Raw genomic sequence first — 113,117 nt, forward strand, 5'->3', positions numbered from 1 at the left:
GCGGGCCCCAGGATGCCGACCGCACCCGGACACCGCTCAGCGATCGGGCACGGGCGCTCACCTCAGGTCGGACATGTCGAGCACGAAGCGGTAGCGGACATCGCCTCGGCGGAGGCGGTCGAGGGCTTCGTTCACCCTTTCCGACGGGAGCAGTTCGATGTCGGCGGTGATGCCGTTGGCGGCGCAGAAGTCCAGCATGGCCGCGGTCGCGGGGCAGCCTCCGGAGCCTGCTGAGCTGAGTTTCTTGCGCCCGATGAGCAGGTCGAGGGTCTCCACCGTGACGGGTCCGAGATGCCCGAGGTGGCTGAGCGTGCCGTCCAGGGCGACCAGGCGCAGATACGGGCCCAGGTCGTGTGGCGCGGAGATGGTGTCGATGACGACGTCGAAGCCGTCCCTGGCCCCGGCCATGGCCTCCGGGTCGGTGGACACGATCAGTCCGTGGGCGCCGAGGCGACGCGCGTCGTCGGCCTTGTCGGGCGAGCGGCTGATGACCGATGTCGTGGCGCCGAGTGCCACGGCCATCTTGACCGCGAGATGCCCCAGACCGCCCAGTCCCGCTACGCCGACGCGGCTGCCGGGGCCCACGCCCAGGGCGTGCAGAGGTTCCCAGACGGTGACCCCAGCGCACAGCAGGGGAGCGGCCGCGGCAGGGTCCAGGCCCGAGGGGAGCGGGTGCGCGAACCTGTCGCGCACGACGTATTCCCGGGAGTACCCGCCCAGCGTGGTCGAGCCGTCGTGCCGGTCGGTTCCGCCGTAGGTGAGGGTCGGGAAGGCGTGGCAGAAGTTCTCCTGGCCGGCCAGGCACATGGGGCACTCGCCGCACGCGTCGACGATGTTGCCGACCGCGACCCGGTCGCCGCGGGACAAGCCGGTGACCGCGGTACCGGTCTCGGTCACCACGCCGGTGAACTCGTGTCCCGGCACCAGCGGGCGCCCGGCTGCGTCGTCGTGGTCGCGGAGGGCGTGCAGGTCGGTGTGGCAGACGCCGCAGTAGTCGATCCGCACCGCGACGTCGTCGGGGCGCAGTTCGCGACGCTCCAGCGCGGCGCGTCGCAGTGTCGCCGGGCTGCCCGTCGCCTGCCATCCGCTCGTTGTTCGCACAGTGCCTCCCGTATAAACAGACTGTTCGGTCTGTTTGACCATAGGCGCACTCTCCGTGCCAGGCAAACCAACTGTTCTGTCTGATAGCGTCCCCGGCATGGCGGATCAGCCCCTGACCTCGCGCGGAGCCGCGACCTACCAGCGCATCCTCGACGTGGCGACCCAGGAGTTCGCCCAGCACGGGATCGCCGGAGCGCGCATCGAGCGGATCGTGTCCGCCGCGCGCACCAACAAGGCTCAGCTGTACGCCTACTTCGGCAACAAGGAGAAGCTCTTCGACGCGATCTTCTTCGGCTCGCTGGAGCGGATCACGAACGTCGTGCCGATCGACGCCGACGACCTCGCGGACTGGGCCGTCCGCCTCTACGACGAGTATCTCCGCCGCCCCGACCTGATCCGGCTGGCCACGTGGGCGCGCCTGGAGCGCAGGCCGGTCGGCCACCTCGTCGAGGACCACGACCGCCTCGACGACCGCAAACTGGGTGCCATCGCCGAAGCCCAGGCCGCAGGGCGGGTGCGCCAGGGAGACCCGTTCGACGTGATGGCCATGGTCATCGCCATGTCGATGGCCTGGTCGCCGGTCAGCAACGTCTACGCGGCAACGGACGACGAGCCCGCGGACGTCCACGACCAACGCCGCGCCCTGCTCCGCGAAAGCGTCCGCCGCGCTGTCGCCGCCGAGTGACGGAAGCGCCGGGATGCCGCCTGCCGTGGGTGCGGGAGCGCCGGGGTGTCGCCGGCGGATGACGGGAGACGGGGAAATGCCCGACGGCCGTCCGGAGGAGAGGCTGGAGGGGAGAGGGCGGCGGGAGGTGCCTCGCCCGGTGGCGACGTGTGTGAGGATCACCGTCATGGGTTTCTGCGCCGGCAGCCACCGCGTCCTCGGAGGCCGAGAAACAGGCGGCTGCCGTCCGCCGAGTACCTACGGCGGCACGGGTGCGCCACCACCCGCCACCCGCCGCGGGTCGCCCGATGAGAGGAAGGCCCCGTGACGAGACGGGATTCTCCTCTGCGGCCGTTCGTCGCCACGCTTGTTCCCTACGATCTCGGTCCTGGCCCCGTGGGCGTGCATCGCGGGCTTCCCTCCACCACACTGTCGCTCACCCTTCCCGAGGCCGATCCCGTCGAGATCGGGTGGCTCGCACACCCCTCATCGCGCCGCCGCCATCGGGCCGCCGTGGCCGGCCTGCACCTCGATCCGGCGCAGATACGGCAGAGCGGATGCACCCGGGGGGTGTACCTCGCGCTCACCCCGCTGGGCGCCGCCGCCCTGCTGGGCGTTCCGGCGTCCGCTCTGGCCGGGCATGTCGCCGATCTCGCCGACGTCGTGCCCGCGCTGGCGGACCTGCCGGAGCGGCTGGCAGCCTGCCGGACCTGGCCGCAGCGTCGCACGCTGGTCGAACGCTCCCTGCTCGCAGGGCTGGGCAGGCACGGAGAACGTGGGGACGCCCCGGAACTGCGGGCCATGCTCGCGGCTCTGTCCCGCACCCCTCGGGTGCACGAGGCAGCTCAGCTGCTCGGATGTTCCAGGCGGCACCTGAGCGGCAGGGTGCGCACGGAAGTTGGGGTGACAGCGAAGGAGTACCAGCGACTGGTCCGCTTCGCGTCGGCCCGGAGCAGACTCGCGGCCGCCGGCACCCCGCAGGCCGCCTTGGCGGACGTGGCCGCCGCGTCGGGGTTCGCCGACCAGGCCCACCTGTCCCGGGAGTGGCGGGCCATGGCCGGGTGCACGCCCACCGGGTGGCTGCGCGCCGAGGGCCCGGCGACCCGAGGCTCGGCGGCCCGAAGCCCGGTGGTCCGGGGCCCGGTGGCCCGGGGTCCGCGGGTTCGCGAGGTGCCGTCCGGCGAGGAGACCGCGGTCGGCTGATTTCCGGTTCGGACCGGGCCGGACCGGGCCGGACCGGGCCGGGTCGGGCCGGGTCGTTCCCGAATGTTCAAGACTCCGCCGCCACCCGGCCGCAGGATCGGAGCATGACGAAGCCGCAGATCCTCCCTCGCCTGATCGTGTCGGAACCCGACCGCGCCTCGGCGTACTACCGGGATTTCCTCGGCGCCGAGGAAGTGTTCCGTGCCCTGGGTGACGACGGTCGGCCCACCGTCGTCGAGCACCTCCTCGGTGCCACGTCCTTCCGGGTCTCACCCGCCGTCCCGGCGTGGGGATGGCTGTCCCCGGACGACCTGGGAGGCTCCCCGGTCCTGTTGGAGATCGAAGTCGACGACCCGGACGAGACCGGCGCACGGATGACGGACAACGGCGCCGAGACGGTCGTCCCGATCGAGAACCGGCCCTACGGCAAGCGCTCGGGCCGCATCCGTGACCCCTTCGGGCACCTGTGGATCGTCACGGGCGAGCCGCGTTGAGCCAGCGCCACCGCCCTGGCCGCCCGGAGGCTCGTCCGGTGCGGCGAAGCACCTGCCTCCGGCGCGGTCCGGCGCCCGGTCTCCGAACCGGATCAGCTTACGGGTGGGCCCTGGGCGGGGGATCGCCGGTAGACGGAGGCGAGCAACTGCTCCTTGGCCGGGCCGTGGACCGCCCAGCGCAGCCGCCACTCGTCGGGGGAGACCACCGTGTAGTCCCCCTCGTACAGGTCGGCGCCGCACTGGTGCGACACGGTGCAATGCCCGCTGCTCAGATCGAGAGAGTGGAAGTGCCGGCCGTCCGTGAAGGTGACCTCGGCGCTGCCGTCCGCACCGGGCACCAGCCGCAGCGTTCGCCCGGCCTCGCGCCGGGCCCCGCCCCACTCCAGCGTGCCCTCCTCCACGTGCAGCCACCCGGAGTCCGTACCGGGCTCAAACCTCGCCCGACCGGTGAACCAGCCGCTGTGCCCGTTCCGTTCATCGCGCAGCTCGCGGCGCACGGTCCACTCTCCGGCCAGGTAGGAGAGGACTTCGGCGGCGGGGTGCGGTGCGTCGTCCATGCCAGCAGTGTCGCAGGCCGGGTGCGGGACCCCTGAGGCGCGCCGACTGCCGCGGGTGGCGGCCGGACGCCGGCAGGCGGAGTGCCGCGCACCACGTCCCGGCGGACGCCGGCTGACCCGGGCTCGGCCGGGGACCGGGGGCCGCCGGACCGGCGGCCCCCCGGCCCCCGGTTCTACTCCGGCACCAGCACCGACACCGCGTGCGGCACGCAGTCGACCGCCAGCGGCAGGTCCGAGATGAACTCCCCGTCCGCGTAGGCGAACACGTCGGGCGCGGCCAGCTCCACGTGGCGGGCGCGGTAGGTGCGCACCTTCGGGTGGGTGACGTGGGAGCCGCTGTAGAACCGTGGCAGCGTGGTCATCAGCCGTACGGCGGGTGCGCTCTCCACGACGGTGACGGCCAGTTCCCCGTCGTCCGGTACCGCGTCGGGGCACACCTTCATGCCGCTGCCGTAGTAACAGGTGTTGCCGACGGCGACGAGCGTGGCGTCGAGCGCCAGCTCCTTCTCGTCGAGCCGCAGCCGGAAGGGGAGTGGGCGCAGCCTGGCGAGTTCGACGAAGGTGGCGACGGTGTAGCGGGCACCGCCGCGAGGCCGGCGCAGCGCGTTGGCCCGCCGGGTGACCAGGGCGTCGAAGCCCGAGGCCAGGACGGTGCCGAACCAGCGGTCTCCGCATCGCGCGAGGTCCACGGCGCGCCGGGTGCCGTCGGTGATCAGGCGCGCGGCGGCGGCAGGGTCCCGGCGCGGTATGCCCAGGGCGCGGGCGAAGTCGTTGCCCGTGCCCGCCGGGACCACCGCAAGCGGCACCCCGGAGCCGGCGACGGCCTGGAGCCCCAGGTGTACCAGGCCGTCACCGCCGACGACGGTGAGGACGTCGGTGCCGGCGGCGAGGTGGTCGCGGGTGCGCTCCAGGGTGTCGGCGGGATCGCTGCCCGAGACGAGTGTCGCGTCCCATCCGGCCCGCGCCAGGTGGCGCAGGGCCACCTCCGCGTTCTTGGCCGAACTTCCGGTCAGTGAGGCCGGGTTGACGAGTACGGCTGTGCTCGGTCGGGGGGTCATGAGGCCGCGGAGGGCTGGGTGGCGGCCGGCGGGATGAGCTTGCCCGGGTTCATGACGCCCGCGGGGTCCAGCGTCCGCTTGACGGCGGCGAGCACCTCCACACCGAGGGGGCCGACCTCCGCCTCCATCCAGCGACGGTGGTCCTGGCCGACCGCGTGGTGGTGCGTGATCGAGCCCCCGGCTGCGGCGATCGCGTCCCCCGCCGCCGTCTTGGCCGCCCGCCAACGGGACCGCGGTTCCTCGCCCGCGTCCGCGGCGACGGTGAAGTACAGCGAGCCGCCCGACGGGTAGGCGTGGGAGAGGTGGCAGAAGACCACCGGTGTCGACGTGGCTGTCGTCAGGTGTGCGGTCAGCGTGGCGGTCACGGTCTCGCGCAGCGCGGCCAGGCCCGCCCAGGAGGTCGCCGTCTCCAGGGTCTCGGTGAGGACGCCGGTGTCGAGGAGGGCGTCGCGCATGTACGGGCCGGAGAAGCGCGAGCGCCGCCAGGCGGCCGCCACCTCGTCGTCCAGGCGGCTTCCGTCGTGCGCGGTCAGCACCTTGCGCACGGCCTCGCCGCGGCGCGCGACCTCCTCCGGGTCGCCTTCGTGGCTGACGACGGACAGGCAGCCCTCGGGCGCGGCGGAGCCGGCGATGACGGCGTTGACGAACGTCTCCGTCTCGTCCGAGACGCGTATCGCGGTCGGCAGCAGCCCGCGCTGGGCGAGTGCGCGCACCGCGGCGGTGCCCGCCGCGAAGGAGGGGAAGGACCAGGCCTCGTCCCGGCGTTCGGGGGGTGCGCGGCGTACGCGGACCGTCACCTCGGTGAGGACGCCGAGCGTGCCTTCGGAGCCCAGGAAGAGCTGCCGCAGATCAGGACCCGCGGCCGTGGCCGGGGCGCGGCCGAGGTCGAGGGTGCCGCGCGGGGTGGCGACCTTGAGCGCGGTGACCATGGCGTCGAAGCGGCCGTAACCGGCCGAGGACTGGCCCGCGGAGCGGGTGGCGGCGTACCCGCCGATGGTGGCGAACTCGAAGCTCTGCGGGAAGTGGCCCAGGGTGTAGCCCTCGGCTCCGAGGAGTTCCTCGGCCTCGGGGGTGCGCAGGCCCGCCTGGAGGGTAGCGGTGCCGGACTCCTCGTCCAGCTCCACCAGGGCGTCGAGCCGTCGCAGATCGAGGCTGACCAGCGCCGGATGGCCTTCGCGTGCGGGCTCCACACCGCCGACGACGCTGGTGCCACCGCCGAACGGCACGACCGCCACGCCGTGTTCCGCGCAGATCTCCACGAGGGCCTGCACCTGCGCGTGCGTGCCCGGCGTCACCACCGCGTCGGGGGCGTGCCGGGCGTCTCCCTCCCGGCGGCGCAGCAGATCGGGGGTGCTCTTGCCGCCCAGGTGCAGGATCCGGGCCGCGTCGTCGGTGCGCAGGTGCTCCTCGCCGACGACCGCGGTGAGCGCGGCACGCGCCGGCCCGGGCAGCGCGCTGGGCGGCAGCCGCAGCGCCGAGCGCTCCACGCGCGGGGGCGCTGCGGCGCTGACCCCGAGCGTCTCGACGAGGAGCCGCCGCTGGGAGTCCTCCAGTTGACGGGCGTGTGCCGGGTCGCCCCAGGCGTTCCAGGCCATGTCACCGACGCGGCGAGTGGGTCGCTTCATGGCGTACAGTCTTACACGTGACGTCAATTCGTAAAACCTCTGGGCGGAAGAACGAGGACGACATCCTGGACGCCGCACGCGCGTGCGTCGAGGCCTTCGGGGTGCGGCGCACCACGCTCACCGACGTGGCCCGTCGCGCCGGAGTGAGCAGACCGACCGTCTACCGCCACTGGCCCGACATCTCCTCGCTCGTCGGCGACTTGATGACACGGGAACTGAAGGCCCTCTTCGCCGAGGCCGTGGCCGAGGCGACCGAGGCCGACGCACTCGGCCGCATCGTGCACGGCGCCACCGGCACGGTGCGCGCGGTATGGCACCACTCGCTGTTCAGCCGCTTCCTCGACAGCGAGGCGGAACTGCTGGCCACCTACGTCTTCCACCGGCTGGGCTCCAGCCAGCACGCCGCCCTCGACCTGCTGAACGCCCAGATCACCGAGGGGCAGCGCGATGGCTCCGTACGCGCCGGCGAGCCCGCCGAACTGTCCCGCGTCGTCCTGCTGACCGTCCAGTCCATCGGAGCCTCCCGGCGGCTGGTGGAGGACACCCTCACCGAGGACGCCCTCCTCGACTCGCTCGGCCGGCTCCTCACCGGCTACCTGCGTGACTGGAGCGCCGCCGCATGACACGACCGACCGAACACACCACCTCCCTCAACGCCGCGCGGCGCGCCCGCTCCCTGGACTGGCTGGCCACCGGGCCCACCGTCGACCTGCTGGTCGTCGGCGCGGGCGTCACCGGCGCCGGCATCGCGCTCGACGCGGCCTCACGCGGACTCAGCGTCGTCCTCGTCGACCGCCACGACCTGGCCTTCGGCACCAGCCGTTGGAGCTCGAAGCTGGCACACGGCGGACTGCGCTACCTGGCCAGTGGAGACGTGGGCATCGCCTACGAGTCGGCACGCGAACGCGGCATCCTGATGAGCAGGACCGCCCCCCACCTCGTCCGTGCCCTGCCCATGGTGCTCCCGCTGCACCCGCACACCTCCCCCGCCCGTGCCCTGTGGACCCGCGCCGGCTTCCTCGCCGGGGACGCCCTGCGCGTCGGCGCCAGGGTCGGCGCCCGCACCCTGCCGCCTTCGCGGCGCATACCCGCGCCACTCACCCTCGCGCTGGCCCCGGCCGTGCGCGCTGACGGCCTGCGCGGCGGCCAGCTGTCCTTCGACGGGCAGCTCACCGACGACGCGCGACTCGTCGTGGCCCTCGCCCGCACCGCCGCGGGCCACGGGGCGCACGTCCTCACCCGGTGCGGTGCCCAGCACCTCACCGGCGACGGCGCCGAACTGCGCGACGAACTCACCGGCGCCCGCGTGCAGGTACGGGCCCGGAGTGTCGTCAACGCGGCCGGCGTCTGGGCCGGAACGCTGGTGCCCGACGTCACCCTGCGGCCCAGCCGCGGCACGCACGTCGTCCTGCCCGCGGCACGCCTGGGCAACCCCCGCGCCGCGCTGACGGTCCCGGTGCCGGGGGAGTCCAGCAGGTTCGTCTTCGCCCTTCCGCAGGGAGACGGCCGCGTCTACGCCGGCCTCACCGACGAGCCCGTCGCAACCGTTCCCGACATACCGCAGGCACCGGAAGAGGACATCGACTTCCTCCTGCGCACGCTCTCCGGCGCGCTGGCCACCCCGTTGGAGAGGACGGACGTCATCGGCGCCTTCGCCGGGCTCCGGCCCCTGCTGGAGACCACCGGGACGGCACGCACCGCCGACCTCTCGCGCCGCCACGCCGTCCTCACCTCACCGGACGGCGTCATCACCGCGGTCGGGGGAAAACTCACCGCGTACCGGGCGATGGCCGAGGACGCGGTCGACGCCGCCGTCGCGCGCGCCGGGCTCGACGCGGGACCCTGCCGCACCCAGGCCCTCGCCCTCGTCGGCGCGGGCACAGCGCCCACCGCCGCCCGCGAGGTCCCGGCCCGGCTGCGCGCCCGGTACGGCAGCGAGAGCGCGGCCGTCGTCGCGCAGGCGAACGGCGACCCGGACCTGCTGGAACCCGTGGCGGCCGGGGTCACCGCGGCGGAACTCCGCTTCGCCGCCCGGCACGAGGGCGCCCTCGACGAGTCCGACCTCCTCGACCGCCGCACCCGCATCGGCCTCGTCGCGGCCGACCGCGACCGCGCGCTGGCGGCGGCACGCGAGGCACTGGTCTCGGCGGAAGCGGTCACAAGCACCGGCTGACGGGCCGCCCGGCCGGCCGGGGCGGCGGTCTGCGAACCCTCAGCGTTCCCCGGAAGGAACGTATGACGCGCTCGGAAACCGAAGGTGGATTGCCAGGCGATGCTCGCTCCTGAGGCCGTCTCTAAGGCGACTCGGTCCCCGGCCCGGGAGAAGCGCACCCGAGGATGCCCGCCGGCGCGACTCCGCTTCGGGCACCTCGTCTGCGGCGGCGGCACCGGGGCGGCCGGCCGTTTGGCGACGAGCGGTCCCGGGTCCGACACTGATCCCATGGCCAGGGCGACGAGGGAACCACTGCCCGGCGGCGGACTCGTCCTCACCATGCCCGAGGACGGGCCCCGTCGGCCCCCGCTGCGCTTCGAGCGGGCGACGGACCGCCGCTGGGCCCTGCGGCAGGGCGAACGGCCGCTGATCAGGGCCCGCTCCGAGGGCGACGGCTGCTGTCGCGACCTGCGCCTGCGCCGGTTGCCTGGATACCGCTCACCGCTGCCGCACCTGTCTGCCGCGAGGATGCGGACCGCACCCGACTGGCCACACCTGTACGCGCGGTGGCTGGAGGACACGGGGCACGGCCCACTCCACCGCGGGCGCTGGCTGGTCAACCGGCGCACCAGCTTCACCCCGGGTATCTGGGACTGCGACCTCGTCCAGGACTGGCCCGAGGCCGCCCTCGAACTGCTCTGCGGCGGCGGCTGGCACGGCGTCCTGCCGCTGCGGCCGCTCCCGGCGCCTGACGCCGCACGCGTGAAGGCGTACCGCAAGCACGCCCGCGAGGGAACCCTCGCCCCCGTCCTGCTGTGGTGGGTGTCCTTCCTGGACGGCTGGCTGCTCCTCGACGGCCACGACCGGGCCGCGGCCGCCCTGGCGGAGGGCGCGCCGCCGGAGTGCGTCGAGCTGGTCCGCGTAGCCGACGACGCCCACTGGCGGGCGACCGCAGCCAAGATCACCGAGGCGCACGAGGAGCGGGCGGCGCGACTGGCCGCGAGCCCGGCGGGTCCGCGCACCGCACACCACCGGCAGGCGCTGGACAGGGGCTACGCCGAGGTGATCTCCGGTCTGCCGTACGACGCGGACGCCACCCCGGTCTTCGAGCCCGCCCGCGAGTGACGCGCTCGGACGGTCTGCGCGCAGGCCGCCGCCTGGTCGCAGAGCGGTCCGTCCGTGCGGGAGCACGTCGTCTCGCAGCCGCCGCAGGGCGACGCCGGAGGCGACGGGGTGGGCGGCAAGGAGGGAACATGCCCGCACAGGCGTCGCGCCGCAACGTCGTGGCCGCGGCCGGGGGGACTCGCCGCCGCGGGTGTGAGCGGGACCTCTCTGGCCTGCCCTGCCGCAACCGTGCCCGGTCAGTCCCGCGCCAGGGACGTCAGCACGAGCGCCGTCAGAGCGGCGCGTTCGACCATGCCCCGCACCGAGGTGTTCTCCGAGCGGGCGTGTGCCCCTGATCCGGTCGCGCCGATACCGTCGAGCACCGGGACGCCCGCGGCGACGACGAAGTTCCCGTCGCTGGCGCCGCCGACCGAGGTCTCCCGCAGGTCGAGACCGAGGAGTGCCGCACAGCCCTTGGCGAGGTCCGCCAGCTCAGCGACCTGTGCGGTCCGCTCGAATACCGGGCGGTTCCAGCCTCCCGTGACCTCGATCCGGGTACGCGCGTCGAGGGGGCGCAACGTCGCCAGCGCGGCGTCGATCCGCTCCTGCTCGGCGGCGGAGGCCACCCGGATGTCGAGTCGCGCCACCGCGCGCCCGGCGGTCACGTTGCTGCGGGTGCCGCCCTCGACCACCCCCACGTTCAGGGAGGTACCGGCGGCGGTGTCCCGCAGCGCGGCCAGCGCGAGTATCTGGTGTGCCAGCTCCTCCACGGCGCTCGCTCCCGCCGCCGGGTCGAGTCCGGCGTGCGCCTCCACCCCCGACACCGTGACGGTGAACAGCCCGACGCCCTTGCGCGCGGTCTTGATCGCGCCGTCGGCCGCCGCTTCGAAGACGAGCGCCAGGCGGCTGCGCCGCGCCTCCTCGACGATGGCCTCGTGCGAGGCGAGGCTGCCGGTCTCCTCGTCACCGTTCAGCATGAGGGTGCAGGCGGGGCGGGGGAGGCCGAGCGAGTCGAGGGCGCGCAGCGCCCACACCGCCTGGACGAGTCCGGCCTTCATGTCGAAGACACCGGGGCCGGTCAGGCGGTCACCGTCGCGCCGGAACGGCCAGGTGTCCAGGGTGCCGGTGGGCCACACCGTGTCGTAGTGGCCCAGAAGCAGGACAGGCGGTGCGCTGTCCGGCGCGCCCTCGGTCGCCGGACAACGCCGGACGAGCACGTCCCCGGCCTCCTCGCGCGGCAGCACCTCCTCGGTCGCGGGCCCGCCCAGGGACCGGTCGAGCCACTCCCGCAGCCAGAGCAGGCAGGAGTCGAGGGCGGCCGGGTCGTCGCTGGCACTGCCCTGGGAGGTGTAGGCGTCGAGGTCGTCCACCATGTCCTCACGGTGGTGCTCCAGCCAGTCCCGTACCGCCGCCGCCCGGTCGGGCTCCGGGCCGGTGGCCGCCGCGGGGGTGGTGGCGGGCGCCGCTCGGCGCGGGGCGGCCAAGTCCGCCGGCGCAGCGGCCAGACGGTCCAACCGCTCCAGATGGTCCTCCGCCATCCGCTCCGGGGCGCCCTCCAGCGTGCGCAGGCCGTCCAGCACGGCGCGCAGCACCGGGGTGGGCACACCCTCGCGGTCGGCGTGGGCGAAGACGTCCGCGTAGTGGGAGGTCACCTCGACAGGGCGGTGGCGTACCGCCAGGTCACGCCAGATACCGCTGCGGTCCTTGGTCTGGGTCCGGAGCCAGGCGATGAGGCGGTCGGTGGCGGCGGTGCGGGCGGTGGGGTCCGCTGTGCGCCGGAAGGCCGCGGGAGCGAACGCGTCGAAGGGCTCCAGCGCGACGCCGAGCCGGTCGGCGACGTCGTAGACCTCGGCAGCGAGGGCGTACATCGCGGGCCTGTGCCGGTCGATGAGGTCGGCCATCGGGGCGTCGGCGAGCGCGGTGGCGGCGAGCATCGCGCCGAAACCGGCCTTCGCCCACAGGTACCCCTCGACGTTGTCGCTGGCCCTGGCTGGCCCCCAGCTGTGCAGATCGGTGACGATCTCCCGCACGCGCCGGCTGACGGGCGCGCCGTTCGGTTCGCCCACCACCAGCGCGCCGGCGCCGCCGTCCAGCACCACGCCGGGTTCGACCACGTCGGCGAAGATGTTCACGAAAGCCGCGACGGTGCGCCGGGCGCCGACGTACCCGGCGATCACGGCCTCGTTGAAACCGTTCTGGAGCGAGACGACGCAGCCGTCCACCGCCAGCCGGGGCGCGATCCACTCCATGGCGTCCCGCGTGGCCTGGGCCTTGACCGCCAGCAGCACGCGGCCCAGCGGCCCGTCGTGCTCCTCGGGTGTCAGGGCCGTCACCCGCGCGCTCGTGCGTTCCTGACCGCGTGCGACGGTCAGTCCACGGGAGCGGATCGCCGCCACCTGGGCGCGGTCGGTGTCGACGACCGTGACCGCGTGTCCTGCGCGCGCCAGGGCGAAGGCGAGGGTGCCGCCGATCGCTCCCGCGCCGACGACCGTGTACCCGGCCGGGGTCTGCTCTTCGCTGCTCATCGGCTCTGTCCTTCGGTGCTTTCGGGTGCGGGGCGGCTCGGGGGTGCGGGCGGTTGCGCGGGCGCTTCGGGAGGCCAGATCCGGGGCAGATGGAGGGCCCCGGTGCTGGAGCCGCCGTCGACGCGCAGGATTTCGCCGGTGACCCAGGAGGCGTCGGGCCCGGCGATCCAGCGGACGGCTCGGGCGATGTCCCCTGGTGTGCCGGGGCGTCCCAGCGGGTTGCCGCCGATGGCGGCCGCGTACTCCTCGGAGACGGGGTTGCAGTCGCTGTCGACCGGGACGAAGCCGGGGCTGACGGCGTTGACGCGGATGCCGTGCGCCCCCAGTTCGAGGGCCGCGGCGCGGGTGGCCATCTCCAGCGCGGCCTTCGACGCGGCGTACGGCCCGCCCCCCGGCCGGCTGCGCAGCGCGGACCCCGAGGAGATGTTGACGACGGATCCGTGCCTGGCGGCCTCCATGGCCAGCCGCGCGTAGGCGGCGGTCGCCAGCACGGGGGCCCGCAGATTGACGGCGAGGAGCCCGTCCCAGGCTTCGGCACGGAGGTCGGCCATGTCGAGCGAGGGATAGCGTCCCGCGGCGTTGACGAGGACGTCGACGGGGCCGCGTTCCGCCCAGGCGCGCTCCACCGCGGCGGCGGGCTGGTCGGGTTCCGTGAGATCGGCGGCGTGGGCGACGGCACCGTCACCGAGGCGCGCGGACGTCCTCTCCAGCGCTGCCCGGTCCCGGTCGGTCAGGGTGAGGAGCGCGCCGTGCGCGGCGAACTCCTCGGCGATCGCCGCGCCGATACCCCCCGCCGCACCGGTGATCAGTACGTGGCTCATCAGCGGAACCCCTTGTCCTTGGTCTCGGGCATCGTGAGGTAGACGACCAGGGAGATCAGCGAGGCGGCCGAGACGTAGACCCACAGCAGATCGCTGAGGCCGCTCTCGTGCAGCCAGGTCGTCACGTACGGCGCCGTCCCGCCGAAGAGTGCGACGGCCAGCGCGTACGGCAGCGCGATGCCGGTGGCTCGCACCTCCGCGGGGAACTGTTCGGCCATGATCACGGCGCAGTTGGCCGAGTACCCGAGGATCAGCAGCATTCCGACGAGCTGGACGAGGAAGAGGCTCAGGAAGTTGTCGCGGAGCAGATGCAGCAGCGGCCAGGCCAGGACGACGAAACCGCCGGCGAACGCGACGAGTGTCGGCTTGCGGCCCACGCGGTCGGACAGCAGACCCGCGAACGGCAGGGCGACCACGAAGACGATCAGGCACAGGGTCTGGGACAGCAGCGCGGTGCTCAGCGGGATGCCGGTGGTCAGGTTGGCGTAGGTGGGCAGGTAGTTGACCCAGATGTAGTAGGTCAGAGTGCCGGCGACGGTGATACCGGCGACGCGCAGCGCCGCGGCGGGATGGTCGACGAACATCGCCTTGATGGGGTTGCGGCGCGTGCGGCCCGCCCCCCGTGCTTCGGTGAAGGACTCGGTGTCCTCGACCGAGACCCGCAGCCACAGGCCGATCAGCCCCAGCAGCCCGCCTGCGACGAACGCGAGGCGCCAACCCCAGGAGTGCAGCGCGCCGTCGCTGAGGAGCGAGGTGGCCACCGTGCCGAGCAGCGAGGCGATCAGGACGCCGCCCGCGACCGACACCTGCTGCCACGATCCGGCGAAGGCGCGGCGCCCCCGGGCGGCCGACTCGACGAGGAACGCCGAGGAGGAGCCGAACTCCCCTCCGGCCGAGAAGCCCTGGACGAGCCGGGCCAGCAGCAGGATCACCGGGGAGAGGAACCCGATGGTCCCGTAGGAGGGGGTGAGCGCGATGACGAAGGCGGCCGAGGCCATCAGGCCGACCGTGAGTGTCAGGCCCTTCTTGCGGCCGTGCCGGTCGGCGTAGGAACCGAGTACGGCCGCGCCGATGGGCCGCATGACGAAGCCGACGGCGAAGACGGCGAGGGTGGACAGCAGGGCGACGGCCTCGTTCCCCCGGGGAAAGAACTCGTCCGCGATGATCTTGACGAAGATGGAGTACAGGGCCCAGTCGACCCACTCGACGGTGTTGCCGATGGTCCCGGCGACGATGGCCTTGCGCTGAGCGGGGCTCAGCCGGTGGTGCGCGGTGGCGGCGGCGCCCGTCGCGGGCGCCGCGGCGGGCGGCGGGCCGGTGTGGCTCACGGGGTGGCCTCCGGGTGGTCGGGGCGGGTGTCGTGCGCACCGGCGGAGTCCGGTGGCGTGCGCAGCACGGCGCGGGAGGCTTCGGCGACCTGGGCGTGCGTCGCGTACCAGACCCCGGTATGGGCCGCGATGTGGTCCAGCAGCTCCCGCAGCGCGACGAGACGCGAGCGGTGTCCGATCACGTGCGGGTGCAGAGTGAGCTGGAAGACGCCGCCCGCACGGTAGGCGGCGTCGAACTCGTCGACCCAGATCTCGCGCACGTCGCGTGGGCGGCTGTGCGGGCGCACGGACCCGTAGCGGTCCATCGTGAAGTACGGGGCGTCGTCGCGGATCCAGTCGACCGGGATCTCGACGAGGCCCGTGGGCCGCCCCTTGGCGAGGACCTCGTACGGCTCGTCGTCCGCCATCAGGGAGGAGTCGTAGGAGAAGCCGAGCTCCAGCATGATGCGCAGCGTCGAGTCCGAGAAGTCCCAGGAGGGCGTGCGGATACCGGTGGGCCGCTGCCCGGTGAGCTCCGTGAGCGTCTCCAGGGCGCGGGCGGTCAGTTCCCGCTCGTCGTCGTGGCCCAGTAGCGTGTTGCGCTCGTGTATCCAGCCGTGGACGGCGAGCTCGTGACCGTCGCGCGTGTAGGCCCGCGCCTCGTCGGGGTGTAGACGCGCGGAGACGGCGGGCATGAAGAAGGTGGCGGGCACCTGGTGGCGGGCGAGAAGTTCCAGGATGCGCGGAGCACCGGCCCGCGCCCCGTACTCGCCCTGTGCCAGCCGCCCCGGGCTCGTCTCCCCGTCGCGCAGCGGAATCGTCTCGTGGTCGGAGTCGAAGGAGAGGGCGACGGCCACGCGGGCGCCGCCGGGCCAGCGCGCGGGAACCAGGCGGCGCCCGGCACGGACGGCTTCGACATGGCCGCGCCAGGTCTCCTCCGGCCAGCGCCAGCTCGGCGTCGGCTCACCGGTGTCGGATGTGGGCATGACGGATCTCCACAGCGGTTCGGGGACGGGTTGCGGAAACGGAGGTGGGGTTCGGGGACGGGGCCCCGGGTCTCGGCTCGGTGAAAGCCGCCCGCGCGACCGTGCGCAGGGGAGGACGAAGGGACGGACGGGGCAGGGCCGGTGCCGACGCGCGATACGGCGGAAGGCGGCGGATTCGGGGACAGGCGCCGGGGTTGTGCGGTGACGGCTCAGGCCGCCTGGGCCATCCGGTGCCAGGAGTACTTCATGGTGGCGAGGTGGAGGGTGATGTCGGAGGCGTGGAGCCCGGGAAGGGCCCCGATGACCTCGCTGGTGTAACGGAACAGGTCGGCTCGGCGGGGCAGCACCATGTGACCCACGAGGTTGAACCGGCCCGTGGCCGCGCTCAGGAACTTGGTGCCGGGGTGCGCCGCGAGCCTGCGTCCGGCCGCGTCCAGCCGGTCGGGCTCGATGGACAGCCACACCATGAACTCCGCCTCGTAACCCAGCAGAGAGGGCTCCACCAGCGCGCGGAACTGGAGCACGCCCCGGCCGATGAGCCGGTCCAGGGCCCGCGCGACGCTGGACTGACTGCGTCCGAGCCGCCGCGCCAGGGTGCTGACCTGCGTGCGACCGTCCTCCGTCAGCGCCGCGGCGATCTCCTTCTCGAGGCCGGAAAGCGCTTGTGGCGCCCGGTCCCTCTCGTCCCGGTCACACGGCGGGGCGGCGGTGCCCGGGCGCAGAGCCGCGGCGGCGTCCGCCGGCAGCAGCCCGGTGTCCCACCGCGACGCGGAGGTGAACGTCCGGATGACGGCGACGCACTCCGTGCCGGTGATCAGGTCGGCGCCTGGCAGGTCGGTGAAGAGCATCCGGATCATCTCGTCGTTGTCGCGCGCGACGAAGTCGACGATCAGATCCGCCGTGCCCGTGACCACCGCCAGGAAGCGGACATCGGGACTGGCGGCGAGTTGTTCCGCCAGGTCGAGTCCGCGCCCCGGTTTGGCCTGCACCCGCACCAGCATTGAGGAGCCCTGGCGGGTGCGGTCCAGCTCCACCGTGCCGACGACCTGGAGGAGCCCCCGTGCGCACAACGACTGGTAACGGCGCTGCGCGGTGGATTCGCTCGCCCCGACCCACTGGGCGACCGCGCTCCACGGGGCACGCCCGTTGAGCTGGAGCGCCGCGATGAGGCGACGGTCCAGCTCATCGATCGCTTCCGCGTGGGCTCGGTAGGTCATGCGACGGACGCTAGAGGCCGCCGTCTCCCGCCGTCAACGATGAAATCCTGCATACTCGCTGGTCATAGCCGTGATAGGCAGCAACTAACTCGTTACGCGCGGCGAAAACCGGCAGTTCCCGGGCCTCGTCGGCCCGGCCGGGGCGGCGACGGATCACGTCAGGTGACGCCGGAAATTCCCACCGCCGTATCCGCCACCGGCCCTGCACGGCCGTCCGCGGCCGTACGGTGTCGCCGAAGTGCGCGCCTGTGCCCGTCGGTCAGGACCCGTCACGAGGGCCTGGCACGCGGACCCCTCACGAGGAGTCCGCGGGAGGCCAGGCACACTTTGTGGGGTAGTTCCGCTGACACGAGGATGAATCACGCATGATTACGCTTACCAAGGAAGACGGCCCGGCCGATCTGGACGGGGTGTCCCACCTGAGCATCGGTGTCTCCTGGGACCCGACGGCCGGCAGCAGCGGCGGGGTGATGGGCCGGTTCCGCCGGAAGGCGGGAACCGACCTCGACCTGATCGCCGTCGCGATGCAGGACGGGGATCCGGTCCGGCTGGCGGGTCTCGACTCGCTGGACCCCATGGGCAACGGATCCTTGGTGCACAGCGGCGACAACCAGACCGGGCACGGCGACGGTGACGACGAGACCGTCACCGTCGAGTTCGCCGGCGTCCCGGGCAACATCACCTCGATCGTGTTCGTCGCCGCCGCCTACAAGAAGGGCAGTTCCTTCCAGAAGGCACGCAACATCAGCTTCAAGGTCTACGACGCGACCGGTGGTTCCGTACAGCAGGTCGCCGACATCTGGCCCAGCCTGCTCACCCAGGACAACGGCTGTGCCGTGGCCAAGGCCGTGCGGGTCGGCGGCGCGTGGAAACTCGAAGTGATCAACGTGACGGGGAAGATCAAGCAGGGCGACGAGCACGCCCTGATGCGCTTCGCGGTCAGCAAGTAGTCACCGTGCGGGCGCCCGGCGTGCGGGCGCCCGCTCCGAGCCAGGCCCGTGTTCCCGTATCAGGCGCCTGACGGGTGTGGCCTGGCCGGCGCGTACAGGAAGTGTTCCCCGATGGCACGCAGCTCCCGGGCGAGCGCACGGTGTGCTGTCAGCGACCTGGCGTTGCGCCAGAAGCGGTCCAGATGCGCGGCGTCTGCGAGCTCCAGCACGCGTGCGGTGATGCGCAGCGCCGCCTCGCTCGCGCTGGCCTCGGCCGTGGCGACGGAGGCGGCGATCCGTGAACCGTGCACGGAGTCGAGCCGCTCTCCTCGGCCGATGCCTCCCGCCAGGGCGTGCGTGGCGTGCTCGACGACCGCGGTGGACACGTGGGCCGCGGCCGCGAGTTCTCCGTAGGTCTGCAACAGGTCGGGATCCGCGGCCTCCGCCGTGCGGGTGGGATGGTGCCGCCGGGGCGCGGGGGAGCGCGTGTGGAACGTGGCCAGGATGGCATCGCGCGCCTCATCCAGCGCGCCCTCGGCGATGCCGAGTACGACGTGAGCGGTCATCATCCTCAGCGCGAGCGGGGCGAGGGCCGCGAGTGGAGAAGTCAGGTCCTCGTCCCCCGCGACGGTGCCGAGCGTGTGCTCCTCGCCGACGTGCGCGTGAGCGAAGTGGAGGGTGCCGACTCCGGTGAGGCGCTGGCCGAACAGGTCGTCCACGGGTTCGGTCGTGACGGTGGCGCCCCTCGGGTCGATGAGTACCACCACGTGCGACTCCCGCGTGCCGGCGCGCCGCGCGGAGAGCAGGACGCGGTCCGCCACCCGGGCACCCGGCACCGGCACACTGCGGCCACTGAGGTTGTGGCCGTGGTCGTCGGCCGTGAGCGTCAGTGCGTCGTCGAAGGACCGGTCGCCGTGCGCCTCCGGTCCGATCCGCCCGGCCAGCAGATGCCCCCGGCCGCTCGCGTGAGTCTCCCACCAGGCGCCGGGATCGGTGGGCGCCAGGAGGCGCCCGCTCCAGGCCAGCACGTAGTGGCGTCCCAGCAGTTCGGCGAGGGAGCTGTCCGCTGCGGCCATCCGGCGGACGATGCGGCAGGCGTCCGGCCAGGCCAGACCGCCGCCGCCCGGGGCGGGCGGGACGAGCGCGTCGAGCAGACCCGACTCGCGGATGTGTGCCACCTCGTCGAGGGGCGGTTCGCCGGCACGGTCGCGTTCGGCGGCGTCGACGGCGAAGTGGTCCGCGAGTTCACCGGCGACCTGCTCCCACAGGTGTGGGCGTGCCTCGCGGCGCTCCGCCCGGCCCTTTTCCCGCTCGTCCTCCCGTTCCTCTTCGTGCAGGATCACGGCCGGCACCGGCACCGGCACGGGCGCGAACGGAGGGCCGTCGCACGGCGCGACGGTCCGGCCCCGCCCGGCTCAGGACCGTCCACGAAGCAGGGGGGTGCCTCGGCAACCGATGTCACGCGCGCCTCCAGAGAAGGGAGAGGGAGGGGAGGTTCTGTCCTGGCCTGGAGTGGTGCGGGCCGGGCCGGACCCACCGGCAGGCCGCGCCGCCGAACGGACCGCCGTCAGGCGGGAAACGCCGCTGTACCGGCAGCGAGGCGCAGGCCGCGCCGCTGTACGGGGCCGGGCCTCGGCCAGGTGGCGTTCAGACAGACGCAGACGGCGCTGCCTCGTCCTTTGCGGTCGCCGCTCGCGGAGCGGGCGCGCGACGGTGCTCCCGCACGGAGTGGACCAACGCTGCCGCCCAGATCGCGTAGATGATGCCGTACGCCGTCCACTGGACCGCGTCGCCCGCCGAGATCCAGTCGCCGCGCAGCAGAGTGCGGACGTTGGTGAGGACGATGAGACCACCCACCGCCGAGCCGAGGATCCGCGGCGGCACGTGGCGCACCAGCCAGGCGGCGAGGGGCGCGGCGACGAGTCCGCCCACGAGCAGCGCGATCGCCCATCCGGCGTTGACCCCCTCGGAGCCGAGCCCGTAGAGGAACCCGAGGCTGGCGGCGACGGCGACCAGGAACTCGCTGGTGTCGATCGAGCCGATGACCTTACGCGGCTCCATGCGGCCGCTGGCGAGGATCGCCGGGGTGCCGACCGGCCCCCAGCCGCCTCCGCCGGTGGCGTCCATGAATCCGGCCACCACTCCCAGCGGGCCCAGGAACCGCTTGCGGAGCGGCTTCCCCAGATTCCCCGTCGGCAGCCCCTGGACGGTGAAGCGGACCAGCACGTACAGCCCGAGGGCCAGCAGCAGGAGCGACATCAGCGGTTCCGCCGCCTCGGTGGACAGCTGGGACAAGAAGGTGGCCCCCGCGAAGGCGCCGACGGCCCCGGGCACCCCGATTCTGGCGACCACGCGCCAGTCGACGTTGCCGAACCGCCAGTGGGCGGCGCCCGAGGCCAAGGTGGTGCCGATCTCGGCCAGGTGGACCGTGGCCGAGGCCGCGGCGGGGTTCGTGCCGGCGGCCAGCAGCAGGGTGGTGGAGGTGACGCCGTAGGCCATGCCCAGGCTGCCGTCCACCAGTTGGGCACCGAGCCCGGCCAAGGCCAGCAGTATCAGCGTGCGCACAGCAGCCACCTCGCGGTTGAGAGATCCCTAGTTTTCCTACTGGATTAATAGGGATAGTGGCCGCAGGGGAGAACCCCTGCAAGAGGTCGTCCATCATGTGGGCGGCTGATGTCTCGGTGACCGGACAACGCCTTGCGGCGGAGCCCGGCAGGACCCGAGCGAAAGACCTACGGGTTGGCCCAGGCGGAGGGGGAGTCGGTCAGCAGCGAGACCTCGCCGGGAAGCCGGCCGGAGACCAGATCGGCCAGCGAGACGCCTTCGAGGATCCTGCGCACGTTGACGCGCAGCGCGATCCACAACGGCAGCAGCGACTCGGCCGGCCCGCTGTAGGACAACTCCGGCGGACGCACACCCCGCACCGAGACCAGGGGGCCGTCCACGACCCGGATGATGTCGGCGATGCTGATGTCCTTGGTCGGCTTCGCCAGACGGTAGCCGCCGTTGACGCCCCGCTGGCTGGCGACGAGCCCGCCGCGGCGCATGTCGTTGAGGATGCCCTCGAGGAACTTGTGCGGGATCTCCTGCGAGTCCGCGATGAACTCGGCCTTCAGCGTGCCGCCCGGCTCGGCCGTCGCGAGTTGTAGTGCGGCGCGCACCGCATAGTCCGCCTTGGCCGAGATCCGCATGGTGACATTATGCCCCGACGCATACAGGCGGCCCCTCAGGGCAGCAGGCGGTGCCGTGCCGCGGCTGCCACCGCCCCCGCCCGCGTGCGCACGCCCAGCTTCGCGTAGACGCGTCCGAGATGCGTCTTGACCGTGGCCTCGCTCAGGAACAGAGCCCGGGCTATCTCCCGGTTGCCGAGGCCCTGTACGAGCCGGCCGAGGATGTCGCTCTCCCGCGGCGTGAGAGCGGGCCCAGGGCTGCGCAGGCGGGAGACCACGCGGTCGGCCACCGACCCCGACAGCACCGTACGCCCGGCCGCCGCGTCCCTGATCGCCGCGAACAGCCGCTCGGGGCGCTCGGCCTTGAGCAGGTACCCGGTGGCGCCCGCCGCGACGGCGCGGGCGATGTCGGCGTCCGTGTCGAACATCGTGAGGACCAGCACCCGCGGGGCGGGGCCGCCCTCCGGCGCCTCCGCGGCGGACGTCAGCCGGCGGGTGGCCGTCACGCCGTCCATGCCGGAGCCCAGTTGCAGGTCCATGAGCACCACGTGGGGCGACAGCCCCGCGGCCACGGCGAGCGCCTCCTCGCCGCTGCCCGCCTCCCCGACGACCTCGATGCCGTCCGTGCTGGACAGCAGGGCGCGCAGTCCGGCACGGACGACGGCGTGGTCGTCGCACAGCAGCACCCGGACCGTGGCGGGCGCGCTGGTCACGGCGTCCCCCATCCGGTGTCGCCGGTGGCGAACGGCACGGCCATCGTCACCACGGTCCCCTCGTCGGGAGCCGACTCGACGGTGAGCGATCCGCCGGCCTCCCTGGCCCGCATCCGCATGACCGGAAGGCCGTGGCCGCGCTCGGCGGCACGGGCGCGGCGCGGCACCCCTCGCACGTCGAAGCCGCACCCGTCGTCGGCGATGTCCACGGTGATCCGGTCCTCCAGACAGGTCAGGGTGACGACGGCCCGGGACGCCCCCGCGTGCTCCCGCGCGTTGGCCAGCGCCTGCTGGGTCACGCGCAGCAGCGCCGCCTCGACCGTCCCGGGCAGCGGACCTGGACGGCCGGGCGCGGCGTCCAGGCGGAACTCGACGGCCGGACCGGGGGCGCCGTCCCGTTCGGCGAGACCGCGCAACGCGGTGACGAGGGAGTTCTCGGCCAGGTCGAGCGGGGCCAGGTCGCGGACGAACCTGCGGACCTCGGCCAGCGCGCGGTCCGCCGTCGCGGCGGCGGACCGCACATGTGTGTGCGCGGTGTCCGGCTCCGTGCGCCAATGGCGCTGCGCGGCCTGGAGCAGCATCTGCTGACTCGACAGGCTCTGCGCGAGGATGTCGTGGATCTCCGCCGACAGCCGCTGTCGCTCCGCCAGGATGCCCGCGTGCCGTTCGGAGGCGGCCAGCTCCCCGCGAGCGCGCACCAGGTCGCCGATCAGCAGCCGCTGCCGTGTGATCAGACGCCTGCCGTGCACGAGGACGGCCGTGGCGACCGTACCGAGGGCCACCGGGGCGATCACCAGGTTCGGGTTGAAACCGCCCGAGGCGATCCGCACCTCGGAGACGACCACGAGCAGGACCAGCACGGCGGCGAGCGGGACCGCGAGCCGCACCGGCAGCCGGTGCAGCCCGGTGAACAGCAGCGGCATGGTGCACCAGGTGGCGCTCGGTTCGAGGGCGAGCAGCACCAGCCAGAGCGCGAGCACCGCACCGAGCCAGACCAGATGCCGGACGGTGGGACGCTCACCGTGGCGCGGCGCGGGGGCCGTCAGCCGCCCGAGCAGGTAGAGAGCACCGAAGGCGAGGAACAGCGCGAGCACCCACGCCGAGCGCGCGCCCTCGGCGCGGCCGTGGGTGAGCAGGCGGACGAGCGCACCGCCGAGCAACAGGAGAAAGGCCACATCGAGGGCGGCGGTCAGCCAGCGCGCGTCGGGGTCCGGCTCCGTGTCGTCTCGCTCCACCGCGTCCTCATCGCCTCCCGGGGGCCTTGCCCCACCACGTATACAAGCGCTCCTCATGAGGTACATCATCCGATCGGCTGACATCGGCATGGCCCGGCGCGGCCGTCCCGGGCAGCCGCACATCCGATGTCCGGGGTCGCGACGCCGGTGAGACTGCCGGGAAACGGCCCCTACCGAGAACGAGCGCCGCCATGTCCAAGAACCTGACAGCCAACCGCTCCTCCCTCACCCACCGCGTGTCCTACGCACTGCGCCACCCCGCCCGTGTGCCACGGCACCTGCGCCGCACCGCCCGCGACACCTGGCTGCGCTACCGCTCGCCGGACCACGTCGCCTACTACCGGGCGGTCATGCGCTCGGACACGCGCCGCGATCCCGACGCGGCCGTGGGCGGCCGCAGCCGGGAGCGCTGGCTGGCACTGGGAGCCATGCAGTTCGACTACCTGCTGGGACACGGGCTGCGCCCGGAGCACCGGATGCTGGAGATCGGCTGCGGGAACCTGCGAGCCGGCTGGCGCTTCATCGAGTACCTGCGTCCCGGCCACTACTACGGGATCGACATCTCTCCCGACATCCTGTTCGCGGCGCAGAACACCCTCCAGGAACAGGGGCTCCAGGACCGGCTGCCGACGCTGACGCCGGTGCGCGACCTCTCGCTCGGTTTCCTGCCGGACGGCCGGTTCGACGTGGTGCACGCGCACAGCGTCTTCTCCCACTCGCCACTACCGGTGATCGAGGAGTGCTTCGCCCACATCGGCCGCGTCCTCGCCCCGGGCGGCTGGTTCGACTTCACCTTCGACCGCACGGAAGGAGCGGAACACCATGTGCTGCGGGAGGACTTCTACTACCGCACCGAAACGCTGCTCTCCCTCGCCACCGAGCACGGCCTGACCGCCCGCTTCATGGACGACTGGGAGAACCTCCCGCACGGCCAGTCCAAGATCCGCGTCACGCACCGGGCGGATGGTTAGTGCGCGTCGGGACGCCGACCGTGAGTGACAGCCGTCGTTCCCAGTTGTGTCTGTCCGAGGCGGCGGTCGGGAAGACTGCCGGCATGATCGCGTGGCAGCTCTTCCTTCCGGCGGCCTTCTTGCTGGCGATGATCCCGGGGGCCAATCAGCTCCTCGGCCTGCGCAACGCCGCCCTGGCCGGCGCGCGCTACGCGCTGGCGGGGGTCGCCGGACGGTTCGCCGCCTTCGCTCTCCTCGTCACCATGGTGGTCTCAGGTCTCGGCACGGCTCTGGCGCGCTCAGCCCTCGCGTTCGAGATCGTGCGGTGGCTCGGTGTCGCCTATCTGCTGTGGCTGGGCGTCACGGCGCTGTGGAACGCGGGCGCGGGTGGCCGCGGCACGGCCGCGGCAGGACTGTCCGTACGCTGTGCCGTCGCCGTGCGGCAGGAGTTCGTCACCGCACTGTCGAACCCGAAGGCCCTCTTGTTGTTCGCCTCGTTTCTGCCGCAGTTCCTTCCCGCGGGTGCCGCGGCCTTCTCCCTCGTCCCGCTCGCCGCCGCCTACATCGCTGTCGAGGGAGTCGCCGCCGTGCTGTACATCGGGATGGGGCGGGCTCTGCGGCACGAGGGGAGCCGCTTGCGTGTGCCGCGCCGCCGACTGGACCAGGCGACCGGCGTCGGATTCCTCGCCTTCGGCGGCTACCTCCTCTTCGCGCACCGCCCGTGATCCTGTGCAGCCGGCCGGGGCAGCTTTGCCGTGTCGGGGTGGCGCGCGAGCAGTTGGGCCAGGTGTTCGCTCGGCCGGTCGGCCAGGTTGCTCAGCTGGGTGCGGCAGCTGAAGCCGTCCGCCAGGATGCCGGTGTCCGGTGCGGCCTCGCGGACGGCGGGCAGGAGGCGGTGTTCCGCGACGGCGACGGAGACGTCGTGGTGGCCGCGTTCGACGCCGAAGTTGCCGGCCAGTCCACAGCAGCCGCCGACGCGGGTGACCTCGGCTCCGGCCCGGGTCAGGAGGGCGAGGTCGGCGTCCCAGCCCATGACGGCGTGGTGATGGCAGTGCGGCTGGGCGACGTAGGTCTCTCCCGCCAGGTCGGGCGGGCTCCACCCCGGGGTGTCCGCGAGCAGTTCGGCGAGGGTGCGGGTGGCGTCGGCGACCTCGGCCGCGGCCGAGGCGTCGTCGCCGTCCAGCAGTTCGGCGGCGTCGGAGCGCAGCACTCCCGTGCAGGAGGGTTCGAGTCCGACGACCAGGGCGCCGGCGCGGACGTGCGTGAGGAGCGCGCGTACGGTCGCCCGTACCCGCTTGGCCGCGCCGTCGAGTTGGCCGGTGGAGATCCAGGTCAGGCCGCAGCACACCGGCCGGGCCGTGACGGCGACCCGGTAGCCGGCGTCTTCGAGCACCGCGACCGCCGCCTGACCCACCTCGGGCGAGAAGGCGTCGGTGAAGGTGTCGGTGAACAGGACGACGTCGCCGTGGCGTGGTGGCCGCCCGGCGGGCCGCCGGGCGAACCAGCGCCGGAAGGTGACGGGCGCGAACGAGGGCAGGGGCCGCCGTGCGTCGACGCCGGCGCTCCGGCTCAGCAGCGGGCGGAGGGCGGTGGAGCGCAGCACCCGGTTCGCGATCCGGGTGAGTACCGGGATCCGGGTGACCAGGCGGGTCCAGGTGGGCAGCCGGCCCAGCGAGTAGTGGCTGCGGGGGCGCAGCCGCCGGCGGTAGCGCTGGTGCAGGGCCTCTGCCTTGTAGGCGGCCATGTCGGTGCCGGTCGGGCAGTCCGAGGAACAGCCCTTGCAGGACAGGCACAGATCGAGCGCCTCGTGCAGCGCCCGCGACCGCCAGCCGTCGGGTCCGAGCCGCCCCGAGACGACGTCCTGGAGAACGCGGGCGCGCCCCCGGGTGGAGTCCTTCTCCTCGCGGGTGGCGAGGTAGCTGGGGCACATCACGCCGCCCGCCGCCGTGGTGTCGGCGCGGCATTTGCCGACTCCGGTGCAGCGGTGCACGGCCATGGACAGGTCGCCGCGGTCGTGCCGGTGGGCCAGGGCGAGGGTGGGCAGCTCGGTGCGGCGCAGCGGGCGTGCGCCGGCGGCGCGTACGGACGCGTCCACGGGTTCCGGCCGCACGACGACACCGGGGTTGAGCAGGTCGTCGGGGTCGAAGATCCCTTTGACGCGGGCGAAGAGGCCGGTGGCCTGGGACGAGTACATCAGCGGCAGCAGCTCTCCTCGGGCGCGGCCGTCGCCGTGTTCGCCGGAGAGGGAGCCGCCGTGCCGGGCGACCGTCTCACCGGCCGCGAAGAGGAAGTCGCGCAGCGCTTCGGTTCCGCCGGGCGTGCCGAGCGGAAAGTCGATGCGGACGTGGACGCAGCCGTCGCCGAAGTGGCCGTAGGGCAGGCCCGTGAGCCGGTGCTCGGCGAGCAGCGCCTCGAACTCGCGCAGGTAGCTGCCGAGCCGTTCCGGTGGTACGGCGGCGTCCTCCCAGCCGGCGTGAGCGGGGGTACCGTCAGGGGTGCGGGCGGCCAGTCCGGCGCCGTCCTCGCGTATCCGCCACAGGGCCGCGGCGTGCCCGGGGTCGGTGATCACGCGGGAGTCCAGCGCTCCGGCGTCCTTGACCAGCCGCCCTGCCGCCGCGGTGAGTGCCGCGGTGTCCGGACCGGCCAGCTCGACCAGCAGCCAGCCGTCCCCGCGCGGGAGTTCGGGGACCGCGGCTGTGCCCCGCCGGTCTGCGACGGTGCGGACGATGCGCGCGTCGATCCCCTCACAGGCGACCGGCGCGTGCGGGAGGAGCGCCGGTACGGCGTCGGCCGCCTCGGCCATCGTCGGATAGCCGAGGGCGACCAGGAGCCGCGACGGTTCGTCCCGTACGAGCCCGACCCGCGCGGCCAGGGTGAGGCCGAGGGTTCCCTCGCTGCCCACCAGCGCCCGGGGGACGTCGAATCCCCGCTCGGGCAGAAGGTGTTCGAGGGAGTAGCCGGAGACCTGGCGGGGGAAGCGGCCCAGCTCGGTACGGATGACGGCGAGGTCGGCGCGGACGGTCTCCGACAGCCGGTCCAGGAGGGGGGAGCGTGTGGTCCGCCCCGGCACGTCGCCCAGGCGCAGCCGCTCGCCGGTGCCCGCGAGGACGTCGAGCCCGAGGACGTTGTCGCTGGTACGGCCGTAGCCGAGCGCTCTGCTGCCGCAGGCGTTGTTGCCGAGCATGCCGCCGAGCGTGGCCCGGTTGTGGGTGGAGGGGTCGGGGCCGAAGCGCAGGCCGTGCGGGGCGACGGCCTGTTGCAGGCGGGCCTGCACGACACCGGGCTCGACGAGCGCGGTACGGGCCTCCGCGTCGACCTCCAGCACCCGGTCGAGGTGGCGGCTGGTGTCGACGACGACGCCGGTGCCCACAGCGTTCCCGGCGATCGAGGTGCCTGCGCCGCGCATGGTGACGGGGACGCCGTGTTCCCGGCACACGGACAGCACGGCGGCGATCTCGTCGCAGTGGCGGGGGAAGACGACGGCGCTGGGTGGGATGCGGTAGAGCGAGGCGTCGGAGGCGTACAGGGACCGGGCGAGTGGTGACTCGTCGGTCTCTCGCACGCCTGCGCGGTGGAGGGCGGCGGTGAGGCCGGCGGTGGGGCCGGAGGGAGAGGTGGGCACGTTCACTGCCTTACGGGCGGAGGGGAGGCCGGCTGTGCGGCGGCGGGTACGGGTTCCGGGGCGGCGGCACGGGCGCGTCGGCGTGCCAGCACGGCGATGAGGACGACGGACACCAGGCTGACCGCGGACATGCCCACGATGTAGGTGACCATCAGCCACGGGCTGCCGTCGCCCGCGTTCAGCAGGCTGGTGAGGATGAGCGGGGTGCAGCCGCTGGCGAAGATGCCGGAGACCTGGTAGACGAACGACACGCCGCTGTAGCGGACGTTGGGCGGGAAGAGTTCGGCGTACAGCGCTGCCTGGGGCCCGTACATGGCGCCGTAGAACAGGCCCAGTGTCACGACGAGCGTGCCGCCGATGACCAGCGCCGAGCCGGTGTCGAAGAGGACGAACGCCGGCACCGCCGAAGCGCCGAAGAGCGCGGCTCCCAGCCCGAATGTGCGCAGTCTGCCGAACCGGTCGGAGACGGCTCCCCACAAGGGGATCATGGGCACGCACACCGCCGCGGCCACCATGACCCCGATCAGCGCGTGGGTCCTGGGTACGTCCAGTTCGGTCGTGGTGTAGGCGATGGCGAAGACGCCCCAGGTGTTGAAGGCGATCCCCTCGGCCATGCGGGTGCCCATGCCGAGCAGCAGGTTGAGCTTGGAGGTACGCAGGAGTTCGACGATCGGGATGCGGGCCTGTGTGTCCTCCTTTTTGACGGCCTGGAAGTCCGGGGTCTCGAAGACCTGTAGGCGGATCCAGAGTCCGAGGAGGACGAGGAGGGCGCTCAGCAGGAAGGCGATGCGCCACCCCCAGGCGAGGAACTGCTCGCTGGACAGGGCGCTGGAGAGCAGCGCGAACACACCGGTGCCGAGCATGAGTCCGGCCGGTACGCCGATCTGGGGCCAGCTTCCGTAGTAGCCCTTGCGGCCTTCCGGCGCGTGCTCGACCGACATCAGCACGGCGCCGCCCCACTCGCCGCCGATACCGATGCCCTGGATGATGCGGAGGAGGACGAGGAGGGCCGGGGCCCAGACGCCGATGGCGGAGTAGGTCGGCAGGACGCCGACGAGGAAGGTGCCGATGCCCATGAGGAACATGGTGGTGATCAGGGCGGTCTTGCGGCCGACCCGGTCGCCGAAGTGGCCGAAGATCAGGCCGCCCAGGGGCCGGGCGACGAAGCCGACGGCGAAGGTGGCGAAGGCGATGAGTGTGCCGACGACGCTGTCGAAGCGGGGGAAGAACAGCTTGTCGAAGACGATGCCGGCGGCGGTGCCGTAGAGGAAGAAGTCGTACCACTCGATGGTGGTACCGATGGCGCCGGCCAGGGCGGCCTTACTGGTCGGCGACTGCGCGGTTGCGGGCATGCGAATGCCTCCGGAGGGGGCGCAGGGTGCGGGGCTTGCCGGGCGTGCCGGTCACCAGTTGCTCAGTGACTCGCGGAAGATCCGACCGGCGGCTTGCGCCGTGAGGGGGCGCGGAGTGACGGACAGCTGACGGGACTGCTTGAGCGTGCCGGACACGAGGGTGTCGAGGTCGTCCTCGGTGAAGCCGAAGGCGGAGACACCAGCCGGCATGTCGATGTCGCGCTGGAGTTCGCGCAGGACGCGGGGGAGGGCTTCGGCGCCCTCGTCGGGGTCGACGGGGCGGCCGCCGATCAGTTCGGCGGCCCGCAGGTGGCGCTGCGGGTTCGAGGGGAAGGTGAAGCGGAACGCCGCCATCGCCGTGGAGGCGACGGCCTGGCCGTGCGGCACCATGGGCATCGGCGGGTAGCCCTCGGCCTGGTAGTTCTCGACGGCGCCGGCGATCGGGTAGGCGTTGGCGTGCGGGATGTGGGTGCCGGCGTTGCCGAAACCCATGCCGGTGACGGCCGAGGCGTAGGCCATGCCGTAGCGGGCGCTGAGGTCGTTGCCGTTCATCACCGCCCTGCGCAGGTGGGTGCCGACGAGTTCCATGGCCTTCTCGCACCACACGTCGCTGACGGGGTTGGCGCCGCAGAAGGCCGCGCGTGCCTTGGCGTCGGGGAACGCGGGGCGGGCGTCGAAGGAGAGCGCCGTGTAGCTCTCGGCGGCGTGGGTGAGGACATCCATGCCGCTGGCCGCGGTGACGGCGGAGGGTACGGACAGCGTGGTGAGCGGGTCGACGACCGCGAGCGCGGGCCGCAGCCGCGGGTGGCTGACGCCGGCCTTGAGGCGCAGGCTCAGCAGGTCGACGACGCAGATGGTGGTCGCCTCGGAGCCGGTGCCCGATGTCGTCGGTACCGCTATGAGGGGCCGCACCGGCTGCTCGGGGACCTTGCCGCCCCCGATGGGCGGGGCGATGTAGTCCATGAGCGTGCCCGGCTGGGTGGTGAGCAGGTTGACGGCCTTGGCCGTGTCCATGGCCGAGCCGCCACCGACGGCGATGTAGCCGTCCCAGGGGCCCGAGCGGGCGAAGGCGACGGCCTCCTCGATGCTGGCGTCGGTCGGCTCGACGGCGACGCCGTCGAAGATGTCGACGTCCAGCCCGGCTGTCTTGACGGCGTGGGCGACCCGGTCGGGCACCCCGCTCGCCGCGACACCGGGGTCGGTGATGACCAGGGGGTGGCGGACGCCGTGGGCCTGTAGGTCCTCGCCGATCTCGGCGAGGGCGCCGAGGCCGAACTTCAGGGGCGGTGCGGCCCAGGTGAAGACGGTTTCGGTCGGGTGGTCGAAGGACGGCACGGGGCCTCCTCGGAGTCGGGGAAGGGGAGTGATGGGCGGCCGATGGCCGTGCTCCCTGGCGGCGGTTCGGCCGGGTTCGCCCGTTCGGCCGGCTTCGGCCGGTGGGCCGGAAGACGGACAGGGACCGCGGGAGCAAGATTTTTGGAAGAGCATCCACAATGTGGAGTGAGTGGCACGCTAGAGGTGCCCCGAGAGAGGGTCAAGGGTCTTGCGGCAGACGGTTCGCACCGCCGGTAGGCTGCACGGGCACGGGCCCGAAGTGCCGTAGGGGTGAGAGGACGGAGGCCGCCTGCTGTGGGAGACACCTCGGAGCGGCACGGACCCAGGGCGTCCGAGAGCCCGGCCGGAACGCAGGCCGTCGGCCGGGCCCTTGCCGTGCTGCGGCTGTTCATCGAGGCCGAGGGCGACGTCCAGATCACCGAGATCACCCAGCGTCTCGGCCTCACACCCGGAACCGCACACCGTGTCGTCGGGGCGCTGGCGGCCGAGGGCTTCCTCGTCCGCAACCCCGCGACGGACGGCTACTACCTCGGCAGCACCGCCATCCTGCTCGGCCAAGCCGCCCAGCGGACCCTGGGCGCCGACCGGGCCATGCCCCTGCTCGAACAGCTCAACGCCGAGACCAACGAGTCGGTCAACCTCGTGGTCAGGGACGGCGACGAGTCGGTGGTGGTGATGCGGGTGCAGTCGACACTGCCGCTCCGCTTCGAACAGCACCCGGGTGCGCGGTTCCCGCTGTACTCCACGGCGTCCGGCAAGGCGATGATGAGCCGTGCGGGGGACACCGAGGCGTACGTCCGCTCCCTCCCCGCACGCCTGCCCGCGGTCACCCCGCACACCGTCTCCACCCCCCGGCAGCTGGCCGGCGAGTTGGAGCGCACACGCGCACGCGGCTACAGCGTCGACAACGAGGAGAACGTCGAGGGCGTCCGCTGCGTCGGCGCCCCGGTGCTGGACGCGCACGGGCACGCTCACGCGGCCGTGGTCGTCCAGGTGCCGTCCGTGCGGCTGCCCGACGAGCGCGTCGAGGAACTCGCGCCGCGGCTGATCGAGGTGGCCGAGCAGGTGGCCCAGGTCGTCCCCTCCGACCGCACGATGCGCTCGGCGCACAGGCGCGCCGAGCCGGGCCGGTGAGCCGGGGCGGGGCCGCAACGCCCCGCCCCGGCTCACCGGCCCGGCACTCGGTCCTCGTGGGTCAGCTCCGCCCCCGGCGCCGGCGCACCGCGTAGGCGCCGAGCACCACCACCAGGGTCAGGGTGCTGGCGACGAAGTCCATACGGGTGTCGGGCAGGAAGGCCATCGCGAGGATCACGACGGCCATCGCGGCGACCGTGAACCAGCTCAGATACGGGTAGCCCCACATCTTCAGCGTCAGCGCACCCGGATCCTCGCGCTCCAGCCGTCGCCGCAGCCGGACCTGTGACAGGGCGACGAGCAGGTAGACGAAGAGCGCGACGGCACCGTAGGAGTGGACGATGAACGAGAAGACGGTGTCGGGGGAGACGTAGGCGAAGACCACCGAGACGTAGCCGAGGACGGTGGCCAGCAGGATCGCGCGGCGCGGTACCCCGTTGCCGCTGAGCCGGGTGAGGCCGCGCGGCGCGTCGCCGTTGCGGGTCAGCGCGAAGACGATGCGGGACGCGCTGTAGAGGCCCGCGTTCAGCGCCGACAGGACGGCGACGAGGATGATCAGGCGCATCACGTCGGCGGCGGCGGGTATCCCGATCTGCTGGAGCGCGGCCACGTAGGGCCCGTCGCCGATGCTCTTGGAGTTCCACGGCACGATCGCCACGATGAGGAAGATCGAGCCGACGTAGAAGAGCAGCACGCGCAGTACCACCGAGTGCGTGGCCCGGGCGACAGCGCGGCGCGGTTCCGTGGACTCGGCGGCGGCCAGCGCCGCGATCTCCGCACCGGTGAAGAAGCCGACGGCCGGGATCACCGAGGTGAGCGCGGGACCGAGGCCATGGGGAGCGAAGCCGCCGTGCTCGGTCAGGTTTCCCGCGTCGGCGTGGGCGCCGGGCCACAGGCCGACGACGAACGCCAGCCCTACGACGAGGAAAACGACGATCGCCGCGATCTTCAGCGAGGCGAACCAGTACTCGAACTCGCCGAAGGACTTGACCGAGAAGAGGTTGACCACCGTCAGCAGCACCATCAGACACAGGCTGATGATCCACAGGTCGATACCGGGCAGCCAGGCGTGGATGATCGTGGCTCCGGTGACGGCCTCCAGGGCGACGACGTTGACCCAGAAGTACCAGTAGAGCCAGCCGATGGTGAAGCCGCCCCAGGGGCCGAGGGCCAGCCGCGCGTACGCGTAGAAGGACCCCACCGCCGGGCGGGCCACCGCCATCTCGCCGAGCATGCGCATCACGAGAACGGCGAGCCCGCCCGCCAGCAGGAACGAGATGATGGAGACGGGTCCCGTCTCGCCGATGACGACACCGCTGCCGACGAACAGCCCGGCTCCGATCACGCCGCCCAGTGCGATCAGTGTCATGTGGCGCTGCTTGAGCCCGTTGTGCAGCCCCGCGCTCGTCTCCGTGGCCTCCGGCTGCCCGGGTTCCTCGGATCCGCCGGAGGCCGCGGGCCCGCCGTGAGCCCGGGCCCCACCGGGGTCCCCGGCCTGGCCGGGGGCCCCGGGACCGCCCGCGGGCGCCGGTTCAGGCACCCGCGGAGGCTCCGGTGTGGTTTCGGCCGTTCCGTCCTGTCGCACAGGGTGCCCCTCTCAGCCGTGGACGCTGCGCGCCACGTCGTCCACCATCACCGCGATGCCGGCCAGCAGTTCGCCGAGCACCTCGCGGTCGGCCACCAGGGGCGGCGAGACCATCAGCATCGTGGCGCCCCGGTCGTCGGGCCGCAGCACCACACCGGTCTTGCGGAACGCGGCGGGCAGCACCTCGCGCAGCACCCGCGCCGACTGCTCCTCGCTCAGCTCGGCGCCCGCGTCACGGTCGGCGGTGAACTCGATCGCGTAGAAGAATCCCATGCCGCGCACGTCCTTGACGACGCGGTGCCGCTGCTTGATCTCCTCGAGCCCCGCGCGGAGCTCGGGGCCGAGCGTGCGCACGTTGTCGAGCACGTGCTCGTCGCGCATGGCGGTGATGTTGGCGACCGCGACGGCGGTGGAGACCGGGTGCCCGCCCCACGTCGCGCCGTGGGTGAACGTGCCGCCGAGCGGCGAGTCGTACAGCGCCCGCACCAGTGGCTCGCGGGCGATCATCCCGCCGAGCGGCGCATACCCCGAGGTCGCGCCCTTGGCGAAGGTGATCATGTCGGGGACCGTTCCGAACGCTCCGCTGCCGAACCAGTGGCCCAGCCTGCCGAACGAGCAGATCACCTCGTCCGCGACGAGCAGCACCCCGTGCCGGTCGCATATCCTGCGCAGCTCCTGCCAGTAGCCGTCGGGCGGCACGAGTGCGCCGCGTCCGTTCTGCACCGGCTCGGCGAAGACCGCGGCCACCGTCTCAGGGCCCTCCTCGAGGATGGCCCGCTCGACGGCGCGGACGCACTCCAACGCGTCGGCGGGCCCTTGGTCCCCGGTGACGCCGAGGGTGTTGGGGACGTGCCGGACCCCCTCCAGCAGGGGCATGAACGGCTCACGGATCTTCGGCAGCCCGGTGACGGACAGGGCCCCCAGCGTCACACCGTGGTAGGCCATGCTGCGGCTGATGATCTTCGTACGTCCGGCCTGGCCCTGGCTCCTGTGGTACTGCCGCGCGAACTTGATCGCCGTCTCGACGGCCTCGGAACCCGAGTTGACGAACCAGGTCACGTCCAGGTCGCCCGGCGCCAGCTCGGCTATGAGGCTCGCGGCCTCCACGGACGGCGGGTGTGCGGCGCCCCAGTTGGTGGAGTACGCCATCGTCTCCATCTGTTCGGCGGCCGCCGCGACGATGTCGGAGCGGCTGTGGCCCATGTTCACGCAGAACAGGCCGGCCAGCCCGTCGAGGAACCGGCGTCCTTGCTCGTCGTAGAGGTGACAGCCCTCGCTGCGGACGAAGACGGGCAGTTCCTCGCCCTGCCACACGTCCCGCCGGGTGAAGTGCTGGCCCAGGTGCGCCTGTGCTTTGGCGCGGAGGCCGGTGCCGGTGCCGGTGGTGGTCACGGTCACGGTGAGCTCCTTACGATCTACGAAGGTGTGGGGTGCCCGGTCAGTGCAGGAGGGCAGCGGCGTCGGTGTACTCCAGGCCGTGCGCCTCGGCGACGGGCCGGTAGGTCACGCGGCCGTCCAGGACGTTGACGCCCCGCAGCACAGCGGAATCGGCCTGTGCGGCGCCGGCCAGACCGTTGCCCGCGATGGACAGGACGTAGGGCAGCGTGACGTTGGTCAGCGCGTAGGTGGAGGTGTTCGGCACGGCACCCGGCATGTTGGCCACGCAGTAGAAGAGCGAGTCGTGCACCGGGTAGACGGGATCGGTGTGCGTGGTGGGGTGGGAGTCCTGGAAACACCCGCCCTGGTCGACTGCGATGTCCACCAGCACGGAACCCGGGCGCATGCCCGAAACCATCTGGTTGGTGACCAGCTTGGGCGCCCGCGCGCCCGGTACCAGCACCGCCCCGATCACCAGGTCGGCGTCGGCGACGGCGGTCTGGAGCTCGTACGCGTTGGACGCGACGGTGGTGATCCGGCCCTGGTACATCCGGTCGGCGGCGCGCAGCTTGTCGACGTTCAGGTCGAGCAGGGTGACGTCGGCCCACATGCCGGTGGCCACGGCGACCGCGTTCATGCCCGAGACGCCCGCGCCGATGACGGTGACCTTCGCGGGCCGGGTACCGGAGACACCGCCCATCAGCACACCGCGTCCGCCGGCGGCCCGCATCAGGTGGTACGCGCCGACCTGGGGCGCGAGCCGCCCGGCCACCTCCGACATCGGGAAGAGCAGCGGCAGCGAGCCGTCACCGGGCTGCACCGTCTCGTAGGCGACACCCGTGATGCCCGAGGCGAGCATCGCCTCGGTGCACTCCAGGGAGGCGGCGAGGTGGAGGTAGGTGAAGAGGGTCTGGCCCGCCCGCATCCGCGGGTACTCCTCGGCCACCGGCTCCTTGACCTTGAGTACCAGCTCGGCCTCGCCCCACACCTCGTCGGCGGAGCGCAGCACGGTGGCACCCGCGGCCTTGTAGTCGGTGTCGGCGATGGACGATCCGGCGCCCGCCTCCTCCTCGACGTACACCGTGTGGCCCGCACGGGTCAGTTCGTGCACGCCCGAGGGGGTGATGGCAACGCGGTACTCGTGGTTCTTGACCTCTTTGGGGATGCCGATCCGCATAACGAACTCCCATCTGCGCAGCTCTGTCCAGCGGCTGCGATGGGGTTTAGATTGCGAGCCCGACTGGTCCGGCGAAAAGTGCCAGGACCGGCGACTCTGATGGGACCAGACAGCGGGAGACGGCATGCCACGCACGGTGATCGAGGTCGACCGGGAGTCGGACGAACCCCTGTACCGGCAGCTCCGCAAGGCGATCGAGCACGGCATAGGATCCGGCCTGGTGGACGCGGAAGGCCAGCTGCCCTCGTCCCGCGAACTCGCCCGTGAGCTGGGACTTTCCCGCAACACGGTGAACGCCGCCTACCAGGAACTGGTCGCCGAGGGGTTCGTCGAGAGCCGCGCCCGCCAGGGCCTGTTCGTCAACCGCGAGATGCGCCCGTACTGTGCCGTGGAACCCGCCACCGCCGTCCGGCACTACGACTGGTCGGCGCGGCTCGCCAACCTTCCCAGCCGCGCCGACCCACTGCCGCACATCGAGAAGCAGACCGACTGGGTCGGCTATCCGTACCCCTTCCTGGCCGGGCAGGTCGACTTCCGGGCCTTCCCCGCGCGCGCCTGGGCACGGGCGCTCAACGAAGCCCTGTACCACCCGCACGCCCAGTTCAGCCTCCAGGACAGCATCGCGGCCGACGATCCGCTGCTGGTGGAGACGTTGTGCACCCGGCTGCTGCCCGCCAGGGGAGTGCGCGCGGAGCCGGACGAGGTACTGGTCACCGTCGGCTCCCAACAGGGCCTCGACCTGCTGAGCCGGGCGTTGCTGGGCCGCGGCTGTGTGGTCGCGGTCGAGGACCCCGGCTACCTGGACGCCCGGCACATCTTCGCCCGCGCCGGCGCCGAGCTGCGCCCGCTGCCCGTCAACGCCTCAGGTCTCAGGCCCCCCGCCACTCTCGCCGGTGTCGACCTGCTGCACGTCACCCCGAGCCACCACCATCCGACCAACGTGACACTCAGCATCGGCCGCCGCCGCGAACTGCTCTCGGTCGCTCGAAAGTCGGGTACCGCGATCGTGGAGGACGACTACGACAGCGAGTTCCGCTACCAGGGCAGGCCCACGCCGGCCCTCAAGGGCCTGGACGAGACAGGGCAGGTCGTCTACCTGGGCACCTTCTCGAAGTTCCTCGCGCCAGGGCTGCGGCTCGGCTACCTGGTGGCCTCGCGTGAACTCGTAAGGGAACTGCGCGACATCCGGCGCTACTCGGTGCGGCACCCCTCCGGGCACACCCAGCGTGCGCTGGCCCTGTTCATCCGCTCAGGCGAGTACCACCGGGCCGTGCGGCGCTACCGCACGCGGCTGATGCGCAAGTGGGAGGCGGCCTGCGCAGCCGTCAACACGCACCTGCCCTGGCGCTCCGCGCCGCCGCCGGGCGGCGTCAGCCTCTGGATGACAGGGCCCGACGGCCTCGACGGGCGCCGTCTGGCACAGCTGGCCCAGCAGCGGGGGGTGCTGATCGAGCCCGGCGACCTCTACTTCCTGGGGGCGGATGCGCCACGCAACCACTTCCGCATCGGGCTGGCCGCGCCCCAGCTCGCCGCGATCGACCCGGGGGTCGCGATCCTGGGCGAGTTGGTGGAGGCCGCGACAGCGTACGAGTGAGGCCCCGGCTCGCCCGGTCGGCGCGGGCAGGCGCTCTGCGGTGTGCGCGCACGAACGGGCCGCATCGGCCGGGCCGGTGGCCTCACACCCGGCATGCGTCGGGCAGCAGCCGTGCGGAAACCGCCATCGGGGCGGCGGGATCCAGCACCGAGGTGCGGGACAGATACGGGCTCAGGTCGCCGCCCACCGTCAGCCCGCGCAGCTCCACCGCGCTCTCGGCCTCGATCCGTGCGGCCACCGACGCCAGATGGGAGTCGAGCAGGTGCGGCGGGTTCACCTGGGCCGTCGCCCCGTCCATCGGCCCGCCGTCCGAGACGAGGAACAGCAGCCGGCGCCCCTCGGGACGCCGCGCGGCACGGCCCGCGGCCCACTCCAGCGCCTCACCGTCCACACCCTCGCGGTACAGGTCCTGCTTGAGCAGCGCCGCGAGCGCGGGCCTGGCGCGGCGGTAGGGCACGTCGGCGTCCTTGACCACGAGGTGCAGCCGCTCGTTGAGCCTGCCCGGGCACGCGGGACGGCCCGCACGCAGCCAGTCCCGGTGGGCACGGCCGCCGTGCCACGCGGCCGTGGTGAATCCCAGTACCTCACACCTCACGCCGGCGAGGTCGAGAGCCCGCGCCCACACGTCGAGGAGCGCTGCGAGCTGCTCCCTGTGCTGCTTCATCGAACCCGAGCAGTCCAGCAGGAACGTCACCAGCGCCTCCGGCCGGTGCTCGGGCCGCCGGGTGCGGAAGACGCGCCGCTCACCGGGGGAGACCACCAGCCGGGCCAGCGCCCGCCCGTCGACCAGACCTTCCTCCTGGCCGCCCGCCCAGTCACCGGGTCCTGGCCGGGCCAGCCGCTCGCGCAGTTGCCTGGCCAGCCGCGCCGTGTGCGGGCGCGCCTCCTCGATCCGCTGGTCCAGGCGGGCGCGGAAGTCGCCGACAAGAGCGGGCCTCAGGAGGGTGTGGGCCGCGCGTTCCTGGTCGTAGGCGGTGGTGAAGACCCGGTAGCCCGGGCCGCTGTCCGTACCGCCCGGCGCGGCGCCCAAGCCCCCCGCCCTTCCCTCGCCGTCCTGCGCACCCTCCTCCTCCAGCAGCAGTGAGAAGCGCGGCTCCTTGCTGCTGCGCGGCCCCTTGCGTCCTGTGCCGCCTGGCTCGTCCTCGTTCAGCATCGCGGCGACGGTGCGGGCCACGGCCAGCGCGTGCGGCGCGTACGCGGCCTGGTCGGCGCGGTGCCGTCGCAGCGCGGCGAGGTGGGGGCCGAGCCGGGCGCCGAGAGCCGCGCGTGTCGCCTCGATCAGGTCCTCGGTCTCCGCCAGCACCGGCACCGCCAGCACCCGGGAGCGGCAGACCTCCAGCGTCGTGTGGAGCAGCAGGCCGCGTGCGGTCGCGGTCAGTCCCGAGCGGTGGAAGGCGCGCGCCCACCCGGTGTGGCGACGGCGCAGATTGCGCACCATGCCGGGGAACCGGGCGGGAACGAGGGACTCGGCGCGGTACTGCTCCAGCGTCTCGAACAGCAGCCGCTCCACCGGGTCCACCGGCCGCAGACCGGTGTGCAGCGCGGCATCGGAGCCGGCCAGCCGCAGGGCGAGTCCGTCCGCCACGCCCCGCAGCGCCGCACGGCCGTCCTCGGGGGAGGGGCGCAGATGCGGGGCGTGCGCGGGGACCGGCGTGCGGCCGTCGTGCAGCCGGTGGCCTCGGAACGTCAACCGCGGTGTGCCGCTCAGTGCCCGTACGGCCGCGGCGCACAGCTCCTCGGCGCTGGGCCCGGCCGTGCCGGCGCTGACGTGCCGGGAGGCGTCCTCGGCGGTGGGCGGCGAGGTGTCCCCGGCGGCGGGCTCAGACCCTTCCTTCGCGGCCGGTTCGGTCACGCCGCCTCCAGCTCGCGGTCGAAGCAGCGCTGGAAGAGCTCGGCGACGAGGGGGCGTTCCTCCTCGTCGCACTTGTTCAGGAACGAGAGCCGGAACGCGAGCGCCACGTCGTCGAACAGCTCGGTGTTCTCGGCCCAGCTGATGACCGTGCGGGGCGACATCAGGGTCGACAGGTCCCCCGCGCGGAAACCGGAACGGGTCAGGCCCGCGACCGCGACCATCGCCTCCACGAGCGCCGGGGCTCCGAGCCCGGGCACGCGGGCCCGCACGATGGCGGCCTCCTCGTGCGGGGACAGGTGGTCGAGGGTGGCGACGATGTTCCAGCGGTCCATCTGGGCGTGGTTGAGCCGCTGCGCACCGCGGTAGAGGCCGTACGGGTCGCCGAGGCCGACCGTGTTGGCGGTGGCGAAGAGGCGGAAGGACGGGTGCGGCTCCAGCACCCGGTTCTGGTCGAGGAGGGTGAACTTGCCGTCGCGCTCCAGCAGCCGCTGGATCACGAACATCACCTCGGGACGCCCCGCGTCGTACTCGTCCAGGACCAGGGCGACCGGCCGTTGCAGAGCCCAGGGGACGACCCCTTCCTGGAACGCGGTGACCTGCTTGCCGTCCCGCAGCGTGACCGTGTCCTTGCCCACGAGGTCGAGGCGGCTGAGGTGCCCGTCCAGGTTCACACGGACGCACGGCCAGTTGAGACGCGCCGCGACCTGCTCGATGTGGGTCGACTTCCCCGTGCCGTGCGGGCCCTGGAGCAGCACGCGACGGTTGTGTGTGAAGCCCGCGAGGAGCGCGCGGGTGACGTCCGGGTCGAAGCGGTAGGCGTCGTCGCGCTCCGGCACGTGAGCGGACGGCTCGCTGAACGCGGGGACCTCGAGGCCGGTGGGGAGACCGAAGACCTCCCGCGCGCTCAGCCGGGTATCGGGGCCCGTCACCTCGCGTCCCTCGGTCGCCTCCGGTGCCGTCTCGTTCATTCCTGTCCTCCTTCGTGCTCGACGCGGGCGACGGCCTCGGCCGCGCGCTGCAGCGCGGGCAGCAGGTGCAGCGCCTTGTCGGCGGTGAGCCGCATGACGGGTGCCTGGACGGCCACGCACTGGTTGGAGCGGCCGGCCGGGGAGGGGACCAGCACGGCCACGCAGACGAGACCGGGCAGGAACTCCTCGTCGTCCACCGCGAAACCGTCCCTGCGCACGCGGGCGAACTCCTCCTCCAGCGGCCCCGGCTCGGTCACGGTGTGCGGCGTGTACTGCTTCAGCGGCGCGTGTGAGAGGAGCTTCGCGCGCTGGCCCGGGCTCATCTGGGAGAGGATCATCTTGCCGCTCGCCGAGCAGTGCGCCGGGACGCGGGAGCCGGGGCGCAGATAGAAGCGCAGCGGCTCGGGGGTCTCGACGCGGTCGAGGTAGACGACCTCGTTGCCGGAGAGCGCGGTGACGTTGCAGCTCTCCCCGATCTCCTCCACCAGGTGGCGCAGCACCGCGTGCCGTGCGCCGTGGTGCGTGGCGTTGAGCAGCAGGTTCTCCGCGAGTCTGCGCAGCCGCGCGCCTGTGCCGTAGTGCCGCCCGTCGCTCTGCCGCACGAGGAGACCCGCCCCCTCCAACTGCTGGAGCATGCGGTGGAGCGTCGGCTTCGGCATGCCCGTCTCGTCCACCAGGTCCTGGAGGGTGACGAGCCGGTCCTTGGCGGCTATCAGCTCCAGCAGGGCGAACAGCCGGATGGTGGGCGTCTCGCCGTTGAGTGTGTCCATGTGCGCCTCCGGGCGGGTTCTGCGACGGCTCCCGCGGTCGACCTTCGGTTCCGGAAAACAAGCTAGCAGGTACCGAATTACGGAACGAATGGTTGACGCATCCGAGGACAGCTCCCTATCGTCCAGTGCGATCCCGGATTCAGGAACGCAACGTACCGATTTCTCGACTGTCGCGGCGAGTTGCCGTGTTCTCCCGGGGCCCGACCCCTCTGCCCCACGAGCGGACCGGACCGCTCACGCGTGCCGCCGGACCGCTCACGCGTGCCGCACTGGAAGTGAAGGAGCTGGACCATGAGCGAGCAACAGAAGATGACCCCCTCCGAAGCCTTCGTCGAGACACTGGCCGCCAACGGCGTGACCGATATCTTCGGCATCATGGGCTCGGCGTTCATGGACGCGATGGACATCTTCGCGCCCGCGGGCATACGTCTGGTCCCCGTCGTCCACGAGCAGGGCGCGGCGCACATGGCCGACGGATACGCCCGCGTCAGCGGCCGGCACGGCGTCGTCATCGGCCAGAACGGCCCGGGGATCAGCAACTGCGTCACCGCTGTGGCCGCCGCCTACTGGGCACACAGCCCCGTCGTGATGATCACGCCGGAAGCGGGCACCATGGGCATGGGCCTGGGCGGCTTCCAGGAAGCCCACCAGCTGCCCATGTTCCAGGAGTTCACCAAGTACCAGGCGCACGTCAACAACCCGCGCCGGATGGCTGAGTTCACCGCACGCGCCTTCGACCGCGCCATGTCCGAGATCGGCCCCACCCAGCTCAACATCCCCCGCGACCACTTCTACGGGGAGATCGAGACCGAGATCCCAGAGCCGATGCGCGTCGACCGGGGTGCCGGCGGCGAACGCAGCCTGAACGAGGCCGCCGAACTCCTGGCCACCGCCGAGTTCCCCGTCATCATCTCCGGCGGCGGTGTCGTCATGGCCGACGGCGTCGAGCAGTGCAAGGCACTCGCCGAACGGCTGGGCGCCCCCGTCGTCAACAGCTACCAGCACAACGACTCCTTCCCGGCGAGCCACCCCCAGTGGTGCGGCCCGCTCGGCTACCAGGGCTCCAAGGCCGCGATGAAGCTCATCTCCCGGGCCGACGTCGTGGTGGCCCTCGGCACCCGGCTCGGCCCCTTCGGCACCCTGCCGCAGCACGGCATGGACTACTGGCCCAAGAACGCGAAGATCATCCAGATCGACGCCGACCACACGATGCTCGGCCTGGTCAAGAAGATCACCGTGGGCATCTGCGGCGACGCCGCCGACGCCGCCGAGGCCCTGACGCGGCGCCTGGCGGGCAAGACCCTCGCCTGCGACGCCACACGCGAGCGCCGCGCCGCCGAGACCGCCGAGGAGAAGGCGGCCTGGGAGACAGAGCTGAGCGAGTGGACCCACGAACGCGACCCCTACAGCCTCGACATGATCGCCGAACAGGACGCGGAGGAGGGCGACTGGCTGCACCCCAGGCAGGTGCTCCGCGAACTGGAGAAGGCCATGCCCGAGCGGGTCATGGTCTCCACGGACATCGGCAACATCAACTCGGTCGCCCACAGCTACCTGCGGTTCGAGGAACCCCGCAGCTTCTTCGCCCCGATGAGCTTCGGCAACTGCGGCTACGCGCTGCCCACCATCATCGGCGCCAAGGCCGCGGCCATGGACCGGCCCGCCATCGCCTACGCGGGTGACGGCGCCTGGGGCATGAGCATGGGCGAGATCATGACGGCTGTCCGCCACGACATCCCCGTCACCGCCGTCGTCTTCCACAACCGCCAGTGGGGCGCGGAGAAGAAGAACCAGGTCGACTTCTACGACAGGCGCTTCGTCGCCGGCGAGCTGGAGAGCGAGAGCTTCGCGGGCATCGGCCAGGCCATGGGCGCCGACGGCATCGTCGTCGACAAGCTGGAGGACGTCGGCCCCGCGCTGCGGCGTGCCGTGGACCGGCAGATGAACGAGGGCAGGACGACGGTCCTCGAGATCATGTGCACCCGGGAGCTGGGCGACCCCTTCCGCCGCGACGCGCTCCAAAAGCCCGTCCGCTTCCTGGAGAAGTACCAGGACTACGTGTAGGAGCCGGCCCGTATCCGGCCGGCCGGGGCCCGAGGCCCCCGGCCGGTGCCCGCCCTGCCCGCCCGGGGCGGGCACCGGCCGGGGCGGGCAGGGCGGGGAAGGGCGGGCACCACCCTCACCGGGCCCTCCCTTCCCCGGCCCACGGCCACCCCTCCCCGGAGCACTGATGCCCGTCACCACCCACCGGGAGCGCTCATGCTCGTCGAACCGCACGATCCCCTCCCGTTTCCCGGCGCCGCCGGGCCCGCCGTCAGGCGGCTGACACAGAGGTGGGCGACGCAGCTCGAAGGCGCCGCGCGCAGACCCCGCGTGGCGCTCGTCGAGGGAACGGACCCGCGAGTCCTGTGGGCAGCGGCCCGCCTCGCCCAGGAGCAGGCCGTCACACCCGTCCTCGTCGCAGAAGATCCGGCCGCCGTCCGGGACCGCGCCGCCGACCTCGGCCTCAAGCTGCCCGAGGACCCCACGCGGCTGGAGATCCTGCGACCCTCCCGCTACACCGACACCCTCGCGGCGCTGCTCGAGGAAAGGCCGCGCCTCGCCGCCCAGGTCCTCGACGACCCCCTCTTCCTCACCGCCGCCGCGCTGCGCCGCAACGACGTGGACGTGTGCGTGGCGGGCAGCAACCGCCCCACAGCCGACGTGCTGCGCGCCGGACTGCGCGTCGTCGGCCTGGCGCCCGGCATCCGCACCCTCTCCAGCAGTTTCCTGATGCTGCGGCCCGACGGCGACGCACTCACCTACGCGGACTGCGCCGTCGTCGTGGACCCGGACGCCGGGCAGCTCGCCGACATCGCCCGCGCCGCGGCCGCCACGCACCGCACCCTCACCGGCGACGAGGCGAGGGCCGCGCTGCTGTCCTTCTCCACACGTGGCAGCGCGGCACACCCGCGCGTCGACGTGGTGCGGGAAGCCCTGTCGGTGCTGCGCGCGGCCGCCCCGGAGCTGCCCGTCGACGGCGACCTCCAGTACGACGCGGCCGCCGACCCCGACGTCGGCGCGGCCAAAGCACCCGGCTCGCCCGTCGCAGGGCGCGCGAACACCTTCGTCTTCCCCTCCCTCGAAGCGGGCAACATCGGCTACAAGGTCGCCCAGCGCGTCGGCGGCTGTGCCGCGATCGGCCCGTTCCTCCAAGGGCTCGCCGCACCCCTGCACGACCTCTCGCGCGGGTGCACCGGATCGGACATCGCCGCCCTCGCCCTCGCCGGCGGCGTGCAGGCCCTCACCACCGCGCAGGAGACACCATGACCACCCTCAGCCTCGCCGTGCTCGACCTCGCCGGTACGACGGTGTCGGACGACGGAATCGTCGAGGACGCCTTCCTCCACGCGCTCTCCCGCGAAGGCGTACACCAAGGCGGCCCCCGCCACGACGCCATGATGCGCTACGTCCGCGACACCATGGGGGAGTCCAAGGTCTCCGTCTTCCGGCACCTCTTCGACGGTGACGAGGACACCGCCCAACGGGCCAACACCGCCTTCGAGGAAGCGTACGCGCAGATGGTCGCGTCGGGCCGCTGCTCCGCGCTGCCGGGCGCGCGGCAGGCCATCGAGTCGCTCAGGGCACACGGTTGCGCCGTCGTCCTCAACACCGGCTTCTCGCCCCGCACCCGCGACGATCTCCTCGCCTCCCTCGGCTGGAGCGATCTCGCCGACGCGGTGCTGTCTCCCGCCGACGCGGGCCGTGGCAGGCCCTACCCCGACATGGTGCTGACGGCGCTGCTGCGCACGGGAGCCCCTTCGGTGGACTCCGTCGGGGTCGTCGGAGACACCCCCTACGACATGCGAGCCGGCCGCGCCGCCGGAGCAGGACTGGTGGCGGGTGTGCTGACGGGCGGGCACAGCGCGCAGTCCCTGCGCGCCGCGGGCGCCGACCAGGTGCTCGACTCGGTGGCCGCACTGCCCGCGCTGATCGACGCGACCGCCCGTGCCGCCTGACGCGCGCCGGCCCTGACGCGCGGTCGCCGCCGAGCGGGCGCGGGCACCGCGCCCACCGTGCGGGTACGGGGCGAGGTGAGTGTCAGGGCCGGTCCTTCGCACTGCCGTCCTGAGCCAGCGGATCAACGGACTGCGGCAGCCACTGGGAGGCGGGGTGGACGGTGCGCCAGTGGCGGGCGATGTCCACACGGCGTGTCACCCACACGTCGGGGTGCTGGGCCACCAGGTCCAGGAACCGCCGCAGGTCGGCGGCGCGGCCTGGCCGTCCGCTGATCCTCAGGTGCAGACCGACACTCATCATGCGGGGACGCTCCGCGCCCTCCTCCAGAAGGAGTTCGAGGGCGCGCGTGAGATACGCGGAGAAGGACTCGGACTGGAAACCGTAGGTATTGACGTACCGCCCGTCGTTGTTGTCGAGGGTGTACGGGACGACGAGCTGCGCGGTGCCGTCGACGTCGACCCAGTACGGCAGGTCGTCGCTGAAGGAGTCCGAGTCATAGAGGAAACCTCCGTGCTCGACGATCAGGCGGCGGGTGTTCTCGCTGTTGCGCCCCGTGTACCAGCCGAGGGGCGGCCGGCCGCACACCTCGGTGTCATACCCCGGCACGAGGACGGCGCCGCCATGCGCGGTGACATCGCCGTCTTCTCACGTCCGCTGACCGACTTCGCGGGCCTGTCCGACATCACGGAGACCATCGGCCTCGTCATGCAGGACCCTGAGGTGCAACTGGTCAACACCGTGGTGCGGGAGGAGTTGGTCTGGGGCATGGAGAACCGGGGCGTCCCGGTACCGCAGATCGAACGGCGCCTGCGCCGGGCCGCCGAACTCTTCGGCATCGGCGACCTCCTCGACAGGTTCACGCACGCGCTCTCCGGCGGGGAGAAGCAACGCGTCGTCGTCGCCTCGGTCTTCTGCCTCAACCCGCGGATCATGCTGCTCGACGAACCCACCTCGGAGCTCGACCCCGCCGGCACCGAAGGCGTCATGAACGCCATCCGCGTGCTCGCCGACGAGGGTGTCACCGTCCTCGTCGTCGAGCACAAGGTCGAGGAGCTCGCCGTGTACGCCGACCGCCTCATCGCCATGCGCCAGGGCCGGATCGAGGCGGCCGGCACCCCGCGCGAGGTCCTCATGGGCACCGCCGCCCCCGACAGGCCCCAGGTACTGGACATCGCCCTGCGGCTGAGGGAACTGGGTCACTGGGACACCGAGCTGCCCCTGTCCGTCCCCGCGGCCGTAACGGCCTGGGAAGCGATGACGAACGCCCCGCACAGCGACAGGAACCGCACATGAGCCACCCGGACGCCGTCATCGAGGTCGCCGACGTAGAGCACACCTACAAAGGGAACACCAAGGCCCTGGCAGGGGTGGACCTGACCATCGGCCGTGGCGAGTTCGTCGCGATCATCGGCAAGAACGGCTCAGGCAAGACCACTTTGGCCAAACACTTCAACGGCTTGCTCCGGCCGACCAACTCCGGCGGTGCCGTCCGCCTGCACACGGGGGACGGCAGGACCATCGACACGCGCGGCTCGCGGCTGCACCACCTCGCCGCGACCGTCGGATACGTCTTCCAGAACCCCGACCGGCAGATCTTCCACGACACCTGCCGAGAGGAACTCCAATTCGGTCCGCGCAACCTCGGCGCCGACCCGGCCGCGCTCGTGCACCAGGTGTCCGAGACCCTGGAACTGGTCGGGTTGGAGGGGCGCGCGGAAGTCAACCCGATCCACCTCTCGCGCGGCGAGCGCCAACGCCTCGCCATCGCTTCGACCCTGGTCATGGGGTGTGACGTCGTCGTCGTCGACGAACCCACCACGGGCCAGGACCGGGCCGAGTCACGCAAGATCCTCGACTCGCTCGCCCACCACCACGCCCAGGGCCGCACGGTCGTCATCATCTCCCACGACATGGCGCTGGTCGCCGAGTACGCCACCCGCGTCATCGCGATGCGCCAGGGACACGTCCTCGCCGACGGGACACCGGCCGAGGTCTTCTCGCAACGCGAAGTGCTCCAGGAGACCAACATCCGGCCACCGCAGGCCGCCGTACTCGCGGCCGAGATCGGTCTGCCCGGTGCCCTGACGGTCGACCAGGCCGTCCGTTCCATGCGCGACGCACTGCTGCCCGCGGGCTCCCGCACCACTGTCTCCCAGATCGGCGAGGTCGAGTGAACATGCACTATCTGGTCACCGGAGCCCGGGGCTTCGTCATGAGCGTCCTGGTCAAGGAACTGCTCACCGCCGACCCCGACGCCTTCGTCACCGCACTGGACCTGCACGAGGCCGACGACGTCCTCACCCGGCACCTCGGCGGGTACGCGGAGCGCGTGAGCTATGTGCGCACAGACGTCACCGACAGTGCGGCGGTGACGGACACGGTCGCGGCCGGCGCACCCGACGTGATCGTCCACGGTGCCACCGTCACGCACGACGCGCAGACCGAGCGCCGCGATCCCGAGCGCTTCGTCCGCGTGAACATCACCGGTACGACGCACATCCTCGACGCCGCGCGGCGCACCGGCACCGTGCGGCGCGTGCTCCTCGTCAGCAGCGGTGCCGTCTATGGGAGCTGCCCGCAGCGGCTGCTCACCGAGGAGACGCCACCGGCACCCGACGAGATGTACGGCGTCACCAAGGTGGCCGGCGAACTCGTCGCGCAACGGTTCAGCGAGTTGTACGGGCTCCAGGTGCCCGTCGCGCGCCTGACCAAGATGTTCGGCCCCATGGAGCGGCCGAGCTCCGGCCGCGCGGTCATGTCCCTGCCGTATCATCTCGCGGCGGCAGCGGTACGCGGCCGTAAGGTCGCGTTGACGGAACGGACCCTCGAGGCGGGTGGCGACTGGCTCAGCGCCACCCACGCCGCCCGGGCTCTGAGCCGGCTCGCCGGGGAAGAGGGCGAAGGCAGCCGGACCTACAACCTCTCCAGCGGCACCCGCACGACCGTCGCCGACCTCCTGGCGCTCTTCGGCGTCGAGGCCCGCACGGTCCCCGCCGAGCACGCCGACGCCGACATGGACCCCACCGCCGAGTTCGGCAAGAACGGTGTCTACGCGGCCGACCGCGCCCGGGACGAGCTGTCGTGGAAACCCGCTGCCCTCGCAGAGCAGGCCGACGAGTACCTGGCGTGGGCGAGGCAGCACCCCGACGTCTTCGCCGACGACCGGTGACGGCGGCCCCTCAACCGTGGCCCAGTGGCCTCTCGTCCTTCGCCTGGTAGGTGCCCGCAGCCCGCCGGGAGTCTTCGACGACCCGCTGGAGCGCCGCGAGGTGGGTCTCCAGCGCGGCCCGCCCCTCTTCGCTCAGATTCAGCCAGGTGCGGGGGCGCTTCCCGACGTAGCCCTTGTCGACGTCGACGTAGCCGTGGTTGCCGAGCGTGGTGATCTGCTTGGAGAGGGCGGAGGCCGACAGGCCCACCGATTCCCGGACCCAGGCGAACTCGGCCCACTGGAGACCGGAGAGCAGCGAGACGATCGACAGCCGCGTCGGGTCGAGGAGCACGGGGTCGAAGTCAGCGGGAGCCATGAACCCAGCCCACACCGTTCCCTTCGGTCCTGCCCCGGCGGGCGAAGGAGAGCAGCGCCTGCTCGGCCCGGTGACCGAAGACGATCAGGAAGCCGCCGAGCAGCGCGCCCGCAACCGTCCGCCAGTAGGGCAGGGGCAGGTCCGGGCGCGGGAGGAAGGCGGCCGCGATGCCGGCCGCCAGGAGCACCAGCAGGACCACTCGCGTAACGGTGGCGAACCGCGGTGAGATCTCCGCCCTGCGCAGCCGCGTGGGCCGGCCCAGCAGCGCCGAGCCGCGCCGCGTGTTGAGCATGACCGCGTAGGTCACGGACAGCACAGCGAGGAGCGGGGAGGTCCACTGCGTCGCCTCGGAGCCGAAGAAGTCCGGCGCCGCGAGGCACACGAACAGCCCGGTCCCGAACACCACCGCGACCCACCGGGATTCCCGCACCGAGGAGAAGACCTGGTCCTTGCGGTGCTCGGCCTCCTCCAGCGCGCGGGCAGCCTCGGCGGGGGTAGGACGGTCTGTCATCGGGAGCCTCCCAAACTTTCCCGGGCGGAATCACTTTCCTGACAGGAAAGTAGTTGCCTCGCGGAGAGAGGTCAAGGGGCGAGGGTGCCCCGCGGCCCGGGCGCGGGGTCCGGTGACCGCACCGGGCGGCTCGCGGAGACCGCGGACGTCCGCGGCCGGCTGGGCGGCGCGGCCTGGCCGGCGTGCGCCTCATCCGCGACGACACCGTCTCGACCTGGTGCGGACCGGCGCCGGCATGGGCGTGAGGGCCGACCTCGAGGTCACCTGAAGGCGACGTGGCCTGCCGGTGCGGAAGCCGCCCAGTTCGGCCAGGGCCCGCGCCTCACGGCGTGTGCCGGGCGGGGCTTCGTCCGGGGGCTCCCGGCCTGGGGCACAATCGGCAGGTGTCCGTGACCGTGTCCGGCCTCCTGGCCGAGTCCGCTCTGGGGCTGCGCGCCCTCACCAGTCACTGCCGGGCCGTCGACCGGCCGATCCGGTGTGCCGGTCGCCGCCATGAGCCCGGACATCGCCTGCACGATCAGGTCGTAGGCGGGGTACTCGCGCATCGGGCCCGTCTGACCGAAACCGGAGATGCTCGCGTAGACCAGACGCGGGGTTGGCGGCGCCGAGCGCGGCGTGGTCGATGCCGAGACGCCGGGTGACACCCGGGCGGAAGTTCTCCACCAGGACGTCGGCCTTCTTCAGGTCGAGGACGATACTGCGCTCCCCGCGGTTGAGCTGGGCGAAGTACACGCTCTCCCCGTCCCTGAAAGGGCCCAGGCGGCGGGCGTCGTCGCCGCCTGGCGGCTCGACCTTCACCACGTCGGCGCCCCGGTCGGCCAGCAGCGCTGTGCAGTACGGGCCGGCCAGGACTCGGCTGAGGTCGAGGACACGCAGTCCGGTGAAGACGTTCATCAGGTGGCCTTTCGGTCCGGGGGAGGAGCCGCGAGGCGGCGGCAGAGGGAACGTACGGACGCGCCCGGGGCGGCGTCGACGTGCGCCCGCACGAAGACGCGGCCGATCCTCGTGCACTCGCACATTGGCCCCGGCCCCCGTCGTGCGCCCCAATGAGCGGGCACACCGTTGTCCGCAACCGGCAGCGAAGGAGCCCGCCATGACGCAAGACGCTCTCAGTACGTCCACGCCCTACCTGCTGCCCGAGGTGTACGAGGAGTTCCGGGCCGCGGCCCGCCCGTACCGTCGCGGAGAAGAAGCTCGGCCCCCGGGCGGCACAGGTCGACGCCGCGGGGGAGTTCCCGCACGACAACCACGAGACGCTCGTCGCCGCCGATCTGCACGCGCCAGGGATCCCTGAGGAGTACGGGGGCGACGGTGCCGACTCGCTCGCCGCCGCCATCGCCGTGGAGGAGGTCGCCCGGGTGTGCGCGTCCACCTCCACCATCCAGACCTCCAACAAGCTGGGGGTGACACCGCTGCTGCTGGAAGGCACGGAGCCGCAGCGGCGCCGTTACCTCCCCGAAGTGGCCGCGGGCGACGCCCTGATGGCCTACGCCCTCAGCGAGCGGGAGGCGGGCAGCGACATCGCGGCGATGCGCTGCCGCGCGACGGCGACCGAGGAGGGCGGCTGGGCTCTGGAGGGGGTCAAGACCTGGATCACCTCAGCCGGCGTCGCCCGCTACCTGATCGTCTTCGCCGTCACCGACCCCGGGGCCGGCTCCCGCTCCATCTCGGCGTTCGTCGTCCACGCCGAGGACCCGGGCCTCAACTACGGCGAGCCGGAACGCAAGATGGGTCTCAAGGGGTCGGTCACACGTGAGGTCTACTTCGACGACTGCCGCATCCCCGCCGACCGGCTGCTCGGGCAGCGGGGCAGGGGGCTGCACCTCGCCCTGGGCACGTTGGACCACACCAGGGTCTCGGTCGGCGCCCAAGCGCTCGGAATCGCCCAGGGCGCGCTCGACACCGCCGTGTCCTACGTGCGGGAGCGACGCCAGTTCGGGCAGGCGCTCGCCGACTTCCAGGGCGTGCAGTTCATGCTCGCCGACATGGCGATGCGGGTGGAGTCGGCCCGCCAGATGGTCTACGCCGCCGCGGCTCGCAGCACCGCGCGTGCGCGTGACCTGACGTACTTCGGGGCGGCGGCCAAGTGCCTCGCCTCGGACGCTGCCATGGCGGTGACGACCGACGCGGTGCAACTCCTCGGCGGCTACGGGTACACCAAGGACTTCCCCGCGGAGCGGATGATGCGGGACGCGAAGATCACGCAGATCCACGAAGGCACCCACCAGATCCAGCGGCTCGTCGTCGCCAGAAACCTCGGGTGAGCCGCTAAGGGCGCCGTTCCCCATGCCGGCCGGGGAAGGCGAGGTAGCGCGCCGGAACGGAGTCGGTGAGCCACACGCCGTTGGCACTGTGCTGGAAGGTGTGGCCCCGCTCGTGCATGAGGCCGGCGGCGACTGTCAGCACGACGGCCCTGCCGCGGCGGGCACCCACGCGGGCCGCGGTCTCCCGGTCGGACGACAGATGCACCGCGTGCCGGGCCATCGGCCGCAGCCCCTCGTCACGGATGGCGGCGAGGAAGCGGGGAGTGGTTCCGTGGAACAGCGCGGGCGGGGGCGGCGACGCGGGCAGGCCCAAGTCGACGGCGACCGTGTGTCCCTGGTTCGCGCGGATACGCGTACCGTCGGCGGAGAACGCGTAGCGCTGCTTGTCGTTGTCGGCGACCGTGGCTTCCAGTTCGGCCCGTGTGAGGGGGAAGCCGTGCGCGGCGGACGCAGCGAGGAGTTCGTCGGTGCGAGCCCATCCGCCCGCGTCCAGCACGAGCCCGATGCGCTCAGGGTCGTGACGCAGATGGCGGGCCAGATACTTGGAGACGCGTACTGGCGCGCGTCGCGCCGTCTGTCCTGGGGGTTGTTCTTCATGGGCTTCCAGGGTGCAGGACGCAACCCGGCAGGCGCACCCGTATTTGCCGCTCTCTGAGGGCCGAGGCCGACCTCGCGTCCTGCCCACAGGCGTCGTGCGCGGGCGTTCGGGGAGCGGCGTGCCGCGTGCGCTCCCAAGGCGTTGGCGTGCCGCGTGCGCTCCCTAAGGCATGGCGTGCCGCGTGCGCTCCTCAGGTGGGGTGTGCCGCGGGGGAGTCGGTCCGGGGGTGTTGAAGTGGCGGGAGAGGACGAGACCTGCCGCGCCCAGCAGCGTGGCCTGGTCCTCCAGCGCGGTGAACGCCACCTGGGGCGGCCCGCCGGGGTGGGGCGGGATGCGGGAGTGCAGAGCGCGCTCGATACGGCTCCGCAGTTCCTCGCCACCGGCGACGGTGTCCCCGTGAAGAATGAACAGCCCCGGCGCGAACACCTGGTGGAGGTTCACCAGGCCGACGGCGAGGTTGTCCGCCCACTCGCCGAGCAGTTCCGCCGCGTCCGGTACGCGTGCGGCGGCGAGGCGGGAGAGCGCACCCGCGCCCAGAGTCGTGGCCCCCGGCAGACCTCGGTTCGCCGCCTGTGCGCGGAGCCAGGAGTGGCTGGCGAGAGTCTCCCAGCAGCCCCGCTGGCCGCAGTGGCAGGGCTCACCGTCGACCTGGACGATGCTGTGCCCGACCTCGCCGCCCGCACCGGCCGGCCCCCGGTGCACGTCACCGCCGAGGACGAGGCCGACGCCGAGTGCCTCTCCGGTGTAGACGGACGCGAAGTGGCTGCGTCCGCGCCCCTGGCCGAACCACCGGTCGCCCAACGCCTGGGCGCGCGGGTGCATGTCGACGCACACGAGGTCCATGCTGAGCCGGTCCTGGAGCGTCCGCCCGACGGGCAGGCCGTCGAGCTCGGGCGCGAGGGCGACCTTGACCACGGTTCCCGTGTCCGAGTCCACCATCCCGCCCACCGCGACGCCGACGCCCAGCGGGGTGGTCGAGGCGGCGCCGGCCACTTCCGCCGTCGCGCTCACGAGCGCCTCGACAGCCGCCTTGGCGTCCGGCTCCGCGCTGAAGAGGCGTTCGGCCTTGGTGAGCACCTTCCCGCCGGCGCTGACCAGCGCCGCCTCCACGCGCCCCGGCAGCAGGTGGACCCCGATCAAGGGGGGTGAGTCGGGCGCGAACCACAGCGGGCGGGCAGGTTTGCCGCCGGCGGGGCTGCTGGGCCGCGCCGCCTCCTGCGTGAGCAGACCCTGACGGACGAGCTCCTCGACGATGACCGTCAGGGCGCTGCGGGACAGGCCGGTGACCCGGGCCAGTTCGGCGCGGGAGAGCGGACCGAAGTCGTAGAGCGACTGGAGTATCCGGACCCGGTTCACGGCCTGCCTTTCCCGAGGACCGCAACGCCTGTCGGAGCGGTGATCCTCACTGTCGGGTTACGACGCCTCGCGTACTAACCTCACCGCTCGACGTCAGCTCACTCACTCTGCCACAGGTACGTCACCTGCCGGGAGGCCCTGCGTTCATTCGCCTTGGCGACGAGATGCACGGGAGGAATTCGATCCTCCGCACCCCTTGACGCTCGGCGAGGTTAGTACGCAGTGTGAACTTACTTGATCGGCCGGGCCGGCAGCCGCCGCCCTCTCGCGAGCGGCAGGCCGCGGCCCCACGTTGACGGCGAGGTCCCCATGCAGAAGATCGGCATCATCGGCGGCGGCATACGCGGCCACATGTACGCGAAGTCGCTCCAGCACTTTCCCGGCGCCGACGTCCGTGCGGTGAGCGACCTGTCGCAGGCCACCGCGCAGCGAACGGCCGACACCTTCGGCCTCGCCGCCTACACCGACCACCGGAAGATGCTCCAGGAGGTCGACCTCGACGCCGTCATCGTGGCGACGCCCGACTTCGCCCACCGGGACCCGGCGGTGGACGCGGCGGAACGCGGCCTCCACCTGCTGATCGAGAAGCCGCTCGCGACGACCACCCAGGACGCCGCCGCCATCGAGGCCGCCGTACGGAAAGCGGGGGTGGAGTGCATGGTGGGCTTCGAGAACCGCTGGAACCCAGCCGTCCGCCGCATCCGGGAGACCGCCGCCGCCGGAGAGCTCGGCCAGGTCCTCACCCAGAACATCCTGCTCAGCAACACCTGGTACGTCCCCACCAGGATGCTCTCCTGGGCCGCACGCTCCTCACCCGCGTGGTTCCTGATGAGTCACACGGTCGATGTGGCGACGTGGGTGAACGGCCGCACGGTCGCCTCGGTGGACGCGCGGGGCTCCCGAGGGCAGCTCGCGGCCCGGGGTGTGGACACCTGGGACGTCGTGCACGCCCTGCTCACCTTCGACGACGGCACCACGGCCAATCTGACGTCCACCTGGGTGCTGCCCGACAGCATGCCCTCCATCGTCGACTTCCGGTTGCAGGCCGTCGGCGACCGCTCCGCGGTCCAGGTGGACCTCCACGAGCAGGGTGTCCGGCACGCGGCTGAGGACGGGCTCCGCTTCCCCGGCCTGCTCGGGGACGAGATCGACGGAAGGCTGCAGGGGCCGCCCACGTGGATGGTGCAGCACTTCGTCTCCTGCCTGAACGAGGGCCGCCCCGTCGGCCCCGGCCTGCGGGACGGGCGTGCGGTCACCGACGTGGTCCTCGCCGTGCACGAGTCGCTGTCGACAGGCGGCACCGTACGGCCGGGCACGCACGCCGCCTGAACAGGGCGGCACCTACTGGGCACAGGGAGGAGCGGAACATGGCGGGCACCGGATCGGCGGGCGGCGCAGCGGAACAGGAACCGGTCACCGGGGCCGGTGGTTCCGGCGCGGGCGCCACCATCGGCGAGGAGCGCGGCGACGCGGGGCGGGAAGGGGAGACGCGACAGGCGTCGCACCGGTCCGCGCACGGGCCGGAGCGGGAGACGTCCACGACGCCGGCGCCCGAGCGGCGAAGCCTCGGCACGAAGGTCGCCGTCGTCGCCTCGGCCATCGGCCTCATCTACGGATACGACACCGGGTCCATCTCGGGCGCGCTGGTCTTCCTGGAGAGCGACTACCAGCTGACGACCCTGTGGACCTCGGTGATCACCTCGATCGTCGTGGTCGGCAGCCTCGTGGGCGCGGCGGTCGGCCCCCGGGTCGCCAACGAACTGGGCAGGCGCCGCGCGATGCTCGCCGTGGCCTTCGGCTTCATGGCCTTCGCTGGACTGAGCGCCGTCCCGCTGGGGCTGTGGTGGCTGACCGTGGTGCGGCTCCTGCTCGGAGTGACGGTCGGACTGGCCACTGTCGTCGCCCCCGTCTTCATCTCCGAGTTCGCCTCCGAGGAGAACCGCGGCCGGCTGGGCACCGCCTTCCAGTTCTTCACCTGCGCAGGCGTGATCATCTCCCTGCTCACGGCCTGGGCGCTCTCCGGCACCGAATCCTGGGAGGCGGTGCTCGGCCTGGCCGCGGCCCCGGCCGGGGTGGTCTTCCTCGCCCTGCTGCGCTTCCCCGACAGCCCCCGGTGGTACGCCATGAGGGGCATGCGGGAGCGCGCCTTGGAGACACTGCGGCGGCTCGACCCCGACGCGGACGCCCCGGCACGGCTGACCGCCATCGAGGCGGACCTGGCGGAGAGCGAACACGGCCGCTTCCGGGAGATATTCGCCAAGCGGTACGCCCGGCCCACCTTCTTCGTCATCGCGTTCGGGTTCGCCGTCCAGATCACCGGCAACAACACCATCCTCTACTTCAGCCCGACCATCTTCGCCAAGGCCGGCTTCGGCGACGGCGCCGACAGCATCCTGGCCTCCACACTCGTGCAGGTCGTCGCCGCTGTGGGGGTGGTGCTCTCGATGGCGGTGGTGGACCGCTGGGGCAGGCGCCCGCCGCTGATCGTGGGGACGGCCGCCATGGTGGTGGGACACACGGTGATGGCCTTCGTCTTCGCACAGGACCGCATCTCCACCGGCACCGGGTACGTGGCCACCGCCGCCATCGGGCTGTTCTACCTGGGCTTCTACTTCGGCATCGGCTCCCTGATCTGGGTCTACACGGGCGAGGCGTTCCCGGCCCGCCTGCGCAGTGTGGGAGCCGGCGCGCTGCTCCTGTCCGACTTCGCGGCCAACCTGATCGCCACCTTCGCCTTCCCCAACGTCCTCGCGGCGTTCGGCGGGTCGACCGCGTTCGGCGCGTTCGCCGTCCTCTCCGCGCTCGCTCTGGTCTTCCTGTACCGCATGGCGCCCGAGACCAAGGGCCGCTCCCTGGAGGAGATCCGCGGCTACTGGGACAACAAGGCGACGTGGAGCCGTGCGGGGTGAGACCGGCCGTGACGGTGCGACGCCCGCGCCGCCGCACAGCGGCGGGGCACCATCCGGCCGCCCGCCAGGCGTGTCCCCGCTTGCGGGAATCCGGTGAAAACTGCGGCGCCACACCGAGGTTCGGGAATACCCGCACCCGGTTGTGGGTTGATCTCACGCCATGACGACCACCGCATTCGACCCACGCACCCTGCTGACCGAGAGCCGGCTCGGCATCCTCGCCACCCTCAAGTCGGACGGCCGGCCTCAGCTCTCACCCGTGCAGCCGTTCTACGACCGCGAGGCCGACCGCCTGTACGTGTCGATGACCGAAGGACGCGCCAAGACGGCGAACCTGCGGCGCGACCCCCGCGCAGCCCTGGAGGTCACCAGCGCCGACGGCTGGGGGTGGGCCACAGCCGAGGGCACGGTGACGCTCACCGGTCCTGGAACGGATCCCCACGGCCCGGAGGCCGAGGCGCTGGTGCGCTACTACCGGCTCGCCGCGGGGGAGCACCCGGACTGGGACGAGTACCGCTCCACGATGGTCTCCGACCGGCGCGTGCTGATGACGATGGCGGTCGACCACGTGTACGGCGCCAGGCTCCGCTGAGGAGCGGCGTTCACGCCGCGGACGTCGGCGTCCACAGCGGCCGGGGCCGGCCGGGCCGGTCCCGAGCGTGCCGCCTCCGCCCGCGGCGCAACGTGGATCACACTGGCGGTGGCCGGGTGAGGCAGCCAGGGAAGGATCCACGTGATGGCGGACGAGCGCTTTGAGGAACCGTTCCACTGGCTGTTCGGAGATCAGCTGGGACCGCACTTCCTGCGTCCAGACAGCACCGTCGTCATGATCGAGTCGCGGTCCGTCCTGCGCCGCCGGCGCTTCCACCGTGCCAAGGCGCACCTGCTGCTGTCGGCCATGCGGCACCGTGCGGCCGAACTCGGGGACCGGGTGCGCTACCTCAGGGCGGAGACCTACCGCGACGGCCTGGCCCGGGCCGTGGGTGACGCGTCCGTGACGGTTCACCACCCCACCTCCCACGCCGCTGCGCGCTTCGTGCGCGAGCACGCACAGGTGCGGGTGCTGCCCCCGCGCGGGTTCCTCGTCGAGCCGGACGCGTTCAGCCGGTGGGCGGAGTCCGCCCGCGGCGGGCACCTGCGGATGGAGGACTTCTACCGGTACGTGCGCCAGGACCACGCGCTGCTGATGGACGGCGACCAGCCCGCAGGCGGGAAGTGGAACCTGGACACCGACAACCGCGAGCCCCCGCCCAAGGACAGGGACACGTTGCCGGTGCCGGCTCCCTACCTGCCGCGCGAGGACGCCATCGACGACGAGGTCAGGGCCGATCTGGACCGCTGGGAGCGGAAAGGCGAGGTCTCCTTCGTCGGCCGGGACGGGCCACGGCGGTTTCCGGCGAGCCGTGCGGAGGCCCGGCGTGCGCTGCGCGCGTTCGTGAAGAAGCGCCTGCCCACCTTCGGCCGCTGGGAAGACGCCATGCTCGCGGGGGACTGGGCCATGAGCCACAGCATGCTGTCCGCCGCGCTCAACCTGGGGCTGCTCGATCCGGCGGAGTGCGTCGAGGCCGCTGAGAAGGCCTACCGCGCGGGCGAGGCGCCGCTCAACTCCGTAGAGGGTTACGTCCGGCAGGTCGCCGGGTGGCGCGAGTACATGTGGAACCTGTACTGGTACTTCGGCCCGCGCTACCGGGAGTCCAACGCGCTGGGCCACCACGCGCCACTGCCGGACTGGTTCTCCCGTCTGGACGCCGAGGCGGTCGAGGCCCGCTGCCTGTCCACGACCCTGGCGCAGGTGCGCGACCGTGGCTGGGTGCACCACATCCCCCGGCTGATGATTCTGGGCAACCACGCGCTACAGCGCGGCTGGGATCCGGCGGCGGTGACCGACTGGTTCCACCGCTGTTTCGTGGACGGGTACGACTGGGTGATGCTCACCAACGTCATCGGCATGTCCCAGTACGCCGACGGCGGGCGCATCACCACCAAGCCGTATGTGGCCGGAGGCTCCTACATCAACACCATGAGCGACCTGTGCGGGCCCTGCGCCTACCGGCCCACCGAACGCACCGGCGAGCGCGCCTGCCCCTACACGGCGGGTTACTGGGAGTTCATCCACCGCCACCGCGACCGGCTCTCGCACAACTACCGCTCCGCCCGCGCCGTCAAGCAACTCGACCGCATCAGCGACCTGGACGACGTACTGCGTGACGCCCGGCGACGGGACCCCGACGCGGCGCCGTGAACGGTCCGCACCCGGACACGGATGTGGCCCCCAGCGGGTGAAGAGGTCTCGCCCTCGCTGCGGCGCCGCTGTGGCGCCGCGCTCGCTCAGGCGGAAGGCGAGAGGTGTTCGCGCACCCATGCGGGATCGGGGTTGACGTGTGCCCGCCCCGCCAGCAGGACGGTCGGCACGGTCTCGTCGCCGTCGTTGGCCGCTCGCACCGCCGCCGCTCCGGCCGGGTCGCGCCAGATGTCGACCCAGTGCAGTCGGCGGGCGCTGCGGCCCAGCTTGAGGCGCATGCGCAGGCAGTACGCGCAGCCCGGCCGCCAGAAGACGACCGGTCGGCCGTCGGCCGCGCTGCGGCGTTGCGCCTCCAGCGCGCCGATCGACCGCGGGAAGATCACGGGCGAGTGCGCGACGGCGAGCAGGACGAACAGCACCAGCAGAACCGCGGCGGTACCGGAACTTCCCTGGGAGACCAGCCATGCCGCGACGACCGCGCCGCAGAGCACGTACAACATCGGCACAGTCCACGGACGTTTCATGGGGCACAGGTTACCGACGGACCGAGACGCTCCGGCACCGGACGGTGCGGGAGGCGCCACTGCCGCAGGGCGTCGGGAGGCCGCTCAGTCCTGACCGCCCGCGTCGTAGCGGGCGAGCATGGGGCGAAGGGGTTGCTCGTTGGTGCCCGGCGGGATGTAGCGCACCGCACCCGCGGCGAGCACGGTACGGGTGCCGGGGACCAGACACAGGACGGAGCACTCCATCGGCTGCCCGAAGTCGTACTTCTCCGGTGGCGCGGAGGCGTATTCCGGCGGATCGGGCAGCCTTCCCGGGCTGTCCAGGCGACGCACCTTCCCGTCTTTCGTGAGCCGGTTCTGCGAGTCCAGCAGCAGGCTTCCGGTCCCGTCGGGAACGGTGGTGGCGGTGGAGACGGCACGGTTCATGCGCGGCAGTCGGCGTTTGGTCCAGCCGCTCCCGTCGCCCGTCAGCAGGATGGTCTCCGAGTCGGGCTCCTCTTCGACCTCGCCGTGGTTGAAGTCGTTGCGCCCGAGGGACCACAGACGGTCGCGCTCCGGGTCGTGGACGACGGTGGCCAGGGACGCGCTCGCCTCGGGCGGCACGGGGTCGGGGAAGCGGTAGGCCGGGGTGTCCAGCTTCTGCCAGCCGTCATGTGCCCAGCGGGCGCTCGCCGGTTGCGGATAGCACTCGCCCGACCCGCAGTCGGTATCGACGCTCCCCACGACCCAGACCCGCAAAGTGGCCTTCGGATCCTCCGCGCGGGCCGCGGTGATCGCCGAGGCGTGGAAGGGCAGTTCGGGCACCTGCCAGGCGTCCCCGTCCCAGTGGAGCGTCTTCCCGTCGACGCAGAGCCACAGGCGCGGGCCGACGGCGGCGAACCAGGACCCGTACAGTTCGTCGCCCCCGGACACCTCGCTCTTCACCGCCGGCGGTGCGGGCAGGGTCCGCCACGTGTGGCCGTCCCAGTGGTGTGCGGAGGGGGCGCTCCGCGACGGGCGGCTCGCGAGCCACACATCGTCCGGGCCGCTCGCGGCGAGCGCCCAGGACGCGGCCTTCGGGGCGAGTCCGTCCGGCAGCGGGTGGCTGCGCCACCGGTCGCCGTCCCAGTGGTCCAGGAACAGGGCGTCGGGCCCCTGGCCGTCCTTCACCCCGCCGCGGACGCCGAACGCCCACACGTCGTCGCGTGAGGTGACGGCGAGTGCCTGGTAGGAGCCGTCGAAGGTGTCCGCGAGATGGGTGTAGCGCCAGGCGCCGGAGCCCGACCGGGCGGAGGCTGCCGGGTCGAGGGGCAGGCCGTCGTCGAGGCGAGCCAGGTCGGTGGTGGAGGGGGTGGGTGAGGGCTTCCCCTTTCCACGGCCGTTCGACCGGTCGGAACCGTGCGTCGAGCACCCGGTCAGCGCGGTGGCTCCGGCGAGGGCTGCCACGCTCAGCAACTCGCGCCTGGAAGGAAGGCGTGCATCCATGCGGACCGACTGTAGTACGAACGTGCGTTGGCCTCTCGCGTCCGCTCCCTTCCGTCGGATGCCGGGGGCGACGGCAGCCACCCCGGTGCGCGCACGCTCGTGCGGGTACGCACCCGTCTCCGCTGTGTCCGCGCCTGCCGGGCAGTGTCTCAGTCCAGTTCCATCCCGCTCGTCTCCGGTGCCCAGGCCACGGACACCACCGCTCCGAGAACGAGGAAACCGGTGAGCGCGACCATGGAGGTGGAGAACCCGAACGTCGAGAGGCTCACCGGCAGCAGGAACGTACCCACGGCGGAGCCGATCCGGCTCAGCCCGTTCAGCAGGCCCACGCCCGAACTGCGTACCCCGGTGGGGAACAGCTCCGGGGGATAGACCTGGTCGAGATTGGAAGAGGCCGACATGGTGAACGTGAAGACCAGGAAGAGGGGAAACAGCAGCAGTGTCGGCGCGCTCGGCCAGACACCGATCACCCCGAGCGCGAGGGACATGACGGCGAACGAGGAGATGAGGAACCCGCGGCGGGTGAACCTGGCCACGAACCACAGCCCGCCGACGCCGCCCAGCAGCAGGAAGACGTTGAGCAGCCCGTTGCCGAGGAACTCCTCGTCCGCGAGCCCCAGGCGTGCCATGACCGTCGGCAGGAACGTGTAGATGGCGAAGTACGGGATGACCTGGCAGTTGTAGTAGAGGACGCCGAAGAGGGTGTTCCTGCGGTGACGTCGGCGGAACAGCTCGCGGTAGTCGTGCGTTTCCTCGGGCTGCGCTCGCGTGAGGAGAGGGGAGAGGTCGATCCCGGAGCCGATGTGCTTGGCGACCACCGCCTTGGCCTCGTCGACGCGTCCCCTGCTGATGAGCCAGCGCGGGGACTCGGGGGTGCCGACGCGCATCAGCAGGACGAAGACCGCGGGGAGGGCGCTGCTGGCCAACAGCCACCGCCAGCTGTCTCCGCCGAAGTCGACCAGGTAGTTGCCGAGGAAGTAGGCGGCGATGTACCCGACGGTCCACATCGCGGTGAGTGAGGCGAGGAGGCCGCCGCGGTAGCGGCGCGGGCAGAACTCGGCCACCAGCGTCGGGCCGAGGGCGTAGTCGGCGCCGATGCCGAAGCCGATCAGGAGGCGCAGCACGAACAGTTCGGTGGGCCCGGTGACGAAGAACTGGGCCACGGAGGCGACCGTGATCAGCAGGAAGTCCAGCATGTAGATCCGCTGTCTTCCGTAGCGGTCGGCGGCCCAGCCGAGCACGATGCTTCCCGCGAAGATGCCGATCAGCGCCGAGGCTCCGAGCAGGCCCTGCCAGGCCGCGCCGAGTTGCATCTGCGGGGTGATCAGTGTCAGGGCGATGCCGATGATGCCCAGGTGGTAGCCGTCGGAGAAGTTCGCGCCGAAGGTGAGCGCGGTGATCTTGATGTGGAAGCGGTTCAGGGGCGCGTCGTCGAGGGTCGGGGGCCCCTGCGGGGAGGCTGCCGCGCCGTCAGGCGGGCTGGGGGTGTTCGGCTGCTTCGGGGTGCGGGTGGCCTCGGGGACGTGTTCCACGGCTTTCTCCTCAGACTTGCCAAGCACCATGAATGGAGGATTTCATGCAGCCTCAGAGGTGAATAGATCTATGTCAAGGGGTGGGTGATGACCGACAGCAGCACTGTCCGCATCGACGGTCGGCACCTGCGCTGTGCCGACGTCGTCCGCGTGGCACGCCGGAGCGCGTGGGCGAAGCTCGACGACGCAGCGCTCGTAAGGGCCCGCGAAGCCTACGTGGTGGCGCGGGACATCGGCGCCAAGAGAGCCGTCTACGGGCGGACGACCGGCGTCGGAGCGAACCGGCACGACGTCGTCGACCCCGACTCCGCCGACCAGCACGGCCTGCGCCTCCTCAGCAGCCACGCGGGCGGCACGGGCGAGCCGGCAGCCGACCCCCTCGTCCGCTCGACCCTGCTGATCCGCCTCAACCAGCTCGCCGCGGCCGGCAGCGGGGTCCACCCCCGCCTCCTGGAGGCCCTGTCCGGCGCGCTGCGCGTCGGCGCCCTCCCGCGCGTGCACTCCCTCGGCGCCATCGGCACCGGTGACCTCAGCGCGCTCGCCGAGATCGCCCTGACGCTCGCCGGGCGGCGCCCCTGGGCCGTGGGCTCCCTCCCTCCGGTGCCGATCAGCCCCGGCGACGCCCTGGCGTTCATCTCGAGCAACGCCGCCACCCTCGCGGAGTCCGTACTGGCGTGGCACGACCTGCGCGAGCTGCTCCACTCCAGCCACCTCGTCGCGGGGCTGTCCTACTGCGCGCTCGGCGGTTCACCCGAAGCGTTCAGCGCTCGCGTCCACGCGCAGCGGCCGCACCCCGGATCCGTGCGCAGCGCCGCCGAGATGCGCCGCATCCTGTGGGGCGACGACGAGCCCCGGGCCGGCCGCAGGCTGCAGGACCCCTTCGGGCTGCGTGCGTTCCCCCAGGTTCAGGGGCCGGCGCTGGACGCTGTCGACTCCCTGGAGAGCGTGCTGACCACCGACCTCAACGCCGCCGCGGAGAACCCGTTCATCGACATCGACACGGAGAACGCCTACCACCACGGACACTTCTCCACGGCCTACCTCGCGCTGTCGCTCGACCACCTGAGGGCCGCGCTCCACCACGTCGCGGAGCTGTCGGCGGCTCGGCTCGGCGACCTGGTCGAACCAGAGCTGACGGGGCTGTCCCCGTTCCTGGCCGCCGGGCCGTCCGGCAGTTCGGGCATCATGATCCTCGAATACGTCGCCCACGACGCCCTCAGCCAGTTGCGGCACGCGGCCGCACCGGTCACTTTGGGAACGGCCGTCATCTCCCGCGGCCTGGAGGACCACGCCAGCTTCTCCACCCAGGCGGCGCGCAGCACCTCCGCCGCGATCGGCGCCTACCGTACCGTGCTCGCGTGCGAACTGCTGGCCGCCGTACGGGCGCTGCGGCTCAGGTCCGGGGAACTGCCGCACGCCCCGGTCGCGGAGGCGTTCCGCATCGCTGCGGCGTCCCTGCCGATGGTCGCCGAGGACCACCCGTTGACGGAAGAGATCGCCCAGGCCGAACAGCTCGTGGCCGGGTTCGCCGCTCTGTGAGCGGCGTCCCGTGCAGCGACGCGCCGCTGGGTGAGGACCGCTCCGCCCAGCACACAAGGGGCCGCGGCGCGACGGAGGGGGTCAGGCCGCCGCGCGCCCTGACCCCCTCCGGGTGGCGCTCACGGCGCCGGCTGGACCGGCACTTCCCGCACTTCCTCGCCCGCCGCGTACACCGCCAGACGTCGGGCGACCGGCTCGGTCAGGTCGCCGTGCGCGACGGCTCGCGCCTGTGGCGGGGCGAGCCGTACGTCATCTCCGACGGTGGTCTCCGCGGCCTGTAGGGGCAACTCGTCGGCTCTCTCGTCGAGAAGCTCGGCGGCTCGGAGGACATCGTCGGGTGCGGGCACCAGCGCGTCGGCGACCAGATGACGGCGACGGCCGCTCGGCTCACCGTCCGGGTCCACGGTGTCGTACCACCAGCCGTCGTCCTGGCCCCAGAACAGTGCCCACCGCCCGTCGCACTCCACCGAGATCTCCAGCAGGGCCGAGGCGTCGGGTGTGGGCGGCTCCAGGCTGGTCGCGCCGGCACGGTCCCCGAAGGCGCGTGTGACGGCGCGCAGGTAGGGGGCATGGGCGCATTCAAAGAGCACGCCCGCGAGAAGGTCAGTCATAGCGGCAGCATCACCCCTGCCCCGGTCCCGAGCCGCGGGGCGCGCGGAAGACGCACGGATTAACACCCTCTCGCGCGCCCGCCCACATGCCGGCGGGACGGTACCGAGGCGACCGGCACAGGGTCGTGCCGCTGCCCGCTGCCCGCTGCCCGCTGCCCGCTGCCCGCTGCCCGCTGCCGGCGTTCGGCCCCCGGACGTGCGCGGCGCACGCCGAGGTCGCCGTCGGGGCGACCTGGTCACGGCGTGCGGAAGCCCCGGAACGTCACATGCCTCCTGAACTGGAAGCCGAGCCTTTCGTAGAGGGCGATCGCGCCGGTGTTCGCCTCGGCCGCGTGCAGGAAGGGGGTTTCGCCACGGGCCATGATCCGCGCCACGAGCGCACGCACCACACGGGCCGCGTGTCCTCGCCCGCGCGCTTCGGGAGCCGTGCACACCGCGCTGATCTCGGCCCAGCCCGGCGGCCGCAGTCGTTCTCCCGCCATCGCCACCAGGGCGCCGTTCTCGCGGACGCCGAGATAGGTGCCGAGTTCGTGGGTGCGCTGCCGAAAGGGTCCTGGCCGCGTGCGGGCGACGAGATCGAGCATCTCGGGCACGCTCTCCGCCCCCAGCTCGACCACGCCGGTGGCGGCGCCCGTAGGTGGCGGGGCGAGGCGGTCGCTGTCGGACCACACCATCTGGCGGCCTTCCAGGACGAAGACCGGTTCCCAGTCCCGAGGCGGGGCCGCCGGGCAGCTGAACATGTCGGCGAGCTGTCCTCGACCCAGCAGCCGGGCCAGGTCCACCCACTGCCCGGGTCCCGGATCGGCGCCGACGGAGGAGAAGGTCGCGACTTCGGGCAGAAAGCCGGCGACCCGGCCGAGGCGGCGGGCGAGGTGCGCGTGGTGCCCGCGGAGCGAGGCACCCACCGGGTCGTCGAGTGCGGCGGCGTCGCGCTTCATCGTGGTGCTTCGCCTTTCGTGTCCTACGGGGTGACGGTGGCGGATCCGACGGGCGACCAACCCGCCGTGCCGATCATCCTACGGATGGGCGGGCCGGCCCCGGGCCGAGGAGCCGCCGTGGACGGACCCCGTCGCCGCGCACCACCGCCGCCCGGCGGTGGCGCGCAGCGGATTTCCGCGGCGCAGCGGATCGATAAGTTCGAGCCACAATGAGTGGTGCTTTCCATGGCCGGAAGGGGACGAGGTGACTGACGGATTCAAGCGCCGCACGCCGAGCCGGTGGGGGGAGGGCGGCGCACTGCGCGAGGAGATCCTCGCGGCCGCCGCACGACTGTTGGCGGAGTCCGGCCGCGAAGGGGACCTCTCCCTGCGTGCGGTCGCCCGTGAGGTCGGTATCTCGGCCCCCAGCATCTACCTGCACTTCGAGGACCGTGCGGAGCTGGTGTCCACGCTCACGCGACGGGCGTACGAACGGCTGGTCGCCGACCTGCGAGCGGCCGGGGAGCGGGGGGCGGTCGACGGGCCGCGGGCGGGGTTGCGTGCCATGACCCTGCGGTATTGCCGGCTGGCTCTGGACAACCCGAGGCTCTACCGGCTGATGTTCGGCATCGAGCGGATCGAGGTTCCCCGCGAGGAGCTGGCCTCCCACCCGCTGTGGCTGGTGGCCGAGGCGTGGCACGACGCCGTCGCGGCCTGTCGGCGCGGGGCGTCGGAGTCCGACGACAGGCGGGTGGCCAGGTTGCTGTGGTTCTCCCTGCACGGGGTGGTGGCGATGGCCATGTCCACGCCGTTCCAGGCGGACCGCCAGGCGTTGGAGGAAATGGCCGACGACCTCCTCGACTTGGCGCTGACCAGATGACATGGGTGCCGCCGATCACTTCGGGCCAAGTGATTGCCCAAGGCACCTAACGGTGTTAGCAAAGGAAGGACGCAATTCCTCTGCCGTGGAGGCATGTATGACGGAGACAGTGGCGGACACCGCAGCCGGACTGCCCGGATTTCCTTCACCCAGGGCAGCGGGGTGCCCCTTCGACCCCCCGCCGGCCCTTCGTCCCCCGCACGCGGACCGACCTGTCTCCCGCGTGCGAATCTGGGACGGCACGCAGCCGTGGCTGATCACTCGTCACGAAGACCTGCGCGCACTGCTGAACGACCCACGGGTCAGTGCCGACTGCACTCGCGACGGCTATCCGCACAGGTCCGCCTCGATGCAGGGCAGCGACCCCGCCACCCAGACCTTCCTGACCATGGACGATCCGGAGCACGCCCGGATGCGCCGGATGGTGACGTCCCCCTTCGCCATCAAGAAGATGGAGGCCCTGCGGCCGGCCATCCAGAAGATCGTCGACGACCTGATCGACGCGCTGCTCGCGGGCCCCCGGCCGGTCGACCTCGTCGAGGCGTTCGCGCTGCCCGTCCCCAGCCTCGTCATCTGCGCGCTGCTCGGTGTGCCGTACGAGAAGCACGACTTCTTCCAGCGCAACACCAGGGTCATCGTCCGCCGCACCTCCACGCCCGAGGAGGTGGCAGCGGCGAACAAGGCGCTCGTCGACTACATGGACGACCTCCTTGGTGACAAGCTCGCGCGGCCCGCCGACGACCTCTTGTCCACCCTGGCCACCGAGCGCGTCGCCACCGGCGAGATGACGCGGCGCGAAGCAGCGCGCATGGGTAACCTCCTGCTCGCCGCGGGCCACGAGACCACCGCCAACATGATCGCTCTGGGCACCGTCGCGCTGCTGCGGAACCCCGACCAACTCGCCCGGCTACGGGACTTTGAGGACGACCCCAAGGCCGTCGCGGGCGCGGTCGAGGAACTCCTCCGCTACCTGAACATCACCCACTCCGGGCGCCGTCGCGTGGCGCTGGAGGACATCGAGATCGGTGGCGAGACCATCCGCGCCGGTGAAGGCATCATCTTCGCCAACGACATCGCCAACCGGGACCCGGACGCCTTTCCCGGGCCCGACCGGCTCGACATCGGACGGGACGCCCGCCGCCACGTCGCCTTCGGCTACGGCGTGCACCAGTGCCTCGGCCAGCCGCTCGCCCGCGTCGAGCTCCAGATCGTCTACAGCACGCTGTACCGCCGCATCCCCACCCTGGCGCTGGCCACCCCGTTCGAGCAGCTCGAGTTCAAGCACGACGGCATCGTCTACGGCGTCTACAAGCTCCCCGTCACCTGGTAACCCTTCGCCGCCCTCGACGAGAGAAGTGAGTAACCCATGCGTGTGGAAGTCGACCAGCCCAAGTGCGTCGCGTCCGGGCAGTGCGTCCTGGCGGCCCCCGACGTCTTCGACCAGGACGACGACGGCATCGTCGTGACGCTGAACGACCGTCCGGACACCGGCATGCACGACGACGTGCGGGAAGCGGCGGCGCTCTGCCCGGCCGCCGTCATCAGCCTGGTGGAGAAGTGACACCCTCGCCGCCGCCGCGACGCGTCGTCATAGCAGGAGCCTCGGCGGCCGGACTGTCCGCCGCCGAGACCCTGCGCCGAGAGGGCTTCGCGGGCACGGTCACCCTCGTCGGCCAGGAGCGGCACCTTCCTTACGACCGCCCGCCGCTGTCCAAACAGGTTCTGACCGGGGCCTGGCCCGCCGCGCGCACGGCACTGCGCACAGCGGAAGACCTGCGGGCGCTCGACATCGACCTGCGGCTCGGTACGGCCGCGGCCGCACTCTCGCCCGCTGCCCGGACGGTCACCCTGGCCGACGGCACGGACATCGGCTACGACGCGCTGATCGTCGCCACGGGGGTCCGCCCCCGGCTGCTGCCGTGGTGCGGCACTCCGGGCGTGCACGTGCTCCGCGACCTGCGGGACGCCCTCGGCCTGCGGCAACGGCTGACCGCTGGACGGCGGTTGGTCGTGGTCGGCGCCGGGTTCCTCGGCGCGGAGGTCGCCTCCGCGGCGCGCACCCTCGATGTGGACGTGACCCTCGTCGAACCCGCCGCCGTCCCCCTCGCACACGCCGTCGGACACCGAGTCGGCGCCCACCTGGCCCAGTTGCACCGAGACCACGGGGTCGACCTGCGTCTGGGTACGCAGGTCGCCGAGATCGCCGCCGGGACCGGCCGGGTCACCGGGGTCCGCCTGTCAGACGGAACCTCGCTCCCGGCCGACGACGTGCTGGTGGCTGTCGGATCCGAACCCAACACCGCATGGCTGCGGGGGAGCGGACTGCGGCTGTCCGACGGTGTGGTGTGCGACGAGTACAACGCCGCCGCCCCCGGGGTGTACGCGGCAGGCGACGTGGCCCGCTGGCACCACACGCTGTTCGACACCTTGATGCGCGTCGAGCACCGCACCAACGCCGCCGAACAGGGCATGTCCGCGGCACGCAACCTGCTGCGGCCCGAGCAGGCAGCGCCGTTCGTCCCCATCCCGTACTTCTGGTCGGACCAGCACGGCAGGAAGATCCAGGCCTACGGCCAGGTGCGCGGCCATGACGAGGCGCGGGTGGTGGAGGGCGATCTGGCCGACGGCCGCTTCCTTGTCCTCTACCGCACCGGCCGCACCCTCACCGGCGCCCTCGCCGTGGGCATGCCGCCGAAGGCACTCCGCCGGTGGCGGGCCGCCATAGCCGCCGGAGCGGACTGGCACACCCTCACCACGGACTCCCTCGTCGCCTGACGGAGCGTTGCCGTGACCGCTCACGGGTCACGCGGTCTCTCGGTTCCGGGCGGGTCACAGGCTCCTGAGCAGGTTGTCGAGGGGAGCCGGTACCTGCTCGGGACCGAGCGCCTCGACCAGGAGGTGGCCGTAGCGGATCTTGCGACCCTTCTTCGTGCCGAGGAACCGCCGCAACTGCTGTGACCGGGGGCGGTCGCGGTGTGCGGGCTGGTGGAGGAAGGTCTGCCAGGCGCGGAGGTCGCCCTCACCGCGGACGATCTCCTCCACCCGCGCCGTCCCCAACGCACGGACCATCTCGTCCTCCAGGTCGGCCGCACACACGAAGACGTCCCCGTGCGGTGCCCGCGCCCGCGCGAACCCGCGGTCGAAGAAACCGCGCTCGCGCTCGTCGCACAGTCCCGCCAAGCGCAGGCCGAGACCGGGCGGCCCGAGGAGAGCGGCGTAGCGGCCGACACTCATCGCCCCGCCCATCGGCACGACGCACACGCCCTCGGCGGGCAGGTCCCGGCCCTGCTGTGCGGCCAGTGTCTCGACGGCCGCGAGATCACTCAGCCCTTCCAGCAGCACCGCCGTACGGACACCGAGCCGCAGAGCCCGGTCACTTGCCGGCCCGCCCGGTCCGCCGCTCGCCCAGTCACCGACCGCGTCCAGGAACGCCCGCGTCTGCGTCATGGCCCGAGTCTGCACCTGCGGTGAGAGGACCGCACGGGGTTATCCGACGGTCTCGGGCCGCTCCACGGCCTCGAAAGGGACGGGACGCATCGGGGTGCGGAGCGGGGCCGCCGCTCGGCACCTCCACAGCGGGGGAGGAGCGCCAGGGGGCCGGCGCAGGACTCAGGCGCGGCGTGCGGCCCAGACGGTGCGTTCGGTGCGCACTGCCAGGTCGTCGCGGTGCAGGATGCTGTGCGGGCTGTCGGTGTCGAGGAGTTGGTCGAGTGCGGCGAGGTCCTCGCTGGAGAGTGACTCGGCGGCGGTGCCGCGAATGCGTTGCAGACTGCCGAGCGCGTACCGGCCGACCGCTTCGCTGCGGGCGCCCTCGATGTGCACCGGCACGGTGCGTTCGCCCTCGACGGTGAATCCGGCGGCGGCCAGCATCGGCCCCCAGTCGGCGCCGCGGTGGGGCACGTGCTCGGCGTGGAAGCTGTCGCTCGCTGCGTGGCAGCGCTCTTCCAGACCTGGCCGGTCCTCGGGGGCGTATCCGGGCAGGAAGCGGGGGAAGCCGGCCAGCTCGACGACGGCGAACAGGCCGCCGGGCGCGAGCATGCCGTGGACGTTGCTCAGGGCACGGTCCGGGTGGGCCATGTGGTGCATCGAGGCCGAGGCCCATGTCAGGTCGGGTGAGCCGAGGTCGGGCCAGTCGGAGTCGTCGAGATCCGCCTGGACGGTGCGCACGTGCTCCTCCACGCCGCGCGCGCACGCTGTGTCGCGCAGCTGTTTGAGATGGGCGGCCGATGTGTCGACGGCGGTGACGTGTGCCTCGGGGAAGCGGTCGAGCAGGGCGAAGGTGCCCGCCCCCGTGCCGCAGCCCAGATCGACGATGTGGCGCGGGTTCGTCTTCAGCGGGAGCCACGCGGTGATGGAGGCGGTGTGTTCGGCGAGAACCTCGGCGTCCAGATCGAGGATCTCGGCCTGGTCGCCGGGCTCGTGCTTTCGATGCGTGCCGGGCTGAGTGCTGTCGTGGGAGGTGTGCGGATGCTTGGTGGTCATGCCGTCACACTAAGCCGGTCATGCGTCAGGGGCACCCTCTCTTGCGCCAAAGGCAAGGCGCGGGCCGTGGGTGCTGCCTGTCGCGCAAGAGCCATGCGCCAGGGGCGAGGGCCGTCATCTGCGGCTCGCGCTCTCACGCGCGGCCGCCGGTCTCACCGCCGTCGTCCGGTTGGTGGCCGCGGCGGGCGTCGCGGTCGAAGATGCCGAGGATCTCGCACGGTCCGCTCCCGGCGGCGCCGATCGCGTGCGGCATCATCGTGGGGAACTCGGCGGCCTGGTGGGTTTCGACGCGGAAGCGGTGGTGGCCGAGCATGAGGACCGCGGTGCCGGACAGCACGACCAGCCACTCGCGGCCGGGGTGGGCACGCATGCGTGAGGGGTCGTCGGGCGGCGGGTCGGTCATCCGCTGGAGCAGGACGCTCACGCCGGGGTCGCCCTTGACGGACCAGCGCAGGCGGTCGTGGGCGCTGTCGATCGTCGGGCTGGTCACGACGTCGTCGGCGGCGGTCTCGACGAGCTGGTCGAGTGTGGTGTCCAGAGCGCGGGCGAGAGTCACGAGCTGATCCAGCGCGAGCCGTCGCCGCCCGTTCTCGATGCGGCTCAGCGAGGACTGGCTGAGGTTGGCGCGGCCGGCCAGCTCTTCCAGGGACAAGCCCTGTGCGACGCGCAGCGCGCGGATCCGCTTGCGTACGAGGCTCTCCAGGCCGGCATCGTCGTCTTGCGTCATGAGCAGCAGCATATGCACGCTACGCAGCCCGGGCCGGCTCGCGTGCGGTCCCCCTGCCCGGCGGCCTCGACGGCGGTAAGCCCGTTCACCGCCGCCGAGGATGATCCGGTCCCCACCCGGTGGTCACCACACCGGCAGGCGCCACACCACCAGTCACCACCGTGCCGGAACCGGAGGTTGGCGTGCCGGCACCGGGGGTCGGCTCAGACGAGTATGACCCGGCGTCCGCGCGTGTGGCCGGCCTGGCTGTCGATGTGCGCCGCCGCCGCTTCGGCGAGCGTGTACGACTGCTCGACGGGGATGTGGAGCTTCCCGCGCGCGATCAGGCCGGCGGCCTCGGTGAGCGCGTCCGGCACGCTCCCGGCGACGCCGGAGAAGCGGACGCCGAGCTCCGGCGCGGCCAGATCGGCGATGGTGAGCACCTTGAGCGGGTCCCCGGTCAGGTCGACGAGTTCGCGGATGACGCCCGAGCCGGCCAGGTCGAGAGCCGCGTCGACGCGGCCGAGTGCCCGTACCCGCTCGACCCAGCCCTCGCCATACGTCGTGGCCAGGGCGCCCAGGCTGCGCAGGTAGTCCTGGTTCGCGACACCGGCCGTGCCGATCACCGTGATGCCGCGGTCGCGGGCGATCTGCAGCACCGCGGATCCGACTCCTCCGGACGCGCCGCTGACCAGCAGTGTCTGCCCGGACCGCACGCCGACCTCGCGGATGACGCGCAGGGCCGTCTCCGTCACCGAGGGGTATCCGGCCGCCTCCTCGAACGTCAGCCCCTCGGGCATCCTGGCCCAGGCCGACAGGACGGCGAACTCGGCGTAGGTGCTCGAACCCTCGCCGAAGACGTGGTCTCCGACCTCGATCCCCTCGACGCCCTCGCCGACCTCGTCCACCACGCCGGACGCGTCCAGCCCGACTCCGGCCGGCAGTTCGATCGGATGGGCCTTGAGGATCTGCCCTTCCCTGACCCTCCAGTCGACGGGGTTCACACCCGCCGCCCGCACGGCGACGCGGATGTGGCCAGGGCCCGCGTGGGGTTCTTCGGCGTCGACGAGTCGCAGAACGTCGGGACCGCCGAACTCGGCGAAGATCACTTTTCTCATGCGGTCGACCGTAACACTAACGGTTAGTGTTTCGGAACAGTTGCAGTTTCCTACCTGCTAGCGTGAGTGCATGACCGTGCCGACCGGACGCCGCGAGCGCAAGAAGGCCGCGACCCGCAAGAAGATCGCCGATGCCGCCCTGCGGCTCTTCCTGGACCGCGGATACGACGCGGTGGGTATCCGTGACGTCGCCGCCGAGGCCGACGTGGCCGTCACCACGCTCTTCTCTCACTTCGCCTCGAAAGAGGCCCTGGTATTCGAGCAGGACGAGGGCTTCGAGCAGCGCCTCACACGGGCGGTCGCCGACCGGGCGCCGCACGAGCCGCTCATCCCCGCGCTGCGCCGCGAGATCCTGGCCCTGGTGCGGCACTGCACGGCGGAAAGCGCCGCCCCCGTCTGGCACATGATCGAGGGGTCGCGATCCCTGCGGGAGTACGAGGAGTCCATGCGGTTGCGCCACGCGGAATCGCTGGCGGCTGCCCTCGCCGCCGCTCCCGATCTGTCACAGAGCACGACGGTCCGCCGGACGATCGCGCGGTTCGTGATCGACGCCTATGCGCTGGCGCGTGAAGCCGCCGATCCGGATGGCGCGGTGGACGAGATCTTCCGGATGATCGAGGCGGCCTGGGAGGTGGCCTGCCACCCCGCCTGAGGGGCTTTGTCTCCGGGGGTTCCGGGGCCGCGACGGCCCGCCGCGGCGATCCCCGCCCCGTTCGCCCCGTCCGACTCCTCGTCAGCTCTTCTCGGTGGGGCGAGCGCGGATCCCAGGGCTTGGGGCCGGGCCGTGCAGCGCGGGTTCCGTCGTGATGCTGTAGGCCGACTCCGGCGTCGCGGTGCGCCCGAACGGGACGAGCCCGGCGTGCCGGAAGCGCACCATCAGACAGGAGTCGGCCCCCGTCGACGTTGCCTGCCGCGAGGCGGCTGCCCGGCTCCTGCCGCGAGGCGGCTGCCCAGCTCCGTGTGCCTCCCGGCCATGGAGACGCCGATGTCCTTGATCAGGAAGGGGTCTGCGGCCGGCGGCGTGCTGCCGGGCTCAGGCGTGTCGTCGGACGGCCATGTCTCCACGACGGCGTTGAGCCGCGGATCGACCCTCCGCGCGGTCTCGCGTGCGGCTGCTTCCAGCGCGGCGGGGGTCACTGCGCCGCGAGCCACCAACTCCGCGAGCCCCACCGCGTCGAAGGCCACGTACTCGGGGGAAACTCTCACGGTGCCGGCGCCCTGCTCGACACCTTCGTCGCCTCTTTCTCCTCACGCCTCGCCCTCGTACGGGACACCGGACTCGCCGCCTGGTGCCGAGCGTCCTGAGCCGGCGACGCACTCCCGACCCCCGCCGAGACACCCCCGACCCGGAACGTGCCGGCTCGTGGCGTGTCGTCGCCCGGCGGGGACGGCGACGTCTCGTTCCCGGGCCGGTCAGTAGACTCGACGGCTGTGGCGGACACCCAGTACGAAGACCTGTTGCGGCTGACACTCACGACCGGAACGGCCAAGGCCGACCGGACGGGCACCGGAACCCGCAGCGTCTTCGGACACCAACTGCGCTACGACCTCACGCAGGGGTTCCCGCTGGTCACCACCAAGAAGGTGCACCTCAAGTCCCTCGTGTACGAACTGCTGTGGTTCCTGCGCGGCGACTCGAACGTCGGCTGGCTGCGCGAGGCAGGCGTCACCATCTGGGACGAATGGGCCGACGTGAACGGCGACCTCGGACCGGTCTACGGTGCACAGTGGCGCTCCTGGCCCACCCCTGATGGCCGGCACATCGACCAGATCAGCGAGGTTCTCGACACGCTGCGCCGCGACCCGGACTCGCGCCGGATGATCGTCTCCGCCTGGAACGTCGCCGACCTGCCCCAGATGGCACTCGCGCCGTGCCACGCCCTCTTCCAGTTCCACGTCGCGGACGGAAAGCTCTCCTGCCAGCTGTACCAGCGCAGCGCCGACCTGTTTCTCGGCGTCCCGTTCAACATCGCCGGCTATGCCCTGCTCACGCACATGGTGGCGCAGCAGACCGGCCTGGAGCCGGGCGACTTCATCTGGACAGGCGGTGACTGCCACATCTACGACAACCACGTCGAGCAGGTCACCGAACAGCTCTCGCGCACCCCCTTCGCCTTTCCCCGCCTGCGCCTGCGCGAAGCCGACTCGCTCTTCACCTACGCCTACGCCGACGTGGCGGTGCTCGACTACCGGCACCACCCTGCCATCAAGGCCCCGGTCGCGGTGTGAGAGTCGCTGCTACCGCCCTCGCCCAGCGGGCTCGCCACCGCGGTTGACCCTGACACCGTGACAAGGTCTTCACTGGTCGCCATGGGAGGTGGTTTTGATGACGACCACGAAGCACGCCACGGAAGCGGCGCAAGCGCTCCGGGGACTGGAGGACAGCCGCTCGGCCGTGCGGCTGCGGGCCGCGCTGGCGGTCGGCACGACGCCCGATCCGCGCTTCGTCGACAAGCTCGTCCAACGATGCGCGACCGAGCCCGACTTCTTCGTCCGCGACATGCTGACCTGGGCGCTCACCCGCCACCCGGCAGCCATGACGCTGCCCGTGCTCCTCCGCGAAGTCCACTCGGAGTGCACGCAGGCACGGAGCCAGGCGCTGCACACGCTGTCCAAGATCGGAGACCGGCGGGCGTGGCCTGCGCTCACGCGCGCGCTGCTGTCCGACCCCGACGACGACGTGGCGCGGAGCGCCTGGCGGGCCGCGGTCGTGCTCGTGCCGGACGGTGAGGAGTCCGATCTGGCCGCGGCGCTGGTGACACAGCTCGGACGCGGGGAGCGGGAGACACAGCTGAGCCTCAGCCGGGCACTGGTCGCGCTGGGTGACACGGTGGTGCCTGCCCTGGAGGCTGCCGCGACGGTCGCCGATCTCCGCGTGCGCGCGCACGCGATCGCCACCCGACGGCTGCTGCGCGACCCGGACGCGGGATTCGGACTCGCGATCGAGGAGGCGAAGCGCGTCGTGGCCCTCGGCGGGCCCGGCCAGGAGGGACGATAGGGCGTGTTGATCGGTGAGGTGGCGCGAAGATCCGGGGTCAGCGCCCGCATGCTGCGCCACTACGAATCGCTCGGCCTGGTGCGGCCTTCCGCCCGGACGGGCTCCGGATACCGGGAGTACTCGGGCGCGGACATCCGGCGGATCTTCCACGTCGAGAGCCTGCGGTCGCTGGGACTGTCGCTGCGCGAGATCGGGCGCGCACTCGACGATCCCGACTTCACGCCCTCCGCGCTCGTCGGCGACCTCGTCCGCCGGACGCGCGAACGCATCGCGGCCGAGAAGGAGTTGCTCACGCGGCTGCGCCGGATCGACGCCGCGGACCCCACAGGGTGGGAGGACGTGCTCCAAGCCGTCTCACTCCTCCAGGCGCTGGGGTCGAAGAGCCCGGACGCGCGGCAGCGTGCGGCCCTCTCCTCGGCCGACGAGGCACCTGTGCCGGTGGAGGCCCTGGCCGAGGCGGCGCTGAGCGAGACGGATCCGAACGTCGCCGGAGCCCTCCGCTGGGCGCTGGCGCGAGCGGGCGGAGGCGCCTCGGCGCTGCTGGCGGAGGGCCTCGGCTCACCGGAGGCCGACGTGCGCGAGCGTGCCGTTCTGTCCCTCGTCGAGCTGCCCGGCGCCGAGGCCGCCGCACCGCTGCGGCGCGCTCTCGCTGACCCCGACGTCGGGGTCAGCGGACGTGCGGCTGTCGCCCTCGGGACGCGAGGAGAGGCGGAGGCGATCCCGACGCTCCTCGACATGATCGTGGCAGGCAGGAACGACACCGACGCGGCTGACGCGCTCCACGTGCTGGCGAGCGGCACCGCGACAGCGGAGCAGATCGCCACCGCCTCGTCGACCGTCTCGCCAACCATGCCACCGAGGCGCCCGCGCGGGGACGGCTGACCCAGGCGCTGGCCGCCATCCCGGGGGCGACGGCGTCGAACGCCCTCGCGGAGCTGTCGCAGGACGAGGACCGCGCCGTCGCGCTGACCGCCGCGTACCTTCTCCGGCTGCGCGACGCCCCGTGACGGAAACCCTCTCCATGGCCGTCGACTGCGTTTTCCCCTCACGGGCGTGGTCGACGTCCTCACCGCACGGGTGTGGCCGACGGGGGTGTCGGGTCGGGCGGACGGGCGCGGACGGGGGGACCGGGAGACCGGCGGGCGCACTCGTTCGGCCCCGGCCGCGTGGCAGCCCGCGTGCGGTGGTGTTCAGATGAGGGCAGACGAGGCACGAGCACGGGTGGTCGCGTCAGCCCGCCGTTCCGCTCTTCCGTCCTTCCGCGATCCGGTCGACGCCGGGTGGGACACCTCGGAGTGGTGGCGTCCCGGCCCCGGTACCCGGACCTCGTCTCCCTCAGCTCGTCCCGGAGTGTGGAGGTGGGCGATGAGCAGCACCTCCAGGCGCGCGGACGGCCCCGGCGCGGTGTCCATGTCGCTGGACGCGCTCTTGCACGCGTCGCGCGCTCTCGCCCCCGAGGCCCGTCTGGTCGGTCCGCCCGGAAGCGGCCGGACAGGGGTGCACGGGGTCACGCTGGACAGCGGCGATGTGGAGCCCGGCGACCTGTTCGCCGGGCTGCCCGGGAAACTCCGGCACGGCGCCGACCACGCCGGGGAAGCCGCCGCCGCCGGCGCCGTCGCCCTGCTCAGCGACCGCTCCGTGAGCTGCCTGCCCACCCTGGTCGTCGACCACCCCCGCCGGGTGCTCGGCTTCCTCGCAGCCCGGCTGTACGGCGATCCCTCCCGGGCCCTGTCCGTGTACGGCGTCACCGGGACCAACGGCAAGACGAGCACCGCGCACCTGCTCGCCGCGGGACTGGAGGCCGCCGGTCACCGCATCGGGCTGGCCGGCAGCCTGGAGACGCGCGTGCCGGACCGATCCTGCCGACCCGCCGTGCGCACCACGGCCGAGGCGCCGGCCGTCCAGCGGCTGCTCGCCCGAACCCGCCAGGCCGGCGGCACCGACGCGGTATTGGAGGTCTCCAGCCACGCCCTGGCGCTCAGCCGCGTGGACGGCACCCGTTTCCGCGTCGCCGTCTTCACCAACCTCAGCCCCGACCACCTCGACCTGCACGGAGATCTCGAGCAGTACTACGCCGCCAAAGCCTCCCTCTTCACGCCGGACCGCTGTGCGCACGCAGTGGTCAACGTCGGCGACCCCCATGGGCGCCGCTTGGCCGCCGAGACGCGCTGCCCCCTCACCACGTTCACGTCGGGCCCGGAACCGGCCGACTGGAGCGCCGCCGACATCCACGCCGACGTCGACGGCACCCGGTTCCGCCTGCGCGGGGCGGGCGTCGACCGGGAGGTGAGGCTCCTGCTGCTCGGCCCCCACCAAGCCGACAACGTGGTGGCCGCCGCCGCGGCGCTGGCGGCCGGCGGTGCCGACGTGGCGGCGGCGCTGCGGGGCATGGAGCAACTCGCGTCGGTCCCCGGCCGGCTGGAGCGTGTCGACGTCGGTCAGCCCTTCCTGGCATTCGTCGACTTCGCCCACAACACCGGTGGGCAACACCGGCTCCTGCCTTTCCTCCGCTCGCTCACCCGCGGCCGAGTGATCGTGGTGCTGGGCGCGACGGGCGAGCGCGACCCGGAGAAGCGAGCCGCGCTCGGCGACACCGCCGCCCGGGACGCCGACCTGCTGATCGTCACCGACGAGAGCGCCCACAGCGAGGACCCCGCCGAGTTGCGTACCGCTGTCGCGGACGGCGCCCGACGCAGCGGCCAGGCCGAGGTCCACGTGGAACCCGACCGGCGAGACGCCTTCTCGCTGGCCGTGTCCGCCGCCCGGCCCGGCGACGTGCTGGTGGTCGCCGGACGCGGTGCCGACCAGCGGCAGACCTCCACCCGCGGCTCGCGCCCCTTCGACGACCGGATCGCCCTGCGCGCCGCCCTCCTCCAGCATGCCGCGCCCCGTCCGTCGGCCGAACGACCCCCACGCCAGGCCGTCCTCGACACCTCAGCCCCACCCACCCGAGACGACGATGACCCCCGCCCCACGGTGGAGGACCCGGCGTGACCCCGCACAGACCGCGTGGGCGCCGACGACGACCTGGCCGTCCTCGCCCGGCTGCTTCCTCCGGCCCCCTGAGGCGGAGCTCCCGCCGGGGCGTCACCGTCACATCAAGGGCATGCTGATGCGCCAGATCGGCCAGGACCTCGCCGAGCCCGCCGCCGCCCAGCGGCAGGCGGAACCCGGGGCCGACGCGTCCGGAACTCGTACCCGCGGCCGTCTGCTGCGGCCCAGGGCCGTGCTGCCCGTCGCCGCCACACTCGCGCTCGCCACCGGCCTCACCGCCACCGTGTGGGACGGCGGGGGCGGCTCCGCCCCGACCGCCGCGCCTTCCGAGACGGCTGCCGTCCTGCTCGATCACATCGCGACGGCAGCGCAGGCGAACTCGACCGGGACGAAGGCGCCGACTGGGGACCAGTACGTCTACACCCGTGTGCTGGAGCGGGAGAACAAGGGCGAACTGGGCGGGCCCGTGAAGCTGGGCGCCGCGCACACCGAGGAGCGGTGGATGTCGCAGGACCCCGACCCCGTGGCGACTTACGGCGCCGCACGGGAGACCGGCAAGGACGCCGTGATGCCGGGCCAGTTGTTGCCCATCGAAACCTCGGTCCCGGACGGCGAGAAGGGCGACGGCGCCCGCGGACCCGGCTTCCACCGGCCCACGTACGCGTGGCTCGCCTCGCTTCCGACCGATCCGGACGCGCTGTTGAAGCGGCTGTACGCCGAGGTGGAGGACGACGGACGGCAGACGCGTGACCAGGCCGTCTTCGAGGCGGTCGGTGACCTGGTGGTGAACAACCTGATGCCGCCGGAGAACGCTGCCGCCTTCTACCGTGCCCTCGCTCGCGTGCCAGGGGTGCGGAAGGTTCCGGACGCCGTGGACGCCGCCGGGCGGCACGGGGTCGGCATCACGCTGAAGCGCAGTGCGTACGCGACCCGCGACGCGTGGATCTTCGACCGCGACACGCTCACCTACCTCGGTTCCCGCTTCTACATGGCCGAGGACGGCAAGCCGGGGCACGACGAGGTGCTGGCCGGAATCGACGCGGTCATGCAGCTCGGTGTCGTGGACCGGGTGGGTGCGAGGCCCTCCGGGGGGATCTCCGGGTACGCGCCCTCGCGGTTGTCGTAGAGGGACAGTCGCCGCGAGCGCCCAACCGCTCCTACGCACGGTGCCGTCCGCGTCCGACGGTACTTGACTGACCGGTTTACCGCAGTCAAGGTAGACAGGTCGGTATACATGTGAGGAGGTTCAGGTCATGGGCGTGACCGAGACCATGCGCGCGGTGCGGATCGCGGAGCACGGGGGACCGGAGGTGCTCGCGCTGACGGAGGTCGCCGTGCCCACCCCGCAGGCAGGAGAGGTGCTGGTACGGGTCAGCGCGGTGGCGCTGAACAACACCGACCTGTGGACCCGCGAGGGCGCCTACGGCCGCCCCGGAGACCCCGAAGCGCTGTCGGGCTGGCGGGGACCGATCGCCTTTCCGCGCATCCAGGGCGCCGACGTGGCCGGCCGGGTCGTGGCGACCGGTGCCGATGTGGACGAGAGCCTCGTCGGACGCCGGGTGGTCGTCGACCCGGCGCTCTACGACACCGCAGGGCCGGACGCGAACCCGGTGGGCCTGATGGGCAGCGAACGCGACGGTGGGTACGCCGAGTACGTGACCGCGCGGGCGGAGCGCGTGCACGACGTGACGGAATCCCCCCTCACCGACGACCAGCTCGCCACGCTGCCGACCGCCTACGGCACGGCGCTGGGAATGATCGAGCGGGGGCGGCTGCGAACGGGGGAGACGGTCCTGGTCTCGGGGGCGTCCGGCGGTGTCGGTCTCGCGCTGGTGCAGATCGCCCGCGCGCGCGGCGCGACAGTGCTCGCCATCAGCAGCGGAACCAAGATCGACGCGGTGCGGGAGGCGGGCGCACACCACGTCCTCGACCGTGCACGCGGTCTCGCCGAGCAGATCCGCACCGCCGCCCCTGAAGGTGTCGACGTCGGGCTCGACGTCGTCGCAGGGGACCTGGTGGGTGAGGGGCTGCCGCTGCTGCGCGAAGGCGGCAGGTGGGTCGTCGCCGGCGCACTCGGCGGATACGGCGTCCAATTCGACGTCCGCCGCCTCTACCTGCACAACGCGCAGGTGATCGGATCCGCGATGCACACGCCCACGCACTTCGCCCTCCTGATGGACCTGGCCCGCCAGGGCGCTGTCCGGCCCGTCGTCGCCGCGGCGTTCCCCCTGGATCAGGCCGCTGAGGCGCAGGAAGAGCTGGCCCGCAGGAGGCACGTGGGCAAGATCGTCATGCGGCCGTAGGCGAGGTGGCGTCCTGTCCTGCCGTGTCGCCGCACTTCCGGGGCGCGGAGCAAAGGGCGGCGGTTCGCCGACGGGCCGGCGGTGGGCGGTGCCGGCGTGCGTGCGCGTCAGTCATGGCGCGCCCCACACGGGGTAGACGTTCCCCATGCGCTTCGCGGATCAGCAGACCTACCCCCTCCCACCGGAGCAGGCACGGAAATTGCGGGTCGGTGGATGGCTCTTCTTCGCTGCGGTCGTCCTCGACGGCACGGTGCTCTTGGCCGGCTTCTTCGAGAGCCATCCCTCTACTGTGCGGCTTTCCGTCACCAGTATGGGCGTCATCTTGTTCTCGCTGCTCCTGCGGGAAGTGTTCGGCTCCCTGAGCCGGCACGAAGCCGCTCTTCGGCGTGAGTAGCGGAGCGCCGGGACACGGACGGGGCGGTAAGCCCCCGGCCAGGTACCCGCGGGCGGTACCGCCTCCCGTCCGAAGACAGCCGCGCTGACGCGTCGCCGTTTGGACGATCGTTCACACGAGTATTGAACGGACGTCCAGGCGGTCCTATGGTCGTGGCCATGACTGCTGTCACCACGGACGACGTCACGGCCATCGCTGCCGGCTACGACGAAGACCCCGCGCGCTCGATGTCCCTGCGGGCCGAGGCCTACACCGAGCCCAAGTGGCACACTGCCGACCAGCAGGCCATCTTCGCCAGGACCTGGCAGTGGGTCTGCCACGTCGAGAAGCTGGAGAGGCCCGGAAGCTACGTCGCCACGACGGTCGCCGAGATGCCGGTGCTCGTCGTCCGCGACCGGGACGGACGGCTGCGCGCCTTCTACAACGTCTGCAAGCACCGGGCGCACGAACTCCTGTCGGGCTCGGGCACCACGCGCACGATCGTGTGCCCGTACCATGCGTGGACGTACGACCTGAGCGGCTCCCTGATCGGAGCCCGGCAGAGCGACCGCATGGAGTCGTTCGACAAGTCCGCGATCTGCCTCGACCGTATCCAGGCCGAGGAATTCTGCGGCTTCGTCTACGTCAACCTCGACCCGGCCGCCCCGCCGTTGGCGGACCAGGCCCCCGACCTCGCTGAACAGATCACCGAACGGGCGCCGGACATCTCCCGGCTCACCCACGCCAAGCGGCTGCACTACGACATCAGGAGCAACTGGAAGAACGTCGTCGACAACTTCCTGGAGTGCTACCACTGCCACGTCGCGCACAAGGAGTTCGTGTCGCTCGTGGACATGAACACCTACGACGTGCGGACCCACGGGATCTGGTCGAGCCACTTCGCGGACGCGGGCAAGTCCGAGAACACCGCCTACGACGTGTCCGGCGCGACCGTCACCGAACACTCGGTGTGGTGGCTGTGGCCCAACACCTGCCTGATGCGCTACCCGGGGCGCGGCAACTTCATGGTCCTGCGTATCCTGCCCGCCGGGCCCGACCGGACGCTCGAGACCCTCGACTTCTTCCTGGAGAGCACCGAGCTCAACGAGTCGGAGAAGCAGTCCGTGACATACATGGACGAGGTGTTGCAGGTCCAGGACATCAACCTGGTCGAGAGCGTCCAGCGGGGTATGGCCACGCCCGCCTTCGAGCAGGGCCGCATCATCTACGACCCCGAGCGGGCGCCGGGGCTCTCCGAGCACGGTGTGCACCACTTCCACGGCCTCGTCCTGGACGCCTACCGGGCGCTGGCGCGGCGAAACGCGTCGTGACCGGGGGAGCCGACGTGAGTCCACCCGCAGTGAGGAGGGCCGACATGGCCAAGCCCGTCATCATCACCTGTGCGCCGACCGGAGGCATCCACACCCCGACGATGTCCCCGCACCTGCCCGTCACACCCGACGAGATCGCCCAGGCGTCCGTCGAGGCCGCTGCGGCGGGCGCCGCGATCGTCCACCTGCACGCCCGCGACCCGGAGACCGGAAGGCCCGACCCGCGGCCCGAACTCTTCCAGCGGTTCCTGCCGCGGATATCCGCCGAGTCGGACGCCGTCGTCAACATCTCCACCGGCGGTGGCCTCGGCATGACCCGTGAGGAGCGGCTCCGCGCCGCCGTCTCCGCCTCACCCGAGATGGCCTCGCTCAACGTCGGTTCACTCAACTTCGGCATCTTCCCCATGCGGCAGAAGTACGACCGGTGGAAGCACGACTGGGAGCCGGAGTTCCTGGAGTCGACCCGCGACCTGGTCTTCAAGAACACCTTCGCCGACCTCGAGTACATCGTGCGGGAGCTGGGCGGGCACCACGGCACCCGCTTCGAGTTCGAGTGCTACGACCTCGGGCACCTCTACAACCTCGCCTGGCTCGTCGACCAGGGGTGGGTTGGGCCGCCCTTCTTCGTGCAGATGGTCTTCGGCGTACTCGGCGGCGTCGGCGCCGACCTCGACAACCTCGTGCACATGCACACCGTCGCCGACAAGCTTTTCGGTGACGACTACGAGTGGTCCGTGCTCGCCGCAGGCCGGCACCAGATGCCCTTCGCCACACAGGCCGCCATGCTCGGCGGCAACCTCAGGGTAGGCATGGAGGACAGCCTCTACATCGGCCCGGGCGAGCTCGCCCCGTCCAACGCGGCCCAGGTCACGAAGGTCCGCTCGATCGTCGAATCCCTCGGACACACGGTCGCGACGCCCGACGAGGCCCGGAGCCGTCTGGGACTGAAAGGAGCCGACCGTGTCGCCTTCTGAGCGCACCGGCCACACACCGGCGGGCGGCATCACCCGCGTCGCCGGCCTCGGCGCCGGCGTGATCGGCCAGAGCTGGACCGCGCTGTTCTTGGCCGCCGGCCTGTCCGTCGCCGTCCACGACCCCGACCCGCGGGCCGAAGCACGTGTGCGCAAGGCCGTCGAGACCGCGTGGCCGGTCCTGACGCGACTGGGGCTCGCCGCCCACGGCACGCCCGACGCCCTGCACTTCTGCCGGGACGCCCGCGCCGCGGTCGAGGGCGCGGGCTTCGTCCAGGAGAGCGTCCCCGAACGGACCGGCATCAAGCACGACCTCTACGCCGCCATCGAGCCGGCACTGGAGGCGGACACGATCGTGGCGTCGTCGGCGTCCGGGCTGACGCTGAGCCAGTTGCAGGCGGGCTGGCGGGATCCGGGGCGTCTCGTGCTCGGGCACCCGTTCAACCCGCCGCACCTCATTCCGCTGGTCGAGGTGATGGGCAACGCCCTGACCGACCAGGACGTGGTGGGACGGGCCCGCTCCTTCTACGAGTCGGTCGGCAAGGAGACCATCGAGGTACGGCGCGAGGTACCCGGCCACGTCGCCAACCGGCTACAGGCGGCGGTGTGGCGCGAGGCCATCCACCTCGTCAACGAGGGCGTCGCGAGCGTCGAGGACGTCGACACCGCCGTCGCCGCAGGCCCCGGACTGCGGTGGGCGACGATGGGCCCCACGGCGCTGTTCCACCTCGGCGCGGGCGAAGACGGGCTGGCGGCCTTCTGCGACCGTTACGCCGACAGCTTCAACCGCTGGTTCGACGACCTGGGCCGACCACATCTGGACGAGGCCACAGCAGGCCGGCTGGTCGAGGGCCTCCGCCCGCTCAGCGAGATGCACACCGTCGAGGAGCTGTCCCGCCGGCGCGACGCGCTGCTGACCGAACTGATCGCCCTCACCCGCAGGGCCCGCCCATAGCCCTGCCGGCAAGGGCCCCTCGCAGGGACGGCGCATCGCCGCGCCGCACCCGCTCGGCGGAACGGGCGCAGGCGCGGCTAGCATCGGCCAGGTGAGCGAGACGGCTGCGGAAGCTGCGGAAACCGAGAAGAAGGCCGGGCGACAGGAGCGGATCCTCGATGCCGTCCTGGCGCTCCTGTCCCGGCACGGGATCTCCGGTGTCAGCATGCGTGCCGTGGCCCGGGAAGCCGGAGTGGCGCTCGGCCTGGTCAACTACTACTACGACGACAAGGTCACCCTGATCGGCGCGGCGCTGCGCCGCATCGAGGAACAGGACGTCGCCCTGGTCGAACCCGATCCGGCCCGCAGTCCCGAGGACAGTCTGCGCGCCGCGCTCCGCCGCGTCGCCGACGACCGTTTCCTCACGACGGAGTACCTCTCCCTGCGGCTCCAGCTGTGGGCCCTCGCGCAGGCGCACCCGGACTTCGCGCACATCAACACGGCCGCCCAGCGTCGCTACCGCAAAGGCCTGGCCGCACTCATCCGCGCCGCCCGGCCCGACCTGCCCAGCGCGGAGGCGGGCCGGCGGGCCGCCGACATCGACATCGTGCAGAACGGGCTGTGGCTCACCGCCCTCCTGGGGATAGACCGCGCGGCGATCCGAAGGAGCGTCAAGCGCTGCGAGGACATCGCCTTCGGGTAGAGCAGGACGCCACGCTGCCTGATCCTTTCCGGCCCCGCCCCTCACCGGCCCGACCGCGCGCTCGACCTTCGTGACAAGGCTGGTCCTGCGATGCGCGGGATGAGGACGTCCAGGGTGCCGGGTGTGGCCGTCAGGCCGTTGCGAGCGCGGCGCGGGCGTCGACGCGCTGGTGACAGCGGCGCATCACCTGCCGGACCACGGGCTGGGCGAGCAGCGCCTCGATGAGGGCGGTCGGCCCGATTGGCCTGGTGTTTCAGACGGCCAGTGCCACCAGGAAGCGGGAGACCATGTTGTAGGCCGCGACCGTGGCAACCGCTTCCACGGTCTGGGTCTCGCCGAACAGGCGCTTGAGCTCTTCGACGACCGCGGCATCTACTTCGACCCGCCTCGTGGACTGGTCGGTGAGCGCGATGAGGGCGCGCTCCTCCTCGTTGAGGAGCCCGCTGTCCACTGTCGGCTGCTTCAGTGCCTCGCACTTCTCGTCCGTGCCACCTGCTTGCAGGTATGCCGGGTGGTGCACGCCCCATTCGAAGTCCGCCCTGTTCAGTGCAGCCACCCGCAGCATGATCAGTTCGCGGTACTCCAGCTTGAGGCCGAAGTCCGCGCGGACCCGGCCAAGTAGCCCGTTCCAGCCTGTCGCGAGCGGGAAGCTCTTCAGCAGCACACGGTCGATGCCGATCAGCTCGCCGTGGGGGCGACGGCCTCGCATACCCGCGAGCAGTTCGGGTGGGGGTGCAGGAAGATCGCCGTCCTGCCACGGGGTGACTCGTACCTCGCTCATGGTGCGCTCCTTCTCCTGAGAACCGGTTCGCCGGTGTCGGGGGCGTTCAGACGGTGTCGTAGACGCGGACGTCAGGGTCCGTCCTCAGCAGTGGCGCGAGGTCGCCCACGACGTCCTTCGTGAAGAGCGCGCTGCTCAGGTACGCGTTGGCGTCCGCCACGGACCGGAAGCCGTGGAGTACCTGGACGTCTTCGTCGCGGGCCAGGAGCTCCTTGCTGGTGGCGCCGGTGACGGTCTCCAGGAACTGCCGCTTGTACTTCGTGTAGACGGAGGTTGCCGCAGGACGGTTGGCAGGGTCTACGTGCAGAGTGATCTCAAGATAGGCCACGGCTATGCCTGCCTTTCTGGCTTGTCGGGATGTGGTGCGGCATTCCCGCACCACATGGTCCAACTTAGGCGCGCCTCGGCAGATTCAGTAGGGGAACCAACTGAATGCCCCTATATGCGCTGTTTATGGTTTTGAGGATGCGCCGAGCGCCTGGGCCAGAAGAGTGAGGTCCTCGCGCAGCGCGGATTCGGGGGTCCACACGGCCTCGAAGGAGATCTGCACTTCGCGGCCCTCATTCAGCAGGGACCGACGGGGGACGGTCGGGGAGGTGAGCCTGGACTGTGGGAGCATCGCCGAACCGAGCCCGAGGCCGGCCCATTCCTCCAGCACGCGGTAGCTGGCCGCTTCTCCCGGGTAGGTGCGCAACGGTACGTCGTTCGCCTGGAAGAGCTGAGTGGTGAACGTCGTCAGCCCGCACGCGTCCGGCACGAGGATGAACTGCTCCTCGCCGGCTTGGGTGAGTTCGAGCGAGGAGCCGTCCTCGGCGGTGGGGCCGACGACCACGACGGGCTCGACGTCGATGATCCGGTGCTCGAAGCGCGGCATCGAGGTGACGGCCGGGATGAGGATGATGTCGAGCTGCCCGGCCCGCAGGCCGTCGCGCAGATCCTGCATGTTCGCCTCGCGCAGCACCAGGTCACGCGGCGTGGGCAGTTCACGGACGGCGCTGAAGGAGCGGGCCACCAACTGCGGGCCGATGAGCGGCGAGACCCCCATGCGGATCTTCTGGTCGCCCGGTTCGGTCAGCCGCCTGGCCTCCGCGGCCACCGTGTCGAGGGACGCTATGGCCCGCTCGATGAGGGGGAGGATCCGGGTGCCGAACGCGGTCGGGGTCACCCCGCGCGGCGACCGGTCGAAGAGCCGCTCCCCGAGCCTTTCCTCAAGTTTGGCGATCCCGTTGGACAGGGCCGGCTGAGTGACGCCGTACGCCCGCGCCGCAGCGCTGAAGGAGCGCGTCTCGGCGACCGCCTGTGCGTAGCGGAGCCCTTCGATGTTCAGCCGTTCAGCCATAGTCATGTCTTATCGCTCCATTCGCTGATGTCACCTGCTACCCCTGTGCACCAGCGTTCACCGTTGATCCCCTGGGTGACCTCCTCATCACTCACACTTATAACACGTGTCGTCGCTCACCCGTGAAGCGCACCGTACCGGACTCCGCTGTCACCATGCTCGTCACGGTGCACACGTCATGGGTGCCGAGTGCCGAGTGCCGAGTGCCGAGTGTCCGGCGCCCGGTGGCCGACGAGTCGCGCGGCGGTGCTCCGAAGCGAGACGGAGTGGCTGCGAGCGCTACTCAGCGTGCGCGGACGAGGACGGCCCAGAAAGCGAGCACGGGCAGGACCAGGACGGCGGCGACGGCGTTCAGCCCGCCGAAGCCGATCCAGCTCATCAGGGGCCCGGCCAGGCCGGCCCCCACGGCGGCGACGAGGTTCATCGCGGTGTCCGTACTGCCCTGCACCCCCGGCCGCAACGGAGCGGGAGTTGCCTCGCTGAGCATGGCCGAACCGGCTACCAGGCTGAACGACCAGCCCAGGCCCAGGAGGAACAGGCCCGTCATCATCAAGACGACCGAGTCGCGGCCCATGCCCGACAGCGCCGCGGACACGAGGAACACGGCCTGTCCGGCGACCACGGTCGAGAGGTGACCGATCCGGTCGGCCAGCCGGCCGACGACCGGGGAGAGCGCGTACATGCCCAGCAGGTGGCCGCTTATGGTGACGCCGACGAGGGTGAGACCGGTGCCGTGCTGCGACATGCTGACGGGAGTCATCGTCATGACCGCACCCATGACCGTGTGGGCTACGACGATGGTCACGAACGCGAACGCCGCGTGCGGGTTCCGGCGAAGGTGCCGCAGGCCCGCGCGCAGTGCCCCGCTGTTTCCGGGGCCCTCGTCCCGGGCGGTGGCCTCCGCCGGCGCCGCCTCGGTGCCGGCGGCGCTCTCCTGCCGTTCCTGGGCGTCGTGATGCCGGAGAGACAGCATCAGCGGGTCGGGGCGCAGGAAACCCCAGAGCAGGGCTGACGCCAGCGCCAAGCCGATGGTCGCCAGGACGAACGCCCCGGCGAGTTCGGGAAGGCGCAGGGCCGACGCGACGGTAGCGCCGGGACCGGCCAGGTTCGGCCCGATCACCGAACCGACGGTGGTGGACCACACCACGATCGACAGCGCCTGGGCCCGGCGAGGGGGCGCGGCCAGGTCGGCTGCCGCGTAGCGGCTCTGCTGGCTCGTCGCGCTGCCGACGCCGAACAGCAGCATGCCCACGACGAGCAGGGGCATCGACCGGCTCACCGCCGCTGCCACGAGCAGTGCCCCGCCGACCGCCGCCACCAGCCACCCGGCGCTCAGTGAGGCCCGGCGGCCGCGGCGCTGTGCGACCAGGGCGAGAGGCACGCCGACCGCGGCGGCGCCCGCCGTCATGGCCGTACGGGCGAGTCCGGCACAGGTCTCACTCCGAGCCACCGACTCCGCCAGCAACGAGCCGATCGACACTGCCACGCCGACGCCGATCCCGCCGACGATCTGAGCCGCGGCCAGGACCCGGACCGTGCGCTTCTGCACGGTACGCACCCGGGCTTGTGTCTGCCATGGCTTCGCGCATATCTCCTGTGGTGCGCTCACGTGCCGGCACTCCTTGGCGTATCGAAGAATGAGGATGGCGACGGGGTGAGCGTGCCCCGCGAGGCCGCCCCGCCGTGTTCGGGAAGCGCGCCGGACGTTCCCCGGGGCCCCGCTCCCGTCTCGGCGCTGAGCGGGGAGTGCGGGCGCGGCGCCGTCGAACAACAGGAACGTCACGCCGAGCGGGGCGAGCGTCGCCGACGAAAGGCATGCGCGTATCCGGACATGGGTCGCCGGACGGAGAGTGCGTCTTCGCGGTCGGCCCTCGTGTCCGAGCGCGAAGTGAGCCCAGTCGGGGTGGAACGGACAGAGGCACATCCTGCCCAGTGCGTGTCCCGCACGCCCAGGCACTCGTTCAGGTTCAGGCACCGGTCCGGGTACGCGTCACGACGGGCAGCCCGGGGCCGGGTTCGGCCTCGGCGTTTTCGCGGACAGCGCGCTCGCGGGTGTCCCAGGTGGCGCGGCTGGAGGTCGCGCACCGCCGCCAAGGTAGAGACCCGGTGCACGAACCGGTAGGGGGCGAAGCCGAATACCGTCATCACCGCCCTGTATGGCCCGCACCGGCGGCCCGGCGCCGCGACCAGGGTGATCCAGCCGGGACGGCGGGACGACCCGCTGCCCACGCCCCGCTTCGGGGAACCGCCGAGACCGGCAAGGCCGGCAGCCGCACGGGGTACGGGCATGGACGTCGGCTTTCCGGGCTCGCCACGTAAAGGAACGCTGCCCAGTCCCCGGCCCACACCCCGTCCCGGGGGCGGACCGTGGGCCGGTACTCGCAACCGCGGCAACGGCGTCCGAGCCAGGCGGCACCGACGCAGCACGAACAGGCGCACGCCGGTCCGGAAGCCGCCCCGGCAGCGGTCTTGGAGCCCGCGGCCCCGGGGCCGGGACCCGTGTGCGCGGGGTCAGGGAGGATCGATATCGGTCGCGTGTGGGTGTCGCAGTCTGGCACGCTGCCTTCATGGATCACGCGGAAGTGCTGCTCATCGGAGGGCGGGCCGGGGTCGGCAAGACAACCGTGGGGTGGGAGGTCTCGGCACTGCTGCGCGTCGAAGCCGTTCCCCACGCGGTCATCGACGGCGACTTCATGGGGCAGGTGCACCCGGCCCCCGAGGGGGACCCTGACCGCTCCAAAGTCACCGAGAGCAACCTTCGGGCCGTGTGGGCGAACTTCGCTCAGCGCGGCTACCGCCGCCTGATCTACACGAACACCCTGAGTGTGCTGCCTGGGACGACAGGCATGTTCGAGCGTTCCATGGGGGCCGAAGTGCGGATCGTACGGGTGCTGCTCACCGCCTCCGACGCCACCGCTGAGGAGCGGCTGAGGGGCCGGGAGCTCGGCTCGGAGCTGGAGAAGGAACTGCGCGGCAGTGCCCGCAAGGCGCGTCTTCTGGACGACCGTGCTCACGCTGAGACGGTGCGGGTGGCGACGGACGGCCGACTCGTGGTGGACATCGCGCGGGAGGCGGTGGCCGCGACGGGCTGGGCTGTGAGGGCATGAGCGGGCCGGTCTGGAAAGACCGGCCCGCTCAGCATGGGGCAGTCCCGCTCGGACGGACGCCGCCGACATCATCCCGTGCGTCGGCGCATCCGCTTTGCCGCCCCGTCGATGGCCCAGGCGTCGGCGACCGGTCCGAGGTGCCCGAGCTTGTCGGGGTTGACCACCGAGCGGATGGTCTGGATCTGGTTGCCGAGCACGTCGAGGACGAGGGCGGTGAGCACCCTGCCGTCCCGGTCGCGGAAAACGGCACCGGGCTGGCCGTTGACCTCGTGCGGCTCGAACGTCACGTCGATCCGGGCCAGCAGTGGGACGAGCGAGGCCAGCAGCCGGGCCACGTTGTCCGTGCCGACGACGGCCCTGGCGAACTGCGGAGCCTTCCCGCCGCTGTCCCCGACCATCCGCACGTCGGCGGCCAGCAGATCCCGCAGGCCTGCCACGTCGCCTTCGCGGAGGGCCTCGAAGAACCGCGTCGCCAGCTCCTGCCGCTTTTTGCTGTCCGCTTCGAACCGTGGCCGCCCGGCCCGCATGTGCCGCCGCGCCCGTACCAGCAGTTGCCGACACGCTGCCTGCGAACGTCCCACCGCGGAGGCGACGTCATCGAAGCCGGAGCCGAACACCTCGCGCAGGACGAAGACCGACCGTTCCAGCGGGCTGAGGCGCTCCAGGAGCAGCAGTGCCGCCATCGACAGCGAGTCGGCCAGTTCCGCCGAGCGCGCCGGGTCCTGGTACGGGTCGTCCAGCAGCGGCTCGGGGAACCACGGCCCGACGTACCGCTCCCGTCGCACCCGTGCCGAGCGCAGCACGTCGATCGAGATCCGCGTCACCGTGACGGAGAGGAACCCCTTGACCGAAGTGGGAGGCGTCGTCGAGCCGTCGAAGCGCAGCCACGTCTCCTGCACCGCGTCCTCGGCCTCACTGACGCTGCCGAGAATCCGGTAGGCGATCGAGAAAAGCAGTGGCCGTAGCTCCTCGAATGCCTCGACCTTGTGCACGCCACATTTCCCTTGAGGTTCCCGCCCGGCCGCTCTCGGCGCGGGCACGCGTCAGTGATTTTGTGGTGCGTTTGCGGGTGCGTTGTCGAGAACCACTCACTGGAACTGTCCGACCCGGTAGTCGCCGGCCGGCTGCTGGGCGATGACGTTCAGCCGGTTTGCCGTGTTCATGAAGGAGATCATGACCACCAGGGCGGTGAGCTGCTCCTCGCCGTAGTGCTTGACGGCGCGCGCCCACACCTCGTCACCGACCCCGCCGGCGGCGTCCGCGACCCGGGTCCCCTCCTCCGCCAGCTCCAGCGCGGCACGCTCGGCCCCGGTGAAGACGGTGGCCTCCCGCCACGCCGTCACCAGGTTCAGCCGCGTCGAGGTCTCACCGGCCGCGGCGGCTTCCTTGGTGTGCATGTCGACACAGACGGCGCAGCCGTTGATCTGGCTCACCCGCAGGGCCACGAGTTCCCGCGTCACGGCCGGCAGCGACGAGTCCTCGAGCACCTTGCCCGCGGACATGAAGTGCTTGAGGGCCCTGGCGGCGGTCGGGTCGGCGAGGTAGTTCAGTCGCGCTTCCATCGTGTTCTCCTCCGTGCTCCTGGGGGCTGCACCTCTGGGACGAGACAGCCCTGCACCCTGTGACACCGGCGGGTGTGAGGCACGTCTCCTCGAGGACCGTGCCTGTCCAGGCATGCCGGCGCGCTCCGCTCTGCAATTCGGTCGGCTGGTTCGGGCAGCAGCGGGTACCTCTCCCAGGCACCACCGGCGACGAGAGCACCGAGGAGAGACATGAACGGGGTCACTGCCGCGGGGCAGCGCACAGAGGCTGCCTCCCAGGGCCGGGTCAGCCGCGCCCGCCAGTGGTTCAGGCGTGCCGCCGGCTCGGGCGGCCACGAGCGGCACACCATGAACCTCATCTTCAAGAGCACGCTGGCTGCCGCCGTGTCGTGGTGGATCGCGCACGACCTGATCGGCGCGACCTCTCCGGCCTTCGCGCCGTTCTCCGCCGTACTGATCATGCAGGTCACCGTCTACCGGTCGCTGTGGCAAGCACTGCGCTATGTGGGTGCCGTGTCGGTGGGGGTCGTGGTGCAGGGCGCGCTGGGTTTCCTGGCAGGCCCGCATCTGCTGACCTTCGTGCTCGTGGCCCTGGTCGCGCTGGCTCTGGGACGGTGGCGGCCCCTGGGCTCGCAGGGCTCCCAGGTGGCGACCGCGGCCTTCTTCGCGTTCTCCACCTATGTCGCCGCCGCCGGTAGCGCGCAGCGGTGGTCACAGCTCGGACAGATCATCGAGCTGGTCTTCATCGGCTGCGGCATCGGAGTGATCGTGAACATGGTGGTGCTGCCACCGATGCGGTACCGCAGCGCCGAGTACGGCATCCACACTCTCGCGCACTCCCTGTGCGACCTGGTCGGCGACATGTATCCGGCGCTGCGTGAGGGAAAGCTGGACGAGGAACGCACCCGGCAGTGGCGGCAGCGCGCCGTGCAGCTGGGCCCGATCGCACAGCAGGCACAGTCCTCGCTCCACACGGCGTGGGAGAGCACCTTCTACAATCCGCGCCGGCTCCGGCGGCGTCACCGCCCCCGTACCTTCTCCGGCTATCAGGCTGTCGTCGACGCACTCGAACGGGTCGCCTACCAGGTGACCTCGATGACGCGCAGCCTCGACCAGTGGGGCGGCACCGACGACGCGTCTCATGCAGCAGCATTCACCCGCGCCTATGGCGACTTCCTCGCCTCTCTCGCGCACATCTCCGAACTGCTCGCCGACATCGAAGAGGACCATCTGCGCGATCAGTCGCAGGAGCTGTGCCGGGCCGCCGCGGAGGCACAGCAATGCCGCGACCAGCTGGAGGACGACGCGCGCGAGAGCTCCCTTCCCCTGAGCGATCCGGGCCGGCCCTACGGGATCCTCATGGCCGAAGCCACCCGGCTGATGGACGAGTTCCAGCACACGTGTGACGTGCTCCAGCACGGCGTCGACCAGGCGGACACCGGTGACGCCGACTCGTCCTCTTCCTGACCCGGGCCGGCGGTGAGGAGGTCAGGCGGAGAAGCGGTCGGGATCGGCCCCGGCCCAGTCCGCGGCCCACTCCTGCGGTGCCTCCTCGAGGAGCTGGCCCGGTGCCAGCCAGTGGTGCAGCTCCTCCGCGGAGCGGATGGTGACGGGATCCATGCGCCTGTACAGCATGTGCGGGCGCAGCTCGCCCGGCTCGCCCGCCCCCATGGAGGCCATGATCCGCTGGGCGCTGTGCACCGTGGCCTCCTGGTAGCGCTGGACGCGGGCGGACTTGTCGTCCACGTCGAGCGCCCTGGCCCGGCGCGCGTCCTGCGTGGCGACGCCCGTGGGGCAGGTGTTGGTGTGGCAGGTCATGGCCTGGATGCAGCCGACGGCGAACATCATCGCGCGGGCCGCGTTGGTGTAGTCGGCGCCCTGTACCAGGCGCTTGACGACATCGGCCCCGGTGGCCACCTTGCCACTGGCTCCGATGCGGACACGGTCCCGCAGCCCCGTACCGACCAGTGCGTTGTGCACCGTCATCAGGCCCTCGGTCAACGGCATCCCGACGTGGTCGCAGAACTCCAGTGGAGCGGCCCCCGTGCCGCCTTCGGCGCCGTCGACGACGATGAAGTCGGGTGTGGTGTCCTCGGCGAGCATGGCCTTGCACACGGCGAGGACGTCGCGCCGGGTGCCCACGCACAGTTTGAACCCCGCAGGCTTGCCGCCGGCCAGCTCCCGCATCCGCGCGATGAACCGGACCAGTTCACGGGGGGTGGAGAAGACCCGGTGGTAGGGCGGGGAAACCACGGTCTCGCCCTGCGGCACGCCGCGCACCGCGGCTATCTCCGCGTTGACCTTGCCGCCCGGCAGCACACCGCCGATGCCGGGCTTGGCTCCCTGGGACAGTTTCAACGAGACACACTTGACCTGGTCAAGCGCGGCCGTCCTGGCGAACTGATCGGGGTCGAAGGCGCCGTCGTCGGTGCGGCAGCCGAAATAGCCCGTGCCGATCTCCCACACCAGGTCGCCGCCGTGCTGCCGGTGGTGGTCGGAGATGCCGCCCTCGCCGGTGTCGTGCGCGAAACCACCGAGCGCCGCGCCGTGGTTGAGCGCCCGGATGGCATTGGCCGACAGCGAACCGAAGCTCATCGCCGAGACGTTGAGCAGCGCCATGTCGTACGGCTGCGTGCAGTCGGGACCGCCGACGCGCACGGTCGGCGGGGTCTGCGGGACGGGGACCGGAGCGATGGAGGGCGCGAGGAACTCGTAACCCGTCTCGTAGACGTCCCGTTCACTGCCGAAAGGCTCTTCGGCGGCGGTCCCCTTCGCCCGCTGGTAGACGAGGTCCCGGGTGTCGCGGTCGTAGGGCCGCCCGTCGTGGTTGCGCTCGATGAAGTACTGCTGCAACTCGGGCCGGATGCTCTCCAGCAGATAGCGCAGGTGGCCCAGGACCGGGTAGTTGCGCAGTACCGAGTGCCTGCGCTGGAGCAGGTCGTACACGCCGGTGACGGCGAGCGCCAGCAGTATCGCGGCCGGTATCCACCACCAGCCCGAGACGAACAGCGACAGGACGGTCGCCGCCAGCGCGGCAGCCGCGACACCCGTCACGCAAGCGAATCTGATCATGAGTGAGACCAACCGGTGGGAAGCAGATGCACGGACGAGGAGGCTACCGCCAGGATCAAAGGCCGGGACGGCGGTCCCCGCGGACCCCCTCCGCCGCTCGCCTTCGCTTCCCACAGGCAGCGGAGTTCGCCGTGGCGCTCGGAACGACGCGCGAGGTGGTCACGCGGACGTGTCGTGCCCGTCGCCGTGGGTGTCGCACAGCGCGTGGTCGACGAGGGCGCTGGCGGCCCTCTCCTGTCGGAGCGCGCTGTCCGGGGAGCCGTTGAGGGCCGTGGACATGGACACGGTGACGGAGCGGCTGCCGTCGCCGGTGACGCCGTTCAGGGTGACGTAGCCCCCGTCGCCTCCCTCGTGACTCCAGTAGCTGCCGCCGCAGGACAGGGGCCGGCTGACCAGGCCGAGGCCGTAGCGTCCGTCCGGCCAGAACGTTTGCATCTCCTCGTTGACCGGGACGGTCTCCCGCATCTCGGCCAACCGTTCCCTGGGCAGCAGTTCGGCGCCGAGCAGGGCCTGGAAGAAGCGGTTGACGTCCGCGGTGGTGGAGACGTGGTCGCCGGGGCTCGGGAGGATCACGTCGGTGACGTCGACGCGTTCGCCGGACGGGAAGACCTGGTATCCGTTGGCGTGCGGGGTGCGGAGTGTGGAAGTGCCGCTGCCCGGCACATAGGTGTGGCGCATGCCGAGCGGTTCCAGAATCCGGTTCTTGACCTCCTCGTGCCAGGGGCGGCCTGTGACCCTCTCGATGACCATGTCGAGCAGGACGTAGCCGGTGTTGGAGTAGCTCCATCCCGTGCCGGGTGGGAAGTCGGAGCGGTGCCTCGTCGCCAGCGCGACGATTCGCCGGGGCGTGTAGGTGTCGTGCCGGCGTTCGTGGTACTCCTGCGGGGTGGTGTAGCCGGGAAGCTCGTCGTCGTGGATGCCGCTGGTGTGGTGGAGAAGGTGGCGGATGGTGATGCGGCGTCCGTCGTTGCCGTTCCCCTCCACCAGGTCTGGCAACCAGCGGTCCACGGTGTCGTCGAGCGCCAGCTTGCCCTCACCGACCAGTTGCAGGACCACGGCGGCCACGAGCGGCTTGCCGGTGCTGGCCATGCGGAAGTAGCCGTTGCGGGGAACCGGGCGGTCCGTGCCCGCTTCGGCGACGCCGCTGGTGGCGACCAGATCCCGGCCGGGTCCCGCGGTGACCCGCGCCTGGACGCCGGTGACCCCCAGCGCTCGTATGGCGTCGGTGTCCCGGCGCAACTCGGCTCGCCCGTATCCGGGCGCGGCCGCTTCGTGCGCGTCGACCGGCCACTGGATGACGACGGCAGCGCTGACGGTCGCCAGGGCGGCCGCTGCGGCGGACAACCACCGGCGACCGGCGCGCCGCTGTCCACCGGAGTTGTCGGGTGGGGGCGTGGTCGGGCGGTGCGGGGCGGTTTGCGCACTCGTCGCTCTCATGCCTTCACGCTAGGCAGGCCTTCACATACGGCGCCCTGCCGCAGACTCCCGAACGGAAGGTACAGCTACCTGTAGTGCGGCCGTGCCGGCCGACACCTAGAGTGGATCACGTGGGGCCTGCTCCTGCTGGACGACGACAAGAGGAAAGCGATCGCGTGGCCGGCGTACTCGGGGTGGTCCGCGCATGGTGGGGCACCGCGGTGCGTGGCGGACGGTATCTGCTCGGCACCTTGATGGCCGCGACAGTGACACTCGCTGCGGCACCCCTCCTGTGCGTTCCCGCACTCGCGCAGCCCTGGGCGGAGTACCACCGCCGGCGCGCCGGAGCACTATTGGGGCAACCGGTCGAGCCGCGCCAACGTGGCGTTCGCCGCAACCTCGCGTGGTTCGTGGCGCAGATTCTCACCGGTCTGCCTTCGGGCGCCTTCGCCCTGCTATGCCTGGGGACCTTCTCGCTCACTCCCGTCGTCACTCTGGCGTGGTGGGCCTTCCCCGCCGCGCCGTGGCTGTTCGTGATCAGTTTTCCCCTCACCGGCTGGGGCACCGCGCTGTCGCTCGGCCTGCTCAATGTGGTGTTCCTGGCGACGCTGGCCGCCCTCACCTTCCCGCTGCTCGCCCGGTCGCACGCCCGGTGCTGCCTCGCTGTGCTGGCGCCCTCGCCCGCGGAGCAACTGGTCGAACGCGTCACCGAACTCACGCGGACACGTGTGGACGTCCTGCAAGCGCACAGCGCGGAGCTCCGCCGGATCGAACGAGACCTGCACGACGGCACCCAGGCCCGGCTCGTGGCCATCGCCATGCGGCTCGCCGTGGCCGGCGAAAATCTCTGCGACGGCCCCGAGACCGCCGCCACTCTGGTGCGGCAGGCCCACGCCGAGACGGAGGACGCGATGACTGAGCTGCGCTCCGTCATCCGCACCATCTACCCCCCTGTGCTGGCCGACCAGGGCCTCGCCGGCGCGCTCGGCACCCTGGCCACCAGGGCGGGGGTGCCGACCCGTATCGACATCGGTCCGCTCGGGGAGGTTCCCGCAGCAGTCGAGGCGGTTGCCTACTTCACCGTCACCGAGGCACTGGCCAACATCGCCCGACACAGCGGCGCCACCAAGGCCGCGGTACGCCTCACCCGCGACGGCCCGCTGCTCCGCGCCGAGATCACCGACGACGGCGCCGGGGGAGCGGACGCCACGCGTGGCTCCGGTCTGGACGGGATGCGCCGTCGTGCCGCTGCGTTGGACGGCACCCTGCAGATCGGCAGCCCACCGGGCGGGCCGACCGTCGTCACCGTGGAGCTGCCGTGCGTGTAGTGATCGCCGAGGACAACGTTCTGCTGTCCTCCGGGCTCGAGCTCCTGCTCGACTCCCAGGGCTTCGAGGTCGCGGCGATCGCGGACGACGCCCCCGGCTTCCTCGCCGCCGTCGAGGCCCATCGACCGGGCGTCACCATCGTGGACGTGCGGTTGCCTCCGACCTTCCGCGACGAGGGTATCCGGGCCGCGGCCCAGGCCCGCCGCGACCATCCCGGACTGCCCGTCCTGGTCCTCTCGCAGTACGTGGAGCCCGATTACGCCGGCCGTCTCCTCGCCGACCCCCGGGGCGGCATCGGGTACCTGCTCAAGGACCGGGTGAGCCGCATCCCCGCGTTCACCGACGCGCTGCGCAGGGTGGCCGGTGGCGGCACGGCGCTGGACCCCGAGGTCATCGCCCAACTCCTCGCACGCGGCGGCGACCCCGTCGGGGACCTGACGGCACGCGAGCGTGAGGTCCTCGCGCTGATGGCCGAGGGCCACGACAACGCGGGCATCGCCCAACGGCTCGTCATCACCGACAACGCCGTTCACAAACACATCGGCAACGTCTTCCTCAAACTGGGTCTGTCGGTCGGCGACAGCGGCCACCGCCGCGTCCGCGCCGTCCTGGCCTACCTCCGCCGCTATGGCGGCAGCGCGCCGACGTGACACCGCATGCCCCCTACGGACGCGGCCTCGGGCATACGAGTTCCCGGAGGCCCATGTAGGTGCCGGCAAGCATGGCGTACCCCTGCCATCGACGGCGCGCGGAGGCGTCCGCCGCGGCGGGCGCAGCCGTCGGTACGGGCCGCCTGTCCGTATTGCGGGACGGTGCCGGTGTCAGGAATGGGGGAGTGACGGCCTCGGGTTACCCGGTGCGCAACGCAAGCGCCACGCCCCTCAGGGGAAGACCGGTACGGCGTCATTGCCGTGCCCGAAGACGGGGAGATGTGTGTTCATGACAGCTTTGAGGAAAGGGCCCGCACCCGCGGGCGAACCGGGCGCCGCCACTGGCGAGGGGGACCATGCGGATGCGGTGACCCCTCCGGGGCGGCCCGTGCGGCAGCTGCTCGCCGCCTCCGTCGGCAACGCGGTGGAGTGGTACGACTGGTACACCTACACCTTCCTTGCCACCTACATCGCCTCGCAGATCTTCCCCAAGAGCGCGTCGAATTCGTTGGTGCCCCTGCTGTCGACGTTCGCGGTCTTCGCCGTGGGGTTCTTCATGCGGCCCGTCGGCGGGCTGTTGATGGGCGCGGTCGCCGACCGGCGTGGGCGCCGTGCGGCGCTGACGGTGACCATTCTGCTGATGGGCGGCAGCAGCCTGCTGGTTGGGCTGACACCGACGTACGCCGCCGCCGGCGTCCTCGCGCCCGTCATCCTCGTCCTGGCCCGCCTGCTGCAAGGGCTCTCGGTGGGCGGCGAGTTCGCCGCCTCGACCACGTTCCTCGTGGAGTCGGCCGGGCCCGGCAGGCGCGGGCTCTTCTCCAGTTTCCAGTATGTGTCGACGACCATCGGGCAGCTCGTCGCGTCCGGTGTCGCGGCGCTGCTCGTCGCGCATCTCGCGTCCGCCACCATGGACAGTTGGGGCTGGCGGGTTCCGTTCGTACTGGGCGCGCTCCTCAGCCTTGTGGGCTTCTGGGTCAGGCGAGGGGCGCGCGAGACGCGCAGCGAGGAGCAGGCGAAGGCGCCCCGGCCCGGCCTCTTCGAGGCGCTGCGCCGCCACCCGCGTCAGTCGCTGCTGATCTGCGGAATCACGGCGGGCGGCACGCTCGCGTACTACACGTGGACCTCGTACCTGCCGACGTACGCCGAGCTCAACGCCGGAGTCGAGAAAGCGGACGCGCTGTTGGCGGGCACCCTCTCGCTGGCGTTCTTCGCCGTGCTCCAGCCCCTCACCGGCATCGTGTCCGACCGCTTCGGGCGCAAACCCCTGCTGCTGATGTTCGGGATCGGCTTCGCCGTGCTGAGCGTGCCGCTGCTGCGCGCGCTCGACGACTCCTTCGTCACGCTGCTGCTCGTGCAGTGCGCGGGCATGATCCTGCTGAGCGGTTTCACGGCCATCTCCGCGGCCGTGAACGCGGAGACGTTCCCGGCCCGGGTGCGCGCCGCGGGCATCGGTTTCCCCTATTCGCTCACCGTCGCGCTCTTCGGCGGCACGGCGCCCTACATCGGCACGCTGTTCAAGGACATGGGGCACGCCGGTCTCTTCCCCGTGTACGTGGCCGTGCTGTGCCTGATCTCCTCCGCCGTCTACCTGCGCCTGCCAGAGACCGCTCACCGGCCGCTGGAGCGGTGAGGACCCGGGATACCGGCCAAAAGCGAGGTCGCTTCGGCGTTCGGTCACCCGCCATGGAAGGGTGACCGGACGCCGTCGGGGGCTGCGTGCATGTGGCGTGGCGGAGGTTCGGCCTGGGCGGCGTGGCGCAGGTGTTCGGCGAGCGCCGTGGTCGCCGTCGAGGCGGCGCTGTCCTCGCTGCCCCAGCCGGGCAGATGGCGACGGCGAGCCCAGGAGTCGCGCAGTTGACACCCAGGTCCGCCGCCTCACCGTCGGCGAGTAGCCGCGCCGTTTGCGGGGTGCGGCTCTCGGACACGGTGACATCGGTACAGGGTTGAGGGATTTCCCTCCAGGCGGGGCGGGGGTGGATAACCTGTGCCCATGGATCAGACCGCCCTCGCTTCTACCGTCGCGGCCTGCAAGGCCCTGATCGACACGCGCTTTCCGGAGGGCGGCGAGAACGGCGCTGCGGCCATGCTCCTCAAGGACGGCACCATCCTCACCGGCACCGCGCCAGATGCTTTCAACCCGTCAGTCGAGGTATGCCACGAGATCGAGCCGTACTGCGGCGCACACCGCTTGGACCAGCACATCGTCGCCTCCGTCTGCCTCCACCGCGAGTCAGGAGGGCGCACCGTCGTCCTCAGCCCATGCGGCGTCTGCCGGGAACGACTGGCGGTCCACGGCCCTGACGTTCTGGTCGCTGTTGCCGACCGGGAGGATTCGACCACGATCGTGTGGAAGCCCCTCAAGCACGTGCTTCCCGACTACTGGATGACTGTCTTCCCTGACGAGATGGCATCGGGATGGACCGCCTGAGCCCGGCCCCTCCGGCCGTGACCGAGTCGGGCATCCAGGGCCTGTCCGACGGAGTCGGGTCCGGGGCGCGATGTCGGTGGGCTGGGTGAGGTTCGCTGGTCATGGACTCGGAATCTCTGCGCGGACCTGCGCGCTCTGAAGGCGGAGCCGCCCTGGCCGGTGCCCTCGCCGGCCGCCCGGAGCTCCTGCTGTTGGACGAGCCGACGAACGACCTGGACGATCAGGCCCTGGAGTGGCTTGAGGGACAACTGCGGGCGCACAACGGCACGGTGCTCGCGGTCACCCACGACCGCGTGTTCCTGGAGCGCCTGACCGCCACAGTCCTGGAGGCCGAGGCGGGAAAGGTCACCCGCTACGGCGACGGTTACGTCGGCTACCGCACCGCGAAGGCGGCGGAGCGCCGCCGTCGACTCCAGGAACACGAGGAGTGGAGGTCCGAACTGGCCCGCAACGAGCGGCTGGCCGCCGGCCAGGCCGCCCGCCTCGACGCCATCCCGCGTAAGGCGCCGCCGGCCAACTTCGGCCACGGCGGCTTCCGAGCCCGCGGCCGTGCGCACGGTGCGATGGCCCGAGTCCGCAACGCCCGCGAGCGGGTCGAGCGGCTGACCGCGAACCCGGTGGCACCGCCGCCCGACCCGCTGGCCTTCACACCGCGCATGGGGACGGCAGGGACCGGCGCGGAAGGCACCGTGACCGATTCGGCACGGCTGCCCGCCATACACCTGTCGGACGTACGCGTAGGTGACCGCCTGCGCCTCGGCTTCCTCACCCTCGGCCGCCGAGGCCGGCTCCTGGTCACCGGACCCAACGGCGCCGGCAGGCGCCCGGCCTCGTCCCCGCGGCCCGGGCAAGGGCAACCGTGGTGAGGACGGTGATCGGCCCGGCTTCGGGCGGGGCGGGCGGGGCGACCGGACGATGCCAGCGAAAGTGAGAGGACGACGACGGCTGCCGCCTCTATGGTGTACCGATGACGTCGGTCAAGCAGCTCCAAGTCACGTTCGACTGCGCGGAACCCGAGCGCGTCGCCCGTTTCTGGTGCGAGGTACTGGGGTATGTCGTACCGCCGCCACCGGAGGGGTTCGCCACCTGGGAGGATTTCGATCGCTCGCTGCCTTCTGAGGAACAAGGGTCGGCGTTCGCCTGTGTTGATCCCTCGGGCGTGGGACCACGCCTGTTCTTTCAGCGTGTGCCCGAAGGCAAGTCCGTCAAGAACCGGCTGCACATCGACGTGCGGGTCGGCACCGGACTCGTGGGGGAGGAGCGCGTGGCCGCGCTGGAGGCCGAATGCGCGCGCCTTGTCGCCCTCGGCGCGGCACGCGAGCGTCTGCTGCTCGCCGACGGCGTCAACGAGTCGACCCTCGTGATGCGGGATGTCGAGGACAACGAGTTCTGCCTCGACTGAGCGACCGCGTAGCCGGCCTTTCGCGAGTCGCATCGTGAGGGGAGGGGTACGAGCCGTTCGGGTCACCGGCGTGCCACTGGCACGTCCGGTCGCCGGCCGATGTCACGGATGGAGCCGCAGGCTGGTCATTGATGGCGACGGCACCCCACTCGGAGTGCTTGACAACGTCCTCCGTCACAGGGACGGAGAATCGGAGAAGTCGTGTTCGTCGCCTACGTCACGGTCACCCTCATCGGTGCGGTCTTCAACGGTGCCGCCGCCGTCACCTACTTGGTCGGCCACGAATACCCCATCAGTCAGGCGGACATGAAGGGGGTCCCCAGGAAGTGGGTGCCGGTGCTGGGAGCGCTCCTGGCGGCGGGCACCGTGGGACTGCTGGCCGGGCCGGCCGTACCGCTTGTGGGGAACCTCGCCGCCTGCGGCCTCGTGCTGTACTTCGTCGGCGCCATCATCGCCCACCTCAGGGTGGGCTCACGCAACATCGTGGGAGGGGTCGTCTTCCTCGCCACGGCGGTGGCTGCCCTGGCTCTGGGCCTGGGGCACCACGGCCTGTGGTGACCGTGACCACAGGGGGACGGAGTACACGGCGGAGACGAGCGCGCGGACCGGCCGGTGACCGGTGACTCCCGCCGTCACAGGTGCCGCAGGAGGGCGTGCAGCGCCGGATTGTCGTTGCTGCGCCGCCATACGAGGTTCAGCTCGACCGGGGCGGGTGCGGCCAGTGTGACGGAGCGGAAGACGACGCCGGGGAACCGCATCTGCGCGGCCGCCTCGGGCACGAGCGCGATGCCCCAGCCCGCGTTGACCATCGCCAGGATGCTGTGTACCTGAGTGAGGTACTGGGTGAACTCCGGCGTGACGCCTGCCGTGCGGAAGACGCTGATCAGCAGCTCATGGAAGTAGCGCGCCTCGACAGGCGCGTACATCAGCAGTTCCTGGCCGTCGAAGTCGGTGATGTGCGGGTCCTCGTCCCGCGAGGCCAGCCGGTGTCCCGCGGGCAGGGCGGCCAGCAGCGCCTCCCGGGCTGCGGGGCGGGAGACGAGGTCGGTGCCGACGGCGGCCGGTCTGACCATGCCCAGGTCGAGGGCGCCCTCGGAGATGGCCTCCAACTGGTCGCGGGTGACCATCTCGCGCAGCACGATGTCCGCTTCCGGAATGGCTCCACGCGCCGTCTCCAGGAGCCGGCCGAGGCTGGAATAGGCGCTGGCAGCGGTGAAGCCGATGGCGACCGCCCCGGCCTCGCCCGCGGAGACCTTGCGGACGGTGAGGGTCGCGTCATGTGCCTGACGCAGTATGCGGCGGGCCTCGTTGAGGAAGGCACGCCCCGCGGGGGTCAGACGGACGGAGCGCTTGGTGCGGTCCAGCAGCTCCACCCGCAGCTCGCTCTCCAGGAGTTGAATCTGGCGGCTCAGCGGCGGCTGCGTCATCCGGAGCCGCTCGGCGGCCCGCGTGAAGTGCAGCTCCTCCGCCACCGCGACAAAGCCGGACAACTGCGCGAGCGTGAACATCGATACCCTCCGGGTATTCATGGATCCAAAAGTTATGTTGGACGTGGATCAGTTACGAACCCTAGCGTCGGAGGACGCCGTCGGCGCAACCCGCCGACAGTCCGTGACCGACCCGCTGTGTGCCGGGCACGCGGCTCCGCTTCCGCGGGTCGGACGGGGCTCCCGCACGGTGGCCCGCATCTCGGAGGGGGCTGCCTCGCGCCCGCCCCCTCCAGCTTCTTCTTCTGTTGACATCTGGAGCAATGCGTCTATGTCCTCCTTCTCTCCTGCCGAACTCGGCCGCCGGGTCGGGAACGGGCTGTTGTCGTCTCCGGTGACGCACTTCGCGGAGGACCTGTCCTTCGACGAGGGCGCCTACCGGGAGCACGTGGCGCGCCTCGGCACGTACGAGGTCGGAGACCTCTTCGCCGCCGGCGGAACCGGTGGGTTCTTCTCGCTCACTCCGGCTGAGACCGAGCAGGTCGTCGCTGCCGCCGTGCGCAGCGCGCCCGAGGGGACGCCGATCCTCGCGCCCGCCGGCTACGGCACCTCAACTTCGTTCCCGAACTCGCTCTCGCCTTCTACGGTGCCGTCAGGGAAAACCGACGGGGGGACGTCGCACGGATGCTGCGCGGCTTCTTCCTGCCGTACACGGAGATCCGCGACCGGCGGCCGGGCTACGCGGTGAGCATCGTGAAGACGGGCATGACCGTCACCGGACAGGGCGCAGGCCCGGTACGCCCGCCGCTCACCGACCTGACCGCGGCGGAACTCGCCGAACTCACCGCGCTGGTCGAGCGGCAGCCCGCCGCCCGCGCCTGACCTCCGCCTCCTCCACCCCACGCCCGCGAGCTCCTCCACCCCACCCCCGCGAGAAAGGACTCCCAGATGCCTGCACCAGACTCGAACACCAACCCCGAAGACGTACTGCGGGGCGCGATGTTCCTCGGAGCGGAACGCGTCACCGGCGGCGGGGCGGAGATCCGCTCCGTGAACCCGGGTACCGGCGAGCCGCTCGACCCGGCCTACCGTTACGGCGACGCGGCGGACGTGGACCGCGCCTGCCGACTCGCCGAGCAGGCCTTCGACGCCTACCGCGCCACCGGGCCAGAGACGCGCGCCCGCTTCCTGGAGTGCGTCGCCGACAAGCTCGCCGCGCTGACCGACACCGTCGTCGCGCGGGCGCACCAGGAAAGCGGGCTGCCCGTGGCCCGGCTGACGGGCGAGGTGGGACGCACGACAGGGCAGCTGCGGTTGTTCGCCGCGGTGCTGCGCGAGGGCAGCTGGCAGGGGGCCCGCATCGACCCCGCGCTACCCGACCGCGCCCCGCAGCCGCGCCCCGACATCCGCCAGCGGCGCATTCCTCTCGGCCCCGTCGCTGTGTTCGGGGCGAGCAACTTCCCGCTCGCGTTCTCCGTCCTCGGCGGCGACACCGCCTCCGCGCTGGCCGCGGGCTGCCCCGTCGTCGTCAAGGCGCACGACGCGCACCTGGGAACGTCCGAGCTGGCGGCGAGCGCCCTGCGCGCGGCCGTCGAGGAGTGCGGGCTGCCCGAGGGCGTCTTTTCGCTCGTGATCGGGGACGGGCCCACCCTGGGCGCCAGGATCGTGTCCGATCCGCGTATCCGTGCCGTCGGCTTCACCGGCTCCCGCGCCGCCGGTCTCGCGCTGATGCGGACGGCCGCCGAGCGCCCGGTGCCGGTGCCGGTGTACGCGGAGATGAGCAGCGTCAACCCCGTCGTGCTGCTGCCCGGTGCGCTGCGCGAGCGGGCGAGTGACCTCGCCGAGGGCTTCGTCGGTTCGCTGACGCAGGGCGCGGGCCAGTTCTGCACCAACCCCGGGCTGGTCCTGGCCGTCGAAGGCCCTGAGCTGGAGGCGTTCTTGACGACGGCCGCCGAGGCCGTCGAGCGCGACGCCGGGGCGACGATGCTCACGCCTGGCATCGCCGCGGCGTACCGCACGGAGACCGAGGCCGTCGCCGGGCACGAGGCCGTCGTCACTCTCGCACGCGGCGCGGTGCCGCAGGGCGCGAGCCCCTGCCGGACCGCCTTGATGGCGGTCGGTGCCGACGACTTCACCGCCGATCCGGCTCTGCAACGGGAGATGTTCGGCGCCGCCGGACTCGTGGTGCGCTGCCGCGGCCTGGAGCAGGTCGCCGACGTGCTGCGTCGCCTGGAAGGGCAGCTGACCGCCACCGTACACACCGCGGACAGCGACCTGGACGCCGCGCGGGAGCTGCTTCCCGTCCTCGAACAGGGCGCCGGGCGCGTGCTGTTCAACGGCTGGCCGACGGGCGTCGAGGTGGGCCACGCCATGGTGCACGGCGGACCCTTCCCCGCCACGTCCGACGGCCGGAGCACCTCGGTCGGCTCGCTGGCCATCGAGCGCTACCTGCGCCCCGTGGCCTACCAGAACCTGCCCGAACAGCTCCTGCCCCGCCCCGTCGCGGACGGCAACCCCGAGGGCCTGTGGCGCCGCGTCGACGGTGAGCTGGGCCGGCACTGACCGCGCGGAAGGCGGCGGAAGGAGAGCAGAACATGCCAGTCGCACAGCACGGTCCGACGGTCGATGAGATGCGCGTCGTCCCGGTCGCGGGACGGGACAGCATGCTGCTGAACCTGAGCGGCGCGCACGGCCCCTACTTCACCCGCAACCTGGTGGTCCTGACCGACTCGGACGGGAGGAGGGGCCTCGGGGAGGTCCCCGGCGGCGAGGCGATACGCCGCACGCTCCAGGCCGCCGCAGACCTCGTCGTCGGCCGTCCCGTGGCCCGGCTGCGCTCAGTCGTCGCACAGGTGCTGGCGCACTTCGCCGACCGCGACAGTGCCGGGCGCGGCACACAGACCTTCGACCTGCGGGTGGCCGTACACGCTGCCACCGGCGTCGAATCGGCCCTGCTGGACCTGCACGGCAAGCACCTGGGAGTGCCCGTGGCCGAGTTGCTCGGCGACGGGCAGCAACGCGCCCACGTGCCCGTCCTCGGCTACCTCTTCTACGTCGGTGACCGCGCCAGCACCGATCTCGGCTACCGTGACCCCGCTCACGAGGGCGAGGACGCTGACGCGTGGCTGCGGCTGCGCCACGAGGAGGCGCTCACCCCGGAGGCCGTCGTGAGGCTCGCGGAGGCCGCGCACGCGCGCTACGGCTTCCGCGACTTCAAGCTCAAGGGCGGAGTGCTGCCCGCCCAGGAGGAGGCCGCGGCCGTCACCGCGCTCGCGCGGCGCTTCCCCCAGGCACGCGTCACCCTCGACCCCAACGGGGCGTGGGGGCTGGACGAGGCGGTCCGGATCGGCCGCGAGCTGCGGGACGTCCTCGCCTACGCGGAGGACCCCTGCGGAGCCGAAAATGGATACTCAGGACGGGAGGTCATGGCGGAGTTCCGGCGGGCCACTGGCCTGCCCACCGCCACCAACATGATCGCCACGGACTGGCGGCAGCTGACCCACGCGCTCCGCACGGACGCCGTGGACATTCCCCTCGCGGACCCGCACTTTTGGACGATGAGCGGTTCGGTACGGGTGGCGCAGCTGTGCCAGGCCTGGGGGCTGACTTGGGGCTCGCACTCGAACAACCACTTCGACGTGTCACTCGCGATGTTCACGCACGTCGCCGCCGCGGCCCCCGGCCGGATCACGGCGATCGACACGCACTGGATCTGGCAGGACGGCCAGCGCCTCACCAGCGACCCGCTCACGATCGCCGACGGGCAGCTGCACGTCCCCGAGTCACCGGGGCTCGGCGTCGAGCTGGACGAGGAGCAGGTGGCGGCCGCACACGAGCTGTACGAGCGCGAAGGGCTCGGCTCCCGCGACGACGCGGTGGCGATGCGCTACCTCGTACCCGGATGGTCCTTCGACGCCAAGCGCCCGGCACTCGACCGGTCCTGACGTTCCCCGCGGAGCCGGCAGCCGCCGGCCCCGCGCCGTTGCCGGCCGGCGGACGAGGCGCCCGCGGCCTGCCGAGCCACCCATGCCTGACAGGAGGCAACGATGCCTACCGCACGAACGGGCCTGATATCCGGGCTGCCCTGGAAGACACTGGCCGTGGACGCGCCGACCACCGCCTGGAGCCTGCCGCCCTGGGCGCTGCTGCTGCTCGTCGCGGGTGGGGTCGCGCTGCTGCTCCTCCTGGTCGTGAAGGCGAAGTTGCACGCGTTCCTCGCCCTGCTCGTGGTGAGCATCGGCGTCGCAGCCGCCGCCGGAATCCGCCTCAGCGACCTGCCCGGTGTGCTCGAACAGGGTATGGGGGACTCCCTCGGTGAGATCGCCGTCATCGTCGCCCTCGGCGCGATGCTGGGACGGGTCATGCAGGAGTCCGGCGCCGTGGAGGTGCTCTCCGGGAGGCTCCTGGCGGCGGTCGGGGAGAAGCGGGCCCCGCTCGCGGTGGGGCTCACAGCGCTCCTGGTGGGCGTACCGGTCTTCTTCGACGTCGGCTTCATCCTGCTGATGCCGTTGATCTACGCGGTGGCGCAGCGCTCCGGCCGCTCGGTGATCAGTGTGGCCCTGCCCGCAGCGGGCGGCCTGGCCATCATGCACGCCGTGTTGCCGCCGCACCCGGGGCCGGTCGCCGCGGCCGGTCTGCTCGGCGCGAGCCTCGGCTGGGTGACCGTCATGGGCCTCGTCTGCGGCCTTCCGGCCTGGTTCGTCGGCTCCTACCTCTTCGGCGTCAAGGTCGGCGACCGGCTGAACGTGCCGGTACCCGCGCTCGCCTCCCGAGCTGGTGTTTCCCCGGACGCCAGGAGCTCCACGGACGCGACCGACGAGCGGGCCCCCGACCTGGCGCGGCCCTCGCTGGGCGTCACCGTCTGCGTGATCGTCCTGCCGGTGCTGCTGATCATGCTGCACACCTTCGCGGGACTCGTCTTCGACAAGGGTGCGCTGCGTACGGCGCTGGAGTTCATCGGCGCCCCGATCATCGCCCTCACCCTCGCCACGCTGCTGTCGATCTGGATGCTCGGTGTACGAGGCGGCCTGAGCATGGAACACATCGAGAAGGCGGCCTCTGCATCGCTCGGTCCTGTGGCGCTGGTACTGCTCGTGACCGGCGCGGGCGGCGTCTTCGGCGCCGTACTGGAACAGTCGCAGGCGGGGGACGCGCTGGCGGACCTGATGGGCTCGACGGCCCTGCCCGCTGTGGTCCTCGCGTTCCTCATCGCGGCGGTGCTGCGAGTGGCGCTCGGCTCGAAGACGGTCGCGATCGTGACGACCGCACCCATCGTGGCGCCGCTCATCCACGAGTTCGGCCTGTCCCAACCGGAGATCGCGCTCGTCGTCGTGGCCGTAGCCTCCGGCGGCACGGTGCTCTCGCACGTCAACGACTCCGGCTTCTGGCTCTTCAACCGGTACATGGACATCGACATCCGCACGACGCTGAAGAGCTGGACGCTGATGGAGACGTTCCTTGGGCTGACCGCCTTCGCCATCGCAGCCGCCCTCAGCGCAGCGCTGGCACTGGCCTGAGCGCGGCGGGCCTCTGGAAGAAGTCGCGGCAAGCACGGCATGCGCTGCGTCGGTGAGATCGACATCGCGAGGCCGCGTTGGAGTGAGCGCCCCGCCACGCTCGTGCCCCTGATCCTGGGCAATGCCGAGAACTGCACACCGGGCGCCGGCGGACAGCGCTTCAAGGAAGAGCTGCGTGTGGCGTGGGCGAAGGAGGGCGAGGTGCTGGAGCGGTTGCGTGCCTTGCCGGACGGAGCGGACAAGGCCGCAGAGACCAAACGCATGATCGACCGGGTGCGTACCTTGACGCGAGGCCGTGCCGGACGACGCCCTGGCCGACCTAGCGGTTTTGGCCGGGACCGTGGAGGGGCGTGCCCGCGTCATCACGGACCTGGCGCAGGCCGACCTCGCCGCGGGCGACATCCTGGTCACGGCCTGTACGGATCCCAGCTGGTCGCCCCTCTTCGACACGCTCAAGGGCCTGGTGACGGAGGCGGGCGGTTCGATGACCCATGGTGCGGTCGTCGCCCGCGAGTACGGCTTGCCGGCCGTCGTGGGGTGGAGCACGCCACCCGGCGCATCCCGGACGGCCGGCGGATCCGCGTACACGGAACGAGCGGGTATGTCGAGTTCCTGCCCGAAGTGGGCGTGTGACCGACGCCCACTCGTCGGGGCGGACGCCCGCGCGACGTCAGCGTCGCACGGGGCCCGTGCGCTGTGCGGGAACGTCGGGAAGCTCTTCGTCGGAGCGCATCCACACCGTCCGCTGCGGGAACGGGATGTCGATGCCCGCGCCGGTGAGTGCTTCCTTGACCCGGCGCCGCAGCTCCCGGGTGACACCCCACTGCTGGAGCGGTGCCGTCTTGACGGCGAGGCGTACCACGACGCCGTCGGGGTCGAGGGACTGCACGCCCCACACGGAGGGGTCCTCGAGGAGGACGTCCTTGAAACGGGGCTCCTCGCGCAACTCGCGGCCCGTGCGCTCCAACACGTCGAAGACCGTGTCGAGGTTGGACTCGTGGGCGACCGACACGTCGAGGACGGCGCGCGCCCACTCCTGGCTGTCGTTGCGCACGCGGAGGATCTCGCCGTTGCGGATGTGCCAGAGGCCGCCGTTGAGGTCGCGGACCTGAGTCAGCCGGAGACCGACGTGCTCCACCTCTCCGATCGCTTCACCCAGGTCCACCGAGTCGCCCACGCCGTACTGGTCCTCCAGCATGATGAGCATGCCGGACAGGTAGTCGGCCACCAGGCTCTGGGCACCGAAACCGATGGCCAGGCCCACGACCCCGGCGCTGGCCAGCAGCGGGCCGAGCGCGATGCCGATCTGGTCCAGCACCATCGCCACGCCCATCACCGCGACGACGATCGTGACGATGCTGCTGAGGACCGACCCGATGGTGCGGGCGCGCTGCTCACGCCGCTCGTTCGCCCGGGAGCGGTCGCGCGCCAGCACCGCGGGCCCGCGCCCGGACCGGCGAGGCTCGCTCTCGGCCTCGGGGGGCTGCAGGATCCGCTGGACGACCCGCGAGATGGCCTTCTTGGCGACGGCCCGGACGATCGCGGCACCCACGACCACGAGCAGGATGCGCAGGGGCACACCCACCAGCGTGTCGACGTTGTCGCGCAGCCACCCCGGGGTGGACATGGCCAGGTGATTGACGGTGTGGGCGTGCGACGCCGTCGCACCGGTGGGGGACACGGGATCCACTCACTTCCGCTCAGTTGCGATGCTCAGCCGGTTGCCGTGCTCAGCAGACCGAACGTATCGGCGGGCCCGAAACGGGTCAAAAAGAGTGGAGAGCAGGTGCGCATACGGCATCTGACGTGCATCGATGATGTACGGATCTCGCGGATGGCACCGCGTCGACGAAGTGCCGGCACCCCGCGGCCGCGCGGTGAGGCGAGGACGGGCGGCGCCGGCACGGGCCCGGTGACGGGTCGGGGCGTGACTTGGACGCGGCTCCGGCTCTGTGTTGGCATGTGCCGATGATCTCGAACGGGCCCTCAGCGCACCCGACGGCACGGCAGGCGGCAGCGGCGGACTCTCCGGGAGAGGTGTCCGGCCGGCCGGGGGAGGAACCCGCGCAGGACGGTGAGCGACCGGCGACAGAGGGTGCCGGTGCGGGGCCCGTACCGCAGAGCCCCGGCACGGCGGAGGAGCCGGAGCCGTCGAGCACCGGACGGACCCGCCGGGTCAGGATCCGCAGAGCCGCGAAAGTGGCCGTCTGGATGGTCGTCGTGCTGGCCTTCCTCGCACTGGGCGACCGCTGGGCGGTGCTCTACGCCGAGAACATGGCGGCGCAGAAGATCCAGGAGACGCTGAAGCTGACTGCGGAGCCCGAGGTCCACATCGAGAGCTTCCCGTTCCTCGCACAGGTCGCCGCGGGCCACCTCGACCACGTCGACGCCACCGTCCCCGACGTGCCCGCGGGGCGGGTCTCCGTCGCACAGGTGAGGGGCTCGGTGGACGACATACGGATCGTCGGCAGCCTCCCCTCGTCGGTCGAGGGCGCGGTGCTCAGCCGGGTGCGTGGTCAGGTCTTCCTCGGCTTCGACGACCTGAACCGCGAAGTCGGCGCCTCCCAGGTCCACCTCGCCCCCGGCACCGGAAAGAACACCGTGCGGGCCGACGACGACGTGCCGGTGGCGGGCCGGAACGCCGAGGTCCGGGGCCGCGCCCACCTGCGGCGTACCGGGGACCACGGGCTGGCCATGACGGTACGGGACGTGCGCCTGGTGGTGCCCGGGCTCCTCACCTACGTACCGGGCAAGGGCGGCGGCCTGCAACTGGCGGCGCCCGCTGCCGACAAGGTGGACGAGCGGGAGTTGCAGCAGGCCACCGACCAGCGCGTGCGGCCCGACCAGAGGATGAAGGACGGCGTGCTCGACGCACTCGTCGAGCACCCTGCCGTGCTCAAGCCGGCCGGCGTCGACCCGTCCCTGATCCGGGGCCTGCGGAAGGTGCAGGAGCCGAAGGTCGCACAGTCGATGGAGTTCTCGGCCCAGCTGCCCGACGACGTACCCGGTGACCTGCGCCTGCGCGGGATCTCGGTGCACAAGGACGGTGTGCGCGCCGAGCTGACCGGCACCGACGTGCCCGTGGGGCAGTGAGGGCGTTCCCCTCGCCGGTCCGCCCGCCGACCCCGAGCCGTGGCGTGACGTGAAGCGACTGCTCGTCACGCAGTGCGTGGCGCTGCCGGTCCCTGGGTCCTGACGCGCAGCGGGGCCAGCGCGCCGCACCGAGCAGGCGGGTCATGTCGAGGGCGGTGCTGCGGTCGGTCCTGGCCGGGTCCTCATATGGTGGGCGCGAAACAGGCGGTAGACGGCAGAGCGGGGGCCGAGGTGTTGTTTCCAGCAGGACCAAGCCTCCTCTTCCCGTAGTGGCCATGCTCGGCGAGACGCTCGTGCACGCGGAAGACATCCGGCGTCCGCTGGGCATACGTCGCCACTACCCGAAGGAGGTGGCCACGCGCGTGGCCGAGTACTACCAGGGAACGAATCTCGTGGTCGTGGCCAAGGGACGCATCGGCGATCTGCGGCTCACTGCGAACGACGGTCCCTTCGAGACGGGTTCCGGCGCGCTCGTGTCGGGCACGACCGTGGCTTTCGCCTCCGCGAGCGCCCAGCGGTAGCGTGACGACGACGGCGGCCCGCCGCTCGCGAGGGCGGCGGGCCGTGGACGAGGAGCCCGGGGAGCGTCAGCCGGCCGCGGCCGGCTGATAATGCGGTCTACTTCTCGGGGGTGACGCGGAGCATCACCGTGCCGTGGGACGGTACCTTCTCGGAAAGGCCGCCGTTCGACGTGCTGTCCGAGTGCTTCCACAGGTCGCGGACCTTGTAGGAGTCGGCGTGAGGCACCGTGGCCGCGTCGGCGGTCGTGGTGATCGTCTGTTCCTGGTCGGTCTCGTTGAACAGGGCGATGGCGCGGCTGCCGTCGGCCAGCTCCTTGCTGACGACCCAGCGCCCGTCCTCCTGCGAGACGACCTCACCCTGCTTGCCGAGCGCGTCCTGGTCGACCGCTATGACCTCCTTGTTGCTGAGGATGTCGATCGCCGCACCGTCGTCCTCGCGCAGGTCGGAGCCGATGAGCAGCGGGGCCGCCATGATGGACCACATCGAGAAGTGGGTGCGGTACTCGGTGTCGGTCATCCCGCCGTTGCCGACCTCGAGCATGTCGGGGTCGTTGAAGTCGCCCGGGCTCGCGTACTGCGACAGCTTGAGGTTCTCTTGCATGATGCCGAGCATGCTGTCCCAGTTATCGGAGATGTCTTCCGTGGTGCGCCACGTCTCGGCCAGCTTCGGCGCCCACTCCCAGGGCTTGTTCTCGCCCCACTCGCAGATGTTGTAGACGATGTCGCGGCCCGTCTTGTCCAGCGCGTCCCGCATCGTCTGGTAGCGCTCTTGCGCCGGCCGGCCCTCGTTGTTGCAGTTGTCGTACTTGAGGTAGTCCACGCCCCAGTCGGCGAACTGCCGCGCGTCGCTCTCCTCGTGGCCGAGCGCCCCCGGCATGCCCGGCTCGGTGTTGCACGTCCAGGTGCCGGCGCTGGTGTAGATGCCGAGCTTGAGGCCCTTGGAGTGCACGTAGTCGGCGACAGCCTCGATGCCGTGGGGGAAGCGCTCCTTGTTGGGGACCAGTTTGCCGTCGGCGTCGCGTTCGGGCTCGGCCCAGCAGTCGTCCAGGTTGACGTACTCGTAGCCCGCGTCCTTGAGGCCCTTCTCGACGAAGATGTCGGCCGTGTCCTTGACCATCTCCTCGTTGAAGTCGGCGCCGCAGTGCGTCGCGTTCCAG

Annotated in this window: 100 protein-coding genes and 6 pseudogenes (1 of these 106 running past the window's edge); 55 read left to right on the forward strand and 51 right to left on the reverse strand. The window is 71.8% G+C overall.

All coding sequences use genetic code 11. The features are described from left to right. Positions 1-57: 57 nt before the first annotated feature. Positions 58-1,101 (reverse strand): NAD(P)-dependent alcohol dehydrogenase, encoded by a 1,044-nt coding sequence (locus tag DQ392_RS10195; protein WP_114015211.1) that lies wholly within the window; start codon positions 1,099-1,101, stop codon positions 58-60. Positions 1,102-1,198: 97 nt separating this feature from the next. On the opposite strand from DQ392_RS10195, the gene DQ392_RS10200 reads away from it, so the two are divergent. The 3 genes from DQ392_RS10200 (at position 1,199) to DQ392_RS10210 (ending at position 3,462) form a co-directional block, all read left to right on the forward strand. Next, complete coding sequence (locus DQ392_RS10200; protein WP_114015212.1) at positions 1,199-1,786, forward strand: TetR/AcrR family transcriptional regulator; 588 nt, start codon at positions 1,199-1,201, stop codon at positions 1,784-1,786. A 303-nt stretch (positions 1,787-2,089) separates the two neighbouring features. Next, positions 2,090-2,968, forward strand: coding sequence for a helix-turn-helix domain-containing protein (locus DQ392_RS10205; RefSeq protein ID WP_114015213.1), 879 nt, complete (start codon positions 2,090-2,092; stop codon positions 2,966-2,968). Positions 2,969-3,072: 104 nt separating this feature from the next. Next, positions 3,073-3,462 (forward strand): VOC family protein, encoded by a 390-nt coding sequence (locus DQ392_RS10210; protein ID WP_114015214.1) that lies wholly within the window; start codon positions 3,073-3,075, stop codon positions 3,460-3,462. Positions 3,463-3,554: 92 nt separating this feature from the next. Here DQ392_RS10210 and DQ392_RS10215 read toward each other — a convergent pair whose 3' ends face one another. From DQ392_RS10215 to DQ392_RS10225, 3 genes are all read right to left on the reverse strand, one after another. Further along, a complete protein-coding gene (locus DQ392_RS10215; protein WP_114015215.1) occupies positions 3,555-4,019 on the reverse strand; it encodes a DUF6314 family protein in 465 nt (154 codons plus the stop codon). 173 nt (positions 4,020-4,192) lie between these two features. Next, positions 4,193-5,077: a diacylglycerol kinase gene (locus DQ392_RS10220; protein WP_114015216.1), complete on the reverse strand. Its 885-nt coding sequence runs from the start codon at positions 5,075-5,077 to the stop codon at positions 4,193-4,195. Further along, complete coding sequence (locus DQ392_RS10225) at positions 5,074-6,702, reverse strand: FAD-binding oxidoreductase (RefSeq protein ID WP_245981308.1); 1,629 nt, start codon at positions 6,700-6,702, stop codon at positions 5,074-5,076. Before DQ392_RS10225 ends, DQ392_RS10220 begins: the two co-directional genes overlap by 4 nt. Before the next feature lie 17 nt (positions 6,703-6,719). On the opposite strand from DQ392_RS10225, the gene DQ392_RS10230 reads away from it, so the two are divergent. The 3 genes from DQ392_RS10230 (at position 6,720) to DQ392_RS10240 (ending at position 9,979) form a co-directional block, all read left to right on the forward strand. After that, entirely contained in the window at positions 6,720-7,325 is a 606-nt protein-coding gene (locus DQ392_RS10230) for a TetR/AcrR family transcriptional regulator (protein ID WP_245981309.1), read from the forward strand. Then, positions 7,322-8,875, forward strand: coding sequence for a glycerol-3-phosphate dehydrogenase/oxidase (locus DQ392_RS10235; protein ID WP_114015218.1), 1,554 nt, complete (start codon positions 7,322-7,324; stop codon positions 8,873-8,875). The genes DQ392_RS10230 and DQ392_RS10235 overlap by 4 nt, the downstream gene beginning before the upstream one ends. Before the next feature lie 267 nt (positions 8,876-9,142). Continuing rightward, positions 9,143-9,979: a hypothetical protein gene (locus tag DQ392_RS10240; RefSeq protein ID WP_245981310.1), complete on the forward strand. Its 837-nt coding sequence runs from the start codon at positions 9,143-9,145 to the stop codon at positions 9,977-9,979. A gap of 236 nt (positions 9,980-10,215) precedes the next feature. Here the strand turns inward: DQ392_RS10240 and DQ392_RS10245 are convergent, their stop codons facing one another. The 5 genes from DQ392_RS10245 to DQ392_RS10265 all read right to left on the reverse strand — a co-directional run bounded on the left by DQ392_RS10245 (position 10,216) and on the right by DQ392_RS10265 (position 16,814). After that, complete coding sequence (locus DQ392_RS10245) at positions 10,216-12,483, reverse strand: 2-dehydropantoate 2-reductase (protein ID WP_114015219.1); 2,268 nt, start codon at positions 12,481-12,483, stop codon at positions 10,216-10,218. Then, a complete protein-coding gene (locus DQ392_RS10250; RefSeq protein ID WP_114015220.1) occupies positions 12,480-13,304 on the reverse strand; it encodes an SDR family NAD(P)-dependent oxidoreductase in 825 nt (274 codons plus the stop codon). Before DQ392_RS10250 ends, DQ392_RS10245 begins: the two co-directional genes overlap by 4 nt. Then, a complete protein-coding gene (locus DQ392_RS10255) occupies positions 13,304-14,632 on the reverse strand; it encodes an MFS transporter (protein ID WP_114015221.1) in 1,329 nt (442 codons plus the stop codon). Before DQ392_RS10255 ends, DQ392_RS10250 begins: the two co-directional genes overlap by 1 nt. After that, positions 14,629-15,597, reverse strand: a complete 969-nt coding sequence (locus DQ392_RS10260; RefSeq protein WP_114015222.1) for a polysaccharide deacetylase family protein — start codon at positions 15,595-15,597, stop codon at positions 14,629-14,631. Before DQ392_RS10260 ends, DQ392_RS10255 begins: the two co-directional genes overlap by 4 nt. Before the next feature lie 209 nt (positions 15,598-15,806). Next, positions 15,807-16,814 (reverse strand): Lrp/AsnC family transcriptional regulator, encoded by a 1,008-nt coding sequence (locus DQ392_RS10265; RefSeq protein ID WP_114015223.1) that lies wholly within the window; start codon positions 16,812-16,814, stop codon positions 15,807-15,809. A 365-nt stretch (positions 16,815-17,179) separates the two neighbouring features. Between DQ392_RS10265 and DQ392_RS10270 the strand changes: the two genes are divergently transcribed. Beyond that, positions 17,180-17,764 carry a TerD family protein gene (locus tag DQ392_RS10270; RefSeq protein WP_114015224.1) on the forward strand — a complete coding sequence of 195 codons (585 nt, stop codon included), beginning with the start codon at positions 17,180-17,182 and terminating at the stop codon, positions 17,762-17,764. Positions 17,765-17,823: 59 nt separating this feature from the next. Here DQ392_RS10270 and DQ392_RS10275 read toward each other — a convergent pair whose 3' ends face one another. From DQ392_RS10275 to DQ392_RS10295, 5 genes are all read right to left on the reverse strand, one after another. Next, a complete protein-coding gene (locus tag DQ392_RS10275) occupies positions 17,824-19,086 on the reverse strand; it encodes an acyl-CoA dehydrogenase family protein (protein ID WP_181856362.1) in 1,263 nt (420 codons plus the stop codon). A gap of 304 nt (positions 19,087-19,390) precedes the next feature. Then, positions 19,391-20,308: a sulfite exporter TauE/SafE family protein gene (locus DQ392_RS10280; RefSeq protein WP_114015226.1), complete on the reverse strand. Its 918-nt coding sequence runs from the start codon at positions 20,306-20,308 to the stop codon at positions 19,391-19,393. Positions 20,309-20,475: 167 nt separating this feature from the next. After that, positions 20,476-20,934 carry an RrF2 family transcriptional regulator gene (locus DQ392_RS10285; protein WP_114015227.1) on the reverse strand — a complete coding sequence of 153 codons (459 nt, stop codon included), beginning with the start codon at positions 20,932-20,934 and terminating at the stop codon, positions 20,476-20,478. Positions 20,935-20,969: 35 nt separating this feature from the next. Beyond that, positions 20,970-21,626 carry a response regulator gene (locus tag DQ392_RS10290; protein ID WP_245981312.1) on the reverse strand — a complete coding sequence of 219 codons (657 nt, stop codon included), beginning with the start codon at positions 21,624-21,626 and terminating at the stop codon, positions 20,970-20,972. Next, positions 21,623-22,861 carry a sensor histidine kinase gene (locus DQ392_RS10295; RefSeq protein ID WP_114015229.1) on the reverse strand — a complete coding sequence of 413 codons (1,239 nt, stop codon included), beginning with the start codon at positions 22,859-22,861 and terminating at the stop codon, positions 21,623-21,625. Before DQ392_RS10295 ends, DQ392_RS10290 begins: the two co-directional genes overlap by 4 nt. Positions 22,862-23,052: 191 nt before the next feature. Between DQ392_RS10295 and DQ392_RS10300 the strand changes: the two genes are divergently transcribed. Then, on the forward strand, positions 23,053-23,832 hold the full coding sequence (locus DQ392_RS10300) for a class I SAM-dependent methyltransferase (protein ID WP_114015230.1): 780 nt from the start codon (positions 23,053-23,055) through the stop codon (positions 23,830-23,832). 83 nt (positions 23,833-23,915) lie between these two features. Next, positions 23,916-24,536, forward strand: coding sequence for a LysE family translocator (locus DQ392_RS10305; protein WP_114015231.1), 621 nt, complete (start codon positions 23,916-23,918; stop codon positions 24,534-24,536). Here the strand turns inward: DQ392_RS10305 and DQ392_RS10310 are convergent. The 3 genes from DQ392_RS10310 to DQ392_RS10320 are packed head-to-tail and all read right to left on the reverse strand — an operon-like array spanning position 24,509 to position 30,120. Further along, entirely contained in the window at positions 24,509-27,433 is a 2,925-nt protein-coding gene (locus DQ392_RS10310; protein ID WP_114015232.1) for an FAD-binding and (Fe-S)-binding domain-containing protein, read from the reverse strand. The genes DQ392_RS10305 and DQ392_RS10310 overlap by 28 nt on opposite strands. Before the next feature lie 2 nt (positions 27,434-27,435). Continuing rightward, a complete protein-coding gene (locus DQ392_RS10315; protein WP_114015233.1) occupies positions 27,436-28,785 on the reverse strand; it encodes an MFS transporter in 1,350 nt (449 codons plus the stop codon). Between the two features lie 51 nt (positions 28,786-28,836). Then, a complete protein-coding gene (locus tag DQ392_RS10320; RefSeq protein WP_245981315.1) occupies positions 28,837-30,120 on the reverse strand; it encodes a hydroxyacid-oxoacid transhydrogenase in 1,284 nt (427 codons plus the stop codon). Between the two features lie 294 nt (positions 30,121-30,414). Here DQ392_RS10320 and DQ392_RS10325 point away from each other — a divergent pair, with 294 nt between their 5' ends. Further along, positions 30,415-31,254, forward strand: coding sequence for an IclR family transcriptional regulator (locus DQ392_RS10325; RefSeq protein WP_114015235.1), 840 nt, complete (start codon positions 30,415-30,417; stop codon positions 31,252-31,254). Positions 31,255-31,315: 61 nt separating this feature from the next. On the opposite strand, the gene DQ392_RS10330 is transcribed toward DQ392_RS10325, so the two are convergent. The 3 genes from DQ392_RS10330 to ald form a co-directional block, all read right to left on the reverse strand. Next, positions 31,316-32,623, reverse strand: coding sequence for an amino acid permease (locus tag DQ392_RS10330; protein ID WP_114015333.1), 1,308 nt, complete (start codon positions 32,621-32,623; stop codon positions 31,316-31,318). A gap of 228 nt (positions 32,624-32,851) precedes the next feature. Further along, entirely contained in the window at positions 32,852-34,237 is a 1,386-nt protein-coding gene (locus tag DQ392_RS10335) for an aspartate aminotransferase family protein (RefSeq protein WP_220182610.1), read from the reverse strand. A gap of 40 nt (positions 34,238-34,277) precedes the next feature. After that, complete coding sequence (gene ald / locus DQ392_RS10340) at positions 34,278-35,393, reverse strand: alanine dehydrogenase (protein WP_114015236.1); 1,116 nt, start codon at positions 35,391-35,393, stop codon at positions 34,278-34,280. A gap of 124 nt (positions 35,394-35,517) precedes the next feature. Here ald and pdxR point away from each other — a divergent pair, with 124 nt between their 5' ends. After that, positions 35,518-36,987 carry a MocR-like pyridoxine biosynthesis transcription factor PdxR gene (pdxR, locus tag DQ392_RS10345; protein WP_114015237.1) on the forward strand — a complete coding sequence of 490 codons (1,470 nt, stop codon included), beginning with the start codon at positions 35,518-35,520 and terminating at the stop codon, positions 36,985-36,987. Between the two features lie 82 nt (positions 36,988-37,069). Here the strand turns inward: pdxR and DQ392_RS10350 are convergent, their stop codons facing one another. Genes DQ392_RS10350 through DQ392_RS10360 form a run of 3 tightly spaced genes read right to left on the reverse strand, consistent with a single transcriptional unit; the run spans position 37,070 to position 40,577 of the window. Then, complete coding sequence (locus DQ392_RS10350) at positions 37,070-38,839, reverse strand: cobaltochelatase CobT-related protein (protein ID WP_114015238.1); 1,770 nt, start codon at positions 38,837-38,839, stop codon at positions 37,070-37,072. After that, the gene (locus DQ392_RS10355; RefSeq protein WP_114015239.1) at positions 38,836-39,807 is read right to left on the reverse strand and encodes an AAA family ATPase; all 972 of its coding nucleotides are present in this window, start codon (positions 39,805-39,807) and stop codon (positions 38,836-38,838) included. The genes DQ392_RS10350 and DQ392_RS10355 overlap by 4 nt, the downstream gene beginning before the upstream one ends. Then, a complete protein-coding gene (locus DQ392_RS10360; protein ID WP_114015240.1) occupies positions 39,804-40,577 on the reverse strand; it encodes an IclR family transcriptional regulator in 774 nt (257 codons plus the stop codon). The genes DQ392_RS10355 and DQ392_RS10360 overlap by 4 nt, the downstream gene beginning before the upstream one ends. A 291-nt stretch (positions 40,578-40,868) precedes the next feature. Here DQ392_RS10360 and xsc point away from each other — a divergent pair, with 291 nt between their 5' ends. The 3 genes from xsc to DQ392_RS10375 all read left to right on the forward strand — a co-directional run bounded on the left by xsc (position 40,869) and on the right by DQ392_RS10375 (position 44,575). Continuing rightward, the gene (xsc, locus tag DQ392_RS10365) at positions 40,869-42,641 is read left to right on the forward strand and encodes a sulfoacetaldehyde acetyltransferase (protein ID WP_114015241.1); all 1,773 of its coding nucleotides are present in this window, start codon (positions 40,869-40,871) and stop codon (positions 42,639-42,641) included. Between the two features lie 195 nt (positions 42,642-42,836). Beyond that, positions 42,837-43,886 carry a phosphate acyltransferase gene (locus DQ392_RS10370; RefSeq protein ID WP_114015242.1) on the forward strand — a complete coding sequence of 350 codons (1,050 nt, stop codon included), beginning with the start codon at positions 42,837-42,839 and terminating at the stop codon, positions 43,884-43,886. Next, the gene (locus DQ392_RS10375) at positions 43,883-44,575 is read left to right on the forward strand and encodes a phosphonatase-like hydrolase (protein WP_114015243.1); all 693 of its coding nucleotides are present in this window, start codon (positions 43,883-43,885) and stop codon (positions 44,573-44,575) included. Before DQ392_RS10370 ends, DQ392_RS10375 begins: the two co-directional genes overlap by 4 nt. Before the next feature lie 82 nt (positions 44,576-44,657). On the opposite strand, the gene DQ392_RS35135 is transcribed toward DQ392_RS10375, so the two are convergent. Beyond that, a complete protein-coding gene (locus DQ392_RS35135; RefSeq protein WP_245981317.1) occupies positions 44,658-45,182 on the reverse strand; it encodes a hypothetical protein in 525 nt (174 codons plus the stop codon). 15 nt (positions 45,183-45,197) lie between these two features. Between DQ392_RS35135 and DQ392_RS10385 the strand changes: the two genes are divergently transcribed. From DQ392_RS10385 to DQ392_RS10395, 3 genes are read left to right on the forward strand one after another with little or no spacing between them, the layout of a single operon-like run. After that, positions 45,198-45,869 (forward strand): energy-coupling factor ABC transporter ATP-binding protein, encoded by a 672-nt coding sequence (locus tag DQ392_RS10385; protein WP_245981319.1) that lies wholly within the window; start codon positions 45,198-45,200, stop codon positions 45,867-45,869. Beyond that, entirely contained in the window at positions 45,866-46,750 is an 885-nt protein-coding gene (locus DQ392_RS10390; RefSeq protein WP_114015245.1) for an energy-coupling factor ABC transporter ATP-binding protein, read from the forward strand. The genes DQ392_RS10385 and DQ392_RS10390 overlap by 4 nt, the downstream gene beginning before the upstream one ends. Positions 46,751-46,752: 2 nt before the next feature. Then, positions 46,753-47,745: an NAD-dependent epimerase/dehydratase family protein gene (locus DQ392_RS10395; protein ID WP_114015246.1), complete on the forward strand. Its 993-nt coding sequence runs from the start codon at positions 46,753-46,755 to the stop codon at positions 47,743-47,745. Between the two features lie 10 nt (positions 47,746-47,755). On the opposite strand, the gene DQ392_RS10400 is transcribed toward DQ392_RS10395, so the two are convergent. The 4 genes from DQ392_RS10400 to DQ392_RS10410 all read right to left on the reverse strand — a co-directional run bounded on the left by DQ392_RS10400 (position 47,756) and on the right by DQ392_RS10410 (position 49,505). Next, the gene (locus tag DQ392_RS10400; protein ID WP_114015247.1) at positions 47,756-48,100 is read right to left on the reverse strand and encodes a winged helix-turn-helix domain-containing protein; all 345 of its coding nucleotides are present in this window, start codon (positions 48,098-48,100) and stop codon (positions 47,756-47,758) included. Then, positions 48,087-48,611, reverse strand: coding sequence for a hypothetical protein (locus DQ392_RS10405; RefSeq protein ID WP_114015248.1), 525 nt, complete (start codon positions 48,609-48,611; stop codon positions 48,087-48,089). Before DQ392_RS10405 ends, DQ392_RS10400 begins: the two co-directional genes overlap by 14 nt. A 260-nt stretch (positions 48,612-48,871) precedes the next feature. Beyond that, entirely contained in the window at positions 48,872-49,156 is a 285-nt protein-coding gene (locus DQ392_RS35140; RefSeq protein WP_245981321.1) for a CoA transferase, read from the reverse strand. Then, the gene (locus tag DQ392_RS10410) at positions 49,050-49,505 is read right to left on the reverse strand and encodes a CoA transferase (protein ID WP_245981323.1); all 456 of its coding nucleotides are present in this window, start codon (positions 49,503-49,505) and stop codon (positions 49,050-49,052) included. The genes DQ392_RS35140 and DQ392_RS10410 overlap by 107 nt, the downstream gene beginning before the upstream one ends. Positions 49,506-49,704: 199 nt before the next feature. Here DQ392_RS10410 and DQ392_RS10415 point away from each other — a divergent pair. Beyond that, positions 49,705-50,875, forward strand: a pseudogene (locus DQ392_RS10415) (acyl-CoA dehydrogenase family protein). A gap of 4 nt (positions 50,876-50,879) precedes the next feature. Here the strand turns inward: DQ392_RS10415 and DQ392_RS10420 are convergent. Both DQ392_RS10420 and DQ392_RS10425 read right to left on the reverse strand, forming a co-directional pair. Continuing rightward, a complete protein-coding gene (locus DQ392_RS10420) occupies positions 50,880-51,482 on the reverse strand; it encodes an RNA 2'-phosphotransferase (RefSeq protein WP_114015336.1) in 603 nt (200 codons plus the stop codon). A gap of 153 nt (positions 51,483-51,635) precedes the next feature. Next, on the reverse strand, positions 51,636-52,829 hold the full coding sequence (locus tag DQ392_RS10425; protein WP_114015249.1) for an ROK family transcriptional regulator: 1,194 nt from the start codon (positions 52,827-52,829) through the stop codon (positions 51,636-51,638). A gap of 309 nt (positions 52,830-53,138) precedes the next feature. Here DQ392_RS10425 and DQ392_RS10430 point away from each other — a divergent pair, with 309 nt between their 5' ends. From DQ392_RS10430 to DQ392_RS10445, 4 genes are all read left to right on the forward strand, one after another. Further along, positions 53,139-54,158, forward strand: a complete 1,020-nt coding sequence (locus DQ392_RS10430; protein WP_114015250.1) for a Gfo/Idh/MocA family protein — start codon at positions 53,139-53,141, stop codon at positions 54,156-54,158. A gap of 38 nt (positions 54,159-54,196) precedes the next feature. After that, a complete protein-coding gene (locus tag DQ392_RS10435) occupies positions 54,197-55,738 on the forward strand; it encodes a sugar porter family MFS transporter (RefSeq protein WP_114015251.1) in 1,542 nt (513 codons plus the stop codon). A 160-nt stretch (positions 55,739-55,898) separates the two neighbouring features. Further along, positions 55,899-56,330 carry a PPOX class F420-dependent oxidoreductase gene (locus tag DQ392_RS10440; RefSeq protein WP_114015252.1) on the forward strand — a complete coding sequence of 144 codons (432 nt, stop codon included), beginning with the start codon at positions 55,899-55,901 and terminating at the stop codon, positions 56,328-56,330. A gap of 144 nt (positions 56,331-56,474) precedes the next feature. Beyond that, positions 56,475-57,980 (forward strand): cryptochrome/photolyase family protein, encoded by a 1,506-nt coding sequence (locus DQ392_RS10445; protein WP_114015253.1) that lies wholly within the window; start codon positions 56,475-56,477, stop codon positions 57,978-57,980. 86 nt (positions 57,981-58,066) lie between these two features. Here the strand turns inward: DQ392_RS10445 and DQ392_RS10450 are convergent, their stop codons facing one another. The 3 genes from DQ392_RS10450 to DQ392_RS10460 all read right to left on the reverse strand — a co-directional run bounded on the left by DQ392_RS10450 (position 58,067) and on the right by DQ392_RS10460 (position 61,479). Further along, on the reverse strand, positions 58,067-58,504 hold the full coding sequence (locus DQ392_RS10450; protein ID WP_114015254.1) for a glutaredoxin domain-containing protein: 438 nt from the start codon (positions 58,502-58,504) through the stop codon (positions 58,067-58,069). A gap of 84 nt (positions 58,505-58,588) precedes the next feature. Further along, positions 58,589-59,947 (reverse strand): hypothetical protein, encoded by a 1,359-nt coding sequence (locus DQ392_RS10455; RefSeq protein WP_147266513.1) that lies wholly within the window; start codon positions 59,945-59,947, stop codon positions 58,589-58,591. Between the two features lie 149 nt (positions 59,948-60,096). After that, entirely contained in the window at positions 60,097-61,479 is a 1,383-nt protein-coding gene (locus DQ392_RS10460) for an MFS transporter (RefSeq protein ID WP_245981325.1), read from the reverse strand. Positions 61,480-61,566: 87 nt separating this feature from the next. Here DQ392_RS10460 and DQ392_RS10465 point away from each other — a divergent pair, with 87 nt between their 5' ends. Beyond that, a complete protein-coding gene (locus DQ392_RS10465) occupies positions 61,567-63,018 on the forward strand; it encodes an aromatic amino acid ammonia-lyase (protein WP_114015257.1) in 1,452 nt (483 codons plus the stop codon). A 119-nt stretch (positions 63,019-63,137) separates the two neighbouring features. Here DQ392_RS10465 and DQ392_RS10470 read toward each other — a convergent pair whose 3' ends face one another. Continuing rightward, positions 63,138-63,629 carry a DUF6292 family protein gene (locus DQ392_RS10470; protein ID WP_114015258.1) on the reverse strand — a complete coding sequence of 164 codons (492 nt, stop codon included), beginning with the start codon at positions 63,627-63,629 and terminating at the stop codon, positions 63,138-63,140. A gap of 236 nt (positions 63,630-63,865) precedes the next feature. Further along, complete coding sequence (locus DQ392_RS10475; protein WP_114015259.1) at positions 63,866-64,567, reverse strand: GNAT family N-acetyltransferase; 702 nt, start codon at positions 64,565-64,567, stop codon at positions 63,866-63,868. A gap of 244 nt (positions 64,568-64,811) precedes the next feature. Between DQ392_RS10475 and DQ392_RS10480 the strand changes: the two genes are divergently transcribed. The 4 genes from DQ392_RS10480 (at position 64,812) to DQ392_RS10495 (ending at position 68,201) form a co-directional block, all read left to right on the forward strand. Continuing rightward, positions 64,812-65,426 carry a TetR/AcrR family transcriptional regulator gene (locus DQ392_RS10480; protein ID WP_114015260.1) on the forward strand — a complete coding sequence of 205 codons (615 nt, stop codon included), beginning with the start codon at positions 64,812-64,814 and terminating at the stop codon, positions 65,424-65,426. A 97-nt stretch (positions 65,427-65,523) separates the two neighbouring features. Beyond that, entirely contained in the window at positions 65,524-66,756 is a 1,233-nt protein-coding gene (locus tag DQ392_RS10485) for a cytochrome P450 (protein WP_114015261.1), read from the forward strand. A 36-nt stretch (positions 66,757-66,792) separates the two neighbouring features. Next, the gene (locus tag DQ392_RS10490; protein WP_114015262.1) at positions 66,793-66,987 is read left to right on the forward strand and encodes a ferredoxin; all 195 of its coding nucleotides are present in this window, start codon (positions 66,793-66,795) and stop codon (positions 66,985-66,987) included. Next, on the forward strand, positions 66,984-68,201 hold the full coding sequence (locus DQ392_RS10495) for an NAD(P)/FAD-dependent oxidoreductase (RefSeq protein ID WP_220182611.1): 1,218 nt from the start codon (positions 66,984-66,986) through the stop codon (positions 68,199-68,201). Before DQ392_RS10490 ends, DQ392_RS10495 begins: the two co-directional genes overlap by 4 nt. Before the next feature lie 54 nt (positions 68,202-68,255). Here DQ392_RS10495 and DQ392_RS10500 read toward each other — a convergent pair whose 3' ends face one another. The 4 genes from DQ392_RS10500 to DQ392_RS10515 form a co-directional block, all read right to left on the reverse strand. Then, on the reverse strand, positions 68,256-68,873 hold the full coding sequence (locus DQ392_RS10500; RefSeq protein WP_114015263.1) for a TOPRIM nucleotidyl transferase/hydrolase domain-containing protein: 618 nt from the start codon (positions 68,871-68,873) through the stop codon (positions 68,256-68,258). Between the two features lie 162 nt (positions 68,874-69,035). Next, the gene (locus DQ392_RS10505; RefSeq protein ID WP_114015264.1) at positions 69,036-69,908 is read right to left on the reverse strand and encodes a class I SAM-dependent methyltransferase; all 873 of its coding nucleotides are present in this window, start codon (positions 69,906-69,908) and stop codon (positions 69,036-69,038) included. A gap of 133 nt (positions 69,909-70,041) precedes the next feature. Next, complete coding sequence (locus DQ392_RS10510) at positions 70,042-70,635, reverse strand: helix-turn-helix domain-containing protein (RefSeq protein WP_181856364.1); 594 nt, start codon at positions 70,633-70,635, stop codon at positions 70,042-70,044. Positions 70,636-70,838: 203 nt separating this feature from the next. Beyond that, complete coding sequence (locus tag DQ392_RS10515; RefSeq protein WP_114015265.1) at positions 70,839-71,732, reverse strand: NADP-dependent oxidoreductase; 894 nt, start codon at positions 71,730-71,732, stop codon at positions 70,839-70,841. Positions 71,733-71,802: 70 nt separating this feature from the next. Between DQ392_RS10515 and DQ392_RS10520 the strand changes: the two genes are divergently transcribed. Continuing rightward, on the forward strand, positions 71,803-72,384 hold the full coding sequence (locus DQ392_RS10520; RefSeq protein WP_114015266.1) for a TetR/AcrR family transcriptional regulator: 582 nt from the start codon (positions 71,803-71,805) through the stop codon (positions 72,382-72,384). 224 nt (positions 72,385-72,608) lie between these two features. Here DQ392_RS10520 and DQ392_RS10525 read toward each other — a convergent pair whose 3' ends face one another. After that, entirely contained in the window at positions 72,609-72,938 is a 330-nt protein-coding gene (locus DQ392_RS10525; protein WP_425470509.1) for a hypothetical protein, read from the reverse strand. Positions 72,939-73,163: 225 nt separating this feature from the next. Between DQ392_RS10525 and DQ392_RS10530 the strand changes: the two genes are divergently transcribed. The 11 genes and pseudogenes from DQ392_RS10530 to DQ392_RS10580 all read left to right on the forward strand — a co-directional run bounded on the left by DQ392_RS10530 (position 73,164) and on the right by DQ392_RS10580 (position 84,339). Next, positions 73,164-73,961, forward strand: coding sequence for a thymidylate synthase (locus DQ392_RS10530; RefSeq protein ID WP_114015267.1), 798 nt, complete (start codon positions 73,164-73,166; stop codon positions 73,959-73,961). A 97-nt stretch (positions 73,962-74,058) separates the two neighbouring features. Beyond that, positions 74,059-74,730 carry a HEAT repeat domain-containing protein gene (locus DQ392_RS10535; protein ID WP_114015268.1) on the forward strand — a complete coding sequence of 224 codons (672 nt, stop codon included), beginning with the start codon at positions 74,059-74,061 and terminating at the stop codon, positions 74,728-74,730. A gap of 3 nt (positions 74,731-74,733) precedes the next feature. After that, positions 74,734-75,737: pseudogene (locus DQ392_RS10540) on the forward strand (MerR family transcriptional regulator). A gap of 358 nt (positions 75,738-76,095) precedes the next feature. Continuing rightward, positions 76,096-77,724, forward strand: a complete 1,629-nt coding sequence (locus DQ392_RS10545; RefSeq protein WP_114015269.1) for a Mur ligase family protein — start codon at positions 76,096-76,098, stop codon at positions 77,722-77,724. 112 nt (positions 77,725-77,836) lie between these two features. After that, the gene (locus DQ392_RS10550) at positions 77,837-78,850 is read left to right on the forward strand and encodes a CU044_5270 family protein (protein ID WP_245981327.1); all 1,014 of its coding nucleotides are present in this window, start codon (positions 77,837-77,839) and stop codon (positions 78,848-78,850) included. Positions 78,851-78,977: 127 nt separating this feature from the next. Then, positions 78,978-80,027, forward strand: coding sequence for a zinc-binding dehydrogenase (locus DQ392_RS10555; protein WP_114015270.1), 1,050 nt, complete (start codon positions 78,978-78,980; stop codon positions 80,025-80,027). A 145-nt stretch (positions 80,028-80,172) separates the two neighbouring features. Beyond that, positions 80,173-80,421 (forward strand): hypothetical protein, encoded by a 249-nt coding sequence (locus DQ392_RS10560; RefSeq protein WP_114015271.1) that lies wholly within the window; start codon positions 80,173-80,175, stop codon positions 80,419-80,421. 158 nt (positions 80,422-80,579) lie between these two features. Continuing rightward, positions 80,580-81,731 (forward strand): aromatic ring-hydroxylating oxygenase subunit alpha, encoded by a 1,152-nt coding sequence (locus DQ392_RS10565; RefSeq protein WP_245981329.1) that lies wholly within the window; start codon positions 80,580-80,582, stop codon positions 81,729-81,731. 44 nt (positions 81,732-81,775) lie between these two features. Beyond that, positions 81,776-82,705 carry a 3,5-dioxohexanoate:acetyl-CoA acetone transferase gene (gene kce / locus DQ392_RS10570; RefSeq protein WP_114015273.1) on the forward strand — a complete coding sequence of 310 codons (930 nt, stop codon included), beginning with the start codon at positions 81,776-81,778 and terminating at the stop codon, positions 82,703-82,705. Further along, on the forward strand, positions 82,692-83,657 hold the full coding sequence (locus tag DQ392_RS10575) for a 3-hydroxyacyl-CoA dehydrogenase NAD-binding domain-containing protein (protein WP_114015274.1): 966 nt from the start codon (positions 82,692-82,694) through the stop codon (positions 83,655-83,657). The genes kce and DQ392_RS10575 overlap by 14 nt, the downstream gene beginning before the upstream one ends. 91 nt (positions 83,658-83,748) lie before the next feature. Beyond that, positions 83,749-84,339, forward strand: a complete 591-nt coding sequence (locus tag DQ392_RS10580) for a TetR/AcrR family transcriptional regulator (RefSeq protein WP_114015275.1) — start codon at positions 83,749-83,751, stop codon at positions 84,337-84,339. 253 nt (positions 84,340-84,592) lie between these two features. Here DQ392_RS10580 and DQ392_RS10585 read toward each other — a convergent pair whose 3' ends face one another. From DQ392_RS10585 to DQ392_RS10600, 4 genes are all read right to left on the reverse strand, one after another. Continuing rightward, complete coding sequence (locus DQ392_RS10585) at positions 84,593-85,120, reverse strand: carboxymuconolactone decarboxylase family protein (RefSeq protein ID WP_114015276.1); 528 nt, start codon at positions 85,118-85,120, stop codon at positions 84,593-84,595. A 46-nt stretch (positions 85,121-85,166) separates the two neighbouring features. Next, positions 85,167-85,448: a hypothetical protein gene (locus DQ392_RS10590; RefSeq protein WP_114015277.1), complete on the reverse strand. Its 282-nt coding sequence runs from the start codon at positions 85,446-85,448 to the stop codon at positions 85,167-85,169. 123 nt (positions 85,449-85,571) lie between these two features. Beyond that, positions 85,572-86,465 (reverse strand): LysR family transcriptional regulator, encoded by an 894-nt coding sequence (locus DQ392_RS10595; RefSeq protein WP_245981331.1) that lies wholly within the window; start codon positions 86,463-86,465, stop codon positions 85,572-85,574. A 277-nt stretch (positions 86,466-86,742) separates the two neighbouring features. Continuing rightward, complete coding sequence (locus DQ392_RS10600; RefSeq protein ID WP_220182612.1) at positions 86,743-88,068, reverse strand: MFS transporter; 1,326 nt, start codon at positions 88,066-88,068, stop codon at positions 86,743-86,745. Positions 88,069-89,026: 958 nt separating this feature from the next. Between DQ392_RS10600 and DQ392_RS10605 the strand changes: the two genes are divergently transcribed. Beyond that, on the forward strand, positions 89,027-89,566 hold the full coding sequence (locus DQ392_RS10605; RefSeq protein WP_181856366.1) for an ATP-binding protein: 540 nt from the start codon (positions 89,027-89,029) through the stop codon (positions 89,564-89,566). A 68-nt stretch (positions 89,567-89,634) separates the two neighbouring features. Here the strand turns inward: DQ392_RS10605 and DQ392_RS10610 are convergent, their stop codons facing one another. Next, positions 89,635-90,558, reverse strand: a complete 924-nt coding sequence (locus DQ392_RS10610) for an RNA polymerase sigma-70 factor (RefSeq protein ID WP_114015280.1) — start codon at positions 90,556-90,558, stop codon at positions 89,635-89,637. 96 nt (positions 90,559-90,654) lie between these two features. Further along, positions 90,655-91,128, reverse strand: coding sequence for a carboxymuconolactone decarboxylase family protein (locus DQ392_RS10615; protein WP_114015281.1), 474 nt, complete (start codon positions 91,126-91,128; stop codon positions 90,655-90,657). 210 nt (positions 91,129-91,338) lie between these two features. Here DQ392_RS10615 and DQ392_RS10620 point away from each other — a divergent pair, with 210 nt between their 5' ends. Further along, the gene (locus DQ392_RS10620; protein WP_114015282.1) at positions 91,339-92,574 is read left to right on the forward strand and encodes an FUSC family protein; all 1,236 of its coding nucleotides are present in this window, start codon (positions 91,339-91,341) and stop codon (positions 92,572-92,574) included. A 21-nt stretch (positions 92,575-92,595) separates the two neighbouring features. Here DQ392_RS10620 and DQ392_RS10625 read toward each other — a convergent pair whose 3' ends face one another. Beyond that, positions 92,596-94,179, reverse strand: coding sequence for an FMN-binding glutamate synthase family protein (locus tag DQ392_RS10625; RefSeq protein WP_114015283.1), 1,584 nt, complete (start codon positions 94,177-94,179; stop codon positions 92,596-92,598). A 159-nt stretch (positions 94,180-94,338) separates the two neighbouring features. Next, positions 94,339-95,616, reverse strand: coding sequence for a serine hydrolase domain-containing protein (locus tag DQ392_RS10630; protein WP_114015284.1), 1,278 nt, complete (start codon positions 95,614-95,616; stop codon positions 94,339-94,341). Between the two features lie 155 nt (positions 95,617-95,771). Here DQ392_RS10630 and DQ392_RS10635 point away from each other — a divergent pair, with 155 nt between their 5' ends. From DQ392_RS10635 to DQ392_RS10670, 7 genes and pseudogenes are all read left to right on the forward strand, one after another. Further along, the gene (locus DQ392_RS10635) at positions 95,772-96,923 is read left to right on the forward strand and encodes a sensor histidine kinase (RefSeq protein WP_245981333.1); all 1,152 of its coding nucleotides are present in this window, start codon (positions 95,772-95,774) and stop codon (positions 96,921-96,923) included. Then, positions 96,914-97,573, forward strand: a complete 660-nt coding sequence (locus DQ392_RS10640) for a response regulator (protein ID WP_114015285.1) — start codon at positions 96,914-96,916, stop codon at positions 97,571-97,573. The genes DQ392_RS10635 and DQ392_RS10640 overlap by 10 nt, the downstream gene beginning before the upstream one ends. Positions 97,574-97,862: 289 nt before the next feature. Beyond that, positions 97,863-99,203 (forward strand): MFS transporter, encoded by a 1,341-nt coding sequence (locus DQ392_RS10645; RefSeq protein WP_114015341.1) that lies wholly within the window; start codon positions 97,863-97,865, stop codon positions 99,201-99,203. Positions 99,204-99,563: 360 nt separating this feature from the next. Beyond that, entirely contained in the window at positions 99,564-100,001 is a 438-nt protein-coding gene (locus DQ392_RS10655) for a cytidine deaminase (protein ID WP_114015286.1), read from the forward strand. Positions 100,002-100,114: 113 nt separating this feature from the next. Then, positions 100,115-100,855 (forward strand): annotated as a pseudogene (locus tag DQ392_RS10660) (tylosin resistance protein TlrC); the annotation flags it as partial. Between the two features lie 113 nt (positions 100,856-100,968). Next, positions 100,969-101,403, forward strand: a complete 435-nt coding sequence (locus DQ392_RS10665) for a VOC family protein (protein WP_114015287.1) — start codon at positions 100,969-100,971, stop codon at positions 101,401-101,403. A 201-nt stretch (positions 101,404-101,604) separates the two neighbouring features. After that, positions 101,605-101,961, forward strand: a complete 357-nt coding sequence (locus DQ392_RS10670) for a DoxX family protein (RefSeq protein WP_114015288.1) — start codon at positions 101,605-101,607, stop codon at positions 101,959-101,961. Positions 101,962-102,035: 74 nt separating this feature from the next. Here DQ392_RS10670 and DQ392_RS10675 read toward each other — a convergent pair whose 3' ends face one another. Beyond that, the gene (locus tag DQ392_RS10675) at positions 102,036-102,911 is read right to left on the reverse strand and encodes a LysR substrate-binding domain-containing protein (RefSeq protein ID WP_114015289.1); all 876 of its coding nucleotides are present in this window, start codon (positions 102,909-102,911) and stop codon (positions 102,036-102,038) included. Positions 102,912-103,514: 603 nt separating this feature from the next. Between DQ392_RS10675 and DQ392_RS35960 the strand changes: the two genes are divergently transcribed. The 5 genes and pseudogenes from DQ392_RS35960 to DQ392_RS10700 form a co-directional block, all read left to right on the forward strand. After that, entirely contained in the window at positions 103,515-103,712 is a 198-nt protein-coding gene (locus DQ392_RS35960) for a beta/alpha barrel domain-containing protein (RefSeq protein WP_342774929.1), read from the forward strand. A gap of 66 nt (positions 103,713-103,778) precedes the next feature. After that, positions 103,779-105,392, forward strand: coding sequence for an aldehyde dehydrogenase (NADP(+)) (locus DQ392_RS10685; RefSeq protein WP_114015290.1), 1,614 nt, complete (start codon positions 103,779-103,781; stop codon positions 105,390-105,392). A 32-nt stretch (positions 105,393-105,424) separates the two neighbouring features. Then, positions 105,425-106,774 carry an enolase C-terminal domain-like protein gene (locus tag DQ392_RS10690; protein ID WP_114015291.1) on the forward strand — a complete coding sequence of 450 codons (1,350 nt, stop codon included), beginning with the start codon at positions 105,425-105,427 and terminating at the stop codon, positions 106,772-106,774. Between the two features lie 102 nt (positions 106,775-106,876). Further along, entirely contained in the window at positions 106,877-108,346 is a 1,470-nt protein-coding gene (locus DQ392_RS10695) for a GntP family permease (protein ID WP_114015292.1), read from the forward strand. After that, positions 108,347-108,979 (forward strand): annotated as a pseudogene (locus DQ392_RS10700) (PEP-utilizing enzyme); the annotation flags it as partial. Between the two features lie 37 nt (positions 108,980-109,016). On the opposite strand, the gene DQ392_RS10705 reads toward DQ392_RS10700, so the two are convergent. Next, positions 109,017-110,027, reverse strand: coding sequence for a mechanosensitive ion channel family protein (locus DQ392_RS10705; RefSeq protein WP_245981335.1), 1,011 nt, complete (start codon positions 110,025-110,027; stop codon positions 109,017-109,019). A 518-nt stretch (positions 110,028-110,545) separates the two neighbouring features. On the opposite strand from DQ392_RS10705, the gene DQ392_RS10710 reads away from it, so the two are divergent. Together DQ392_RS10710 and DQ392_RS10715 are read left to right on the forward strand one after the other, a co-directional pair. Next, positions 110,546-111,439 carry an LmeA family phospholipid-binding protein gene (locus DQ392_RS10710; RefSeq protein WP_245981338.1) on the forward strand — a complete coding sequence of 298 codons (894 nt, stop codon included), beginning with the start codon at positions 110,546-110,548 and terminating at the stop codon, positions 111,437-111,439. A gap of 227 nt (positions 111,440-111,666) precedes the next feature. Then, positions 111,667-111,957: pseudogene (locus DQ392_RS10715) on the forward strand (maleylpyruvate isomerase mycothiol-dependent enzyme family protein); the annotation flags it as partial. Positions 111,958-112,063: 106 nt separating this feature from the next. On the opposite strand, the pseudogene DQ392_RS10720 reads toward DQ392_RS10715, so the two are convergent. Beyond that, a pseudogene (locus DQ392_RS10720) lies at positions 112,064-113,117 on the reverse strand (glycoside hydrolase family 27 protein) (its annotated part continues 197 nt past the right edge of the window); the annotation flags it as partial.

Origin of the sequence: Streptomyces reniochalinae (assembly GCF_003323735.1) — a bacterium.
In the GTDB taxonomy this organism is placed as follows: domain Bacteria; phylum Actinomycetota; class Actinomycetes; order Streptomycetales; family Streptomycetaceae; genus Streptomyces; species Streptomyces reniochalinae.

Coding starts and splice junctions, on each gene's coding strand:
- DQ392_RS10200 (WP_114015212.1), top strand. CDS start 1,199: ATGGCGGATCAGCCCCTGACCTCGCGCGGAGCCGCGACCTACCAGCGC.
- DQ392_RS10210 (WP_114015214.1), top strand. CDS start 3,073: ATGACGAAGCCGCAGATCCTCCCTCGCCTGATCGTGTCGGAACCCGAC.
- DQ392_RS10215 (WP_114015215.1), bottom strand. CDS start 4,019: ATGGACGACGCACCGCACCCCGCCGCCGAAGTCCTCTCCTACCTGGCC.
- DQ392_RS10220 (WP_114015216.1), bottom strand. CDS start 5,077: ATGACCCCCCGACCGAGCACAGCCGTACTCGTCAACCCGGCCTCACTG.
- DQ392_RS10225 (WP_245981308.1), bottom strand. CDS start 6,702: ATGAAGCGACCCACTCGCCGCGTCGGTGACATGGCCTGGAACGCCTGG.
- DQ392_RS10235 (WP_114015218.1), top strand. CDS start 7,322: ATGACACGACCGACCGAACACACCACCTCCCTCAACGCCGCGCGGCGC.
- DQ392_RS10240 (WP_245981310.1), top strand. CDS start 9,143: ATGGCCAGGGCGACGAGGGAACCACTGCCCGGCGGCGGACTCGTCCTC.
- DQ392_RS10245 (WP_114015219.1), bottom strand. CDS start 12,483: ATGAGCAGCGAAGAGCAGACCCCGGCCGGGTACACGGTCGTCGGCGCG.
- DQ392_RS10250 (WP_114015220.1), bottom strand. CDS start 13,304: ATGAGCCACGTACTGATCACCGGTGCGGCGGGGGGTATCGGCGCGGCG.
- DQ392_RS10260 (WP_114015222.1), bottom strand. CDS start 15,597: ATGCCCACATCCGACACCGGTGAGCCGACGCCGAGCTGGCGCTGGCCG.
- DQ392_RS10265 (WP_114015223.1), bottom strand. CDS start 16,814: ATGACCTACCGAGCCCACGCGGAAGCGATCGATGAGCTGGACCGTCGC.
- DQ392_RS10270 (WP_114015224.1), top strand. CDS start 17,180: ATGATTACGCTTACCAAGGAAGACGGCCCGGCCGATCTGGACGGGGTG.
- DQ392_RS10285 (WP_114015227.1), bottom strand. CDS start 20,934: ATGCGGATCTCGGCCAAGGCGGACTATGCGGTGCGCGCCGCACTACAA.
- DQ392_RS10300 (WP_114015230.1), top strand. CDS start 23,053: ATGTCCAAGAACCTGACAGCCAACCGCTCCTCCCTCACCCACCGCGTG.
- DQ392_RS10305 (WP_114015231.1), top strand. CDS start 23,916: ATGATCGCGTGGCAGCTCTTCCTTCCGGCGGCCTTCTTGCTGGCGATG.
- DQ392_RS10315 (WP_114015233.1), bottom strand. CDS start 28,785: ATGCCCGCAACCGCGCAGTCGCCGACCAGTAAGGCCGCCCTGGCCGGC.
- DQ392_RS10330 (WP_114015333.1), bottom strand. CDS start 32,623: ATGACACTGATCGCACTGGGCGGCGTGATCGGAGCCGGGCTGTTCGTC.
- ald (WP_114015236.1), bottom strand. CDS start 35,393: ATGCGGATCGGCATCCCCAAAGAGGTCAAGAACCACGAGTACCGCGTT.
- pdxR (WP_114015237.1), top strand. CDS start 35,518: ATGCCACGCACGGTGATCGAGGTCGACCGGGAGTCGGACGAACCCCTG.
- DQ392_RS10355 (WP_114015239.1), bottom strand. CDS start 39,807: ATGAACGAGACGGCACCGGAGGCGACCGAGGGACGCGAGGTGACGGGC.
- DQ392_RS10360 (WP_114015240.1), bottom strand. CDS start 40,577: ATGGACACACTCAACGGCGAGACGCCCACCATCCGGCTGTTCGCCCTG.
- xsc (WP_114015241.1), top strand. CDS start 40,869: ATGAGCGAGCAACAGAAGATGACCCCCTCCGAAGCCTTCGTCGAGACA.
- DQ392_RS10370 (WP_114015242.1), top strand. CDS start 42,837: ATGCTCGTCGAACCGCACGATCCCCTCCCGTTTCCCGGCGCCGCCGGG.
- DQ392_RS10375 (WP_114015243.1), top strand. CDS start 43,883: ATGACCACCCTCAGCCTCGCCGTGCTCGACCTCGCCGGTACGACGGTG.
- DQ392_RS10385 (WP_245981319.1), top strand. CDS start 45,198: ATGCGCGGTGACATCGCCGTCTTCTCACGTCCGCTGACCGACTTCGCG.
- DQ392_RS10390 (WP_114015245.1), top strand. CDS start 45,866: ATGAGCCACCCGGACGCCGTCATCGAGGTCGCCGACGTAGAGCACACC.
- DQ392_RS10395 (WP_114015246.1), top strand. CDS start 46,753: ATGCACTATCTGGTCACCGGAGCCCGGGGCTTCGTCATGAGCGTCCTG.
- DQ392_RS10400 (WP_114015247.1), bottom strand. CDS start 48,100: ATGGCTCCCGCTGACTTCGACCCCGTGCTCCTCGACCCGACGCGGCTG.
- DQ392_RS10405 (WP_114015248.1), bottom strand. CDS start 48,611: ATGACAGACCGTCCTACCCCCGCCGAGGCTGCCCGCGCGCTGGAGGAG.
- DQ392_RS35140 (WP_245981321.1), bottom strand. CDS start 49,156: ATGCGCGAGTACCCCGCCTACGACCTGATCGTGCAGGCGATGTCCGGG.
- DQ392_RS10410 (WP_245981323.1), bottom strand. CDS start 49,505: ATGAACGTCTTCACCGGACTGCGTGTCCTCGACCTCAGCCGAGTCCTG.
- DQ392_RS10430 (WP_114015250.1), top strand. CDS start 53,139: ATGCAGAAGATCGGCATCATCGGCGGCGGCATACGCGGCCACATGTAC.
- DQ392_RS10435 (WP_114015251.1), top strand. CDS start 54,197: ATGGCGGGCACCGGATCGGCGGGCGGCGCAGCGGAACAGGAACCGGTC.
- DQ392_RS10440 (WP_114015252.1), top strand. CDS start 55,899: ATGACGACCACCGCATTCGACCCACGCACCCTGCTGACCGAGAGCCGG.
- DQ392_RS10445 (WP_114015253.1), top strand. CDS start 56,475: ATGGCGGACGAGCGCTTTGAGGAACCGTTCCACTGGCTGTTCGGAGAT.
- DQ392_RS10450 (WP_114015254.1), bottom strand. CDS start 58,504: ATGAAACGTCCGTGGACTGTGCCGATGTTGTACGTGCTCTGCGGCGCG.
- DQ392_RS10455 (WP_147266513.1), bottom strand. CDS start 59,947: ATGGATGCACGCCTTCCTTCCAGGCGCGAGTTGCTGAGCGTGGCAGCC.
- DQ392_RS10465 (WP_114015257.1), top strand. CDS start 61,567: ATGACCGACAGCAGCACTGTCCGCATCGACGGTCGGCACCTGCGCTGT.
- DQ392_RS10470 (WP_114015258.1), bottom strand. CDS start 63,629: ATGACTGACCTTCTCGCGGGCGTGCTCTTTGAATGCGCCCATGCCCCC.
- DQ392_RS10475 (WP_114015259.1), bottom strand. CDS start 64,567: ATGAAGCGCGACGCCGCCGCACTCGACGACCCGGTGGGTGCCTCGCTC.
- DQ392_RS10485 (WP_114015261.1), top strand. CDS start 65,524: ATGACGGAGACAGTGGCGGACACCGCAGCCGGACTGCCCGGATTTCCT.
- DQ392_RS10490 (WP_114015262.1), top strand. CDS start 66,793: ATGCGTGTGGAAGTCGACCAGCCCAAGTGCGTCGCGTCCGGGCAGTGC.
- DQ392_RS10500 (WP_114015263.1), bottom strand. CDS start 68,873: ATGACGCAGACGCGGGCGTTCCTGGACGCGGTCGGTGACTGGGCGAGC.
- DQ392_RS10505 (WP_114015264.1), bottom strand. CDS start 69,908: ATGACCACCAAGCATCCGCACACCTCCCACGACAGCACTCAGCCCGGC.
- DQ392_RS10510 (WP_181856364.1), bottom strand. CDS start 70,635: ATGACGCAAGACGACGATGCCGGCCTGGAGAGCCTCGTACGCAAGCGG.
- DQ392_RS10515 (WP_114015265.1), bottom strand. CDS start 71,732: ATGAGAAAAGTGATCTTCGCCGAGTTCGGCGGTCCCGACGTTCTGCGA.
- DQ392_RS10520 (WP_114015266.1), top strand. CDS start 71,803: ATGACCGTGCCGACCGGACGCCGCGAGCGCAAGAAGGCCGCGACCCGC.
- DQ392_RS10535 (WP_114015268.1), top strand. CDS start 74,059: ATGACGACCACGAAGCACGCCACGGAAGCGGCGCAAGCGCTCCGGGGA.
- DQ392_RS10545 (WP_114015269.1), top strand. CDS start 76,096: ATGAGCAGCACCTCCAGGCGCGCGGACGGCCCCGGCGCGGTGTCCATG.
- DQ392_RS10550 (WP_245981327.1), top strand. CDS start 77,837: ATGCTGATGCGCCAGATCGGCCAGGACCTCGCCGAGCCCGCCGCCGCC.
- DQ392_RS10555 (WP_114015270.1), top strand. CDS start 78,978: ATGGGCGTGACCGAGACCATGCGCGCGGTGCGGATCGCGGAGCACGGG.
- DQ392_RS10560 (WP_114015271.1), top strand. CDS start 80,173: ATGCGCTTCGCGGATCAGCAGACCTACCCCCTCCCACCGGAGCAGGCA.
- DQ392_RS10565 (WP_245981329.1), top strand. CDS start 80,580: ATGACTGCTGTCACCACGGACGACGTCACGGCCATCGCTGCCGGCTAC.
- kce (WP_114015273.1), top strand. CDS start 81,776: ATGGCCAAGCCCGTCATCATCACCTGTGCGCCGACCGGAGGCATCCAC.
- DQ392_RS10585 (WP_114015276.1), bottom strand. CDS start 85,120: ATGAGCGAGGTACGAGTCACCCCGTGGCAGGACGGCGATCTTCCTGCA.
- DQ392_RS10595 (WP_245981331.1), bottom strand. CDS start 86,465: ATGACTATGGCTGAACGGCTGAACATCGAAGGGCTCCGCTACGCACAG.
- DQ392_RS10605 (WP_181856366.1), top strand. CDS start 89,027: ATGGATCACGCGGAAGTGCTGCTCATCGGAGGGCGGGCCGGGGTCGGC.
- DQ392_RS10615 (WP_114015281.1), bottom strand. CDS start 91,128: ATGGAAGCGCGACTGAACTACCTCGCCGACCCGACCGCCGCCAGGGCC.
- DQ392_RS10620 (WP_114015282.1), top strand. CDS start 91,339: ATGAACGGGGTCACTGCCGCGGGGCAGCGCACAGAGGCTGCCTCCCAG.
- DQ392_RS10625 (WP_114015283.1), bottom strand. CDS start 94,179: ATGATCAGATTCGCTTGCGTGACGGGTGTCGCGGCTGCCGCGCTGGCG.
- DQ392_RS10630 (WP_114015284.1), bottom strand. CDS start 95,616: ATGAGAGCGACGAGTGCGCAAACCGCCCCGCACCGCCCGACCACGCCC.
- DQ392_RS10645 (WP_114015341.1), top strand. CDS start 97,863: ATGACAGCTTTGAGGAAAGGGCCCGCACCCGCGGGCGAACCGGGCGCC.
- DQ392_RS10655 (WP_114015286.1), top strand. CDS start 99,564: ATGGATCAGACCGCCCTCGCTTCTACCGTCGCGGCCTGCAAGGCCCTG.
- DQ392_RS10665 (WP_114015287.1), top strand. CDS start 100,969: ATGACGTCGGTCAAGCAGCTCCAAGTCACGTTCGACTGCGCGGAACCC.
- DQ392_RS10675 (WP_114015289.1), bottom strand. CDS start 102,911: ATGTTCACGCTCGCGCAGTTGTCCGGCTTTGTCGCGGTGGCGGAGGAG.
- DQ392_RS35960 (WP_342774929.1), top strand. CDS start 103,515: ATGCTGCGCGGCTTCTTCCTGCCGTACACGGAGATCCGCGACCGGCGG.
- DQ392_RS10685 (WP_114015290.1), top strand. CDS start 103,779: ATGCCTGCACCAGACTCGAACACCAACCCCGAAGACGTACTGCGGGGC.
- DQ392_RS10690 (WP_114015291.1), top strand. CDS start 105,425: ATGCCAGTCGCACAGCACGGTCCGACGGTCGATGAGATGCGCGTCGTC.
- DQ392_RS10695 (WP_114015292.1), top strand. CDS start 106,877: ATGCCTACCGCACGAACGGGCCTGATATCCGGGCTGCCCTGGAAGACA.